Genomic DNA, 103,324 nt, shown 5'->3' on the forward strand with positions numbered 1-103,324 from the left:
CCACTGATGAAGTAATTTTGTCTGTCAGGGGCTTTAAGCTGTTCAGAGCTATTGCCCTGCGTAAACTTAACAATCCCAATATTTATGTGCGCTGGGGACTTTCTCCCAAGTCCATGGAACGACTCACCTGGCAGCGCTACCAGAAATTCAGGTCCTACAGCCTGAAGTACCTGGTTGACAGAACAGCAACCTGGCATAAGGTCATTACCAAAATCAATGAGGTTAACTGGTCCATATACTCGTTTTTACGCTACGAGTTCCTGGGCAGACACCAGAGAAAAATAACTCACCTGGCCGAAGACGTTCAAGGTGAGGTGCAGGCGGTATTCGGCCGCATCATGAACAAAGGCTCCGAAATTATCAAAAAAATTCCCGGCTTTAAGAAAGAACAGGAAAACACATGTCAATTAACTACTCTTTCTTCATGGGAACCAGGAATAACCTGGGACGAGCATTGTCGTTATATCAGCCCTCAGGCCAACCAGGACAGGACCATAACCTGCCCCAACAGCTCCAAATTCGGCTGCCTTGATCTCTGGATTCCTGACCTGTTCAGCGATTTCGCAGGAGTCTGCAGTAATTGCGGGCATCACTTTCCCATGGAGTATGAATGGTATCTTTTCAATGTATTCGACAGCAGGTCCATCAGGGAATTCAACTCCAGAATAGAGAGCTCCAATCCCCTTGAATTTGATGGCCTGGACAATAAGATTATTCAAGCCCAGAAAAAAACCGGGCATAAAAGTTCATGCATGACTTTTGAGGCAAGTATCAAGGGCGTAAGGGTGGTTGTGGCCATGCTCATGGCTGGATTTCGAGGAGGAAGCGTTGGTTTGGCAGAAGGAGAAAAGTTTATTCAGGCTGCTGAAACAGCCAAAAGAAAGCACCTTCCTTTTCTGGCCTATGTTCATGGAACTGCAGGAATACGAATTCAGGAAGGCACCAACGGAGTCATCCAGATGCCGAGATGCACCCTGGCAGTCAGGCGCTACTTAGAATCAGGTGGTCTGTACCTTGTTCTGTACGACACCAACTCCTACGCAGGTCCTGTAGCCAGTTTTCTGGGGTGCTCGCCGTACCAGTTTGCTGTACGCTCCGCCAATATAGGCTTTGCCGGTCCAGGTGTTATTATGGAAACAACAGGTCAGGATATTGAACCGCACTACCACAAAGCATTCATGACCCTGTCCAGAGGACATATTCAGGGTATATGGGACCGCAGGGAAATTCGAGACAATCTGCATCAGTCTCTTATGACCATGGGCGGTGAATTCCTGTACTACAGATAGCCATGTTAAGTACCCTAAACAATCCCGTAAAGGAGATCCCCTTTGATTGATACAATATCTCTGCTTGATGAAATCAAGAAAGCACCATACAAGGAGCTAACAGTCTCCACCCCGCATTCAGGTGAAATTGAGTTTGTGGTCAATAAGGCCGGAGTCAAGGTTAACGGCAAGTCTGGTAACTGGGGTGAAAAACCGGGTACCCTCCTAGCCTACCTGACCCGTGAAGGCAATAAAAAACCCATCTACTCGCCCGAAAAAGGCGAGGTAGTCATGTTTCATGATGTTCAGAATAATCAGTTTGTTCAGGCTGGCACTCCATTGCTGAAGATCAGGCATTTTTTGACTAAACAGGAAGTAATTGATATTATCCTGAAACAAACACTGCATCTCTTCCTCGCTCCTGAAAAGGGCAAGTATTATTTTGTGTCTGCCATTGATTTAAAACTCAAGGCCAAAGGTTTGGGTCATGTTAATATCAAACCAGGAGATGAAGTACTGATTATCTCCAGAATGAAAAGAGAAACTGTGCTCACTTACGAAGGTCAGCCAGGAATAATATTTACTATATATTTCAACTCCAGTGAAAGTGTTGAAGCGGGATCGCCGCTCCTTGGCATATGCCCCAGGGACCAGCTTGAGGATATCAAGGAGGTTGTTGCCAGGATTCAAAACAGTTGGGAGGAAAAAGAATAATGGGCGAACTAATACAGATTAGAGTCACAGCAGGAATTCATGATCGTGAAAAGGCTGTGCGCAGGTGGTCGGGTTTATACCGAATTGCCTTTGACCAGGACCCTGACCAGGACATGAGCAGATCAGAATTTATGGTAGAGCTTATTGATGCCTTATATGACAGGATGAGGCTCGGACAGTTGCCCAAAGCTTACCAGAACCTTGAAAAGGATATTGAAACAGTTTACAAAAATAAGGCTAAGCTGCAATCTTTTCTCGCTGACCGTAACCCTCAGGAAGCTGACAAAATTTCTTATCTGTTGGAAGATGGCCTGGACAGAATGCAGGAAGTGGTAAATGATTAAAGTTATAGCTGATGGCTGAAAGTTGAAAGCTGATGGCTGATGGCTGATGGCTGATAGCTGGTGGCTAAAGGCTGAAAGCTGGTGGCTGGTGGCTGAATAAAGATATTATCACCAAAGAATATATTTTAACCATATAAACCATCCGGGAGGAATCATGGCAGGATCCATGAACAAGGTCATCCTTGTCGGCAGGCTCGGTCAAGACCCCAAGCTGGCCTATGCAGCCAGTGGAGTAGCTGTGGCCAACTTCAGCCTGGCCACTGATGAGTCTTTTACAGACCGAGACGGCAACAAGGTTGATAAAACTGAGTGGCATAGAATAGTTACTTTTGGCAAACAGGCAGAAATGTGCTCTAATTACCTGTCCAAGGGACGACTGGTTCTGGTTGAAGGCAGTCTGCAGACAAGAAAATGGCAGGACCAGCAGGGCCAGGACCGCTACACTACAGAAATCAAGGCCTTAAGGGTACAATTCCTGGATTCCAAAGGCCAGGGACAAAGCGACCAGTCATATGTTCCTGCACCAGAGCATAACAGGCAGTCAGATAATCGAAAGAGTGAATCCAGAGAATCCAAGGAACAAATGGGGCCGGCCTTTCCTTCAGAAGCAGGCGGCATGGATGATGCGCCGTTTTAAGTGATACACCTGATAGCTCAACTGTTATCATATTCCCGACGTTCAATGTGGAGGCGGCTTCCAGCCGCCTGCTTTTTATCCTGCAGGATGCAGGCTCCACCTATCAAAACAGATAACTCTCATGTTCGGTCCCGTGTGTGTCCGGGTGAGACACTGAAAAAAGTTAAAGCAGGACTTTCCCGCAATCCAACTGAAACAAGTAATGTTAAGTTTGGAGCTTGGCTGTGATTTTCAGGCTGAAGGCTGAAGATTCAGGTTACAGGACCTAATTGATCTTGTCAGTGTCCAAAAATTTTCTTGTTTTTGCTGCAGGATTAAAACAGTAAATAAAGTCAGTTCCAAAGTATTCCATGACTGATAAAAAATATTTGTCAGGAATTACCAGACATAAGGGTTGCCATGAAAATATTACTCCACACAATAGTCATATCCATTTTGCTTGTCCTTTTCTCTTCAACTGCTTTGTGGAGCTTGAATGAGGCTGACAAGGAAAAGTTCCTGGAAACCAAAAGCTGCCCTGAATGCAATTTAAAAGGGCTTATCATGCGCCAGGCAGAGCTCAAAGATGCAAATCTGAGAGGAGCAAATCTTGTTGAATCCAGTTTTTACGGCTCTGATCTGCAGGATGCTGTACTGAGCAGCGCCATACTGACCGGTGCGGATTTCCGTGGAGTAAATCTCAGGGGCGCAAACCTGAGCAACGCTAAGCTGGACGGCGTTAATTTTTATGGGGCCAATCTGCGGGTTGCCAACCTGTACAAGGCTGATTTGAGAGGCGCTAACCTAAGTGGTGCAGATCTCAGTGCAGCCAATTTGAGCATGATTAACTTAAGCGAGGCCAACCTGAGCTGGACCATATGGAATGACGGAACAACCTGCGCTCAAGGATCCATTGGCCAGTGTGATTAACCGGCCAGTTACAGGCCCCCGGGTGAAGCGTTTATAAATGATAACCGGGCTGTGCACAAATCCTGCAACAGAACAAACATCAACTTTTCGGTTGCTCATCTTTTAAAATTATTTCCGTTCGGTTCCTGCCCCCATTCTTTGCCTTATACAGTGCATCATCAGCACGGCGCAGCAAAGCATCCTCATGCTCTCCAGGTACAAACTCGCTGACCCCGAAACTTCCTGTAATTTTTCCAACTTCTCCAAAGTCAGCACACATAATTTTCAAGCGCAGTTTTTCAGCCACGTTCCAGGCACCCTTGTAGTCTGTATGCGGACAGACAACCATAAACTCTTCACCGCCCCATCTGCCAAGAGAGTCTGTCCTGCGAATATTATCCTGCAAAAGAGCTGACATCCGCTGTAAAACCATGTCTCCTGCCTGATGCCCGTACTCATCATTAACCCCCTTGAAATTGTCGATATCAAGAAGAATGATTGATAAAGGCTCGCGGGAGCGATTGACCCTGAGGATCTCATTGTCCAGAATCCGTTCAATTTTCATCCGGTTATAGACACCAGTCAGGCTGTCAGTAATGGACAGTTTTTCAAGCTCTCTGGTTTTTACAGCCAGATCCCTGTGGGCATCGGCAATCTCCCGATTCAATCTGAAAAGCTTGCGGTTCCAGTATAGAAAAAAAGCCACAAGAAAAGATGCCACCACCCCAATCTGCCATACCAGGGCATAATCAATGCCCTGCTCATACCTGATGGATATCCACTGCCGGACGATACTGTTTATTTCCTGAGAAGAAAGATCATCTATGGCCTTGTCAATAATATTTAACAATTCCGGTTGTTCCGGACTGACCCCTACTCTGAAAAATTCTTTATATGGAGTCTGACCTGCTATTTTAAGGTCATACAGACCCATCTCATGAATTTTAGAACTAACCAGATGCATGTTACCAATGGCAATATCAGCTTCGCGCTTAGAAACCCCTCTCAAAGCCTGCTCCAGTGTTTCAAAGACCACTGTTTCGATTTCAGGATAATTGGTCAGAATAAAATTTTTTATGGGATCGCCCTGCACAACTGCCAGTTTGTCCCACACAATGGAACTCAAATCTGGTATGTAGGTATGCTGATCCCTGGAAACCAGAACTGTCAGTGACTCAAGGTATGGCTTGGAGAGAAGCATGGCACCCTGATCCAGACCAGTATCACGTGCAATTGTCAGGATGTCACACTCGCCCTGTTCATAAAGAGTTATACTTTCTTCCCATGTGCTGGCAGCCTGGACATAAAAAGGGACATTAATACGTTCTTCCATCATTTGCATAATGCCGGCTACCATTCCATCGTAATGATTGTTATCCCTTATCTCTTCAAAGGGTTGCCAGGATGGATTGACACACAGCCTGATGGAGTCTTTGGAATCAAGGTAATTCATTTCAGCTGTGCTCAGATTCAGTGATGACTTATCTTTAGCTTGTTCTGTTCTAAACCATTGGTCCCTCAGAGAGGATATCTCTTCCCTGGTTATAACATTCATGGTTTTATGCAGTATGCTGTGCAACAATTCCTGCTCATGATGTACTCCCACGGAAACCGGTGTTGAGCCTAAGACATCCGTCTCCAGAATGGGAATATTTACCAGATCCATAAGCAGATACCTGTTGATCAGATAATCAAATACAGGTTTTTCAGACAAGGCTGCGTCTGCCCTGCCCGATGAAACGGCATCAAGACACCTTAAAGGGTTATCCAGAGCCAGAATGTTAATTTCAGGGAAATAATACTCCAGAATTTCATGATAGTAAAAATCTTTTGGTACGGCCACTGTTTTACCCTTCAAGTCACTCAATTCATTGATATCATCTTCCTCCCCCCTTCTGACCACAATACCTGATAAAAAATTGAAGTATGGTTCTGTAAACAGGATAAAATGTTCTCTTTTATCTGTTCTGACCACATCTCCCAGGATATCTATCTCTTTAGTCTGCAGCATACTCAAGAATTCGTTCCAGGTTGGTCCGCTAATATATCTGAACTCAATTCCCATCTTTTGAGCAAGCAGATCCATATAATCTATGACAAAACCTCTCGGCTGACCGTTTTCATTAAAATTGAAAGGTGCCCAATGCTTTAGATTGCTGACGGTAAGAACGGGATTGTCCAGTAAAAACTGTATCTCCTGTGCGGAAAATTGTGGCCTGCTCTGATCCTCTATGGAAAACCACTTTTCACCCAGCCTGATTTTTTCATTTTCTGGAATTGAATCCATGGCCTTTTGCATGATATCCCGCAATGGAGCCATGTCTTTGCGAACTGAAATATAAAGACCCTGGGGGCCAAGCTCTGGTACCCTTGTCTCTCCAACAACCTTGAGGTCATAAAGAAAATTGGTTGTCATCAAATAGGAAACACTTCCATGGTATCCAATATATGCATCAGCATGGCCGTAACTCACAGCCCTGAGGCCTTCCAGAACATTTACAACCTGGTAACGATGAATCTCTGGAAAATGCTGCTTTAGTACGCTTTCCTGAACATACCCACTGGCTACGGCCACTGTCTTGCCCTTGAGGTCTTCAAAATTATTTATGGACTCATCATTGCGATGAGTTACAATAACATAGGGCAAAACAAGAAACGGCTCTGTAAAAAGCATATACTCGGCTCTTTCATCAGAGTACCAGAGGGAAGGAAGCAGGTCGATTTTATCTTCACGGAAAAGCTGCAGAAGTTCAGCCCAGGTATAACCATTTATATATTCAAACGAGATGCCCAGCCTTTCACCAAGAAGCTCCAGATGCTCAATGGCATACCCATGAGGTTCTCCATGGCGGCTGAAATCAAAAGGAGGCCAGTCATCTTCATTACCTACCCGGATAACTGGATGTTGCCTTAAAAAATCTACCTCTTCCTGTGTCAGGCTGATATCGGCATGAACACCGGAAAGTGATTGTGATGCCTGGGCTGATTGAAAAGAAGAAACTGACCAGTGCTGCAAAAATGGAAAAACGAATGTAAAAAGTAATAGCCAGAAAAAAATCAAAAATATTTTTTTAAACATGAAAAGACCTGAGTTAGTAAAATTAAACGACTTAGAACAATCAGACAGAGCCATTTTTCCTGAGAAACTATGCTGAGCAAAAAAATTGCCACCAGGAAAAAACTTCTTAACTGCCTGCTTCTATTTTTACATACCCCAAAACAGCCAGACTCGCAACTAATCTCATTTTACTGTAATGCGTGTATAAATTTGACAATCTCTGCTGCCATAATTACAGAATTAAATCTTGCACGCTGAACTTCAGCAGACAAAGTCCATAACATCGAAAAAATGATCTCAAACCATTAGGCTGCTCAACTATGTCAGAGACTCAATTAGCACAACAATCTTCCACTTCGTACATGCTTGAGCCAACAGGCAATATGCGTGTACCGGCCATCTTATACACGGACGATGTGCTTCTGAGCCGAATGGAAGAAGATGTTTTGCGCCAGGTAGCCAATGTGGCTTCGCTCCCTGGCATTGTAAAAGCTTCCATGGCCATGCCGGACGCCCATAGCGGATATGGCTTTCCCATTGGCGGTGTTGGTGCTTTTGACCCTGAAAAGGGTGGTGTTGTTTCTGCAGGCGGAGTTGGTTTTGACATATCATGTGGTGTAAGGACCATACTCACTGGAATTCACAAGGATGAGGTTAATGCCCAACGTAAATTAATTGCTGACTTGCTCTTTCAAAATATTCCTGCAGGACTGGGTGTAGGAGGCTCTATCAAGCTGGGCAAGCGTGAAATTGACAGAATGCTCGGCAAAGGTGCTGCCTGGGCTGTCAAAAATGGATATGGCTGCCTGCAGGATCTTGAAATGTGCGAAGAAGGCGGCACCATGCAGGGAGCTGTTCCTGAATATGTTTCTGACAAGGCCAAACAGCGACAGGCCAGGGAAATGGGAACCCTTGGCTCAGGCAACCATTACTTGGAAGTTCAAAGCATTGATCATATTTATGATCATGAAGCAGCGCAGGCTTTTGGTCTAATCAAAGACAACGTAGTTGTAAGCATACATTGCGGTTCACGCGGCCTGGGACATCAGGTGGCTACAGACTATATTCGGCTTATGCAGGCTCAAGCTTCAAAACATAAGCTGCATCTTCCTGATCGTGATCTTGCCTGTGCCCCAATAAATTCTGAACTGGGAAACCGGTATCTCGGAGCCATGCGAGCAGCCATAAACTGTGCTCTGGCCAACCGTCAGATCATCACACATTTAATGCGCGAGGCCTTTCAGACTATTTTTCCAGAAGCGCGTATGCCACTTTTATATGATGTTTCTCACAACACCTGCCGTGAAGAGATGCACATGATAAATAATGTCAGGACCAGGCTTTTTGTTCACCGTAAAGGCGCTACAAGAGCCCTTGGCCCAGGCGCAGCTGAACTTCCACAACCTTACAGGCAGACAGGGCAGCCAGTACTTGTGGGAGGAAGCATGGGAACAGCATCCTATGTTCTAACTGGAACTTTGGAAAGCGCACAACTCAGCTTCAGCTCTGCCTGTCATGGTGCCGGCAGGACCATGAGCCGCAAGCAGGCAGGCAAGCAGTTCAAGACTGCAGGACTCATCAGTTCATTGCTCGAGCAAGGCATTGAAATCAGAGGGCATTCCCTGAGGGGACTGGCTGAAGAAGCACCCAAAGCATACAAAGATGTAAACAGAGTCATCCAGGTCACCCACGATGCCGGTCTGGCAAAAAAAGTTGCACGACTAAGCCCTGTAATCAGCATCAAGGGATGAATACTGGGTGTATGCCAATATTTGAACCAAATTAAAAAATTTTGTAGTAGTTTAACCTTGAATTAACACTACAGCGACACTTTTTAAGCTGGAGGGGACTGGCTCTTTTGCCGCCGGATAAGTCTGCCTATTTTACGATTTAAGGCTGGCAAAAGTGCCTGTTCCCGGTTGCCGAGGCAATTATTTGCGCAAAGTGTCGCTGCAGTGATAAGAAATCAATGGTCTGAACTGTTGCGAAATTTTAAACCGCCCCGCATTACAGGGGCAAAAACAAGGAGTTATAGATGTCGAAAGTACAGGATGGAACTAAAGTCAAGGTGCACTACACTGGCAAACTCAACGATGGAACAGTATTCGATACTTCCAAGGAAAGAGATCCTTTAGAATTTACAGTTGGACAGGGACAGGTAATTCAGGGATTTGAGGACGCTGTGCGGGGTATGGAAACCGGAGACAGCAAGGAAGTAACTGTAGCCTGCGAACAGGCTTATGGCCAGCGCCGTGAAGATATGATTCTGGAAGTTCCCAAGGATAAGTTTCCGTCTGAAATTCCCATGACTGTGGGTCAGCAGCTTATGCTCAGGCACCCTGAAGGTCAGGAATTTCCAGCGTTTATCGTGGAAGTTAAGGATGAGGCAGTAACTCTTGATGCAAATCATCCTCTTGCCGGTGAAGAACTTAACTTTGAAATTGAACTTCTTCAGCAATAATACCAGCAGCAGGCTCAACCCTAACTCTCACAGACTCGCCTATTCACATGGCCAGTCTGTGAGAGTGACAAAAACAACAATGACCAATGTCCCCAATCTTCAACCTTGAGCCTCCTACCCTTCAACCCCTTCAGCCTCCTACCCTTCAGCCTTCAACCCTTCAACCCTTCAGCCTTCAACCTTCTTCCCTTCAACCTTCAGCCTTCAGCCTTCTTCCCTTCAGCCTCCTACCCTTCAGCCTTCAGCCTTCAGCCTTTAGCCTTTAGCCTTCAGCCTCCTACCCTTCAGCCTTCTCCCAGCCTTCTTCCTTAGGGCAGACTATTCGCTCAGCCTTGTAACTTCCACCACTTCCTTCAGCTTGCGCAGTTTGCCGATACTGTCATAAAGATGAGATGAATCATGCACCATGACTGTAAAAAGCAACTCACTCTTGCCGTCCACATTTGACTTGAATGATCCGGAGTCAATGTTAACATCTTCCTTGGTCAAAAGTGTGCTTATTTTGGCCAGAACTCCCTTTTGATTGGCGCAGATTATCTTGACCTTGGCCGGAAAAGATTTATGCAGCTCGCTTTCCCAGAAAACCTCAATCTGTCTTTCAGGCTCCATCTCCTGAACATTCTGGCAATCAGTAGTATGGATGGCTACGCCGCGTCCCCGACTGATATAACCCACAATTGGATCTCCAGGCAGAGGATTACAGCACTGGGCAAACCTGACCATTACATCGCCAACACCCTTGATCCTGATACCTTCCTTTTTCGCTCCGGGATGAACAGCCTTTTCTTCGAATTTTTGCTCTTCCTGGATCAGGGATTCATCTTTTACCTCTTCTTCTCTCGGCAAAAGTTTGTTAAGAACCTGTCGCGGTGTTATGCGGGCATAACCAATGGCTGACAGCAAATCCTCTTCTGAATTTAATGAATAGTCTGCTGCAATTTCTTTAAAACGACCTTTCTTAAATGCCTGATTGATATTAATGCCAAGCTTTCGCCCTTCTTTATCCAGCACCTCTCTGGCCAGACTTATACTCTGTTGACGTTCTTCATTGCGAATCCATTGTTTGATGCGGGTTCTGGCCTTGGCGGTCTTGACCAGTTTCAGCCAGTCTCTGCTTGGATGCCGGTGCGGATCTGTTATAATCTCAACTGTATCGCCATTTTTTAGCTTGGAATTAAGAGGTACCAGCTTGCCGTTAACCCTTGCTCCGGAACATCTGTCGCCCACTTCTGAATGGATCAGATAAGCAAAATCAATGGGTGTTGCCCCTTCGGGCAATTCCTTGACCTGTCCCCTCGGAGTAAAAACATAAACCTCGTCCTCAAAAAGATCAAAACGCAAAGAGGCCATAAACTCACGTGGATCTTTCAGTTCTTCCTGCCAGTCCAGAATCTGCCGCAGCCAGTTGAATCTCTCGGCATCCTTTTCATTGAGTTTGCCATCCTCTTTGTATTTCCAGTGAGAGGCAACACCAAACTCAGCCATCTTGTGCATCTCATCAGTTCTGATCTGAATCTCTACCCGCTCACCATCAGGTCCAATGACTGTGGTATGCAGGCTCTGATACATATTGGCCTTGGGCATGGATATATAGTCTTTAAATCGGCCAGGCACAGGCTTCCATATGGAATGGACAAGCCCCAGTACTGCGTAGCAATCTTTTATACTGTCCACAATGACCCTGAAGGCGATGACGTCGTATACCTGATCCAGTGTCAGACCCTGCTGCATCATTTTATGGTAAATACTGTAAACATGCTTCAGGCGACCGGAAATTTTTCCTGAAATCTGATTTTTCTTAAGCACATCTTCAATAAACGTACAAACCTTCTGAATATACTGATCTCCAACGTACTCATGCTTTTTCAGTCCCTCTTCCACCTGAAAGTACACGTCAGGTTTGAGATATCTGAGACTCAAGTCTTCCAGTTTGATCTTTATGCGGTACAGCCCCAGACGGTTGGCCAGCGGAGCATAAATATCCATGGTTTCCTGGGCCACCATCTTCTGTTTTATTGGCTTTTGGAACTCCAGCGTGCTCATGTTATGAATTCGATCAGCCAGTTTAACCATGATCACCCGGATATCGTCGGCCATGGCCAGGATCATTTTCCTGATATTTTCAGCCTGGGCTTCTTCCTTGGACTCAAAACTCATTTTACCGATTTTGGTTACACCACTGACAATTTTGGCAACATCGCGGCCAAACTGATCATCAATCTCCTCCATAGTGGCTTTGGTGTCTTCCACAGTATCATGCAGAAGCCCCGCAGCTATGGTTGGAGCATCAAGGCGCATTTCAGCAAGAATATTGGATACTTCTAAGGGGTGGGAAAGGTATGGTTCACCACTCAGGCGAATCTGTCCGGCGTGGGCTGCTGCTGAAAAAACATAGGCTTTCTGTATAAGAGCCTGGTCAGGTCCGGAAAGATAAGCTCCAGCCTTATCCAGTATTTCATTAATTCTGATCATTTTTTTTAACCATAAAATACACTGTTGCCCTGTCTCTCATTTTTCCGGCCAGAAATTCTGCACGCTGGCCAAACCCGGTAAAAAGATCAAGATGCCTGCCACGGATTGCACCGCCTGTATCCTGAGCAAAGACGGGACCTGAAACATAGTTGTTCCGACCACCATAAGCGGGCAAAACAGCATCCATAATCATTGCAGATCCCCAGGGAATAACAGCAGGATCGCTGGCCACGCTCACAAAAGGCGTAAGAATCTGGCCCGTGGACCCATAAGGCCCTTCATCATGCAGGTGAAAAAAAATATAGCTGGGATTGGTGTTTAAAAATTCCTGAATCTTGTCTGGATTATCCTCGAGCACAGCCCTGATGGACTGCATGCTCACTTCGCTCTGCTTAAGATAACCCATTTCCACCATAACTCTGCCCAGCGCAACATAGCGCAATCCATTCCGGCCGGCATAGAGCACATGTTCGTATTGTCCATCTGGATACCTTAGCCTGCCCGATCCCTGGATATGCAGAAAAAAAAGATCCACAGGATCATCCACCCAGGCCAGTTCAAGTCCTCTTCCGTAAAGTACCTTTTTTTGATCAATACTTTTGCGGTCATAATATGGTGCAATTCCATTGTCTGTCTGGCGGTAAACAAGGGTCTGACCCTGCCAGCGGGGATGAAAGCGCCCCAGGTCAATAGAAAAAAGATCACAGGGAACAGCATAAATCGGCCAGGAGTAATTATGATCTTCATACCTGGAAGCTTCCAACAAGGGCTCATAATATCCGGTGAGCAAAACATCGGGGTTTACCTTGTAAAAATCAAAATAATACCTGAGCAATTCGGGATTGTCATCAAGTTCCGGCAGCAAAAAGAGCAAAGTCTCCATAGTTTGGGTAATGTCCTGCCATTGCAGGCATAACTCTGGGCGACAAATGGCGTCAGCCTCCTGTTTTCTTGTGTTCAGGTAGACAAGACTCCGCTCTATGGCTTCTTGTAACTCCAGCCAGCTTGCAATCCCCTGGTTCTTTAAACCTGCAGACAAGACATCCAGCACATGTCTATCATCAGCAGGAATAAAATACAGATCAGGCTTAAGCTCAGGTTCAGGATCAGGATCAGGTTCCACAACTTTGGGGGCGCATCCCCAAAAAATCAAAACAAGCAGACTCAAGCACACCATCCCTGCAAACCTGGTGACTACATCAAGGCTGTTCCAGCGTGTAGTTTTACTCATGATTTGATCGCCCCCTCCCGTTCAATGTTGGCGTCAAAGAACTTGCCAACCCCGTATTCTCTGCGCCGGAAAAACTTGTCAGAACTTGGACCTATAATCTGCATTTCAGGATATTTCTCCTGCACATCCAGGGCAATATGCATTTCCTTGGTACAGCCTGTTGAATAGGTCGCATCCTTGCCAGCCCAGATTGGAGGCACTTTCTGTCCCATAAGCTCAAAACTCTTTTCAATATCACTCACAGTCTGAAAACGCCATACATCAATAAGTCCGCTGCGCTGAACCATTTCCCACATATACATGAGATCATCTCCATCCATGCCCTGCTCAAAATGTTCAGCAGGATTGACTATATAGGTCTGGTCCATTCTTTCACGCATATAACCTGCAAATTCATTGATAACTTTTATGGCCATTTGTGTCTGGCCCGGTATGCTGCCAATAATTGCGCTGTAGAATAAAACCCTTTGCCCCTGCAGTCTGGCCTCGAGCATTCCTTTTTTTATTTTTTCCGCCTTGGCCATAATTTCAGACTCAATGAACTTGCGCACCCTGGAACTGCGTTTCTTGAATTCAAAATGCACTTCACCATGACAATCACGGTAAAAGGAAAGTATATCCCTGGAAAACAGATGGGAATTCTGGATGAACCTTCTGAAGTTTCCGCTTCCTTTGGCTACCACCAGATCAGACTCCTTCCAGGCTCTGGCAAAAGTGATGCTGGTGCGGTAAAGGTTCATCCTCTCACGGGTACCGTCGGATATAGCCAGAATTCGATTTTCCCGCTGCTTTTTTAAAAAATCTTTTTTTGTTACCTGACTGTCCTGAACAATATTGGCATCCCTGAGCACTCCTGACAAGGCAGGATCATAATCAATGTCCCATAAAGTCGGGTAATCGTAATAAAAACCTTCCTTTAAAGCCAATACAACCTTATGCCCAAGCCTGATAAAAGTTTGAATGATGCGCAAGTCAAACATGATGCCCCCGGCACTGTCAGGCATGTAGAGAATCTTATAACTGTAAATATTATCCGGGCCCAGCAGAGAGGTCATAACTGACTCAAAACCTTCCCACTGCCTGTTGATTTCTCTTTCAACAAGCACTGAGTCAGGATGAAATTCTTCCTGCTTCCATATATCCGACCAGGTGGACAGGCAGAAAAAACGCTTCAGTTCCAGCAGATCCAGTTCCCAGCGCAGATCCTGTATCTTTTCACATCCCATAGTGGAATCAGGACATGAGCTGATAAACCTGAAAAAAACAGGCGTATTCATAAACTCTACGGCCCGCCGGTTATACTTTTTTTTGATTTCCATGTAGGGATCCTGCAAAGCATTCTGGCTGAGAAAAATATCCAGCATCCGCTTCAGCAGTCTGGAGGGAATCATGAAAGGAGAATTTAAAGCTTTTTGAAACAGATGTTTACAAAGTGACAATACCTTTTTCCTAATAAAGGGATCACCTGAAAAGTCGTGAATCAACCTGACCACCCTTTTCCAGGTGTCAACGTATTCCTGTTTCAGCTCTTTTGTCATTCTGGTTTTGAGCAAATTGTCAAACATCCAGTCAGTACAGGGAGCAAAAACCTGGTCTTCATCAAGATCCACCATAAATCTGAGCTGTTCCGCTGAAGCATTCACCTTGGGATTAACCAGGTGCTCAATATTATTTTCCAGCATAAAATGCAGAAACCACGCATCAAGGTAAGGATCGCGCCTGGTATGAATATCAGCAACAGAATTAATGGCCGGCAGTCGAGGCATTAACTATCTCCTTTTAAGAAACCTTTTAGCTACCAGTTTGGCAATATAGCTGTGTTCAGGACAACGCAGCAGTTTAAAGTCCCTGAAATGCCTGAATATGGCCACACGATCACCCGGCTTGATTCTAAAACCTGTCTGTCCGTCAATTGTCATATGCACATCAGGATGATCTCCATGAATTCCAGCATAGAGCCTGCTGTCAGATGGAAGTATCAAAGGCTTGAAGTCATGCAGAAATGGACATATGGGTGTTATGATAACTGCTTCCATTTCAGGATGTACCAGAGGGCCTCCTGCAGAAACAGAGTAGGCTGTTGAGCCTGTAGGTGTGGCGACAATAAGCCCATCAGCCCGGATATGCTGCTCCGCGCCTCCTGGAAGAGTCAGATTAATGCAGACCAGACGGGCCAGACGTCCCCTGTTGATTACGACCTCGTTAATGGCTGTCCCGCTGTGGATGATTGATTTGTCCCTGACCACCTCATAAGCAAGTACACACCTTTTTGATACCTGAACAGGGGTAGCCAGCAAGCCGCTCAACTGTTCCCTCCAGGAATGTGGAGAAATATCAGCCATAAACCCTACTACGCCAAGGTTGACACCCAGAAAAGGGATATTTTGATCAAGCAGCAACCTGGCCTGGCTCAAAATTGTGCCGTCTCCCCCAAGAATGATGATCAAGTCAGAAAGTGGGATGCATGGATCATCTTCAAGACCTTGTAAAGACTTGGAGGGCAAGTGAACTTTAATGCCCTGAGCCTCTAACCAGGACTTCATTTTCAGGGACAAAGCAAAAGCTTTCCTGCTTCTGTTTTTAGTGATAAGAATAACTGAATTAATACTCATAGCTCTCGGAAATCAAGTTTAGTGGACAGATTCAAGCAGCGTTCCTGCAAAATTACCCTCGGGGCAGCAACTTGTTTATCCAAGAAACGGTCTTGACTCAAGGATTAGTTTTGCAATGCCGCCAATGGCCTTGATGGAAGGATTGGGAGCTTTTCGAAAGGAACATGACACTGAAGCAATGCCTGTAGCTTGATACCCTTATGAAGCTTTTGCCGCCGGGATATTTTAACTGCCTGAACCCTTCCACGGCACAAGTCCCTGCGTCACATCCAAATGTCAAAATCTGAAATATTACGAAAATTATTTTTTCAAAAATAATCTAAAGTTTTTGAGTAAAACAACCGATTCAGTCTGTAGAAGAGGTGAATAATGACCATTAATCCTGTTTTAGTAAAAAAAGTGCTCAACACTTATGACCGTCATCTGGTCAATGGACGCAGGCTCGCGCGCCTGTCAAGATACCTGCGTGGAGCTGAAGCACTGGAACAGGATACTACTTCAAGAGAATCCAAAAGGAGAAAATTAGTGGAGAGAGTGGCCAGGGAAATTATTGAGAACCTTATTACTTCCGACAGCAGAAATCCCATGGTTGACGAAATAAAGGAGGCATTAAGCCAGGAACTCAATACCGAACTTATATTTCACTATCCTCCTTCCGGGGAAGAAATGAAAATCATGGTTCCAGGACCGCATGGCCCTGAAGAATTAGGACCAGAACAAAGAGAAAAGGTTTTGGGCAAGCTATGGCAGATGACTTTAAACAAAGTAAACTCAACTATGCTGTAATCAGTGATCAATTTTTTCTATCAGATAATACCCTTGTATCCCTGGCCGCCCGGGTAAAGCGCTTCTAAGCAACTAAAACCAAATTACCAACAAAATCAGACGTTTATAATTTTCACAATTTTAAGATTTTTACATATGATTGATTCTCAATTACCAGAAAAGTTCCGTCAAAGATGAGAGCTTTACGCCTGGCACCGGGACTGTCCCTCGCTGTGTAAATTTTATCATTAAAGCAAATTTCTTCCAGGAACCAATGCAGCATCAATCTTTTTTAAAGTACCTCGCGGGGACTGTCCCAATTTTCAGAATAGTGACAGATTCGTAAAGTTACTCACACGTTCGGTCCCGGGCCGCCCGGGTGAGGAGCTTATAAATAAAACAAATATACGCTGGAATACTCACAAGCCATCCTTGACAACAGGCATGTTATTTGCTTAATTTTTTTTTGAAATAATTCAGCTTTTCCAGCATCAGGACACTTAAGCTCATCAGCTTTTGTCCGATATAATATTTAAGCGCGACGAATTCAAACATTGGAGGGCCCAATGGAAATAAAAGGATTGATTACAGGGCTGCAGTCTTATGAGCAGTCCAGAATAAACAAGGATAAGGGCCGGGGTAGTCCAGGCACTGGAGCGCCCCGATCATCCTCAGACAGAGTTTCTTTGTCTCAGGACGCGAAACTATTCCGAACCGGACTTGAGCAGGCCATGAAAGCTGATGACGTAAGAGCAGACAGAGTTGAAGAACTCAAGGCAAGAGTCAAAGACGGTACTTATGAGCCTGACTCCAGAAGAATTGCCGAAAAAATGATTCGTGAAGACATGGATACCTGGTTTCAGAGATCCTGATCCACACCCTTAGCATCTTCTCTCAACTCTGCCAGAACTATTCTTGACTTCATGCTTAGATCATTCTGAGGCACCTGCATTCCAATTCTTTTCACAGTATTTATTACTATAGGCCCACTCATATTAAGGGTTGTCTCTTCGGGACAGCCTTGAGGGATGGTCACTGTGACCATGATAGCCAGCTCGCTGCTTCTCGGGGATTTAAGGACCCTTTCTTCAGTATTGCCAAGATAAACCTGGTAATCTGTAACAAAACAGAAAGGGTCTGCCACGAGAAGACTGAACCGCGAGTTGTTCAAGTTCTGCAGTATATAAAAAGGCGAATCAGGCTTTATCTGAAGCAGCACAAAATCCTTGACCCTTTCCATCCCTATCAGTCCACGCGGAAAAAAGATAGCTTTGTCAGGGCTTATAATAATCCTGCCCAGTTTGGAATTTATTTCTTTCTGCTTTGTCTTGTCCATAAATTTGCCGCTGCTACGAGGTCCTCAGCGCATGACTGAATGGCCATCTCGTTTTCCTGTTGAATATTTCTGAAAACTTCTTCCCGGTACACAGACATATCGTCCGGCACCTCAATGCCCACCTTGACCTGTTTCCCCTTCACTCCCAAGATGGATATGATTATATCGTCGCCAAGATGGATACTCTCCCCTGTGCGACGCGACAGTATGAGCATTTTATGTTGTAATTCCTTGTTTGTTGGTGAAAAACCATAGAAGCTTCTGAGCAACTTCAAAAAAACTGGACCCCGGATCAAGTCCGGGGTGACGGTTAAAGCAAACTATTACTATTTGTCTTCATTCCGGCGAAAGACGGAATCCAGATTTTTTCTTGTTCCCAGACTCCAGCCTGGGAACAAGGGGTATCAGTTACTCACAAGTTCGGTCCCAGCCAGCCCGGGTGAGGCGCTACTAAATATGATTGACCAGATTCATACGCATGATGTTGGATGAAGATCTAAGAACTGCCTCGTAGACAATCTGCTGATTGGCAAGCTTGGTCATAAGCTCTGCCACATCAACATCTTCGACCTTGCTCATCCTTTCTTTTTCATTCAGAACCAGCCCGGACAATACCGACTCGGAAATATTGAGACGGTTTTCCCTGGCTCCGATGCTGGCCAGCTGATTGTTCACATTCTTCAAACTTTCATCCAGGTTTTCTAAGGCTCTGGATATTCCGTCCTGATTGTTAGTCTCAAGATAGCCAATAAGTTCACCCATGGTTTCAAAGACGTTACCCGGTCCTTCAATGCCTGGTGAATAAAAATTATCTCCTGGCTTCTTATAGATACCTCCAAATACATCCTTACCTATGCTGTTGACCTGCAAAGATTCATTGGCAGATATTTCAAAATTAATTGCAGCCCGATGGGGACGGATGAGAATTTGGTCGTTTGGATTTAAACTATTTTTTGTTGGATCGGCTGGATCTATATTATTAATTTCAAGACGACCTCCGGGCACAAGGAACCTTACCCGCTCAGTTGTTGTATCTATTAGCGTTGTGTTACCAGTATTCCAACTGGATCCTCCATCAAGACTATAAGAATACTCAACTTCGTTTGGTGTGCCTGTATTGGTATCATCTATCCTGATGGTGACATCCTTATCAAAAACACCGGATACTGACACATCAGCGTTACTAATATCCTGAGCATAAAGCGAAGTTATATTCTCATCTTCATCATCGCCGTTATATTTGGCAGTTGGCCTGACCCAAAGCCAGGTTCCTGAAGTGTCGTTGGTATCGTTGGGGTCATTGGCCTGAACTGTATGTCCGCTGGGAAAACCCACCGTAATTCCATTTAAATCAATCTGTGAGTCTCCAACATTTAACCTGCCTGTATTCCAGGTTTTACCTCCATCCGCAGAGTACCTGTAATCAATCTCATCTCCGAGGTTTACAGGAGGAATATCCCCATCATCTAAAAATTGCACCACAATAGTACCTGTTGACTTCCCGGTAACTGAAAAGTTTACCGGCAAATCCTGGTTGCTGCTTAAGGTCATGGCATGCTCAAAAGCAGGCCCGTCAACTTTATGACCCCCAAAAATACTTTTCCCCTCGTATCTGGTATTGGAAAGGTTAACCATCTGATCCATGAGTTGCCTGGCCTCATAGGACAGTATCTCTCTCTGATCTGCGTTAAGGGTGCCCGTAGAAGCCTGTTCAGCGATCTCCTTAGACCTGATTAGTACATTATTGGCCTGCATCAGGGTTTCATCAGCAAGCCCAAGCCAGCCTTTGGCGGTATCAATGTTGGACTTATACTGTTCGAGCGCCTTTATGGAATCACGGTAGCTGAGAATTCTGGACATGCCTATGGCGTCGTCAGAAGGCTTATTAACCCTTTTCTGACTTGAGGCCTGCATATTCAACTGCATGAGCTGATATGAAGACTTGTTCATATTAGTCACGAAGTTGTTGAAAAGCATACTCTGTGATACACGCATGGCTTTATTTCCTCATAGATTTATCAGTTCTTCATGCCCAGCAATACCTGAAGCATTCTGTCTGCTGTTGTTATCAGCTTTGCAGCTGCCTGATATGAATTCTGATACTTTATCAAGTCGCTCATTTCTTCATCCATATTCACGCCGGATATTTCTTCCTGTCTGCGATTAAGATCATTGGTCAAGGCTTTGTTGTAATCAGCACTGAATTTTGTCATACTTGTATCAGCACCCACATTTCCCACCAGTGAGTTGTAATAATCCTGAATACTTTGTTCAGTAGTGCCCTCAAAAAAAGTACTGATGGAAACTTTTTTATGCTGAAGCCCGGCAATATCCAGTGCAGTCTTATTATCACCGGCATTGGCCTCGCCGGCTCCATTGACGTGTCCGGCGTTGATAAATGCAATATTATTTCTGGTAAAGTCGTTAGCAGCAAAAGTGCCTGCATCATGCCCTTGAAAAAAGGTATTTACGCCCAAAGCAGCCAGAAGACCTGAAGTATCGTTTCCAAAGACAAATTTGTTTCCTGCATCAGCATCAATCACAACCTTACCATTAACTTCCTGAGCAGATATTCCGTTGATGGCATTTAATGCATTTACTATATCAGTAAATGAATGCGTCTCAGGATCGAAGCCTTGACCACCACCAAAATCAAGACTCTCAGACCCTTGCAGGTCACCATTGGAATCATAAACAAAAACTGTCAGATTACCATTTTGCAGCTTATCTCTGAAAAACAGGCCGGAATTGTCTGAAGCCAGAGGAACTGTATTATTTACTACCTGATATGTACCTGTAGCACTTTGAAACATTTCCAGCCCTGCTCCCTGAGAATGGATTCTGTTGACTTCCCAGGCCAGAGTTGAAGCTGTGGCATCCAGTTTTTCTCTATACTTGCCCGCATAATGGTCCCTAAAGTTCATGTATCCTGCCAGAGAACCACCTGTAATCCTGCGCTCATTCATTTGCCCATCGCTTAAAATTTGTGGAGAAATATGCATGGCTGAAGATGTATTTTCATACCAGTAGAGCCCGCTTTTGGGGATTATTTCAAAGCGGTCACCGGTGGAAAGCGGCTGTGTAGCATTGTTAAACCATACTTCAACACCATCCACCGGCAGGATAACCCTATTGTCATAACCATTGGCTGCAAATTCACGGTCATTACCGGCATCATCTTGAAGCCAGGTTTTACCGCCGTCCAGGGACACCCTGAATGTAGCATTGGCATCAACATTACCCCCATCAACCACCTCTACTGTTATTTCGTAGCTCGAACTTCCTTTATAATCTATTTGCCCATCAAATGCAGAACCTGAAGTCAGGTTGGCAAAGGTTTTTCCGCTCTCAAAGGCAAGCTTGAAATGATTTGGTCCATCTACAAGAGTATGACCTGCCTTGGTCAGGATGGAAACATTGCCCCCTCCATTGTCAATATAGCTTATATCAATCTTCTCAGCCAGTTCTCTGACCAGCATATCTCTTTTGTCTCTCAGCTGGTTCAGATTGTTGCGGCCAGGTATCTCTCCAACACTTATTTCCTTGTTAATAGCCGTTATTTCCTTGAGGATGTCATTAACCCTGTTCACATCCTGTTCTATCAGCTTGTCCACCCCGGTTTGAAGGTTTGTCAGGTCATCATCTAACCGGTTAATGGTATTGCTCAGATTATAGGCCTTCCCCACTAAGGCGGAACGTACAAGGTTATCCTCGGGACGTCTGGAAAGATCCTGCCAGTCGCTCCAGAATTCGGCCAGGGCCTTATTAAGCCCCCCCTCCCTGCTTTCATTGAACAAAATCTCCACGTTGGAAAGATTATCCTGCAGGGTCTGCCACATCTCTCTTTCTGAAGATTTTGAGTTGTACTGCGCCTCAATAAATGAGTCAAAGTAACGATAAACCTCTTTGGCATTAACTCCTGTACCGATTTGTCCTGGCTTGTAATCAATGGCAAAGGATTCCTCAAGCCTGACAGCCTGACGTCTGTATCCGGGAGTATTGGCATTGGCAACATTATTGCCCACCACCTGCATGGCAGTCTGGTTGGCAAAAAGAGCGCTTCGCCCTGTGTGCAGCAATGAAGTCAGTCCTGGCATTACATTCTTCCTTTTAACAATCCTGTATGCTTGGATGGTTTATCATTCCATCTTCCCTGGGCAGAATAAACATTTTGCTGCCTCGGAGTAACGCTGTCGTAAAAAAAGCTGAGCATGCCCGCGCTTTGCTCGGCCAGTGCTGAAGCTATACGATTGTTTTTCATAGCCTGATGAGAACATTGTTCTTCCAAGACCTTGATGTCCTCGATTTCCTCACTGATAATCCGATTCTCTCCCTGCTCTAAGCTGTTTTTATATTCATTAAGATCAGCAAAGGAATTTTCAGTGAGAATTTTTTTAATGGCCTCTTTTTCATCCATAAGCTGACGAATTAACTCCTGAATGGAAAACTCGATGGATGATACTTGTTGCGGAGAGTTTTCCAGAAGCGCGGAAAATTCCTCTTCAAGAAGCGAATACAGCAGTCCAAGTGCCTGCTTCTGCCTGATGAGTCCTGCTTCAATCTTCATATTATCTCCTGCCTGATAGTTTTACGTAATCTACGCCTTTTCTGTGTCACTTTCCCGACCAATACTCAATCCGGCCAACAGTCTTTCTTCAATCATTCTGGGATCCCAGGCCAGATCACCCTGCCTGAGTTCAAAGTGCAAATGAGGCCCAGTTGAGCGCCCTGTATTACCTGATAATGCAATTTTCTGTCCAGAATCCACTTTATCACCTACCTGCACCAGATTATCGCTGTTATGTGCGTAAACACTCTTCCAGCCGTCAGCATGCTGGATAATAATCTTATTGCCAAAACCACCTCTTGAGTCGGAAAAAACAACCTCACCCGGCCAGCAGGCTTCTACTGGTGTGCCCTCAGGCACCGCAAAATCCATCCCTGCATGCCAGGTCTGACGTCCTGTAAATGGATCATCCCGCCATCCAAAGTCTGACGTTACACGACCGGATACAGGCCAGTTCAGTGGCGGTAAATCCTGCGCGTTCTGTTCCGGTAAAGATTCTATCTCTTCAACCTTGTCGTCTAATTCCGGAAGATCATTCAAAGGCTTGCCACCCAGGGTGTATTCTATCTGTGAGGCAAGATACTCCATACGCTGTTCCGGAGGCAGGTTCATATTCAAAATTTTATTTATTTCATCACTGTTTAAACCGGCTTTTTCTTCTGCCTGTGCATCACCTGGACCTGAAGCAGGCAAATTTTGCCTGGAGGGAAGACTTCTCATAGACACTGCTGAGTCAGCTGCAGCCTGAGCACCTGAATTTTCCAGTCTCTCCTTAAGTTGACCGTACATGAGATCTGCCAGCCCGATGCCTCCGGCCTGAGCCATCTCCATGGACATCTCCTGGTCAAACATGGACTCAAACATCTCCTGTTCCTTGCTGTGCAGATACCCCTCTCTGGGCACAGTAGCCCGCATCTGTTCCCACATCCTCTGAATAAATATTGCTTCAAACTGCAGACAGGCTTCACGCAGCTCTTTCTTCTGATCACCTCCAGCACCGAGTCGTTCCTGAAGTTTCTGCATTTCAAGATGTCTGTTGGCCTCTCGACTGTGCTCCAACTGGGATATGGCGTTATTGCTCAGCATTTGACTCATATTATATCACCTCAAGTTCTGCGTACAGCGCTCCTGCGGCCTTGATGGTCCGCAAAATTGTGATGAGATCCCGCGGAGTTGCACCTACGGAATTCAAACCATCCACCAATTCATTAATTGTTGCCCCCTCTACAATTACAAGAGGGTTTGCGTCTTCTTCTACAGCTATGTCAGTACTGGGAACAACCACTGGACCTGCGTCTGTAAAAGGCTCAGGCATGAAAACCTGTGGCTGTTCTCTGATGATTACGCTCATATCACCGTGTGAGACAGCAACCCTGGATATCTTGACATTTTCACCAATGACAACAGTTCCGGTTTTTTCGTCCACCACAACCCTGGCCGGACTGTCCGGACTGACCTGAATATTTTCCAGAGCAGCCATAAATGGAATCAGATTTCCCCTGAACTCATCTGGAATATCCACTCTGATACTGGAAATATCCTGTGCAAATGCTCTGTTTGCTCCAAAATTGGAGTTAATGCTTTCAGCAACCTGGGCAGTAGTAGAAAAATCCTGTTCATTAAGATTTATGGTAACATACTCCTGAGCATTGAAATTATACGGTACATGCCTTTCCACCATGGCACCGTTGGGAATACGCCCCACAGTGGTAATATTTGTGGTTATCTGGGCTGCCTGGCCTTCCACGGAAAAACCACCAAGGGTCAGGGGGCCCTGAGCCAAAGCATAAATGTTACCGTCAATCCCCTTAAGAGGAGTCTGAATAAGCACCCCGCCCTGCAGACTGCGGGCATCACCAATGGATGAAACAGTCACATCCAGCTTGGAACCGGGCTTTGCAGAAGCCGGCATATCAGCAGTTACAATGACTGCAGCCACATTTCTGACCTGCAGCGCAGATTCATCCACACTGACTCCCATACCTTCAAGCATGTTGACCATGGATCTAATGGTAAATGGTGCGCCGCGATTATCACCTGTGCCTGTCAGGCCCACTATCAGGCCATATCCTACCAGCTGGTTGGTTCGCACCCCGCCAAAAGTGGCAATATCTTTGAGCCTTACGGCATTAGCGTCCATTGCCAGCAGCAAAACTGCAAGGACTATCATTATTGGCATCTGGATGATCATTCTGTGTAGTTTTTGCATGGTAACACCTTAATCTGAGTAACTGTTTAGTGCAAATCGGCACTCCAAAAGCATTGCTGATGACTAAAACGGCCATACCCGATCCAGCAGTCTGGCCAGCCAGCCAGGTTTTTGTTTGTCAGCCAGAATTCCCTGACCAAAAACTTCAATATGTGCGTCTGCAAGATGAGTGGACATAATGGAATTATCAGAGCTCACATCCCTTGATCTTGCCAGTCCTCTAACCACTATAATCTGGTTTTCTCCGTTAACTTTGATATTTCTGGCCCCTTCTATCTGCAGTACGCCATTATCCATAACCCGGACAACCCTGGCGGAAATGCTTGCAGAAACAGTGCTGTTTCTTGTGGTGCTTCCAGTACCCTCAAACTCGCTTGTAGAATTGGCCTGGACCATGGGTGTATTGCCCACTGCCCCGCTTGGCCCGAGACCGGGAAGCAATCCGCCTGTGGCAGTATTTAATGGCAGGGCATTCATATTGTTTTGTCCAAACAGACTGTTTACACCAAGATTTATGCTTGACTCCCTGTCAGCTGTAGTTGTTGCCCTGTTACTGGCACTGGACTGTTCCACAACATGCACCACAACAAGATCGCCCACCTGTCTGGCCCTGTTGTCGCTGAACAGAAATTCAGCCCTGTTCTGGTTGAACAGAGAAGGGCTATCCATGTGTACATTCTCTAAGGAGTCAATATAGGGTTCTGGAGCATAAGAAGGCATAGGTGTTGGTTTCTGCTGAACTGGAGCACAAGCTGCCAGTATTCCTGCCACAGTCATTGTTATGAAAACTTTTAATATGTTCATCTCAACCTCTTTTGGTTATTATTTACTGCGGTTTTTTTACCCATGCCCAACTGAAACAAGTATTGTTGAGTTGGAGCTTAGCTGTTATTTTCAGGTTCAAGACTAAAGACTGAAGACTAAAGACTGAAGACTGAAGACTAAAGACTAAAGACTGAAGACTGAAGACTGAAGACTAAAGACTGAAGACTGAAGACTGAAGACTGAAGATTTAGGTTATTGGTCTATTTGTCTTGTCAGTATCTCACAATCTTCTTGTTATTTACTACAGTATTGAGGGGATAAGTCACTATAATCTGAGCTGACACCCTGATTATCTACCTGACCAGCACTGTCCCTCCGTCCTGAACTACCGCAATGATTTCCTTTCTGCTGCTCATATTGCGCACAGTAATAGTATCGCCGCGCCCTCCGTCCTCAAGCACCTGCACCGGTACAGACAAAGTAACGTGCTGGCCCTGGTAAACCAGGTTGACCCGATCTCCCCTGCTGACTACAGGAACTGATTCCAGAGCCCTCTGCAGAATTGGCTGGCCCTGCCCAATGGCAGACCTGACCCTCCATGGTCCTGTTCTGCCATCCCAGACATCATTGCGCAGATAAGCAAGATTTTTTCTTTCAAAGCGGACATCATCCGGATTAATGATATCCCCTCTGTTAAGTGGTCGAGAAGCACAGGCCACTGTCTGCCAGGCATCAATGAATACATTACCAGTCAATCGTCTGCTGATGGATCCATGAGCATCAATGACATTTAACCTGAAACTGACTCTACCAGGTCCTGGTTCATTGGTAGTTTCCATTTCAATACGCTCAAAAGCGTTCTCAAGATATACAGGAGCAGGGAGCCTGAAATCCCTGAACTCTATGTCTTCTGCCATACTTTGCACTCTGGGCTTTAGATAACTGACAACCATTTTTTCCAGTTCATCGCTGGAATAAACTTTTTCTCCGCGCTGGAAGGTTATCTCTCTCGGAACAATACTTGTTTCAGCCAGTCCGGAATGCACTGCCCGCAACCTTTGCACAACCTGTTCTCTGTGCAGCACGATCCTCTGCCCTGCCTGGGGGGCCCGCCACAGCTGGATATTTTTGACTTCATTCCATTTTTGACCAGCCTGATAAGACCTGGGCTCAGCGATATCCTCAAAGGTTATTACATCGCCGCTTACAGCAACATGTTCCTTTATCCAGTAATGATGACCGTTTGTTGCCAGTGCAGATCCACAATAAAATATTGAGATAACCAATATGCACAAAGTCCAGAGACTCACCGATAGTATGTTTACATCATTTTTCATGGGTTTATCCCCTTGATTAGTTTTCACCCGGAAAAGATTTCGCATGAAAACCAGTTATCTCTTCAGCTGATTCGCCATCTGAAGCATCTGATCCGAGGTCTGGATAGCCTTGGAGTTGATTTCATAAGCTCTTTGACCAATAATCATATTTACCATTTCCTCTACAAGTTCCACGTTGGACATCTCAAGAACACCCTGGGCCAGAGTGCCGAAATTATTTTCACCTGGTACACCTTCCACAGGCGGTCCTGAAGCATCGGTATCAACGTAAAGGTTACGTCCAGTACTCTTAAGACCGGCTGGATTGATAAAATCAAATATTGGAATATCCATACCCGCCAGCTCGTCACCACTTGCATCCATGCAGGATAGTCGTCCCTGTTCTGTAACCACAATATTTACTGTATCCTGGGGGACATTAAATTCAGGCTGCAGAGGATAACCATTGGCTGTCACAATTCTTCCGTCCTGATCGAGCTTGAAAGCGCCTGCTCTGGTATATTTGAGCTCATCATTGGCCATGACTTGAAAAAATCCATCGCCTTCAATGGTCAAATCCAGTGGATTATCAGTTCGCTGATAGTCTCCCTGGGTAAAAAACTTATGTACTGTCAGAGGTCTGACACCCATACCCACCTGCATGCCTGTGGGAATTCTGTCACCTGTCAGATTTTCCGTACCCGCGATTTTAAGATTCTGATAGACCAGATCCTCAAATTCAGCCCTGCTCTTTTTAAAAGCAGTTGTATTGACGTTAGCCAGATTATTGGCTGTGACATCAATATTCATCTGCTGGGCAGCCATACCTGAAGCCGCAGTCCATAGTGAGCGCATCATAGTATCTTCTCCTGAGCCGTTATATGATTTTCTTTATTTTTTTAGCTACTGTTTCAGTCATTGGCATTAGTCACTACTTCCAGTCAGCGGGGGTTGGCATATGCGGCACCCACCTGAGTTATGGTCCGCAGCTGAGACTAATGCTTTTCATATGGCATTATCTGGTTGTGCCCACATCCCTGATGAGCTGCTGGTCTTTTTCATGAGTGGTTGTGATAATCTTTTGCAGAGCCTCAAAATTGCGCATGGTGGCAATCATATTGACCATCTCATATACTACTTCAACATTGGAATCCTCAAGAAAGCCCTGCTGCACCAGGGCATTTTCTGCTGCCATGGGCTCCACACCGGAATCTTCTTTTATGCGAAACAATTGACGACCCATTTTTTCCAAGCCGTTTAAATCATCAAAGGTTGTCAAATTTATAACATCAACAGCTTCACCGTCTGCTGTAACTAAGCCGTCATTGGTGATTACTATGTCAGTGGCGTCTTCAGGGAGTATTATCGGGCCATCTTCTCCAAGCAGTTGAAACCTTTGCGCGGTAATCATGGCCCCTGTATCAGGATCCCGATAAAATGCGCCGTTCCTGGTATAGGCTACCTCTCCTTCAGGCGTTTCAACCTCAAAAAATCCCTCTCCTGATATTGCCAGGTCTAACTGATTTCCCGTCTGTTTAAGCCCGCCTTCCTCAAAAACAAGATGAGTAGGGCTGGCTCTGGTCTGGCTTCTAAGCTTGGCTTCAGGCCATAAAATTCTGTTTTCAAGACTGTCATTGGGATCTGCATAGTCTGAAGCAAATCTGGTAAACACATCTTCAAACGCCAGATTTTCACGCTTATATCCGGTGGTATTTACATTGGCCAGATTATTGGAAATAACATTCATTCTGGCTTCCTGAGTCATGGCCCCAAAAAATGCTGTGTACATGCTGTCGCGCATAAAAATAATCCTCCTGCCTCTTTACAAGCAAATTACAGGCCAATGCCTCAACGGCAGACTGTACGCTCAACCCGGCAGCAAATATATCCTGCCCCAACCCCCTGTCCCCTGATCTCTGACTTCCGACCTCTGACCTCTGCCCTCTGACTTCTGACCCCTGATTCCTGATCTCTGATCTCTGACTTCTGATATCTGATATCTGATTTCCGACCCCTGCCCCCCTTCACACATGGCAATGTTTTGACAATATGCCGACTGATATACTATTACACCAAGCTCAAGCCAAAGGAGGGCATTTATCACATATGGATACTGCAAAAAAAATCTTAGTCGCTTTTTTTATGATTTGTTTATTCTGGGGAGGAGGTATTATGTCAGTCGGCAAAATTCATTCCAACGAAATCATCACTTTACCTGAACCGGTTAGAGACGGGTCAATGAGTGTGGAAAAAACTTTGGAAACAAGGAGATCTTTAAGAAATTTCAGTCAGGAAAACCTGACTATGGAACAGGTGGGACAAATGCTCTGGGCAGCTCAGGGAATTACTGATACCCGCAGAAAATTCAGAACAGCCCCGTCAGCAGGAGCTACCTTTCCACTGGATATTTATCTTGTCTCCGGCAATGTGGAGGACCTGGAGCCTGGTGTTTACAGATATAACCCTGAATCACACTCCATCAGCAAAACCATGGACGGAGACAGACGAGACAATCTTTACTCTTCAGCCCTTCGTCAGGGAGCTGTCAGACAAGCCCCGGCATCCATCATTATTGCTGCAGAGTTTCAAAGGACTACCAGCGCTTATGGAGAACGCGGCCGGCAATATGTATATATGGAGGTTGGGCATGCAGGGCAGAATATCCATCTGCAGGCAGAGGCTCTAAGACTGGGAACAGTGGTCATTGGTGCATTTGACGAGAAAAATGTCGGCAGGGTGCTTGGTCTGCCCAAAGAGACAATTGCTTTATATATCATGCCCTTTGGTAAACCACGCTGAAAATTTTTCCCAGCAGCAATCAGCCCCGAAATCAGGTCCGGGGCTGATTATCAGTCACATTTCTGATGAGGGGAAATGCCTCACATCTCAGGTGGTCTTTTTGATAAACTCATCCACAGGCAAGGCTGGCAGACTCAGCAATTGAACAGATCCTCTGGATCCCAGTTCAACAGACATCTTCATAATAGTCTCATTGTCAGGGGCTTCAACTATGTTCACAAAGTCATACTCACCCATAACAGCAAACTGCTGTTGTACTTTAACGCCCATGTCTTCAAGCTCTTTATTGACCTCCATGACACGCTCAGGCTTTTTTTTGAGAGTTTTTCTTCCTTCATCAGTCAGCTTGCTCAAAATTACATAATAAGCCATTTGATCCTCCCTTGTTACAGTTAAAAAAATTATAGCAAAGCAACAGGCCAGGATCTTTGTCCCGGCCATACCTCACACATTTCACTTCCTCACTTCGCTGATCAAGCCTGAAAGTTCAGCAGCAGCTTCTTTAGGTGACGGCGCTGAACAGATAGCTGATACAAGAGCGACCCCATCCATGCCTGTGCTCATAATCTCCCTGATATTTGACTGGTTGATACCACCTATGGTGATCAGAGGCTTTTGAGTCATTTTTCTGGCAGCCTGCAGACCTGACAACCCAAAAGGCTCTGTGGTGTCAGTTTTGGTGGGAGTTGGATATACAGGGCTCAAGCTCAGATATGTTGCTCCCTGCTGTTCAGCTTCCTTGATCTGCTCGTAAGTATTAATGGACACTCCCACTATTTTGTCCGGGCCAAGCATTGTCCGAACAATATGACAGGGCAGGTCTGACTGTCCTACGTGCACTCCCTCAGCATCCACAGCCAGGGCTACGTCAACCCGGTCATTTATAATCAGTGGCGTTTGTGTTTTAGAAAGCCTGGATTTCAGGGCCCGGGCCATGTCGTAAAATGCCTTTGTTTCTGATGACTTTTCACGGATCTGGACAATGCTGACTCCACCGGCAACAGCCTCCATGACTACATCTACAAGGTCACGGCCCATGCTGAGCCCCTGATCAGTGACCAGGTACAAAGAATAGTCAATAATTTTTAACATGTTTTTATATTTTCTGCGCCTCGCTGATTATCGCTCTCATAAAAGCTGGCAAATCATCAGGGGTACGGCTTGTTATAAGGTTTCTGTCTATGACCACTTCCTCATCAACCCAGGTCGCTCCTGCATGTTCAAGATCATCTTTTATGGCAATAAATGAAGTAACCCTGGCTCCCTTGAGGATTTTGGCCGAAGCAGGCATCCAGCCCGCATGGCAGATAGCTGCAACGATTTTGCCCTGTTCATACATGTTTTTAACCAGCTCAACCATGGGCTTGTTGCGCCGCATATGATCCGGAGCGTAGCCCCCGGGGATCACCAGAATGGAATAGTCTGCAGCGTTTACGTCTGCCGAGGCCAGATCAGCTTTGGCTGAAGTACCCTCTTTGCCAGGATAAACCTTACCGGCCTCCGGGCCTACAACATAAGTTTCTGCCCCTGCCTCACGCAATCTGTACAAAGGATATATGAATTCGTAATCATTGTACATCTGTTCTACAAGAACAATGGCTTTTTTTCCTTTCAGTTCCATATCAAAACTCCTTACGGTTATAAATGATTAGTGGCTTACCGCTTCAATCCTGAAGCCAAAAACAACAGATTTTGAACCACAAAGATACGATGGACACCCACGTTACCCCCCCAGAGTGTATCCGGTTAAACAACTCTGAAAGCGTTTTTGCGCAGCAGAGTTTAGTTGCGGGCAAAATACGACAAACAGCAGAAAATACTTAGGAATTCAGCTTAAAGGCTGTTTCAGCAACCCTTATACCCAGCTTGGCCCCGTTTTCCATGGCTTTTTCATCAGGCTCCTTTACGCAGGCTGTTCCATAGTGACCTGTAGCACTCATGGGATCTCCCACAATAACCATCCCATAAATCATCATAACCTGAATAATGGAAAACATGGTAGTTTCTTTGCCTCCAGTAGGGTCTCCGGATGTGGCAAAGGCAGCTCCAACCTTTCCCTCCATTTTCTTTCTAAGACTGATAAAATCGTCAAAAACTTTCTTCAATTCAGCTGCCATCAGACCGAAATATACAGGAGAACCTGCAATCACTCCTGATGCATTGAGAAAGTCATCTTTGGTAACTTCTTCAGTATTTCTAAGTACCGCACTTGCTCCCTCCACCGAGTCAACACCATTGGCAATGGCCTGGGCTAGCTTTTTTGTATTACCTGATTTGGAAAAATACAATACCAATATCTGCATTTTTATCTCCTTTGTTATCACTACAGCGACTTTTTGTGTAAATTATTGCCTCTGTCAGCGGGGACAGGCATATTTGCCGATCTGATCTCAAACCGCAAAAACAACCGGACTATCCAACGGCAAAAGAGCCCGCCGCCCCCTACCTGGTTACATAAAGTGTCGCTGTATTGTTATGTGTGGATGATCACTTCTAATCATATATCATAACTGGCACTGACATCAATAGCAATGCCCCCCCTGGCCCTGAACTTTCCTGTAACTGTCATTTTCCTGGGCCGACATTTTTGCACCAGATCATCCAAAATTCTGTTCACTACAGTTTCCATGAATGTCGGTTCCTGTCGATAGCTGAACAGATAAAACTTCAGGGATTTTGACTCAACACACTCTTTATCCGGTACATACCTGACTTCAATGGTACCATAGTCGGGTTGTCCAGTAACAGGACAAAGAGATGTAAACTCATCCGTAACCATGCTGACCTCATAGTCTCGTTCAGAAAACCTGTTGGGAAATGTTTCCAGGATATCAGGGTCAACATCAGTGGGATATTCAGAGCCAGTTTTACCAAGCAGCTGCAGATTAGATGTATCGTCTCGCACAATGAGCTCCTTCAGGAAATTTTTTTCAATACATTTTTTATAAGTTCTTTATTATCAGAAAATGTGATATTACAAAAATCACTGATTTTCTCCTGAACCTCTTGAACCTTTTTTAATTCAGGATATTCAGGAAGTCCAAATTTATCAAAATCTACAGGCTGGAAGCAGAGCTCCTGGTCATAAGTGTATTCCAGTCCAGAACCTACACTCTCACGTTTAGATGACTCGCTTACGTTTATACGTCTGGTGAAGGCCATGACATCATCAGGTCTGTTGGAGCAGTTTATATTGTCAATTTCCTTGTTCAGATCCTCTACCCATTCTTTCAGATGCAGCAAATTGCAAGTCATGACCTTTTTGCCCTTTACTTCAGGATCGTCAATATACTTTCCATGCAGGTAGTCATGTACCAGCTTTTGCAGGTCACTGTAAAATATTAGAACTGTCTTGCGATATTTGCTTTTCAAAGTCATAGCCCAGGGCAGGATGGCATCACCCGACCAATCGGCAGAAACAGCTGAATACAAACTGTCCTTCAGACCCAGTTTTGCCCAGAATGCCTTTACCATATCATTACCCGGCAAAAGATAGTTCAACCTTGATATGCTGCGCTCGACAGTCTGGGCCTTTTGCTGTAACTGTCTGATGTGTTTATCCAACAGTTCCAATTCACTATCAATTTTTCTTCTTTTGCCGAAAAAGTTATCTGCTGCCTCTTTCAGTGTTTCATCCACAATATCTTCTGAAAAGTATGTCAGCTTATTCATCAGTATTTCACCTCAATTTGAACTTAAATCCTGGTATCAGTAAACCAGTTTCTGCCAGGAATAAATGCTGTATCAATCATTTTAACGGTTCTTCGCAGGACTGTCCCAATTTCCAAATATGGGACTGTTCTTCAATGTGGAGGCGGCTTCTAACCGCCTGGAATTAAATAGCCTGCAGGATGCAGGCTCCACTTTAAAGACAGTTACTCACAGGTTCGGTCCCGGGCCCTCCTGGTGGGGAGCTTCTAAGTAACTTCAAAAAAACTGGACCCCGGATCAAGTCCGGGGTGACGGTGAAAGCAAGTTCTTACTCTTTACCGTCATTCCGGCGAAAGCCGGAATCCAGGTTTTTCGCTTGTTTCCAGGCTCCAGCCTGGGGGCACCTCTTTTTTGTGGCTCCAGCCACATTTTGAAGAAGCGGCTGGAGCCGCAAGAACTAAACGTTCCCAGGCTGGAGCCTGGAAACGAGGGGTATAAGTTACTCGCAGGTTCGGTACACAGCCCACACCCCGGGAAAAGATTCTAACTCTCATAATACATAAAGGACAACAACCATGATCCAGCACATAAACTCCCAGCGTAACAAATCATGCAGCCATGAACAAGAGAAACTCAGAGTGCTCAGAACTTGAAAAAACGTATATATCTACTGCAGGTCCTGCAATAGAAAATTCAGCGTCAATGAATTGAGCAGTTCCATGAGCGAATATCTTGAGGAATGCCTGGCCAATATACCCTGCGACCGATTTTAATGGCATTATGCTTAGTTTTGGAAAAGCCCATTTTATGCTTTCTGCAGGACAAAAAACCTGTGATAGGGATTCTCATGCGAACGAAAGGTTGAGCTCAATTTGAAGTTTTTTTTCATCACATGAACAACCTTGTCCAAACCAAAACCTTTTTTATTAATCTCCCAGAAATGCTCACCATCAAAATGATGCTCACGCACAGGCCAGGGTATGGGCACAAGGACCTCAATATTTTTCAGGCCTGGAGCCTTCAAAGTCAGCGATAAGGCCCTGGAAGCATCCGGCAGAGACAAAACAGCCCATTGCCGGGTTATCCTGTGTATTTCCTCAAGACTTTGTTCAAGATATTCAAAAGGCAAATGCTCTAATACCTGAAAGCAGGCTACCACATCAAAGCATTCGGTCCGAAGTGGTATCTGCATACATGACCCTGCAAGATCAGGCTTAAGCTTCTGATCAATGTCCATGGTCACCACTTTGAGTCCTTGAGATCTTAAAAATGCGCTGGTCTGACCGGACCCTATACCTATTTCCAGCACCCTGCCCGGAGATAGTTTTACAATTTCCCTTATCTGATACCAGTAGCTCATAAACCGCCGTTTATGATCATATCCGGCAAAATCGTATTCAGGATTATGGACTGTCTTTTTATTCTGCTGCATTTGCAGGCTCCGGTTCATATTTTGTAAAAGTTTAGACATTAGGTCTGGCTTGGGGAATGTGCCTGGGATCGGGACTGTCCCCAATTGACTTTTCATAAACGCGTGATGCTTTCGCAGTGCTCCCGTATATTACCTAATCTTCAAGATAAGTCTAAAAGGCAATAAAAAGGATCTGGTCATCATTTTTCCCAGATTGATGGTGGCAGGATGCAGAAAAAGAAAAAAATACCCTGCAAAACCATAAGAAATAAGAGTAGCCAAAGCTGCGCCGTAAACTCCCATAGAGGGAATGAGCACAAAATTAAGTGCCAGATTACTCACTGCTCCCAAGCCGTGACTGACCACAGTAAACCTTAGAAGGTTTTCTATAAGGACCCATTTGTTAAACACTTCTCGCATGAACATGAAAACACCGGCCCAGATATGTATCATCAGCACGCCTGCTGCCGGTTGATATTCCTGTCCGTAAAGCATTCCAACAAAAAAGGGAGCAGCAACAGTAACCCCGACGGCCACAAAAACAGAAAAAGCAAACAGCAGATCCAGCAGGCCCTGCACAGCCTGTTCATACTGCTTCTGCCCCTTTGCCTTGAGATCTATAAGCCTGGGATAAAAAGATAAGGCTATGACTGCTGGAATAAAGTACCAGGCCTCAGAAAGTGTTGACGCTACAGAGTAGATACCAACATCTTCAGGGCCTTTGATCCAGCGCAACATGATCTGATCCACTTTCAGATAAATCAGCCCCAAAAATCCTGAAAGGAGAAGAATCCAGGAACGACTGACAAGTTCCTTAGCCCTTTGCAGGCGCAGTCTCCAGTCCAGAATGCTGTTGCCGCGCAGCCTGTAGACCAGTACCAGTAAAATGGCTGTCAGAAAAAATTCCAGACTCCCGGCCAAAGCCAGCTCTACAAGTCCTGCCCCGAGAAAAACAAGCACAACCTTGACTAAAGCTGCTGCAGAAAAAGCACCTACCCTGGCCATAACCGTAAACCTGGATTCAACCCTGGATTGAAACCAGAAGTCTATAGTATCAAATGGCTTGAAAAAAAGAGCTGAACCAATAATGATCAGGGTCCAGAACTCACTGCCGCCTCGGTCATGGCTGAAAAAAGCCAGCCCCAGAATAATCAGAAAGGCAAAAACAGCTCCGCACATCTTCAATCCAATTGTGGAACCCAGAATGGTATTCTTGTCATCAGGGCTCTGCACAATATCCTTGACCACAAGACCACTGAGTCCGAGATAGACAAAAGATCCTAAAAAAGCGGTTACAGACAAGGCATAGCTTATAATACCAAAATCTGCAGGGCCAAGATGCCTGGCCAGCATGATGCTTACCACCAGCCCGCCACCAAGACGAATAAGCCTGTCCATGATCAGCCACACGCTGTTGGAGGCTATCTTGCGCATCCCGCCGCCAAAGGGAAGCAGGGATGAGATTTTATCCGCAATTTTTTGCATCTTGTTTCAACGCTATCTGTTGGGAGGCAAGCATTCACATGAATATATATTCATCGGCAAATAGTTTATCCAATTTATAGTAAACAAGGGACAGGCACTCCACCCCCCCACTTACAAGTAACTACATTTTTATGCCAATTATTTCAAGCTGTTATGATTTTTGGTTTTTTACTATTTTTCCTTAAGATTCACTTACAATTACCAGAAAAGTTCCGTCAAAGATGGAAACTTTGCGCATGGCACAGGGACTGTCCCTCGCTATGTAAATTTTTTCATTAAAATCGATTTTTGCCAGAAACCTATGCAGTATCAAACTTTTTAACGTTTCCTCGCGGGGACTGTCCCAATGTCCATAGAGGAGACTCATTTTCAGTTACTCGCAGGTTCGGTCCCGGGCGCGCCCCGGGTGAGGAGCTTACAAGTAACTACAATCGTTTTGTTAATAAATTCAAAGCATTATGGTTTTACGATACAGATTGCTTCGGTCGCTTAGGCTCCCTCGTGGGTGACAGGTTTTCAGCAACCACATCCCTGACAGCTCAGGTGTCATTGCGAGCGAGTCTTCGAGCGCGGCAATCTCTAACGTGTTAAGGCTGATTTTTTAGTTACTCACAGATGCGGTCCCGGGCCGTCCGGGAGGGGAGCTTAAAAGTAACCTTGAGCTCTCAAAAAATCTATTTACAAGTGTCTAATTTGTAAAGTATCCGAAAAGGCAATACAGGTCACTTCCACCCCCAACGCTTACTATGGTTCGACTGAAAAAAACTTTTGCTGAATTATTTTTTCCACAATTTTCGGGAACGAAGAACCAGGAACTGTGAACTCTCAAGTCCATTATGTTTGAACAAGAATTTCAAAACCTGCAGGACAAAATACAGGAAATAATCGAGCCTTATCAGAAAATATGCGATTCAAGGCTGAGCACGGTTTTTGATGATGGGAGCAGACTGAGCCGGATTGTGGGGTATTCTTTACATGCACCGGGCAAAAGGCTGCGCTCGGTTCTGCATATGCTTATGGTTGAGGCCCTGGGCTGTGACTTAGACAAATCCATTCCCGGAGCCTTAAGCTATGAAATGGCACACACTGCATCTCTGGTCCATGACGATATCATAGACAACGCCTCCATGCGCCGGGGCAAAGCTCCTGTCTGTACTGAATTTGGCCTCGACGCAGCCATTGTCTCCGGAGATGCCTTGTTGATCAAGGCCTTTGCCATGATTGCCGAGCTGGCAAAAACAGATATCTCGAGAAAGGACCTGCTTGAACTTATTTCCTGCACATCCCGGATGGGATTGAGAGCCTGCCAGGGGCAACTGCTGGACACTGAGCTGAGCAGCAAACTGCAGCATATAACCATAAAAGACTACCTGCGCATGATCACCCTTAAAACAGCCTCTCTCATTGAAGGTCCATGTGAAGGCGCAGCCATCATTGCCGGCAGACAAAATGTAAGAATTGAGGCCGCTCAATTTGGACGCAACCTGGGAATTGCATTTCAGATCCTGGATGATTCCAAAGATCTATTCTCCTGTGAAAGCTCCACATTAAAGGGCCGCTTCACAGACCTCATCAACAACAAACCCAATATCTACACTATCTGGGCATTGAAAAAAACCAGCCCCCGCCAGAAACAAAAACTGCAAAGCATAATGTCAGGGCCTGCCCCATGCAGCGCAGACGCAGATCATCTTTTCCAGATACTTCAGCAGTCAAAAGTAATAGACCTGACCTTCAGACTCTACCAGCATTATCTAAAAAAGGCAGGCCATGCCCTGTCATCTTTTCCGGACACAACAGGAAAAAACAGGCTGCAGCAGATACTTGCAGCCATGAGCTCCTGGCCAGGGCGAAGCTGAAGTGTCTTCAGGTCTGGAAGGTTAACACTACAGCGAAATTTTGTGTTAATTACTGCCGCGGCCACCGGGGACAGGTACTTTTGCCGACCTCAAGTCTTAAAAAACAGCCGGACTATCCAACGGCAAAAGAGCCAGTCCACTTCCATCTAAAATAAAATGTCGCTGTATTGTTTATCATTTACTTTACTTCTGGACAAAGTGACAAAAAAAGCATAAGTATTTTATAGTTAATTAACGCTTAAATCCTTTAGCAAAAAACAAGATAATTATTTGACACTGACAATAACAATAATGTCAAAAATCCTAAACCTTCAGCTTCCTGCCCCAAAAGTTTAACTCTATCCCCAACTTAACCTTCCTTGTTTCAGTTGGGTTTTGGATAAAGACCGCATTAGCTAAATAGTTACATATTCAACGCACATATGATTAACTCTGTTCAAAAGGATGAGTCAATGCAAATTTTAAAAAGAGTGTTCATACTTTCTTTGCTTGTAATGTTCTTTATACCTATTACCAAAAACCAGACATCATCCAGTGAACACATACATTTTCCAGTAGTTGATCTCAGATTTTACGAACAGCCACACGAAGGGGTACCCTACTTTGATCGGGTTTATGCAAACTATTTTCCTGCGGACACTACCCGTCAAATTGCCTATGAGATAAATTTTGAAAATCCTGCCCCAGGCAGGATAGTTCAAATACCTATCACTATAAAGTGCCACCGCTCTGATGGAGCTCTTGTTGAAGAAAAACATACAACCCTGACATTACAGCCGGAATGGACCAAATGGTGGCATTCCGGCGTTTTGGCAATATCAGAAGCCGGCAATTGGAAGCCAGACACCTATACGGTCAGCATCTATGACCAGGGTCGGGAAATCGCCAGTGAACAGTTTACCATTTTATACATTCCCAAGCCAGGATCTGATGAGTGGAAAAAAGCTGACAGACTCTCAGAATGGGCACAGGCTTTTTTTCCTGAACTATTTCCCTTTAACCCTGATACAAAAGAAATTGAAGGCATTCTCTACCGACATTATCCGGAGGCAGAGACATATTTAGCCACTTATATGGGTAATTTTTATTGTATTTATCAGGATGTATTTCAATACTCGCATGTTATTGAACTGGGAACAGTGGATTCATGGATTGACACTATCAGTGACTATGAAAATGAAGCAGGCCCCCAGGGTGCTGTCATTGAGTTTTCTAAATCCCATGGCGTTACTGCTAAGGTTAACATCCCTGCTGGGGCATTGACAGAACACGCAACTATTCTATCTGGTATAGTGGGGAATCAACATGAAGCTGCTGTTTCTCCAGCATGGCGGATTGACTTTGGTGATGTCAGCCTGTGCAGGCCTGTTGAGATCCAAATCAGTGGGTTTGATGGAGCGACTGAACCCCTCTACTTTATGGTGTCTGATCGAATCGCAGGAGTAGACGGAGCATCTGAAATGTTTCCGAATCTAATAGAAGCAACCATCCAGGATGGTACGGCATATTTTACTATTCCTCCCAGTGAACAGTGTGAAACAGGCACACAGAATCCAAGCATAACTCCTGTCAACAATACTTTTTCCAAGTCTAAACTCCAAAAACAATCACCAGCAACTAAAACCCGAACATCACTGACTTTTTGGGCAATCAGCGGATATGCTTCTATGGCTTCTGATAACTTCAGACTAACATATCCCACAGCTATACTTGCAGAAACCATTGATATACCGGAAAGAATACTGACATACGCTGAAGAAGCATACAACAGGCTCAAAAACATGGGTTACAGATTCAGAAGTGAAATAAACTGGCCGGTACAGATTAATGTTAATTTTAATATGGGGGAAACTGAAGGTGAAGTCCACATACCTCTGTCCGGCAAGGCCGATTCATCCATCAACATCAATGCAGCGCTTTGTACTGCAGAAAACTTGAGGCAGCTTAAAGCAACTATAGGTCATGAATTTTTTCATGTTGTCCAAAGTATTTATGACCCCCGATCAGGTCTGCGTATAAGACATTCCTGGACAACTGCCTATTTCTTCTGGCTGGCTGAAGCATCTTCCGTCTGGTTTGAGTCTATCATGCTTCAAGATCCTGACTATACAGCAAATGTATTCGTTCAAAACATCCCATATTATTACAAAAAGGGGCTTGAAACTTACAGTTCCAAGGATGAAGCTCAACATATGGGCTACGCTGCATCTGGGTTTATAAGATACCTCGCAGATAATTCTTCACATGGAAATAATGTTGTACGCAGAATCTGGGAAGCGGTCCGTAATCAGGGAGTAACCCGAGGAACATACTCAGACTTGAGAGCTTTGAAAAATAGTTTGGGTTCCCGATATGAAACCGGCCGTCTTTTTTCAAACTACATGGCAAAACTTTTAACCAACAATACCGACTACCTCTACCCTCCTTCCGGGGACTGGCCAAGGTTTCGTCTGGTTCGTGATGCAAATTTTGAAAGGGCAGTTACCGTTAATCCCAGTTCATCTGAGTACGAAATCCGGGCTTCCATTGAGCCATTTGCTGCACATAGGTGGCGCTTCACTTTTCCTGATGTAGATCCTGATAATAACAGTTACAGTCTGGTAGTCCTGGAAGATGCTCCGACTAAGTATCATTACTTTGTATATCGAGGATATTTTGATGGCACCGAATCGACGCTTGACTCGGAATACTCAGCCTATCTGACTAAAGAGGAACCATGGTTATTCGATGCGCAGCAGAATGATCAGATAGTGGTGGTTGCCGTTAACACCACAACTGATGCCCCATACACAACTTCGGGTGAACTGGCGGTTAAGCTGGAACGCATAGAAGAAACCACTGTATCAATTGCTGGAAATGATTTTACCCGATATCTTGATTCAGGGGCTACTTCATACACACATGTATTTACCGCATCAGCTCAGCCAGCTGGAAGATACACTTATCGCTGGGATACTGGTGATGGTAGTGCTCATGCGCCTCAATCCATTGAACCCGGGCAAATATCAAGTCTGCGGCATACATTTCACAGTTTACAGGATGGTGATGAGTTTCGAGTACTTGTCAACTTGTATGATGAAGACAATAACCTTCTCGACAGCGATTCAATTAATGTCAGGTTTGCCATGAGCACAGTCAGTATTACAGGCGGTGACATAACACATCAACTGGGTGAGGATGATTATGAGCATACTCACTCTTTTGAAGCTTCAGCTCAACCACCTGGCAGCTATACCTATCAGTGGGATTTTGGTGATGGCAGCGCAAGGATTACAGATCATCCAGAATCCGGAGAAAAATCCTCAGTCACTAAAACCTACACTAACCTTAAGCATGGAGATGAATTCAGTGTCCAGGTCACTCTTTACGATATAGATGCCAGACCGCTGGCCACAGACTCAGTCAAGATAAAATTTGAAAAATCACAAACTGGATCCAAGGTGCATAATACCACCAAAGACACTTGGCATGATACTATCCAGGAAGCAATCGATGCGGCATCTGATGGAGATAATATAGTTGTTCCCCCGGGCACATACGAAGAAAGTATTGATTTTCTGGGCAAGAATATCAGAGTGGTGAGTTCTGCTGGGCCGGAATCAACCATCATTGACAGGTCTCGCTTTATATCCGGACAAGTTAAATTTGGTAATGGTGAAAACAACAGTGCTGAATTGTCAGGCTTTACCCTGATTGATGCACCCATCAGAATCAGCAATGGTTCATGGCCTGTCATTCATAATAATCATGGCTCAATCCGAATTATCGACGGTTCAGCAGCAGCTATTACAGATAATACTCTCAGTTCTTTACAAATAATTCGAGCCAGGTTTGATACAAATAACATTAGCGGCAATACCATTGAACGGATATCCATAGAATCTTCGACAGTTGTGATTTCCAATAACATTATCAACGGGGAAATAAGCCTGCGCTCCGCAGCTAACTCTACAATTGAAAATAATATTATCACAGACTCTGATGATAACGGGATCACTATTTATGAAGATGACTCAAACCTTAGAATAATCAATAACGGCATTGTCAACAATGAAGGATATGGCATCACAGTTACTGCCGGCACTATAACAGTCAGCAATTCAATTATTGCCGACAATGATATCAGTGACAATAAAATAGGCGGTATTTTTTTGAATGGGGACAATAATACCATAAAAAACAATATTATAATGGACAACCTCGGAGCTCATCCATTGAAAGGCAATATTCCAGGCGTGGAAGTCCGCGGCGACAACCTGATTATTAAAGAAAACACCATAAGCAATAATCCCGGCAGAGGAATACTGGCAAGAGGCTCAGGTAATATCACAAGCAATACAGTTAGAGCAAACAGAGATGGAGGTATTAGGGTCGCAGGTAATTTCACAGTCAGTGACAATTCCATAAGTGAAAATCGTACTGATGATTCTGGTGGGGGGATAAGTATAAATTCCTCGATCGATTCATCAGACTATATTGAACTCGGAATATATGTTATTGAAAACAATTTTATAAGCAATAATTTTGCGAAATTAAGTGGTGGTGGAATTATGGCCGCCGGCAGATTAACCACAGGCACAGAAGTAACCATTACAGGCAATAACATAACAGGCAACGAAGCAGGTGTTAGTGGAGGAGGATTATATGGCGCAGCAACCGATTGGGATTTGTCTGTGCAACGGTACGCAACCACTGACGATGATATCTGCCCTGACGTGGACTTTGGGAGTGGCAAAATACCTCAAGATCTGGTTTTTTATGTTTCACCCGTATTTCAACCTTATGATGAGCCCAACAATACATACTCTAATAATATTCAGGGAAGGGGTTTTAGACCAGAATGTCTTTTTCCTGACCACTATGAAGGCCTGGGAAGACTGGAAATCGGAGCAGATGCCTTTGTCTATAGTTCATGCTCACATCGATGTGAAGTTAGAGAATAGCCATTTCATATTTATCAAGCTTAGGAAACCATAAGGCGAATTCCAACTGTTTTTTTATCGCCTGATTTAACTTTGGGTGACAGCTAAAATTAAATCTATACTTTATATAAGTTGGAAAGGGACTGGCTCTTTTGCCGCCGGATAGTCCTGCTGCTTTGCGGCTTGAGGTTGGCAAACCTGCCTGTCCCCGGAGACCGAGGCAATAATTAACACAAAGTGTCTATTTAGTGCTAACACATCCCTCATAATTCAAGTTTTTCAAACTTTGGTCGATAGTATTAAGTAACAGCAGATAACATTTCTCTTGAGAATGAATAACCATGCAGACTATTACTTATAACTTGAGATTCATAACAACCAGGGCCAAACTCCTGACCATCCTCTGGCTCTTGCTGATCCATGGCACTCCTGTACTCTCAATTGAGACAGATAGCCATGACTTCACTCAGAGCACGTCAGACTTACACAATGCCAACTCAATTTTTCGATTTCTGGAATCCCAGTTCTCTGATATACTCTATCCCTCACAAATTACAAATAGCACCAACGGCATATATTATCGCGTCTACCCAATGGCAAATCTTTCGCTTTGCATAATGGATAATTCGCTTTTTCTGCTCGAGGATACCGGCGGCATCGGTGTATGGCACAATGTTGGAACTGTTAAGCAGTGGCTGGATATCATTGCCGGGCAACCTGTTTTTACAATCCATCCCCAAAACCAGATAATGCCTGATTATCTCTCTATTCCACCGCCTGCAGTAACATTTAGAGCCAGGGCAACAGGCATTTCTCCCCTCAAATATCAATGGCAGGTTTCATCCAGCTTTGGAATAATCTGGGAAGATATTCCTGATGCTACAGACAAAACTCTGACAGTTTACAGATTCAGTGACCATGATGTCGACGGTCTCCTTTTCAGATGCCGAGTAACTGGCACTTACAGCAGCGTTTCCTCTACCAGTGCCTTGCTCAGACATGCCAGGCAGCATAGCCCATCCATTGTCTCCCATCCTGCAGACCAGGTCATGCCTGATTATCTCACAAGCCCAGCTCCATATGTGACTTTCAGAGCCAATGCAGAAGGAGACGAACCGCTTCATTATCAGTGGCAGGTAGGACGGTTTGATGCTGAGAGTGTTCTGCGCTGGACCAATATTAAAGAAGCTACAGAAACTTCATTGCGTATTTATGCATTAACCGACCTTTCCGACAGCGGCACTTTTTTCCGCTGTCGTGTTACCAACAGGCATGGGGCCGCAATAACAACAAGTGCCAGAATTTTTTATTAGAAATTACGTAACAGTTAAGTTTTTCAGAAAAGCAGAGGACTGTTTTTTTTGCCCCTGGATATTCGGGATGTTTTCGGTTTGAGGTCAGCAATGCTGCCTGTCCCCTGTGGCCGAAGCAATAATTACATGAAATGCCGCTGTAGCAGCAGTAAAGAGCAAGGATAAACGTTCCAGCTTATCCCTGAAGTATCAGCAATTAATGCTACACTGGCGCGTATATTGCTATGGATATTAACAGAGCCTTTACTTGTTTGTTCATTAGAAAGACAGCACATTTTAAAAAAATTCCTTTAGGGAATGAATAGCACGAGGTAACCTTGCAGGTGAAATATGGGTGTGTGCAAAACGATTAAGGAAAATTAGGATAAACTTTTTTTTGCTTTTTCTGTCATTTCTTATGAATTCAGTGTCCATAGCAAACGTAATTAAACATATTCAGTGTAAACCATTCATTAAAACGGGCCTGCATGGCCCTTCAGGGAGATTTGCCATGAAATCTGATGTAAGGAAGTTCAGATTGTTTTTTTTGCCCTTGATATTTAGCGCAATGCTTTTGATGGCAAGTCAGGTTAGTGCCACCAATATCGAACTGCAGGTATCCGGTGCATCTAATGAAATTGTATCCAGTGGTCAGCAACTGAGATCAGGACTCAACTATTTTCTTCCAGGTGACTTGCTGGAGTTAACCGTTGAAAACACAAGTTCTGTCGACGGCAATGCCTTCATTTCCATCAGCCTGAGAAGTGACAGCAGCGACACTCAGGCTCAGAGGGAATGGATTGAAAGATGGTTTGTTTATAACCACATTCTTCCTTTAGGGTTCCCCACAATAAGCGGTAGCCATATACCTCAGCCGCTGACCATGTTGCCTGCCGGCAGCAAGATTACACTGCTCCATTTTTATGTAGATTCAGGTATATCCATGAGATACCCAGTAATAATAACAGCCTACCTCTATGACGCAGTTGGGGGCATTATCGGATTTGATTCCATAACCATATTTTTCAGGCCATTGTAACAAACTGGACAGCTAAACTTCTTGTAACTGTTTGTTTTCAATTTGTTTTTTTATAGCTCAATATGCTTTTTGGGGCTTGAGCAAGTCTCTCTTTAACTCTATTGACTTTAGTTCTTTCAGCCAGGGACAAAAAACCAGGCACAATGAACTCTCAAGTAACAAAAACCGATTAATTATTTTTATGCATCTGCTTTTTTCCATAGTCCCTAAGTTTTGGTAACAGTTTTATGAATTACTTATCACTTTTTTCATGTGACTTGTTTTATCATTGTGCAACTCTCGAACAATTTTCATCCATAATTAGCTATGAAAATACATAAACTGATTATCCTTACATCTATTTGTATGACACTGCCTTATTTTATGTCAGTCCATGCTTTTACCTGGAAAGACCCTTACGTCCAGCAGGAAGTCAACAATATCTGTCTTTTTAACTGGCTTGAAATGACCTACCCCTCCCTTTTCAAACCAGCCAATCAGCAGACTTTGTTCATTACGGCTGAAAACGAAAAAGTTGATTACCGATACTACAGAATAACCGATTCTTTCATAGCAGCCTGGAAACAAAAACTATACTATATAGGCATAGATGATTCAGACACAGATTATAAACTTTTTAACCTTGGCCCTTTGAATGACTGGTATTTTTTGTCTGGATGTCAGAGCGCTCATCTAAAATTGTACCTTCAAACGCAGGAATTTACAATCAGCGGACCTGCCAGAACCAGGTGGAAAGAAATCGGTTTACCTTATAAAGCTGAAATGGTGACCAGAATGGCCTTGACTGGAACAGACATTATCAGCCATGGAAAATTCAAGCTTGAAGCTATAGGAGACAGTTTTGTCATAACAGGAGTTGAAGTTGGGGATCTTCTGGACAATACTTGGGCTATGGCTGAAGGACTTCCCTGGGAACTTGGGGATATTACTATTAACCCGGGCGATGAAATTGTATTTGAACTAATTTCAGGCAGACACGGAGAACTCCCCTCAATCATAAATTTTTCTTTTATGGTTGAAGGCATGGGTCAGGTGTTCAGCCTGATCATGCACTTCGAATCAAGCACTTACCCTTTGCGTTATTATCGCGATTATCCTTACACCTGAAAAAGTGGAATATTTAATTGACAAATGAGCATTCAAAAGCTAAAGTTTTTTAAACATTAAGCGATTATTTAATAACTAGGATTATTTTCTGAATATTTTCTGCAAAGCATTCCTATACAGACTGCGTTTTCCGCGGTACAATCTGTTCTGACAGATGCAGAATCCGGCTAGTAAGACTTTGATCTTTATGCTGATTTTGTAATTAATTGTTTTGCATTTTTTTTGTGGCTCTTCGACGCTCAACATGGAATTCAATATGTGAAGCCCCCAGAAAAGTGCAACATCAAAGCAACTTTTCTGTAGCCTCTTCTATAAAAGCAACTTGGCGATGTTATTGCCAATGCAATTTTTTTCAAAAACCTCCGAGAGATGATGCAGCTTTAACCAAATTTTTTCAAGAACCTGCTAATACATAAACCACTTAAAGCCCTGAAATTACAATAAAAATGCCTAAAAACACTGTGAAAAAGTTACAGTGTTCAAACCGTAATTCCACACGAAACGTCGAAGAGTTTTCTTTTGTATTTTCGGAATATCAGCCATTTCTGACAGGCTATTTTTTTTGCCTTTACTTTACTTAAAACCTTTTTCGCCCATATTAATTTAACCTTTTCAGGAGGATGAAACCATGAAAGCTAGATCAAAACTGTCCTTTGCAGGGCTCTGCCTGCCGCTTGTACTTGCGGCTGTCATTTTAATCGGCTCTGCTTCCAGCCTTTTTGCCCAGGCACGCAACAACCTGACCATGAACGTAACCGGAGCTTCTGATCAGATTACAGGCACTCTTACCAACCTAAGAGGCATGAATTATTTTGATGCAGGAGATTTGTTTACTTTGTCCATAAATAACCGAGGTGAAGCTGGCACATTATATGTTTCTGTTCAAATTGGAGGAACTATTGCCTGGTTTGATTATGATACTGCAAGCAATCTAGAAGTCATTACATTGAAACCAGATCAAGCTGATGTTTCGACATTTAATTTAGGCAGGCTACCTCAAAACAGCACCGCATATGTTATGAATTTTTCCATATTACCAACCTTCAACATAAATGATCCTCTCACTTTTACAGCTTTTCTATATAATGATAACGATGATTTAATCGGCATGGCATCTGAAACCGTATTTTTAAATCCAGAGGATGCATCGCCAACTCGTGTTGCCGGAGAATTCTATCCATTACCTTAATCTCAAAACTTAACTTAAACAGTAATTATGACTCAGCAATTACTTTCATGATGCATAAGGATATTTCAAATTTTTGCAGTATATTGATTGCGGTGCTTTTATCATGTTATCAGCATTGTGATGTATGTTAAATTGCTTTAAAACAAACAATACCGGATAACATTTCTTGGTTTACCAGCGCCTGCAAAAAATATTTTTTGCAGGCGCTTTATATTATCCTAAAAAATCAAAAGTTTTCCATCTTCCTCGCACTCAACCAAGCAGCCTATATGCTTATTTAAGCCCTGAATAAATTGGCTCTTATAGATCACTATCAGCACCGAGGGGTGATTCCTGACACCTGCTGCTTATAGAATTCCCATTTCTTCAAATATAACCCTGTTCACCTTACGCACGTCATAATATTTTTCAGCCATCAGCCTGCTCTGTCTTCCCATCTCTACAACCTTGTCCGGGTTATTTATCATGTACTCCATGGCTTGTGCCAAAGCACTGGGATCCCTGACCGGGACCATGATCCCGTTTATACCTGCCTTAAGTTTACCACCCTTGAGATAGTTAAACTTTCCGGTTTCAGAATCAGGAAAAACTGTTTCCCTGCATCCGGGAACATCTGTAGTAATTATGGCCTTGCCGCATGCCATGGCCTCCAGAGTACTTCTGGGAGTTCCTTCCCTCCAGGAGGGAAGAACAAAAACACTGGATTTTCTGAGCCAGGGGCGGACATCCTGGACCTGTCCCGGCCACTCTATTACGCCTGAATCAACCCACTGACTGACTTCCTCGAAGTTAAGGCCTGCAGGGTTGATGTCTTTTCCTCCCATAAGTAAAAAATGAGTCTGCGGGTACTTTGATTTGATATTTTTAGCTGCCTGGGCGTATTCTCGTATGCCCTTATCAAACAACAACCTTGCAATGAGAATAAACTGCATTTTTTCATTCTTTACTGTTTCAGGCATATAATAGCCCACATCCACCCCTGAGCCAAAAACCCTGACTGCTTTTTCCTTTTCAAGCACACCCGAACTGACAAATACAGCCAGATCATCCGGATTATGAAAGAAAACCCTCTTGTTATGCTTGAGAGCCATTTTATAGAGCATACTAGCAGCCCTTTTGAAAGCTGGATTCTTAAGAGAGTAATGTTTCGGGCTGTCTGTAAACAGGTATCCCAACCCGGAAATCATGGAATAAATATTTGAAATTCCAGCTTTTTGAGCAGCAAAAGACCCATATATTACCGGTTTAATAAAGTTGCAGAAAACAGCATCAGGGCTGAGTCTTTTCAACAAGCCACTTAACAGAAAAATATCTTTAAAGTCCACCAATGGGCTGGTTCCTATCCTGTCCAGATGAAAGCTGATGGGAATAGCTCCCAGACTGCGAGCTTTTTTTCGAAGATCAAGGTTATAGTCAGGAGCAAGAGTGTAAACTATTATCCCCTTGCCACTCAGCTCTCTAATCATGGACCCCCTGAAATTAAGCTGTGAAAAGGCCTGGTTCGATATAAGCGCGATGGACTTGATACTGTCTTTGCAGACAGTTTTTTTGTGAGCAATATTTGCTGAAACGAGATGATTATTCAAGGCTATGCTGAATTGCACCTTTCTGTTTTCGTTTCTCCTTGCAGCATCGAAAAACCAGCCCCATTTGTTAAAATACTTAAATGCTGAAAACAGATGGTGCATAAAGGCTACTAAATCTCTTCTGGATGCCCTTTCAAAATGGTGGATAATTGACACGCCAGGGTAGAAAACTGTTTTGTATTTTTGTCTGATCCTTCTATTCAGATCATAATCCTCAAAATACAGAAAGAAACGTTCATCAAAAAAACCAGCCTCACGCAACGCATCACACCTGAGAAACATGAAACACCCTGAAAGTGATGGAACATCTATGGGGCTATCCAGTGGAAGATCATGCAGTTCATATTTTCTGCTCGCTTTTCGGACCATCCACTCCGGGATGTAGTAATGTACAAGTCTGAGCATCAAAGTGAGGGGATTAGGCATCATTTTGGCCAGGTATTGGTTACGGCCGTCAGGATAAGTCACCAGGGGCATGACATTGCCTACATCAGAGTTTTGCTCCATGAACAAAAAAAGTTCATTTATTACTGAAGGATCAAATTCAATATCAGGATTTATCACCAGGTGGTACTTAGAATTATATCCCATTGCTATTTTTATAGCCTGGTTGTGACCTGCGCCAAAGCCTGAGTTGTATGGAGAATGGATATATTCAAAGCTGCATTTGCTATCCAGAAGCCCAGCTATTGAAACAGATGAATTGTCTATTATATAGACTTTAATATGGTGGATAGACTCAGTCAGCTGCCTGAGCACTGAATTGATGAGATCTGGATTGTTATTATAGCGTACTATTGATGCGGTAAGGATCATTATATGAGGTTATCAGCTCAAAATTAGCTTAGTGGTGTGCACATAGGGTAAAATTACCGTTTAGTAACAACATAAAAAAAATATCTACGTAACAACTCCCAATGAATACCAATGTATTCTGAAATATTCATTTTTTGCGAAAAATAAACTCTCACGGCCAAAAGATGGTTAATTGAGTTAAGCATCTGTTCAGAAAACTTTGTTCTAAAAGATTCATCATTCAACAGGCGGGACAACTTTTTTAAGCCTCCTGCCTGCATACCAATTTTGTTCCCCCCATGTTGACGATACTGAACAAGACTGCGACTTAAAGGTATGATTATTCCCAATTTTGCTGCTACACAGGCTGTCCACCAGTCATGAACAGCCTTGTCCGGCATTGCCGTCATTTTCTCAAGCATAGCCTTGTTAATCATGCAAGCACACCCTGTAACACAATTTCTGCGAATAATATCTATAAACTTTAATTTATGGGGGTCAATTCCGGAAACTTCCCAGAATGAACCAGTTATGGATTCAAGATTCTCATCAACAACTTCAAGATCGGAAAAGACTACCACGGGGATACTGCCAAGCCCATTGTCAGGCATGTGTTCAAGCATGGTAGATATCTTATGCCTTGACCAGATGTCATCTTGATCTGCAAAAAAAACCACACTCTCTTTAACATGTCTCAAAATAGCTTTTATGGATCCCGTAACACCAAGGTGCTGACCATTAGAGTCCATTACTTTGATTCGAGCATCTTTTTCCGCAAAGCAGCTGACAATCTTTCTGGAAGAATCGGTTGACCCGTCATCCCTGATATATAAACTGATTTGTGGATACGACTGTCCCAAAATAGATTCAATCTGGTGAGCAAGAAATGCTTCGCCCTGATAAACAGGCATGACAATGGCGACCATGGAAAAATCCAGTTCATGCGCCCAGGTCGGCATCGGTCATTTGTTCTTTTGAAGCTGATTTTTTTGTATTGATAAGCATATATGCTGAATATTTTAATATTACCAACTATTAGCTATATTTACCACAAATAACTTAATGTAAATTCAACCATAAATAAAAGTTGTGCATTCCGTCTCTAAAGGGTTTAAAAACTACATAAAGATGTCTTCAAAAATTGACTGACCTTTATGTAAACTTATTGCATGGTAGTACACCATCACAAAGGGGATAATAAGCAAGCCTTGAAGTAGCCCAAAAAATGGCTTGGACAGAAGCTAACTGTTGTTGCCAGTCTAAACAAATCTATAGACCATTATTCCGTATGTATAATAATTTACATCTTTACTCTTATATTCATTTCGGATGTCTGTTTACGCGCTTTGAAAAGACAAATGAATTATAAAAAAAGAATTTTGAAAATGCAGATATGCTCATTATAGTTAAGATAGATAAAACATAATGAATCCCCAACCAGCCATATAGGAAAATAAACACTATATATTCTATTAATCTGAATAGTGCTGAGGAAGTAGCCATTAGAGTAAATTGCTTTAGGGCACAACTTTGAGTTCGAGTGTGAGAATAAACCCAGTATCTCATTAATGCAAAGTTAATGATAAATACAGAAATTAGAGCAACTGCATAAGCTCGCTCTGGGTCTAAACGACATATTTCATGAAGAAAGATTGTTAACCCCAGGCTTAGCGTGAAACCAACTAAAGAAACTGCAATATATTTTTTGAAATTTTGGTAAATTATATTTTTTTTATTAAATTTTGACCAAAACATTCAAGACCTCAAGGTTAAAATACAAAAAAACTAATACACCATGCCTGCAACCCAAATAAGGGAAGATTCTTATCCCAAACCAGGGACAGTCCACTTGCGGACCCAGCACAACTTAGCAAAGATGGAAAAAGAGGCCCATTCGGGGCGACTGATTTCTAAGGCTTTGTAAAAGATGGCCATACTTCCAGCAGGCCATTTTAAAACAGCCAGCATAATGCCAGCTCCATTCAACTACCGAACGACCACCAACATATATTGGTTTGACAATTTCTCTAAGCGCCTCAAGACAGCTTCATCACACCTTCTGTACAGCAAGATAGTAAGTGAGGCCAAAAGGAAATCTAACTCTTTTTGAAACACACATAGATTCAAATTTTAAAATATGAAAAAATAAACTGCTAAATATTACACTTTGAGGTACTTTTTGCTTCATGTAGATTTTATCTTTCATGAAGATATTTTTAACACCCTTGGCACATCTTGAAATTACAACGACAGGGAGCAAAACAGAATTAAAATAACCATCAATCAAAACATTTGTATTATGTGGAAGAAGAGAACGAAAAGATTTTGATGTATACCTTCTATGGTGATTGAGCGAAATATCATGGCAACTAAAAAGCCACTGATAGGCAGGAACAGTGGCAATAAATAAACCACCAGGCTTGAGAGATTCAAATACCCAACTCAGGCAATCTTTATCATTTTCCATATGCTCGACAACATCAAATGCGCATATGATATCATACAATTTGCTCAGCTTAGAATAAATAGGCTTATCAATTACTTTATGTATATAAGGTAGGTCCCGAAGAAGCTTGATCCCTTTAGGGTCAATTTCCAACACATCAACAGTTCCGAACTTGGACAGCACCTCTGTATTTTGTCCGGCACCTGCACCAATCTCGAGCATTTCGGACCTTTTACTTTCAAGCTTTAAACTAAGAAAAATATTATCAATAAGATTGATCCTTCCCTTATGTAACCAGCTTGAAGTCTCTTCTATATAAGCCAAATAAGCTTCATCTTGCATTTTTAACCTTAAATCTTGGTTTCTTTGTTTCCGATGGTTTCTTCAGAAATAAATTTCCTAGTTTCTATAGCACTTGATGTCTTTATAAAAAATTCAGCAATAATACCTAAGGAAATCATTTGAACAGAAAGGATGCAAAGCAAAATGCCCAAAAAGAATAATGGTCTCACTCCAATAGGCCCCAAACCAATAAACCACAAAACAGTTAAATACATCAGTATTCCTGTTCCGATGATACCAGAAACAATCCCTACACCACCAAATAGATGACCCGGTTTTCTCAACCAACGAGTAGTGGCAAGTACGGTAAAAAGATCAACAAGCCCTCTCAAATACCTGTTGATTCCATATTTGGAAATGCCATGCTTGCGAGGGTGATGCTTTACTTCAATTTCACTGACCCTGAAACCATAATCATGAGCCAAAACTGGAATATATCTGTGCAGTTCACCATATAGCTTGATAGCCTCGATGACTTCCTTACGATATGCCTTAAACCCACAATTAAAGTCGTGCAAAGGTATCCCAGTTGCGAAAGAAGTAACTTTGTTAAAGAGCAAGGAGGGAATTGTTTTAGAAAAAGGATCATTTCGTCGCCGCTTCCAACCTGAAACCATATCAAATCCTTGTTCAAGCTCAGCTAAGAATCTGGAAATTTCGCTTGGGTCATCCTGAAGATCTGCATCCATCGTAAACACAATTTCTCCTGAAGCACGAGAAAATCCAATTTCTAAAGCTGTAGCCTTTCCAAAATTTTTTCGAAGCTTTATTGCGAAGACTTTATCTTTATAAGTAGTTGAGAGATTTTTCATAATCTCCCAACTATTATCTTTGCTCCCATCATCTACAAATATAATTTCAGGCGCATACAATCCTTCCATATTTTGAACTTCATGTATAATTGACAGAGCTAATTCATTTAAGGTGTCTTGCTCATCTTTAACTGGAATTACAAAACTTATACACTTATTCTTACATGAATTCATGAAAAAAACTCCTTATAAGTTCAAATATATAAATTAATATTTACATCAGAAAATTTAAATGTCATAAATTACATCAACCTCATGTTACAGTATTTTAATGCAAGAAGCTTGGTAAAAATTTGATCAGTTGAAAATTAACATGACTCCTTGCTATTAATGACTTCTGATCACTGTCTCTTGCCTCCTTTGACTGTTAAATATGTTTTTGCAGTCAAATCATACGTTGACTTATAGTATACTTTTACTATAATTTATCTATTAAAATTAATTCAGTTAAAAATACATTATGCTTATCATCAGCTTTAATATATATAGACATTATATCACATAACTTATTTGTATTTACATAGATAATGAATCCAGAATAACGGGCATTACTGAAGCCAAACACCTTCTTTACATCGTCCCTCAGCAAGTTAACTGCTCCAATTCCTATCAAGTTATCGCTTGAATTATAAGCGTATAGCCTGTTGAGCTCTAGATTGATATTTTTTAAAGAAACAACCCAACCTTGAATGCGTTTCCAGTCATCATTCAAAGAGACCACTCTGTCTATATAATATTTATATTCTTTTATATCCTGTTCTACTGCATTGGTATTTAACATAATATTGTGATCAAGTTCAAATTTATCAAAAAAATTTTCATTAAAAGGAACGTGGCTTTTACTTTTTAATATATGCCTAATTGGTTCTGTGAATGAAGAAAAAATAAACTTATTCTCAATTTCTTCATCATATATATCGAGATGAAGAGCCATTTTAGCATATATACTATGCCTAGCCTGAGTTTCATATCTTATGGAAATGTCTAATCCATGCTTATAATATATACACAGGGTCATTGATATAATGACTATAAAAACAAATTTAGAAATATATAAATAAACTCTTGAGTTAATTTTTATAAAATTGAAAATGTAACAGTAGAAAAAAAGGAGCAAGCCTAACCAGAAAAATACAGAGAGATTCATGTATCGATTAGCCATACCGTATAATTCATTACCAAATCCACCTCTACTTATTGCTGCCAACAATGCATTTAAAAAAGAGTATAAGCAAACAGCCCAACCTATAGAAAGTGGCGTATAATCTTCGATCTTATGCTTTATAAAAGCATATTTAAAAAAAATTATTGTAGCAATACATAAAAATAAAAAACCTACTTTGCCTATGACTAAAACGTAATTATGATTATTAGTGAAAGGATTACCAATAAATGAAAATATAATATTTGAAATAACAAAGACATCAATAGAAAAACTTGGATGATGTGCTGGCTTAGTATAAGTAATAAAAATAATTGAAAAGACTACCACCGAAAAACATATGTATCCGCAGAAATACGAAATACTCTTTCTGTTGTTTAGAGCCACAGGCAGAAAGACAATTGCAATAGCAATAAGCCCCATAAGTCCTGTTGAATACGTTAGCACTGACATAAAAACAAAAAAAACACTTAAGAAGTAGTTGAATATATGATAGTCTTTAATAAATTTTATCAGGAAAAAAAGGGATGTCAGGAAAAAAAGGTTTGCCATGAACCAGTGATTTCCACTAAAAGCAAGAAACCAGTTATGACCTGCAGTAGGAGAGAAAAACACAAATGATAGCACGGGCAGGGCAATCACTAAATCTTGCTTACATAATTTCATTTCCTTTATTAACAAGAAAAATACTAATACAGTAAAACAGTTTAGTATAAGGTTAAGTGCATACATTCCATAGTTACTTCCACTAAAAAGAAGGAAATTCAGGTGATAAAATAGCTTAGGGACAACGATTATATGTTCGTTGGATCGATGCAGTAAGCCTGATAAAAAATTGATAAGATTATCAGACAGAAAAATACTTCCAATATAGTTGCCATGCCAATAATCATAAAATGGAAGATCACTCAACCACTTATACTGATAAACCATAAACAAAAATGGAGCAACTGACAAAGAAATCCAAGCAAAAATTTTAGCAATACGCATTATTATAACATTCCCCTCTCTAATTCCTATACAAACTCTTGAGACATGATCTTTAAACAAGAAAAAGAATTCGTGTTTTTATGTGTAAAAGATAACAGTCTGAATAAAATTATCGATAATGAAAATTATAAAAAATGGGGTATCCACTTCGCTAACCCCGGCTTGCTTGTCGGCAGGCAGATCGACAGGCAGAGCATACACTGGCAGAGTTACGGTCTGAATTAGTGACAAACGAATGCACCAGGTAGGCAGATCGCCACCCTTGCTTCTAGTGTCTTGATTTTATTGTTAAAAACTGTTTAGTATTTTGCCCACAAAAGGTGATTATGTCACAGGGTTAGCGAAGTGGATACCCCATTTATAAAGTATAGCTGTAAAATGTGATTCTATCTAATGATAAAATTAATTCCGAAGTGCATGCTTTTTGCCTTGCTGGCACCCAAAACTTTCAATGTAAGCAGCAGTTTAGACCTTTGCATGTGGCAGGGAGGCTGGCACTCACAGCCTTGTTTTATTAAGTCTTTTTATGCGTAACTTCTCCATAACACAGGGCAGTATTACTGGATACCGGCTTCCGCCGGTATGACATCACAATGCAACAACCTGTTTTCATTCGTCATTCTGGCGAAAGCCGGAATCCAGTTATTTTCTATACTAACACAAGCTTTGCCCGCAACCCAAGTAGCAAGAAAAGAATACGTAACCACAACTGGGACAGTCCCCGCAACTCACATTTCGATATGCCGAAATTGATGCTTGCGAGGGAAAAAGGTATGTACCGAGAATTAGATCCCAGCGGGGGACAGTCCCAATGCCCATCGTTGTTTATCTTGCATCAATCAACGGGTAAGTCACTGATATGGTTGGCACAAATATTGTTTCAGCTTTCAGACTGCATGGATTGACGGTGTGATGTCAATCCATGAGGTCTAAAAAAGCCACGACTAAATGGCAGCTAAAACTTTGATTTAAATTTCTCCACGCAATAACAAAGTGATTTGCTGATAGCTGGAAAAAGACCGTCAGCCCTTTTTTTCTCAACAAACCTCTGCACCAGGGAATCCAGGCGCTGATCTGTCCTCCCCATTCTGGAATCCATCAGCCTCAGTCTTACCATCTCTCCTCGCATTTTGCTCAACTCCTTTCTAACTGAATCAGCACCATAGTCTAATCGAGATTTAATTTCTTCCTGGCCTTTAAAAAGCTCATCCAGATGAAAAAAGTTAACCATGGAACTTTCCTGATACAAGTACTCTTTAAAACACATAATATTTCTCAAGGGATCACCAAAAAGTTCCAGAATTTTTTCATCTGTGACTTCTCTTTTTTCCTGGACAGCGACTCTTTTTTTCATGATGCTTTCAAATTCATTCAGCACATCATCCAGCACAACTAAATGCAGCAAACCTTCTATACCACTGGTAGCATCAATGCCAGATTTTTTTCGTTCCTCCCAAAAATAAAAATCTCTCTTCTCAACTTTCATAAAAAGTAAAGCTCTCTTAAGTGCAAGTGTGAAGGCAATGGGAAGAACTTTTTTCAGGTTACTGTCATCGTAGTTTTTAATAATTGTCACCAGAGCGTTTTTATGCATCAGGTATCTTTTTTTTGAATCATTGCGCGAATCTAATGTGGCATGTCCCTTGTGGTAGACCTGAGATTTTCCAGCCATTACAACCTTATAGCCCATAAGCCAAAGTCTCCAGCCAAGGTCTACATCCTCAAAAATTGCAAAATAGTCATCATCAAAACACCCGGCTTCAAGGAATACATCTCTGAAGATAAACATGGCTCCGCCACAGGGAAAAAGAATATGTTCTCCATCCTTGATTTTGTCATTGTTATACTGATCAGCATAGCCAAGGTATTGTAATGACCCACCATTAAAGTCCAGGCTTTTTCCATTCCAGGCATAAATTTTTGAAGAGGCACACACCTCACCCTGCTCCGGGTTTAAATAAGAGAGTCCCTCTTTTATCCATCCAGGATCGACGCGCATGTCATTGTTAAGAAAAGCCAGCACTTCTCCTTCAGCCTTCTGAGCTACAATTCGGTGTGGAGCGGCAAACCCGCTGTTCTTATCATTCTGAATTATTTTAACGCATGGATAGAAAATTTTTGCAGATTTGACAGAGTCATCAGTTGAGCCATTATCAAAAAAAAACACTTCAAGATCATTTTGCGGATAATCCAAATCGCTGATTGACTTGAAAAGTTTTTGCAGGTGGTTTGACCCGTTAAAGTTTACAATAATTAAACTGACCTTCATAATTAATCCTCGTTCCAGATCACAGCCCCTGCACAATAGTGAGTATGCAGAATAAACTTATAGAGTATGCCGGGCAGTTTTACTTTCTTCTGGTCGAGAAAATCTACTACATAAGATAAGAGCATTGCAGGCAGGCGTAAGGTCGAGCATTTCTCAAGATATTGTTCATTACCCAGAAAAGATTTTAGTTGAGGATGCTTCTTAAGAAAAGTTCTGGATGTTCTACCAAGATCAAGCTGCCTCCTGCAGGAGTCCCTGACTGTTACAGGATGGTCATGACAGGCGGTTGCTCCTGGCTCAAAGCAAAGCCTCATGCCATTTTCCTGCAACCTGAAGCCCAGCTCGATATCCTCCCAGCCAAATTTTCCGAAGTCTTCACAAAAAACTTTTTCCTGTTGTTCGAGAAAGTCTCTGCTTAGAGATATATTGGATGTATAGAAAAAATTGAATGGCAGGTTGCCACCGTCCTCCATAATGGAAAAGCCAAACTGGTAACCGTATTCATGAACAAAATGCATAAAAGGAGTTACTCTGACATGTTCCGGCCACATGGTATGGCCGATCACAACGAGCTTACCGTGGCAATTTTCCTGATTATGCCTTTTGAGATGCTTTTCTAAAAAATTTGAAGCAGGAATTATATCGTCACCAATAAAGGCCACAAGGGGCATCACTGCTTTTCTCAGCCCATTGTTCCTTGCTGCTCCCTGCTTCATATTTTTCTGACGAAGGTACTTCAGGTTAATCTGGGTTTTTTCAGCAAACCTTCCAACTTCCTGGGCAGTAGAATCGGTTGAGCCATCATCAACCACTATCACCTCAAACTTTTCTCTTGAAAGGGTCTGACCCTCAAGAGCCTCCAGAACTCTGACCAGCTTGCTTATCCTGTTGTATGTCGGGATTATCAGTGATATTCCATCAAAAGGACGATGATCAGTTGACAATGGACAAATTGATGCCCTTGCCACTCCTATCCCCATCACTCTATGATCATTGTTCCTGAAGACCTTGTGAGGAACCCATGTATCCCTGCAGACGATTTTGAGCTCAATTGCCCCGGGACCTCCCGCATATTCAAGCTCAATATATTGAATATCATCCGATTCGATTATCTCAGATCCGGCATCCACCCCATTGATAGTAAAATCAAACTGCCTTTTCCTGCCAAGAGTACCTGCAAGAGCAGCAACCTGTAAAACAATTCCTGACCTTGCTGATTCTGAATGCAGAAAAAGAACTGCCTCACTTTTTGTCCACCTGCAGCTAGCGTTCAGGAATTCCATTCGTTCCCTTCCATGCCAGCCATATCCAAGACAGGCAGGGCTTTGTGCGCCAATCTCAATAGAAGGGTTCTTCTGAGTCTGAGAGTTCTGAAATGTGTCCAAGGTCTGTAATGTATAGTCTGGAAAAAAAGCAGGAATGCTCAGGTAAGGCCAGATCAGGGATTTAAGTTGCTCATCTGTTTTTTTTCTTTGTTTCTGAATTCGAGACCTTTCCAGAAATGTTGTTGGTAAATGCCTCAAGTTCCAAAGCAGGCACTTTTCAAAATCAATGGAACCATCGCGAAACCTGGATCTTGCTCCAAGTGAGATTAATAGTGGCAAAGACCTGAAAAGCTCAGACAGACCATAGTTCTTCATAAGGCTTCTCATGGCATGTCTATATCCGAGATTATTCCTGAAAGACATGCCCTTTTCTTCTAATGATGAGCCCCCAAAGGCATGGTATACCTTAGACTGGGGCAAACATTCAACTTTATATCCCTTAATGTTTAATCTCCATCCAAGATCAACATCTTCGTGGTACATAAACATCTTCCTATCAAATCCACCCGCATCACAATAAGCGCTCTTTCTCATAAGGCAGGCTGCTCCTGATGGAAAGAGAACTCTTCTCACAGACTCTGAAGGACAGTCCTGTTCAGGCTCAAAAATGCCTATATCATACGCTATCCCGATATAGTTCATCCCTCCGCCAGCATGGTTTACGACATTGGGATGCTCTTGAAAAAAGAGCCTGGAGGAAACCGCGGCCAGGCTGTCATCCAGCCGCATCCTCATGACCAGAGGCTTAAGCCACCCCGGATCAACCTCTGTATCATTGTTTAGAAGCACAAAGTACTCACCCTCGTACATTCTGATGGCTTTATCATAAGCCATTCCATATCCCAGATTGGCCTTGTTTTCCATGACTTCAACATGAGGATAGCTGGATCTGATGAGACCGACACTTTCATCATCTGACGCATTATCAATGACCTGAATTGAAAAATCAGGATAATCCGTCTTTCCAAGGGATGCCAAGCACCTGTCAAGGTGATTCACTCCATTATAGTTCAGAATCATTACCTTTACATAGGGGAAAAAAGAATTGTGACTATTATTCATATTACTTAAATAAAAGCGCTTTGAAGATACGCAATGGTTTAGTGATTTTCCAGGAGATGCTGGACTGCAAGGCTTTGTTGCAGTCTTCAAGAATTGCGATGTTGTTGTCCCTCTTTTCTACTTGAGATCTAAGACCATCTGCTTCAGATCTAAGACGCTCCATTTCAACAAGGAGATCCCCGACATATGCTTTAGCTTTTAAGTATTCCGATTCAAGTACTTCCTTGCTGCTAACCCCTTCACCAAGATCATTGCTAAGCAAGTTCAACTTTTCACGAAGCTTAAAAATTAGTTTTTCCTTTTCCAGGACAACCTTGTCAATGCTGCTCTGGTTAAATGCCAGTATGTCTCCAGCTTCAATCAGGTCCAGATATTTGCTCAGAATCAATTTACGATACATGAGGTGTTTTTCATCACCACCCTTGCCTGTAATCGTGGCATTATCAAAAACCCTGTATTCAGAAACAAGTCTGTCTACAAAGATAGACCTGAATTTGCCGGCAACTCGAATCATTAAGTCCCAGTCTTCGAATATTTCAAGCTCCTTATCAAGGGGCCCCACCTGTTCCAGCATGCTCCGATGAAAACACGCGGTATTAAAGGGGATGCAGTTCTCAAGTACTAAACGTCCCAGCTTTACAGGCCGCCCTATAATCACATAATCTTCATCAACTGCACTTTTTTCAGCATTATAGCGGACACACTTTCCTTTCGCGTGTGAAAAACAATTTTGACTGGCATTATCTACCAGGGTCTTCACACACTCTGGATAAAACAAGTCATCATCATCGAGAAACAATATAAACTCTCCTGATGCCTCTTTTATCCCAGTGTTGGCAGCCTCGGACCTGCCCTGTGATATCTTATGGTCTTTGTATTTTATGATAATATCTGAAAAAAGTGATTTCAATTTTCCAACAGGTACTGGAACGCCCCCATCATTTACAATAATAGCCTCTATGGGACGATAGGTTTGAAAGGCAATGCTCTCCAATGCTTCTTCAAGCAGGTCAAGGCGATTTTTTGTTCTCACAACCACGGATACAAGAAAATTATTTATTTTTCGTCCCTTCATATAGAAATGATTAAGCCTTTTAAGCTGTCCATAGGCTGCCTGATATTTTCCTCTTGAATCTCCTTCCCAGAATCCCTCAGCAAACCCGATATTTGCTGGCAGTGTATAAGATCTTGCTTTATTTAAAGACATTGCAATGTTCAGATAATCGTTCTGAGCTAACTGACTTTCAAAACACTGAATGGCCTGCTTTTTTTGTTCAATAACCCCTGTTATGTCAACTAATCGGTTAGCTTCATTTTGTCGACTGATCTCATAAAGCCATACTTTACCATGGAAAGTTGAATCCTCAAGAAATTTCAAAACCTGAAAAGTACAGGCACGGTGATCCGGATGAAACTCTTGAATGCCAGGCAAAAATATTGTCTGAGGCGACAATCTGGTAATAATGGACTCCAGATGTTTGCCTGGTATTGCAGAAAATTGAAGTTGTCTGTCAGGCAAATCCCAGAAATGATACTTGCTGACACCTATTACATCTCCGGCATCAAGAGCTTCACTCCTCCTTTCCCGCGATTGGCCCGCTTCTTGACCGTCAGTCACTACAACAACTTCAATAGCAATGCTCTGCTTGACTCCCAGAGCAATGGTACCGCCCATGCCTATAACTTCATCGTCAGGGTGAGGGGCAAATACCAGCCAGGGGCCGGAAGGCAAGTGAGATGAACGGTATGGAATCAAATCAGTTTCCTGGGTCATGCCTGTTCTGCAACCATATTATGCTGAATACTGCTGTTTTTTTTGAGTTTGAAAACATATATATCCTGAGAAAGGGCTACATGAAAAACTCTTCGCCTGTCAGGCAGGTTGCCTTGCGGAAAAAAACCCAGTAGTTCAAATTTTTCAAAAAGTTGAACAGCAAAGGAAAGACTGTGAAAAGTTCCAAAGCTGTTTGAACCTTCTAAACCTTCATTATTGGTTGTCGTGAACCCCTGATCACGGAATAGTTGAAGCTTTTCAGGATGATGGAAAAAGGCATTTCTAACATAAAATTCCCCATGAAGCGAAACAAGCAATATGCCGTCAGGTCTCAATATTCTTTCAAACTCTTTAATCCATCTTTTTTGGTTATCCAGGGTCAGGTGAGTAAATACTGAGATGAGATAAATTAAATCAAAATTACTTGAAGGGCAATCCAAGGGAGGAGTAAGGTCATTCTCGAAAACAGAAATCCTTTCAGGAAGATTATTTTTAATCCACTTTACCAGGTGTGAATTATAATCACAGCCATAAAGGTTAATCTCAGGGTGACAAGCATACCATCCTTTGAGTATCCGACCAGAGCCGCAGCCAAAGTCCAGCAAATTATTCGCCTTTTCAATGCCGACCCCGGAAAATGACAGATAGTCTTTTATAGCCAGTACTGAAGGCAAAATGCTGTTGAAATATTCTTCTACATTGTCATGTCCCTGGGTCAGCTTGACCGTTGGACCATCCGGCATTTTCAGTTTATCTAAATTATTTGAACATATGCTCATTTCATAAGACATACGTTTGATGAATTGAACGTCATACTCAAAAAACAATTCTTTGGTATTATCATGATACTTGATATAAAAAATAATCTTTTTATAGCTTTCTTTGCATTCTACAGAAATTTCAAATCCACAATTCTCTACTGCAGGCAGCGATGGTACATGTGTTGCTACGTCATACCTCGCCAGATTGACCTCGCATGATCCAAGGGGTTTCGCATCAGCATAAACATAAATTTGATTAACTTTTTTATCTCCGAAGTAAAAAACCCACCCTTTAAACAAATTGCTCCCATTCAAAACAAACTTGTGAAATTTGGGAGACTCCAGGGAATATATAACCGGATCAAAAGACGAGTCATTTTTTAATTTCTCAGAGCTGTGTTCACAGCCATTTTTTTTTTGCAGACATCTGAACAAGTAGTGCCTGATAGAACTCCAAATAGTACTTTTCATTGTCATTTAGCATCATCTGTATCAAGAAGTATTAATACAGATCACTGTCTCCCATTGCATAGTAAAAGTTGTTTCTTAAAAAAAGCTCAGAATCTGTCTCAGAGAAAAGAGGGCCTGTCAGATGCAGACAGTCTGGCTCCTGCTTTGTGATAAATCCTATTTCTCTTAAAGCAGAATCCCACCAGTTCGGACGCCCGGGAAACCAGCAGCAGATCTTACTGCATCCTCCGGCCAAGCTGTGATTTTTTAAATAATCCAGCATGCTGTAAAGATGCTTAATGTACATTGGATCAAAAAGGCTGTCCACCCATTCAATCCGGTCTGAATTTCTAAAAAAAACAGACCAGCCTACAAGCTCTGAACAGTGCCTTATGCCAATTAAAAGATATTTCTTATCTGGTCTTTCAAGATATCTCCATCGAATGTATTCAGCATTTCGGGTAGTCAGGGCATTATAGTGAGGTCCAACCCTGTAAAAAAAATCTGTCCAGCTTTCATCAACTTCGTGCACTTCTTCAATTGAAAAACGTGTAAAGCTGCGCTTTAATTTTCTTAAAATGTTCTGGCGATACGCCATAAAATCCATAATTCTATAGGCAACAGGCTCAACATCCATATAATTAAAAAGCAGCTTTCCTATTCTAAGGCTGTGACCTGTTCCGAACCCATAGCCAAAAAAAACATCCGCGGCATGGGTCTTACGAAAATGATAAAATGCTCTGGCCAGGGGTGTTTTCTTCCTGAAACCTGCACCCCTGAATTCAGGCCTGCTCATCTTATCCCCGAGATGAAAAGTTCGAAATTCTGCAGGAAAATCTTCACCTGCAAAGTTGGTAATATCTACAGGATATCCCCCGTAGTGCGCAGCAATACGTCCGCCTTCCGCCACAGCCATACTGATGGCGCCTCCTCCCCCCGGGTGATCTCTGTACTTCCAGTACCAGTGATTAATGCTGCGATTCTGATTAAAGACCTCGTTGAACATTTCAAGAATTTTATGTTCGTCTCCATTCTGGTAGTTTCGAACTTTAAAGCATTGCATAGCAATATAATCACTCTTTTATCCACATGAAAATGTTTTCTGGAAGTCGCAGACTTCCAAGCTCCCCATACCTGAAATAATATGTTCCTGGAGCAAGTTTTCCCAGGTCATTATCTTGAAAAACGGATGATCCGTCCCAAAAACAGCCAATAGATGGTATAAAATCTCTATTAGGGCTCCACTCCAGCAACAATTTCTGATGCGCACTTTCTGGAGCTGGAATTTTTAATGGAGAGCTTACAGAGATTAATTTTTCAGGTCTGATTCCAATATTTAACCTGGATGCAGCTCTTACAAACTTCCTCTGCAAAAATATTTTAAAGCAGTCATGCTTATCAATAAACTGTTTATGAGACTGGAGCATGTAACTGCTTTTTCTTTTTCGCCCTCCCGGATCACACTGATCATAATGGTGAATAGCCTTTGATCGAGGGTTTAATAAAAGTTTATAGCCAGACATACGTAAACGCAAAAACAGGTCAGTATCTTCAAAGTACATGAAAAAGGCTGGATCGAAAAGTCCGCCTGCCTTTAACACTGCATCCCTTTTTAATAACACATGCCCACCGCATATGTTTTTAACCTGCAATGTTTTGGAGGCAGTCCAGACTTTTATGCTGTACCTTCTCCAAAGCTTAGCCAGCAACGAATAAAAATTGGTACCTGAACCAAAATGCAGCATTTCCGGCTGAATAAAAAACAACAGCGGATCGTGAGCTGGAGGTATAAAAAAAATCATCCGTTCATCCCAGAACGCTTGAGGGGTGACTGCTCCTGCACTTTCATTGCACATCAATGTCTCTTCCAATAGTATTAGAGAATCACCAACCAACAGGGCATCCGGGTTCAACAACAAAAAGAAGTCACTGTCTGTGTTTTCAAAAACATAATTGCATGCCCTGCCAAAACCAGAGTTTTCATCATTTAATATAAGAGAAGCCTTCTCAGGCAGATGTGCTGTCAAGTATTCTCTTTCATTCTTATCACAGCTATTGTCCACCACAATCACTTTTAATGAGCCAGAAGATTGTGAGCTGAGAACAGACCTTGCTGCTTCCACTGTAAACTTTGCAGAAAAGTAGTTTACGATAACTGCGGCAGTGATAACTTTTTTTTCCATATTAGTGAATGTCAAAACAAACGTTTTACACTTATAGATAATCTCAAAGGCGAGCATTACGCGTTTCTGAAAAATCGATAGGAGACAGTCCCGAAGCCGGGAAAGTCCCCGTGCCAAGCCGCTAAAAAAAAGATTTAACTCCAAAACAGCTATAACAAACAACACATTTGCATCTGTTCACCACATTATCCTACTTTCAGATAAAGCCTGCATCCTGATTGCTCTCGCCATTGCTGCTTGTTTGACCAGCCCTGAGCCCGTTAGTCAAAAACATGGACAGAGAAGATCTTTGGGCTGTACGAAACAATTAATGATTTTGACTTACGGGATCATACTGGGAATTTGCAGCAATAATAAAACAAATCAGGATGCAGGTTAACCTCGCAGCATGGTGAATAGTAACCTCCATCTTTATGTTTTTTGGAAACACTTAATACTCCCATCTCAAAGTCAAACAGACCAATATCGATTGATTATTGCTATCAACCCTGCAATATGGACCAGGGTTGTCCCGGTGCAAAGCAGAAAGGACATCGTGTTTCGGCCGGGCGGCTCTACTGGAGTAAACCTGCTCGCAAGCAACAACACGCCGCCTAAGGCAGAGAGTACTGGTAGATGGAAATATCTGCCCTGAGCAGAAATCGCCTGGGCTCCCACGGGCATCCAGGTAAGGTATAAAGCTAAAAGTATTGCTGAAGTTGTTAGAACGGCTGAAATCAAACAGCTGATCCCAACAAAATGAGATTTTTCTGCAAAATCATTAGCAGGACCAAGAGAAACAAACAGCACAGGGAAAAGCATTATAGCCCAGAAAAAAACAACCCAACGTGGCAGCGGCAGGTCCTGCCATCCTAAAACCCCAACCATCTGATGAAAAAGGTTCCATCCGTCGCTCACAAATGTATTATTAATTGCCTGAATGAAAGCACTCGGATTGCTTAGCACATACTTAAACTGGTCAGCAGGTGAAATATCTGGCGATCTGTACAGTTGAATATATTTCATTGTATGTTCTAAAATTCCATGCTGGACCACAGCCTCTTTCCACAAAAGCCCTGTAGCTATAGCGAGAGAAGCTGCAGTAAATATAGATAACATTCTGAGCAGACGATCTTGCTTTTGAACTAAAGCACTCACAAGTGCGATTAAAAGCAGAAAAGCGTAAGGTGGTTTGCTCGCCAGCAGAAAAAAAACCGAAAAAAAAGCAAGAGGTATATAATGTCTGAGACTCAAGTTGGACCAGCCCAGGCAAAGCAGCAGCAGCCCGGAACTGTATACGATAATATCAGTACTGAATATTGCTCCCTGGGAAACAGCCATAGGGGTAGCCATAACCCAAAAAATAATCAGAGACATATTTGGTACAACCCTGATGGCTGAAGTAAATACAAGACAGTAAAAAAAAACATTTATAATTCTTGTGAGGTATAGACCCAGCAATATACCCGAAGATTCTCCAACAAAAAGTTCAGTTAATTTCAATAAAACAGCATGAGGAAGATATGGTATAAATGAATACTGCGAAGTATTATAAGCAATATTTGGAATTCTATCCCCGGACTCTCGCAAAAGATCATTTATTTCCGAGAACATTACATGTTGATCTATATCATAATATAGTCCAAGAAAATCCATTATGATTTCAACAAGTTCTCGAGGATGATCCTTAAGAACAAACTGACCCTCTGCTATCCCGTAAGCCCGGGCAAAGTGTGCAGGCTCATCTGGAGCTTGAAAGGGAGGTATTGTAACAGCATAGGCCAGTCCAAACAGCAGAACCAGAAAAATAGAAATTTTAATATATTTATTTGGCACTTCTTAAAGTAACATTTATTTTAATTATGATAAGGACGCCATGAAACTGAGGGATTAAAAAAAATCATTAACGAACATATAATTTTACGTATGCCTGTACTTTTAACTATGTGCGGGAGCATTACGCGTTTCTGACAACTGAAAAAATTGATGTGTTTGTCACAGGCTTTTTTGGGGTTAAAAGCGGTTTATCATGGCTTGGCACGGGGACTGTCCCTGGCTTCGGGACTGTCCCCTATCAGGTTGTCAGAAACGCGTAATGCTCCCCTATGTGCAATACCGCCCCTTCATAGTCAGCACATTGATATAGTTATCAGGATTATAGTTATATAGATCAAAACTTTTTAACTTTTGTCCACTTAAACTGCTCATTTTGAGATTGTTTTCTTCCAAAAAAGCAAACAATTCCTTAATGCTGGCCCCTGACCTTCTTAACCCGTATGGCCACAACTCCATCAAAATAACGATATTATCCATTAATTTTAATGACTCACTAAAACCTTGCAAGGCCATAAGCTCAGCACCTTGAATGTCCATCTTGACCAGATCGACCTCAAGCTTCATTTTTTGACAATACTGATCCAGCGTTATTGTGGATATTGTACTTTTTGAATTTGCAAGACTATCTTTTTTTTCAAGCCAATTGTCTACGTTACCTGCAGCAGAAAAGTTCAGAAAAGCCTCACCTGCAGAATCCATAATTCCAGTTTGGTTTAAAACTACCTGGGGATACATACTGGTAGACTGCACTAATCTTTTAAATGTATCCCTGCACGGTTCGAATGAGTGCACTCTGCCATTTATGCCTACAAGACGGGCCAAATAAACAGAATAAAAACCAATATTTGCTCCGACATCTAAAACTACCATACCTTTTTTGACATAAGACTTTAAAAAAGATAAAATTTCTTTATCTGTCATCTTTTTGTAAAAAAAATAGACTTTCTTGTATAATGGGTAATTTATACTATACAATCGAGAGCCAAGCCCTGCAAGGTAAGTAGTAGGATTAAAATCCAATTTCATAGTGATCTATCTTTTTTGAAGAACAATGCATGCAAATAATGATAACTTTTGAACTAAAAACTTTTCTACTTTCTTTTCCAGAGCATAAAATACTGAACTGGTCCAGAAAGGAAAGAAACACCTGAAACTTAACCCTCCGGAAAGTAGGTATCTGAAATTTAATTCAGGAATTATTTTATGAATTGCCAACTCTGGGAAAAAACTTTCAAATTTTTTCCGATCTCTTTGAAAAACTATCCAGGGTAAAGCCTGATTAGCACCCGATAAGGGGCCCCCTTTTGAAATCTCCCAGGTTTTTGATCCTGGGTCGAAAGGCTCATGATGAATAGAAGAATAAATTACCCTGCTAAAGGGACTGACCCAGGGCTCAACCATGATAATCTGACCATGTTGCCTAAGACATTTTACAGCCTGCTTTAAAAAAACAAAAACATCTGGTATATGATGGAAAACATTTACCATAGTGATGCTATCAATAGAGTTGCATTTAAATGGCAGCTTACAAGCGTCACAGCTCAGACTGCTGTTTTTGACAGGCATTATATCGCTGAGTATTATATCTGGAAAAAACTCTTCAAAAAAACCACAGCCGGAACCAAGCTCAAGTACGATTCCGTTTTTATTTATCATCTGTGACAGTATGATTTCATACCACCTTGTGTACACAGCTTTTAAATATGGTTTGCTGAAAAGTATTTCCTTACAATATTCATGATACAAGGGATCATCTACTTCTATTTCCTGCAATCTTGGATCTTTCAAAAACGATAATATTTTTGTTTTCATGTAAAGACTTATGCCATCTTTTACTACAAGTGCCTGATCAGGGCGGTCCGGAACCAGACCAGCGATTAACTGAAATGAGTCTTTTTTATGGAAATTTGGAACAGTCCCCTTTCAAAACCATCGCAATAGGGTTTTATCCCCAAAATAACTGTCACATACAATTCAATTTTTACAATTTTCAGAAACTCGCAATGCTCTCCAGCAAATTAACGTATGGGTGCAGCTGTAATGTTACCTTTTTTCTAAATCAGATAAATTTAATTCGCCTTGCAGCAAATAATACCATCCTCAATAGCATAACACCATGTCTCCACCTTTGAATATTGGTTTCTCCGTAAGTTCTCTCATGGTAACGTACTGGAAGGTCAACAATTTTAAGGTTTTGCTTAGCAGCGCCAAAAAGAAGATCAAAATCTCCAAAAGGATCGAAATCTCCAAAAAAAGAACGATTTGCTGCAATTGATCTGTAGCTGCGATTAGTCAAAACCTTGGTGCCGCACAGAGTATCCTTTACAGGCTGGCCAAGAAGCCAGGAAAATGCAAGGCTGAAAAACTTGTTCCCAATAAGATTAAAAAACCTCATGGCCTGATCTTGCATTGGGTAAACTAATCTTACACCATTTATAAACTCCCCTCTACCATCTGCCAGCGCTTGATAAAACCTTAATAAATCTTCAGGCGGAACAGTCATGTCAGCATCAAGGATCATCAGAACATCGCCCGCAGCCTTGCTGAAACCAAGGCGAACTGCGTCGCCCTTGCCTTGTCCAGTTTGGTGATAAAGGCGAATATTTAAGCTTGGATTTTCCAAAATTACACTGTTTATTGCCTCGCAAGTATTATCTGTAGAACCTCCTTCAACAAAAATAATCTCTGTGGAAGAACCGATTGACGGCACTCTTTTGATAATTTCTTCAATGTTGCCAGCTTCATTTCTTGCCGGAACAATCACGCTTACAGACATACTTCTGCCTGTCTTTGTATCAGGAACTTTACGAGCTACAAGAAAGTGGGTGAGATTGAAAAAGTTGAAAGGGAAAAGCTTGGCAAGGTACTTATTGCAAAAGCTGGAAATAAGTGGAATCGGAAGCGGTACAACAATATCACTCAACTTTTTAACGACCTCAAACCCTTCAAGGTGCATAAGATGTCGCAGGTCCTCAGGAGTTAACCAGTTTTGTTTGAGAAGAGGGGTTGCCCATCCCTTTTTCCTGGCAAAGTCCAGAGCAGGCTGCCATAGCCTGCTGAAAACATTCATTACTATTCTGGTTTTGTGGTTGGAAAATTTTGAAATGGTCTTAAATAGAAGCTGAACATCCCAAAGATCATTCAGAATATCGTTCAGAACAATCACATCGAAAGAAGTGTTAAAACATACATCATGCACGTCAGCACAAATAAAATTAATTTCCGGGTGTCTTGCCGTTGCAATTGAAAGCATATTTGATGAAAAGTCCACTCCGACCCCGTAGCTGGGCCTGAGAGAACTTAATAGATCTCCTGTCCCACATCCAAGCTCAAGGACATGCTGACCTGGCGGAATAAGAAAGCGGTAAATTTCTTCAACGCGGGAATGATAGTATCGACCTTTACTTGCTGTAGATTGTTTAGCTACATTATCCCAGTGTTTAATTCTGTATTCAGAGTACTTTTCTCTATATTGATTAATTATCATATCAAAAATTAATTGTCTTGCATGCTATTTAGCAACTTAACGTTTCAATCCTGTAGAAAAAAACAAGAAATTTTTATAACCTTGAAAGAGCAATGATGCCCAAGATCCTTATTCTTCAGCCTTCAGCCTGCAGCCTGAAAAGTAAGGTTATCGCCCCAAACTTAACTATTCTTGTTTAAATTGGGTTGTGGGCACAGCCCGTATTAGATTGTTTTCATGTCAGGAACCTGAATATGAGTTTACAGCCTGAAAAATAGTTATCCTGGTGAAGCCAGAAACCTGTAACGTATGGTTGCCAGTGAATTCCTGTCAATTTCAAAAGGGACAAATTCAATCATTTGCTCTATTTCAACAGGGAGCGGTAGACGTTCTTCTTCAACTTTCTCAATATTCCATCCTGCGCCCAAAAACCATTTTTCCCATGACTTTTTAGTTCCGAAACGCAAATGTGTCACGCACAAAGTGCCAGACGGTGCTTCATCAAAACGTCCTTTAAACAGATCCTTAACTATGGACCAGTGTCCAATATTGGGTACTGAGGCTATTAGTCTGCCAGAGTCTGCCACGCAGTTTCGTAACCTTGAAAGAAAAACCCATGGAAAAGGCAGGTGTTCCAGAAAATCTCCGCATACGATGCGGTCAAAACGAATGTCCTTACCAAAGGGCAAAGCATAATTAGCATCTGCATTTATAGCTAGATCAAGTCTTGGAGATGCCTCCTTAATAATATCATAGCTTTGCTCCACTCCCACCCACCTGAGACCACTGTTCTGTTCTTTACAGGTTGCTGCCATTAAGCCAGCTCCACAACCCACTTCCAGCACATTACCCGTCCAGTCGGTCATGCTAATCAGATCATGCCTGCACCCTGCATCTCCAAGAGATTTAAAGCTGTGAAGCCAGCCGCAACAGAAAATTTGGCACTCAACATTCTTCTCGGCACATAGCCCGGGAATATTTTTAAGCTTTAGATGACCAGGAAATTGCCTCAGCACTTTTCTGGGAACAGCTGCAACGCAAAGTTCAATAGAACTTTCGATATTGACCGTCATCCATTCATTTTCAGCACAAAAAAGAGAGGCATTTTGGAGACCGGAAACAGTAAAATACAATGGAACATCAAGACCATTTCTCCAGGCTGGATTTTGATTGCCCAGTGGCACAGAAATAGTATCCATGGACTTCTCAAGGATTGCTCCAAACCATCTATGCCAGCAATGCTCAGGATACCAGAATTCTGGATCAAAAATAAAAACAGCCTCATTCCATATGGTTTCCTGCAACAACCGTCCGATTGTAAGGTTGCCTGAAACAGTCTCCAGATCATATGGCGGTCTGCCCATTTTCACAGCCAGAATCTGCTCATGACTCAAGTTCTGGTTATCATGAAGAGCAATTTGATACACATTTAACATAACTACTTTTTAAAACTTAAAATTTTACAAAATGATATAAAATCAGCAGATTAGCTGTTCCACTCTGAAAAGCCGCTTAAAAGATCTGCGCATATCCACCTTTCAGGCATTTTCCTGATCCAACTCTCAAGAAAGTCATAAACTGGCTTCAAGGATTCCAATGGATCATCCGAATCAACCTCTACAGGTTCATAACATACCAACTTGTACCTGCCATAGCCCAGATAAATACACACATAGCCACCAAGCAGACTGTTGGTCTCTTTAGCCAGATACCAGGCTCCAAGGGGCATGCGGAAAGAACGGCCAAACAAAGGAATAAATATACTGGATTTTTTTCCTGGAATATCGCCCATTAAAACTACATTATTTCCGTTCTTAAGAGAGTCGTAAAAATAATCCATATCTGTCTCATGGTATTTCATCCTGCCATTCATCAGCTTTTCCATTGCTACATACTTATACTGAAAAAAGCGACGTACTGAAGGATGTATGACAGGATCTTCAATTCTAACTGTATTTACACAATTAATATTTAACCCATGCATGCCCATGAGCACCATTCCCATACAGAAGCTGTCAAGATGACATGATACAAGTACCACACCACGATTTTCGTCATTGCTTCTTTTTATTGCATCAATTCCCTGCACCTCACTTTTTTTCCAAATTGATTGCATGATCTTTCTGCTAAATAAACCTGCCTGCAATTCCTCTCTTGAATGGTGAACAAACCTTGACTTTGTAAGATTATCCAATTGCTGGGGGGTTGCTCCAGGAAAAATGCAGTTCATGGCTTTATGAGTAGCTTTTCTGACAAAGCGCACCCCCGAGGCCTGATTTCTCCAGTCATAATCGTAGTGATAAAGCACCCTCCCCCTTAAATTGGAAAAAAAAAGCCCCATATTCAGGGGCATCCTGGACATTCCCGGAAGAAGATACTCATAGTCAACTGCTTGGATCCAATGGACCAGTTTTTCCTTGAAGGGCATGTAGAATTCCTTTAATGAAAAATTTTAGGCACTTGGATGGATCTGAGTTTCGCTGCCTTACAAGCAACATATGGTGCCAGGCATGATTCCAAAAACCCAGCAAGGCTCTGGCCCCCCCAAGACGGTAGTACCCCTCGGTCATGTTTCTGGCCATATAATAATAACGAAACGGCTCATGCTCGATCCACAAAGATTTTTTTACAAATCTTTGTGCGGCACCTAAATTATGCAGAATCTCTGCCTCGCACACCCACCACATATCGTATCCATGCCGCATAAGACGCAAATGACATTCATGATCAACAAAGTCAATAAAGTAATTTTCCCGAAACCCTTGCACAGAATAAAGCGCATCTGGCTTGTAAAGAGCACCTGAAGTTATGCTTGAATTTACGGGAATAATTCTTTTGTCTTTAATATCACACTTTGCCTCGATCAGCTGATTGTCAGTCCAAATGTATGGATGATGGACGACCCAGGGATATCTGGCGCATTTTGGCGTAGGGAAAAACGTACAGGCGTTGCTGCCCGCTGCCTGCTGATTGTGAGCAGCTCCAAGTAAAATATCAAGGCTTTTTGGAGTTAACAGACTGTCCTGATCCAGCAGAAGCATCCATTTGACTTTTTGTTCCAAAGCAATTTCAAGACCCAGGTTATATGCGGCGGCCACTCCACTGTTTTTTTTTAGACTTACAACTTTGGGCTTGATCGGATGCCGTGATGCCATATCGACGGTTTTGTCCTGCGAAGCGTTGTCAATCACTATGCTTTTGAATAATGTCCGCGGACCAGCCTTAATCAGGGAACCCAAGGTTTGCCCAATGGTTTCTTCTCCGTTAAAGGAAACTATAATAATGAGAACATCCGCAGACAAAAATACTCCTTCCCTGTTGCTTTTGATCCCTCAAGGATTTTTGTTCGAAATACCAATCTCGGTGCATTCTCGCAAATACTATAAAAATAAAGCGACATTTTGTGTTGATTTTTGCCACGGTCACCGGGGACAGGCTCTTGCTCCTGCTCCAGTGATCAGGTGGATCATTTTGTTTTTTGCCAGAACACGCCTGTCCAGTCCACGGGTATAATTTCATCTTCTATTCCATTTCTGCGGCGGTAGTCGTGTACTGCCTGACTGCAGGCCTCTACAGCTCCATAATCATCCACAATCAAAAAACCTCCTGGAGTTAATTTAGGGTAAAGATTGTCCAGAGCATTGACTGTTGACTCATAAAGATCACCATCTAACCGGAGTACAGCCAATTGCTGGACTGGTGCCTGTGGCAGACTGTCCTTGAACCATCCTTTGACAAACTTGACTTGGTCATCCAGCAGTCCATATCTGTCAAAGTTATCTTGAACTTCTGACAGTGAAACCGCCAACTCACTGAACTGATAAAGATCAATACCCTGATCATGAGGATAATTATGCAAATCTGGCCGTGGAAGGCCTTCAAATGAATCAGCAACCCATACAGACCTGTTTGTTATACCATAGGCTTTAAGAAGGCCTCGCATAAAAATAGTTGCCCCTCCCTTCCAGACCCCTGTTTCCATGAGATCTCCTGGTATATTATCCATAAGCACCTTTTCCACGCAAAATTGAATATTGTCAATTCTTTTCAAACCAATCATGGTATGTGCGTCATCAGGCCAGTCCTTCCCTTCATCACGAAAGTCATATCCAATTTCTTCAGTAGGACGAAAATAAATCGTATTGGTCAAACATCGCTTTAACAAATCAATGTAAAGTTGCCTTGTGAAGTTATCACTCATTTAGTTTATCCTTGTTGATTTCCCAGTAATGATCCATCCACAGCATACCATATTCTGGACGCTCACTCACTACCGATACCGGTCCCATCCTTTTTTCATGCACTATACGCATGGCATTAACATCAGTAATCATGACCCTTATCCAAAACACTCCCTGTTGCAGGACAATGCACGGCAGAGACAGCCTGAAACACTGCTGATCAGAAAAAAAAAGTCCTTCAGGAACACTGTCTCGACTGATTGATGAAAAAATTGCCTTGTCATCTGCAGCTTCAAACGTAACCGAAATATGCCCCTTGAATGAGTCAACAACACTCTTTGTGCGAATATTGACTGTAAACGAAGAAAACTGTTCAACTGAATTTACATCCCTGATTTCATTGCTTTCTGTCTCTATATCTTTTATCAGCACCTCATTAATCTGAATAGAAGATTCATGACAACTAATGTTACTGATCGCCTGCTCCATATGTGATAAATAATCTGAGACAATCCTGCTGGCATTGCAAGCGGACTTAATTTTTCCCTTTTCCATCCAGATTGCTTCCTGACATAACTCATTAATCAGGTACATGCTGTGACTGCATAAAATTATAGTTTTTCCTGCCTTTCTAAATCCACGCATTCGTTCAATGCATTTTTCCTGGAACCGCTGATCACCAACGCTTAAAGCTTCGTCAACCACCAGGATATCAGGATCAACGCTGGTAGCAATCGAAAAACCCAGGCGGACAACCATTCCTGAGGAGTAGGATTTTATGGGCCGGTCAATAAACTCTCCAATATCAGCAAATCCAATGATGTCCTTTTCTCTATATTTGATCTCCTTTTCAGTCATGCCCATGAGCGAGGCATTAAGATAGATATTCTGGCGACCGGTCAACTCTTGATGGAAGCCTGCCCCAAGTTCAAGCAGCGCAGCTACACGACCATTAATTTCAATATTTCCACCTGAAGGATTCAACGTCCTCGCCAGAATCTTTAGCAAGGTGCTTTTTCCGGCACCGTTTTCACCGATTATTCCCAGTGTTGAGCCGGGGACAACGCAAAAGCTTATCTCTTCGAGGGCGCTGAAAGCCTTATGCATGGGCTTCCTGCGTATCGCCTCCAGGATACGATGCACCGGCTTTTGATAAAACCGGTATACCTTACTGATATTATCTGCTTTGATTGCATACATGTCAGAATAATAAAACCAGGAAAAAAACTGCAAATATAAGCACGAGGTTCATATAAATCAGGCAGCTTGAACTTCTAAACGCTTAACACGAACTACAAGGTCGTCAATTATAACCTTCTGAGACAACGCCTTTTCCAAATCCCCTCTAAGCTTGGATACCTCAAAAAAAGTAGCATCCATCCGAGCATTAACCTTGTCAATACGTTCCGTATTTTTCATGATTTCGACCTTCAGTTCTGAGCGGACTTCATCTATTCGGGCACCAAGCTCTGTACGAGTTTCATCTATGCGCTTGTTGGTTTCATCAATCCGGGCACCAAGCTCTGTACGAGTTTCATCAATGCGCTTGTTGATTTCATCAATCCGGGCACCAAGCTCTGTACGAGTTTCATCAATGCGCTTGTTGATTTCATCAATCCGGGCACCAAGCTCTGTACGAGTTTCATCTATGCGCTTGTTGATTTCATCAATCCGGGCACCAAGCTCTGTACGAGTTTCATCTATGCGCTTGTTGGTTTCATCAATCCGGGCACCAAGCTCTGTTCGGACTTCATCTATGCGGGCACCCAGCTCTGAGCGGACTTCATCTATGCGGGCACTAAGCTCTGAACGAACTTGTTCTATAGACTTCCTGATCTCCCTAAGATCAGTTTCTATGGAACTCTGCCTTGCAGAAATTGATTCAATGGCCACCCTGAAGCCTGACAGCTCTCCGGTTACTGACGCTCTGAACTGAGCAAACTCCTGCTTCAACTCTCCCAGAATCACATCTCTCATTTTTTCGATTATCTTATCCATATCCATATAGACAACCTCCTGAAAAAAGCTTGGGGAAAATGTACAAGTGATCTGTATATTACCAATAAACCTTACAGCACATCGCCAAAACCGGGCTTAACCCTGGCAAAAAACAGGCTGCCAACTATATAGGCCAGAACAGCATACAATACAACTATAACTATCGACAGGACCTCCAAATTATCAGCAATCAGAACGTCCCTGTATAGGCTGATAAAGGCATGCATAGGATTAAGCAGTATCAGAGATTGAATGTTCTCCGGCACCATTGACAGAGGATAAATGATCGGGGTTGAAAAAAACCAGACCATGAGAATAAGCCCCGTCATTTCCCTGATATCCCTGAGATAAACACATGCAGAGGCAAATAACATTCCTACGCCCATTGTAAACAGTGTCTGAAGAGGCAAAATTAAAAATAGCAGAACCCACGTACTGCTAATAAATCCTTGTGATGCAAGAAAAATAAGCAACACAGCAAGTCCAAAACCATTAATAATCAATGAACTTACAACCGATGTCAGCGGCAGTAGCTCCACCGGAAAAATCACTTTGGTCACTATTGAAGCATTATCCAGAATCGAGCCTGTAGCCTTGCTCATACTGTCCGCAAAAATCAACCATGGCACGAATCCGGTCACAAAATACACAAAAAAGCTGTCTGTGCCTGTTTCTTCAACTGTTACACTTATTCTCAGCACAATGGAAAATACAAACATATAAACGAGCATAGTTGCCACTGGAGTTATAAGAGTCCAGGCAATACCAGCAATGTTCCCGGCAAATCTACCCCTTATTTCCCTTGATACAAAACTTCTCAGAAGATTGTTATAACGAAAAACCATTAAAAGTGGCAACAAAATTCTTTCTATCATACTGAGTTTACACTAACCTGATGTTAATTATTAATTTTTCCATCCGGAAAGCCTTCTATTTGTTGATTAATACTATCGGCTATGAGTCCTAAAGCCTGATTGTTTCTTTTGCCCGGGAATCCAAACTGTTATTAAAAAAAATACCTGATTTAACTTTATGAATAGCCGGTAGCTGTAGGGGTTGATGCAACCAGTGAAAAAAGGAGCATAACGCTTTTCTAAAAATTCAACTGCAGACAGTCCCCCTGCCAAGCTGTAAAATCGGATTTAAACCCAGAATAGCCATGAGATCCAATTCAGTTAAAAATTTTGCTGAAACGCCCTATGCTCAAATGTAAAAGCAACCAGAAACTGAATACTTTTAGCAAATGTGTTATCTACCAATGAATACCAAAAAAATATATACCAAATGACATCTCGAAAACTAAATGAAGCCTCAGATAAATCAAGCAAAAAAACAATATGCACGATTAATTGTTAAACAGCTTTCTGTCCTAAATAAGCAAAACACTAACTTTTTGACATTTTTGTACAATAAAACACAGTTCGAATTTTTGAAAAATTTATCAGGATTGACAGCGACATCTTGTGTTTATTTAAGTCTCGATCACTGGGGGCACACACCTTGAGACCCACTTGAACAGTATTTTTTTTTAAAACCCAGCCATCCATGAGCCAAGTGGATACTTGATGATCCAGTCTTCGAGTAAACCTAAAGAGCTAAACTATTTATATGTATTGTATTTTAACCGACATAATCATTAAAAAATATGAACTGATGAAATATCCGCTATTTTACATATAAAGGAATTGACTTGCGTTTTGTTGCTTGATAAATTTAAGAAATTTTAAAAAGCACTAAACTTATTTTACTAAAATTAATTATTTCATTTTTCGTAACTATTCACCAGGGAGCATTACGCGTTTCTGAAAACTGTAAATTTTAGTTGTGTGTCACAAATATTTTCAGGCTTGTATCTGTTTAGAGCTCTGCATGTGGCATGGGGACTGGCTCTTCCAGGACCCACTTGCCCCAAAAAATGAGATATTTTAAGCACAAAATGATGCTCAAGTGGGTCCCGGACTACCTGTACCCTGCTTTCCTTAAAAGCGCTAAACAGATACGAAAATAAAAACAAGCAGTTTTCGCACAGATCATTGGATAATCAAAAGCAGTTTTTTAGCAAATTTATTAAAGGAGGAATCATGTATAAATCAATTCAGGTTTTGTTGATAACAATAGTATTGTTATCTTTGTCAACCTTTGCCCAGGGTTTTCATCCTTTTCCTGACACCGGCCAAACCAGGTGCTATGATGATGAAAATGAAATTACTTGTCCGCAGCCCGGCCAGCCTTTTTACGGCCAGGACGCCCAGTACCAGCCCCGCATACCCAGATCCTACACCAAGCTTGGTCACGGAGGTGCTATTCTGGATGACGCTGCTGCCCATGTGGATAACGGTGGTCCGTGGATTATGACCAGAGACGATGTCACCGGCCTGATCTGGGAAGTCAAGACAGATGATAATAAAAGCGATAGATACAACTGGAATGATGCCCAGGACTCATTTATCAGCAATTTGAACCAGGAAGAGTATGGAGGCTTTTCAGACTGGCGGCTGCCGGACGTCAAAGAGTTGTCATCGTTAATTAACAGCGGTACACACGCTCCGGCAATAGAAAAATTTTATTTCCCGAATACCGCTTTATCAACCAGCTACTGGTCATCTACTGACTATACTTTCAGCCGAAATCAAGTATGGCTTGTTCAAGTGGATGGCAATGCACATTGTAACTATATTACACACAGCTATATGGTACGGGCTGTTCGGGCAGGACCGCCGCAGCAGCAGAATTTGACAGACAACCAGGACGGTACAGTGACGGACTCGGCGACCGGCCTGATGTGGCAGAAATGCACCTATGGCCAGACCTGGGATGATGGCCAGGGCACCTGTACAGGCAGTGCTGCATCACTCGACTGGCAGCAGTCCCTGGAAGCGGCCGAAAATCTGGAACTGGCCGGACATGATGACTGGCGTCTGCCCAATCGCAACGAATTGCAGTCCCTGGCGGACTATTCACGCCATGCCCCGGCTATTGACCCAATGCTTTGGGATAGTACAGAGCTGGCCAACTACTGGTCTTCAACTACCCGCGCCGACTTTACAGACAGCTCAATGATCGTCGATTTTAATTTTGCTCGCATTGATACCCGATCAAAGTCGGACAATAACCATGTTCGTGCAGTACGGGATGATGCGACTACAGGACAGTACGGCTCCCTGACAATCTTGATTGAACCCTCAGGAGCACGGGACGCAGGCGCCCAATGGCGCAGAACCGGGACAAGCAAGTGGTTCAGCAGCGGATTTACGGAGACAAATGTGCTAATCGGTTCACATACAGTGGAATTCAAGGTAATTGGCGGATGGATTACTCCTGAGGGTATCACGGTTAGTATTAGTGAAGGCGAAACCACTACAGCAACAGGAACTTATATTTCCACTGAGATGCCAGTTGCAGGAACACCGTCCTTCATTGATGTCCCATCCACCAGCACCACCGGCAACTATTCAGTTGACTGGGGAAGCTCAGTCACCAGAGAAGTAACTTATGTCCTGGAAGAGGCAACCAATTCTTCCTTCACTTCCGGACTGAGCATTGTCTACACCGGCACAAACTTAGTTGCGCCAATAACTGGCAGGACAGATGGAACTTATTATTACCGGGTCAAAGCGACTAAGGAGGGATATGAGGACAGTAAGTGGGTAGTAGGTAATAATGGCTGTTTGGTAAAAGTTGGAGACAACGACATTGTTGTTACCCCAATTAGATCAGAAACTATCACATTCAGTGACTTTATCAATACAGGGAGAAACATAACCTGGATCAGGCTTTGGACTGGCAGTCAGGTCAATGGAAAATATGTTGGCAGCTATGTCAATACCAATTCTTTTAATACATTCGGAGATGGCTGGATTGAAGTTGTAGATATGGAAAAACTAAAACTGGATTTTGCCCAGTTTGAGAACACTATTCTATACCTGCTTCCATGGTCAGCCAACTCCTCACATAGTTGGCAGAAGTTTGAAGTGGACTTTCAAGCATCAAACCAGGTCAAAAATTCTGTAAACATGAACATCACAATGGATACTTACGCAAATGAAATAATCAAAGTTGAAAACACTGAAAATGGAAGTCACTGGCTCCAGCTTTGGACAGGAAATATTCAAAATGGCCGTTTCGTTGGCAGTTATATTCTAACCCAACATCTTAACATCTTCGGTAATGGTTGGGTGGAGGTTAGACACCTGCCGGATCTGGTCATTCCAAGTGAGGCTCTCAAGGCTGGCAACAGTCTCTGGGTAAGGCAATCCAGTCAATCCCATAATACTGGAGGATGGGTTGATTATGGGTGGATTGAGATTGTTCAAGATACTTTGCCCTTTTTTTCCTCATTGACGAGTCTTGATACTGCTCAGTAGTTTGCCTCGATTTACTGCGCACATTGTCTTTAAAGATATAGTCATATATGCTCATAGGAATTTGAGTTACAAATTTGCGCAAGTGCAGGTCATAGATCAACAGCCCGTTTTCGCCTTAAAGCGAGAACGGGCTAACTTGTTTAAGTTAAAATAATATTGACTTTAATATCATGCTAAACAGATGTTCGCTTCTTTCAATTTTACTTATTGTTGATCTGCGTAGTCTACTACCACTACAGCGACATTTTGTGTTAATTATTTGGGCACCCGGGAAAATCAGTCTCGAAGATGACTAAACTTTGATGTCGAAAAAGAGCAGCACCCAATTAAAGTCCCCTCACCCGAATATTTTCTGGTGAGGGGATTTGTTCTGTATTTGATAAATAAAGACTTTTATCAATGAAACCCAGCATGATCTGTTGTAGTCAAAGTCATGTTATCTTCCCTTTTAGCTGGAATTGAAGTCTATTCATACTGTTTAACAGACGGTGATGGGTATTATTGTGCAAATGGTAGCCAACTTTCAAGTGATCCTAAGTCGTAAACCTCCCCATCCTGATCGATTACCCATAAGTGATCTAAATAAGTAGCTATATAAATATTAGTTTCATGATAATATCTGTAAAATATTTCTTCCACATATTTAGTTTGCTGAGGTGCGGGTGAAAAGAGATCTCGGTAATTGGATTCGAGCCAGTTAAAAATGAGATCAGATGATTCAGGAATATAAATCGCAGTAATTTCTTTTATTTTACCTTGTTGAACTGTTACTGTTTTCACTCCTGGATTTAACCATCCTATAACGTTCATAAATTCTATACTATAAGAACCGGGTGAAAGTTTGTTTTCTATTTCACCTGAAGCTTTCCAGTCACTTGTACCGGTGCGTCTCCAGGCAGCACCTGAATGGGCTGCAGAAGGTGGCTGAATATTAACTTTTATACTCCCTGTGCTTGGAGTGGGAGAAGATGAAGGCATGATGCATCTGCCAAAAAACCACACTCCTCCTTTAGAAGTACATTCTTCTGGATCTGATGGCGCAGGACTGGGACTTGGACTGGGTGATGGAGTTGGAGTTGGAGCAGGAGTTGGAGTGCTGCCAGGTATCCTAACAGTATAACTATAGACTTCAGATACAGGTCCCCATTCACTATTATCGGAATTATATCCAGCAAAACGCATTTTGAGGTTATTGGTTTTGCCTGCATCACCTGGAGTATTCAGAGTTCCTTTTGGTCCAGTAATCCTAAAAAGAGATTTGGTTGGATCATCTGGCTCTTTGCCGTCTAAAGAGTATGAATAATAAATATGCGTAGAGTTTTCACATTGAATTTCTAAAGATTTTCTATCATCAAAAGAGCCTGATGGTGGATCAACAATTACCTTTCCAGGAACTAACGAAGTGCCCTTCATTGAGTAATAATGTACTGCAGAAACTACTCCATAAGGTTGTTCTTCGTTGTTGGCATTATAGCCAACAAACTGAACAGCAACCTTTTTATGAACTCCTTGCGTGGTGCTAAGCGGCAAAGTATTAGATGGGCCGGTTTTGTACTCAGCCCAGTCTTTATAGCTACCAAGCTGATCAGGGTCAGGATCATCAGGCACCCCGCTGGAGGATGTTTTTTCTACAATATTATAAAAGATCTTTGTAGAATTATCAGATGATATGCTCAAGTTAATGGAGTTGCCATCGACCTCAGTCGACCCAGGTTCAACCTGGACTGCCTCAGCAACTAACGGCCGCAAATCCAGCCTGTACTCACGCGAAGTAACACCACTCCAGCCCTCTTCATTTTTTGCCCTGAAGTTGAATTTATCTATCCTGTACTCCCCAGATTTAGCATCTATCTTTAAGCTGCCTGAAGACCCAGAAATACATTTATCATCCTCTCCTGGTTGTCCTGGATCCTTGGGTACTTCAGGAATACTATCTGCACCAGTACCCGTAGATTGCGTATAGCAAATTTTGTCAGCACCTTGAGATGAAAACTCTATGGTGATTGGTGAAGTTGTGCTGCTATGATTGGCAGTAACCCTTGGAGGTGCTGGAGGTCCCATCACACCTCCTGCGCACCATTTTAAAAAAGGCTCTTTATCAATAAAAAAACCATATGTCAGGCTGAGAAGCCTTTCTTTTTGATTGAAAATATTGAAATACAACCAGTTGCCATCTGGATCTCCTATAAGACGATCAGGATTGGTTATATTCATCAGTGCATAGGTTTCACTTCCACCGGCTCCTACCCTTATAACATTATCTTCACGTGCCTGCTCGAATGATCTGACTGGATATAGTGGCGGGATCGTATGTGTGTATTCTTCGTAATGTGGCGGATAATCACCAGGAGGAGTTCCATACCTCACAGCAACCTTAACGTTTCCGCTTCCCATCTTAATAGGCACCAACACACCAAAATCAAGCAAGTGCGGTGGAACAAAAAATTTCTGATACTGAGCTGTCGGCTCTGAAAAACTACCTACTTGATACCTAAAACTAACCCGACCATTCTCTGCGTCTTCACACATACTTTGTTTAGAATTTACCTGATAATACTTTGCATCAGAAGCATTTGCTTTGAAAACTACAAATAAGAAAATCAAAAACAATGTCAGTAAGAATACTTTCAATTTCTGTGCGCTCATGCATATCTCCTGGGTTTAAACTTTGTTCATAATATATAAGTCTAAAAATTTTCTGGATAAATTTGTTAAGCCCTGCTATAAGCACCCACAAGCTGAGAGTGGTACCTCTCAGTATCCATTCAGCCACTGAGCAAGAAAAATAAGGCAATAAGCATGTCAAGCAATTTATATACCAATTACCACGCAAAACAAGATGATTTTATGGAAAACTATCACTTGTCATGCAGTGATGAAAAAAATAACAACTGGTACTGATTTGATCAACAAGATTAATTGGAATTGGTAATCCCAAATTATTTGAATCTACACCTTGATATTGGCAAGACATATTCATGGATTATTTGACCTGCATCCCCCGCCATAACCAGCAAAAAACATCGTTTTCCAGAGGATTACCAATCAGAAAGCCTGCATGATAATGGAAAATAATTGCCCTTTAATTAATGTATGCTTTAAGGTCAAATAATCTGAGATTTAGGTTAAAAAATCGTGGAACTTAGCAATTAATGGTGTCTATAAAATAGTTAGAATAGTATTCAGAAGAAAGCAAAAATTTATGGAATAGATAAGTTCATAAAAAAATAAAAGCCCAGCGATTGCTGGGCTTTATTAAGTTATTTCAAAATCTAAAAAAAGTATCTTATGTTGATGGTGTAAACCTTGCGTACTGATAACCAGGCAGATTTGTCCAATCGCCTGTTACTGGACTTATACCTTGCACTTGTCGCTCACTGTAAAATGCATTCATCATAGAGAAACCGCCTTCTCCGAAATTCATAACAAAGGGTATTACAGGAGCACCAAAGTATCGCAATGGATCACCAGAGAGATTAAAATCTTCTGATGGCCCGTTAGGAAGTGTATACCTGACCCAGCCTTTTTCAAAACCTGATACAGCTGGTGAAAAGAAATCAAGCTCATAGGGGAAATGATTTGCATCAACTGGTGCTGGAGAAAAAATGGGCGATACGCCTGTTCTTCTTATCTCTTTCTGATCATATAGGTCAGTCTCGTATCTTACTCTTACTGCGCCCCATGTACCAGTTGCAGCATTAAAATCTGTAGGAACAAAACCTACGTACTCACTCAACCAGTTTGCAGTTCTGCATTCATCTAAATCAAGCCTAGTATATTTTGTAGGGAAATTAAAGAAATGAAAAGTATTTCCCTCGTCTCCATAAATATAAGGCATACCAATATCGTTTCTGGCCAAGGCAGCTTCAACTTCATGCAAATTATTATTAGCCATATCGCCAATAACTGTTTCTGCAAGACCTTGCGGTTGTCTAATTAAATAATCCTTAAAGGTAACTGCGTTTAGTGCACTAGACCATCCGAGCAAGGGTGATTGAATCTGCATGTTGCCAGCTAAAATATTAGTTGGCCATCCAAGAAGGTCAGCTGCTCTTGGCACAAATCCAAAAGCTGCGTCAGGCGCATCAACTGTTCCATCCCCAACATAAGCCTCAAAAAGATCAGCTTTCTTAACTGGAGCGCGGGTTAGATTGACATTATCCCCACCAATAACAACATCATTAGGAAAAACATGGGTCAAAAACACCTCGACATATCCGTAAATCTGAGCATCATCGCAAACACTTACCAAGGGCTGCTGCATGGGAGATTCAGGAGTAGCAAATGTTGGCTGGGTGCTAGTCAGGGAGCTGTCATCTTCTGAATAGATCACAGGTTGTCCACCACTCCACATCAGATATCCTTCCCAGACATCAGTTGGAGTCAGGAAGATAAAAAAGTCGAGCAATTCTTGGCTCCACAGGGGTGAACGAACTACAACCTTAGCAATAGCGGACATGTCATTCCTGGTATTGGTCACCTGCAACTTGGTATGAAATCCTTCAAAAGCAAAATATGCAGGAAAAATCATCAGGTCGCCTTTGCCATTGTTTGCTATACTCACATGGTCAGTATAGGTATCTGACCAAGCTGGGGCGCTCATGACCATAAACGCGGCCACAAGTGCAATAGTCTGAAAAAATCGTTTCATAACTTTCTCCTTTTACATTAATAATTAAAATATCTGTTCCCTTGCCTTCTAAAAAAAATTGTTCCACCTTTTGCAAAAAAAATCAAGCTATTCTTGCTCACCTCCTTAAGAAATATTTGATTATAGATTTTGTAACTTTATGCAAATACTATGCTATCCTGCAGAGAAGGGAAATACTATTGGATCTCTGATTATATGATACCAGTCTCCATTAACTTGTACCCACCTGTCCGAAAAGGATATTTCATGCTGTCTGCCTTCCCTTGCAATCTTGATAATACAAATAACTTGATACTTATATTCAGTTATTTTTTTAATTTCATTAATACTAATTTCAATCAGTGATGCCTGTGAGCGTGCAAGATAATTCCTGTAAGTTGAGGGACTTGCCATAAACTGAAAGTGTGGAGCTTCCATGCTCCATACATGGCTGGATTCTCCTGCAAACCTCTGATACCAGTACTCAGCAAACCTTTCCGGCAATATATCGTCAGGCCACTGCATATTCCTTGACTCATCAGTTTCTGCATAAACAATACTAACTTTATCCAGATAATCAACCACCGGATCTTCTAACTCATCCTTGCCACAACCTGACATAAGAAACGCCCAAGTGAGCAAAACAAGTACTGATAATTTTATTTTATTCATATATTTGAACTTCATGCTTTTTCTTTAATTCATCATAAATTGCGCCAGCCAGTCTTCCTCTCTGTGATTCAAGGATATGCATCTTAATCGCTTCCTTCAATGCACTGTCAAGAGGCAGCATATCCGCATCACCCCAAGGCCCCTCAAGAAACTGGGAGGGGTTAGACCTGTAAAATGAAATTATGACCTTGTCATCTACAGGATAGTTTACTATTTTTTCAGCAAGAAAGGCTTCCGCAAGCCCTATATCATTGATCAGGGAAAGACTGACTGGATCTTCAGAATCATAACCCCAGTGCTCAACGTTTACTTCAAGCGGTTCCAGTCCGGAAGCTACAGCTTCTTCAGCTAATATCTTGAACCTTATGGCCTGAGATAGATACTGATCTTTAGAAGTGCTGAATCCGCTTGCTGCGTAGTACTCTTCAAGGACTTTAAGATAGTCTTCAGTGACTTCAAATGAATCTCCTGACGCAACTACTCTGCTTTGAGCATTTGATAGTCCTGATAACATCAGGGTAGTGCCTAAGGTAAATAGAGATATAGTGAATATGAACTTTGATATTCTTGACAATTTTTCCCCCATTAAGAATTCAGAAATGTTTACACTATTGAATTCCATGATGTCAAGACAAACATTGGCTCAGTAATGCTGTTACTTTCCTGTTTGACTTGACTTAAGCTCCTAAGGTTTTTTCATGAATGAAATAAAGTACAATAACATAATAATTACGATGCCACCACTATGAGCGCAAGTGAAACCATAAATTGAGATAGCAGTATCATCTGTCACCTTTGATTGTCACTTCTTTCCATGTTGGCCTTTGCCCGGCAGAATAAAAGTGTTTACTTACTATTTCTTCGTCATGTCTGACATAAAGCATGTTACTGCCAGTTATCTGATTCATCCTGAAACTGCCTGAGTATCTGGGATAAAATACTGATACAGTATTATCTCCACTCAGCAATTCAAGCTTAAGGTCTTCGGGTACTCTTGCCGGGCCGAACGGATCGTCATCTTGTGATGTAAGTATATTCCCTGTAAGGATGTTATCTCTGTCACTTGAGCGGCCAATGGCAAAATTCAAGCTTACCTTCATTTCTTCAGTACTCGAATCAGCGTTAATCTTAACAACTCCTGCACTGGACCTGGCACAGAGTATCATTTTGACACCCTGCATATCACCTGACATTACTAACTGCTGAAAAAGATCATAGGCTGCAGAATAAGGGTCAGGATCTGATGAATATGAAATACTGGCCTCAAAATTCTGTAATATATTAACTTCATCTCTAAACACAATAGTATCATCTTCGAGTCTATAAGCTTGTAGATTTTCAGCAGAAGAATAAAAAATCAACGGGTCCAGACCTCCATTAAGGTTGATCATTAAAAAGCCATCCAGAGCTCTGGCTGCGCTCTCTTTATCAATCTCGAAATATTCAAGAAAACGATTGTAGTCGCTTCTTGCCGTATTTATCAGACGCATAAGTTCATCTTCAATCAGACTCTCAGTGGACAAGCCATAACTAATTACCAGTTTATAGACTGAAACAGACTTTCCTTCAATAACCTGCTTGCCGCTGGCAAAAGAGACTCCTATGTCTCTCATATGATAATCGAATATACTTGCTGTGCCATTGATGAAGGAATCAACCTCATGATAAAAAAAGCGAGTATATAGCTCAAGAAATGCCTCTTCAGGGGCAATAAAGTTGCGGGGCACCATGACCGAAATATACTCATGTATTTCTAAAGGTTTGTACCCCTGGGAGATGGCTCTTTGTTCAGGGTTGATTCCATCTGGTGAAATACTTGAAAGGTAGCCTTTACTAAACATATCTTCAGAGTGTTTTTTAACAGCCTCAGACAGACGGTAATCAGACCTCAAGGCCCATTTGTGCAATGCCCAGAAAGGACTGTATACCGGAATACTATCAAGTGCAGCAGACACATCCTTACTGATAATATTTGCTATGAAAGCAGGATTCTTACGAGTATAATTGGCAAGCATAACAGCATCTTTTTCAAGCTGAGGAAAAGTATTGGATGCTTGTGCAGATACCTGTTCGGCATTGCTTGATTCAATCAGGGTACTGTCGTGACCATTGATATTTAAGATAAGCACACTACCCGAATAGCTCAAATTCGGGAAGATAATTATCATAAGCAAGTAGAAAAGGATGAATAGTGGTTTCATAGCATGCATGTTGTTGCAATTACTGAACCAGTAAAAACAAGCAACATCGTAAACTAATTTTCATCTGGAAACGGTTCTTTGTCCTTCTATCGGCGTCAATCTGCTCAATTATTAGTCAACTTATTAAAATGCGCCCCCTCACAATTGCTTGATTTCCTTGCCAAAAGACAAAACTCCTCGTTTCCGTAATGAAAACCAATAGCTTTAACATCCGGAAAGAAAGACTTTCCGGATGGAAACAAACTAAACAGAGGTCTTAGTTAAGCCCAGTTTATCAGGAACAAGATGAATTTATGATAATTAAACCAGCAATTTCCAAGGCTGCAAACAAGGAGCACAAGGGATTTGCTTTTGACCCTGCAGGTACTCATCATCAAACTCAAAAACAGCTTTAAGTTGGATTAAGATCAATTGAGAAGGCTAAAACAGTAGAGAAGCGATGCACCAGGGCTTTATCGACAGCAGGAAAAAAAATTAAGTTAAACAATATTACTGAAAGAGAAATAAAATTCAGGCTGTTACTGACCTGCAGAAAAACGCCTTGCCATCTCCAGCATCTCAAGTGCATCAGCGTTGGCAGGATCAATTTTCAAAATATATTCAAGCTCTTCCATGGCCTGGTTGCTCTTGTTCATGTTAAGTAGTGTTATGGCCAGATTAAACCTGGCACCAATATGCTGATCATCAATTCTCAGGGAGCGACGAAAATACTTTTCTGCCTTGCTCAAATTACCCTGAATGGCAATATTGACCCCAAGATTGTTAAGTAAAGACGCATTATTGGGAATCTCCTTGAGAGCACTTCTGAAATGTTTTTCAGCCTCTTCAATTCTTCCCATTTCTCCGAGAAGAGCACCCAGATTCAAGTGCGCAAAACCGTAGTCTGGCTGGATGGATAAAGCTCTATTATAATGCTTCAGAGCTTTTCCCTTTTCCCCCTGGTCCTCAAAGGCAAGCGCAAGGCTGGTATGAGCCCTGAAGTTTTCAGGGTTCTTCTTTATTGAGTCCTCCCATATAGTCACCTGGCTTTGCCAGACCTTGTTCCGTTCAAATGTAAAAATCCCAAGAATAATAATGTAGCACAAGCTGAGACTAAGAACAATCCTTGGATACTTTATAAGCCACTGGCTGGCAATCAAGGCAGTAGCCAGAGCTGGTCCGATCATGGGCAGATAAAGTCTATGTTCAAACATAGTATCTGAAATGGGCAGCACACTTGATTCAACTGACAAAGTAATGAAAAACCAGAAAATGGCAAAACTTACTACAGCCTGCTTCTTCAAAAAGCAAAAACCTGCAATCAGCAACGCAAGCAACAACAAGGAACCAAGGGGTGCCCACCCGCTCCAGAAACCTGAAAGAACTGGATGCATATGGTCAATGTTCTGGCCCACAGGAAACATATACATAATCAGATATTTTGAAACAACAACAAACTGAGTGACGAGGTATTCCCACCTTGATATCTCCGTGGTCTCACGCATTAGGGAAGATACGTCTTCCAGAAGACGAGAAAAGTCACCTTGCCCGGAAAAAAAACCAATATTAAACAGCACAATAAGCACAAATCCAGCTATTGCAGGCAGAATCCAATACAGCTTTTTTTTCCATTCTGACCATTTGTTTTTGTAAAGAAGAAACTCAATCAATAATATCACCGCAGGAAGGCTGGCGGCATTTTGTTTGCTGAAAAAAGCCATTAAACCGGATAAAAAACTAAACGATATGAAAACATAAGATAAACTGTCGTTACTTCCTGACACCTGCCTGTTACGGCCCAGGATGTACAACAGCACGGACAAGATATAAAATAATGCGGCCATGGAAGTATAGCGCTGCACAATATAAGTAACTGCCTGTGTCTGCAGAGGATGAACAACGAATATTAAGGCTGTGAACAGGGCTACATATCTAACTAACCATAAATCATCCCGGTAGCCATCAACAATTTGATATTTAGAGGATATGCGAGAGTGGATGAGCAAAATTAAGAAGTAAACCATGATGCCATTTATTATGTGGATCAAAAGGTTAACCAGGTGATACCCAAACACCCTTAGCTCTCCGAAATGATAGTTCAGGGCAAAGGTCAAGTCTACAAGGGGACGGTTCCTTTCAAATACTTCTAAACTCGCAAAGCCTTCAAAAGACTTGATAAAAGAATTTTCTACGATAGATCTGATATCATCCAGGACAAATGGAACACTAAAAGAGTTAGAATACACTGCAATCCCTGACATGATCAGAAAAAAAATGCTAACTGAGTTTCCATATTTAAGTAAAAAGTTTTTTTTATTCATGATATCTCATCATATCGAAAACATAATATGAAACGTTGGTCATAAGTGGATGATACGTTAGGAGCACATGGTCAGAGGCAGCCATCAATGGTCATATTCAGCCATGAACATTCTTATAAAAAAAATCGTAATAGTTTAGCCATTTGCATGTGGCACGGGGACTGGCTCTTCTGGGACCCACTTGTCTCAAAAGTGAGACGTTTAAATCATCGGTTGATCCTCAAGTGGGGCCCAGAGTGCCTGTCCCCTGCTTTCCTTAAAAAGGGATAAACTATTACAAAAAATCTAAACTCGAATTGCACTAAACTCGTCACCAGTGACACACACTCCCTCCTTTTCAGTTACCATAAAAGTATTCTCTACCCCAACCATACCCAGGCCCTCAATGCCGATTTTGGGCTCTAAGGCCAGAAACATATTCTCCTGCAGGGGGTCATCAAATCCTCTGGCAAGAGGTGGGTATTCATCCACTGCCAGGCCAATGCCATGCCCCAGAAAAGGAACTTTGTTTCCACCAAGCCCCATAAAACCTTCAGAAAATCCGCCTTTTTCAGCCATTTTCAAGGCGATTTCATAAAGATCTTCGGGTTTGGCACCGGGCCTTAATTCTTCCGCAACCCTGGCCTGGATATCAATGCACATGTCATGGGCCTTTTGAACTTGATCTGGAACCTTCCAGCCTGCAGGAAAGTAAACCTGGGTTTTGTCTGTCTGATAACCTTCTAAGGCAAAGCCGCAATCAAGGGTCAATGGTTCGTTATCCTGCCAGACCTTGCCTGCATAACCCATCTGGGTGATGGCCGGATGCTCTCCGCGCAGTCCCACAGGTCCGTTGAATACGCTGGGATAATTGGCGCTGTCTCCAGCTGCCACATGTCCCAGAAAAACTTCTTCTCCAAAATTCTGCATGCGCATCATGCCCTGATGTCCAAGAGAAAAGAAGCATTCCCAAATTTTAATACTGATTTCGTGTTCGGTCATTCCTGGATGAATGAGCTCTGGAAGCAGGTGATAAAGAGCCTCGTGGTGACGTTTGCCGCAGATAATCATTTTATCTGCTTCCCACCGGGATTTAACCATCCTGGTTCTGACTATGGGATGATCAATGGCCTTAAAAGTCACATTACTTATCCTTTTTTGCAGGCTCTCAGCAAGGGCCCAGTTGATGCCTGTTTTTTCCGCCCCAATAACATCCGGTACCTTGAGTCCGAATTCCCCAATTGCTCCAGGAATATCCTTGTAAGACCTGAATCCAGCTACCCTTTCCAGGGGAGATTCCAGTCTGAAGCGTTCCTCTGCCTTGCGGCACATAAATACCGGCTCATCATCCATAGGTATCCAGAGCAGACCATTGCCGAGAGAACCGGTAAAATAATAAATATTTAGCTTGGAAAAAATCATGACTGCTTTACAATCCAGCCCGGCCTCAAGAATATTTGACCTGAACCTGTCCAGCCGCCAGAGCATTTCCTGGACAGGAAGTTTTTCCATTGATTCAAACATAAAAGTCTCCAAAAAAACGTTATATTTTCAACTTACAAACCTCAAAGTGCCTGTCACGGGACTATCGGGTTCAGTGCAAAAGTGTTACCGTACAAGGCAATCAATAGCCCTGCATAAGAAAGTCAATAGCAGTAACAATTTCTATGCGTCTTGACTCCAGATTGCCAATTGCTTTGCCAAGAATACTCACAGGGACTGCAGCCATAAATTGAGTAGCCATAACAAGCTCATCTCCATTCATGTAAAAGCATGGATTTAAATGTTGTGCTGGTTTTGGCCCCCATATCCACAGGCAGTAACGGCACAACTACCCGAGTATTAAGATGGCTGAGCAAGTCAGCCTGGACATCGAGAAGGCTCCCATAACCGCCTGTATTTGGGTAGACATCAAAGCGAGACACTAAAACACCCTGTATTTTTCCAAGGGCAGACCTGCTTTCTCAACAAAAGAATTTGAGCTGACCAGTGCTGCCATGTTTTCTTCCAGCCACAATTCATCACGTCTTTGCATCAGGGCTTTACTCAAACCATTTTCAAAAACTTTTGACACGTCAATGTCAAGTCTTTCAGCCTCAGACATTAAACTCTCGTTTACTGAAACACTAATCGTCCTTTGTTCCATAAGTGGAAATCTTTCCAGAGACATCGTCAACCTCCTGATAAGTCAATATTAAATCCAGTAAATAGGATGCAGCAGAAAAATGAATAACCCTATTCCACCAGTGTATAATCCATGCGCCTTTTTCTGGGTTCAAACCCAGCCCCTCTTATCAGACTTCGCAATTCATTTTCAGGCATCTTAAAGCACACTCCTGCAGCAGCCACCACATTTTCCTCAATCATGGTAGAGCCAAAATCATTAGCCCCCGAGAGAAGGGCCATCTGCCCGATTTTCGCACCCTGAGTAACCCAGGAAGCCTGAATGTTTGGTATATTATCAAGAAACAGCCGACACAAGGCCAGAAATTTCAGATATTCGGCAGATGAAGACTCTTGTACTTCTATAAGTGTATTGCCCGGCTGGAAAGTCCATGGGATAAAAGCTGTAAAGCCCCCTGTCTGGTCCTGCAGCGAGCGCAGCTTATCAAGGTGACTCAGGCGCTCGGCAATAGTTTCCACATGGCCGAACATCATGGTGGCTGTAGTTTTTAACCCCTGAAGATGAGCCTCTTTCATAACCTCTAACCATTGGGCTGTCATGCACTTTCTTGGAGACAACTCTGTTCTGACCCGATCTACAAGAATTTCAGCGCCCCCGCCGGGAATGGAATCCAAACCGCTTTTCTTAAGCCTGGCAACAACCTCTTTGACGCTTAGTCCGGATTCACGGCTGAGATGATAAATTTCAGGAGGTGAAAAACCATGCACCGCAATCTGAGGAAAACGGTCCTTGATAAACTCCAGCATCTTCTGGTAATATATCAGGTCAAGGTCAGGATTCATGCCGCCTTGAAGAAGAATTTGCCCGCCGCCAAGTTCCAGGGTTTCAGAAATTTTTCTGCTCAACTCTGCAAAACTGAGCACATACCCATCTTCATGACCTGGAGGCTTGAAAAAGGCACAAAACTTACAGGCAGATACACACACATTGGTATAGTTGATATTTCGATCTACAATGTATGTGACCCTATTGTCAGGGTGCATTTTCAACCGGGTTTCATGGGCCATCTGCCCCAAAGTAAACAAATTATCTTCTTGCCAAAGCTTTTCAGCCTGTTCTATGGTTAGTCTTTGCATTTTTTTAGTTTTAAGTTTTAAGTGTTAAGTGTTAAGTTTTAAGATTTAAGCATCTCACCGGGGGGCCGGGACTGAGCCTGTGAGTAACTTCCTTTATAAGTGGAGCCTGCATCCTGCAGGCTATTAAAGACTAGGCGGCTGGAAGCCGCCTCCACATTGAAGAACAGTCCCATATTTGGAAATTGGGACAGTCCCCGCGAGGTACTACAAAAAAGACTGATGCTGCATTGACACCTGGAAGAAATCTGCTTTGATGAAAAAATCTACACAGCGAGGGACAGTCCCCCTCCGGGCTGTAAGCCTCCGGGCAGGAAGCTGTGCCAGGCGCAAAGTTCCCATCTTTGACGGAACTTTTCAGGCAAATGTGCATCAATCATGAGCAAAAAACGTCAAAATGTGAAAACTGTAAACATCTGATTTTATTGACAAAACGATTGTAGTTACTTGTAAGCTCCTCACCCGGGCGGACTGGGACCGAACTTGTGAGTAACTAAAAAATCAGCCTTAACACGTTAGAGATTGCCGCGCTCGAAGACTCGCTCGCAATGACACCTGAACTGTCAGGTATGTAGTTGCTCAAAATCTGTCACCCGTGAGGGAGCCTAAACGACCGAAGCAATCTTTATGGTAAAACCATAATATTCTGAATTTATTTATTATACGGTCAGGTTACTTAGAAAAAGTTATACGATTTACCTATGAAACATTTATACCCCTTTCAAGAGATCAAACTATGATGGAAATAATCAGGAATCAAGACCTGAAAAATATTTTAACTCAGGCAAAGACCATAGCTGTAATCGGTGCCAAGGACAAGCCCGGCCAGCCAGTCAATGATGTGGGGCTTTATCTTATAAAGGCCGGGTACAGAGTAATCCCTGTTCACCCCAAAAGACAGAATGTCTGGGGTCTGGAAACCTGGAAAACAATCCTGGACATTCCATTTCCAGTGGATATCATTAACCTGTTCAGGGCTCCGGATTTCTGCCCGGCCCATGCCAAAGAAGTGCTGCAGCTGAACTACACACCATTATGTTTCTGGATGCAACTTGGAATTACATGTAATGAAGCTGCTGAAATTCTCAAGCCCAGGTCCATCCAGGTTATCCAGGACAGATGTATCAAGATCGAACATCAAAGGCTTTTTCAAGATACCGGGCAACTTGAGCAGCATCCTGTTTAGTGCTTTTTTGTGCCCCCCTGCCAGGAAAAAGTTTTCTGTTAATTGTTTTGACAAAATATTTAAGGGTCTAACTGAGTTTTATGGGCAAGCTAATAATCCACACTGGAGCATAACTTTGGAAAAAGCCTTTAACTGTAAAATGTGCGGCCAATGCTGTCAGGGCAATGGAGGAATAGTGGCTACCATTGAAGAACAAATGGCCATGGCTGATTTCCTTAATATTTGTCTTTCAGAATTTCAGGATCAATACATCCGAAAATCTAAAGATAAATTTTTTGTCCAGACCAGCAGGCAGGGAACATGCCTGTTTTTTATTCCTGATCAAGGCTGCAGGGTTCATCCGGTCAAACCGCGGACGTGCAGGGCCTGGCCCTTTTTCCGGGGAAACCTTATGGATGAATCCAGCTTTGACATGGCCAGAGAATATTGTTCCGGGATCAATCCTGATATTTCTTTTAATGAATTTGTCCGTCAGGGAATCAGCTATTTGGAAGAACACAGCCTCACATCAGAGATGACAAACACCCCGGCCAATGCCCTTAATATTTCTGGGGTCAGGGGGCAGGGGGCAGAGGGAAGAAGGCTGAAGGAAGAAGGAAGAAGGCTGAAGGCTGAAGGAAGAAGGAAGAAGGCTGAAGGAAGAAGGAAGAAGGCTGAAGGCTGAAGGAAGAAGGAAGAAGGCTGAAGGAAGAAGGCTGAAGGAAGAAGGCTGAAGTCAGAGGTCAGACGTCAGAGGGCAGAGATCATAGATCGCACGTCAGTATGCGGATTGATTAAACATGAAATGTGAGTTATTTGGAAATTTTAAAGCGCTTTAAACTTAAATTTTAAAACTTAAAACTCAAACCTCCCCCAATGAACATCCAGCAATGCTATCAGATATTAGGCGTTGGACCTGATGCGGATCTGAACTCAATCAAAAAGGCATACAGAGACCTTGCTTTCAAGAGTCATCCCGATCTTAATCAGGATGACCCGGAAGCAGGATATAAATTCCACCGCATAAATACTGCCTATGTTACCCTAAGAGATTATCTGGGGGACAAGCAGCCCCGGGCTGAAGCAACTGCACGAGAAAAGGCCGGAGCAAAACCAGGACAGAGCAGGGCCAAAGCTTCGCGCACTTATCATGAACAGGCAGGAAGAGCCAGGCGAGAGAAAAAAAAGTATGGTGAAGACTTTGATCCTGATGCAAGAAGAAAAAAATTCTTTTATCGACAGGAAGAAGTTTTAAAAGACATTCTCAATGACCCCTTTGCCCGACAGGTATTTGAAGATATCTTTCAAAAAATTAAAAAAGACGGTGTAAAGTATCCAGGTGTACCCGTCATAAAAAAGCGTCGCCTAAAATTTGAGTGGGGGAAATATAACTTTGATCTCGATCTTTCCAAAGGCCTTTTTTCTGGAATCAGGCGCTGGTTTTCATCCCAGCTTGATGATGAACAGACTGTTTACATGAATCCTGTAAAGCTCCGGCCCGGAGCAACCGTTCGCATAACTGTGCAGAGAAAGTGGTCCGGGCCTGCCCAGACAGTCAATGTTACCCTGCCTGGTGATTATGTAGTTGGAAGGCCCGTACGCTTGCGAGGAATGGGCCGTAAAATAGGCCCCTGGAAAGGGGATCTTTATTTGAGGCTTTTGAGTAAATAAATTGAGCATAACTGTGGCAGGATTCACAGATGCTTTTATGAGTGATTACGATGAATGATTTGATGCGTATTAACAAGGCCATAGCAAGAGCCGGTGTCTGCTCCAGACGCAAGGCAGATGAGCTCATACGTCAGGGGAAAGTGACAGTCAATGATATGGTCATATCAGAGATGGGTGTTATGGTCGATACTGTAAAAGATAAAATAACAGTTAACGGCCAGCAGATTAACCATGCCCCACAACACAACTCGTTCACCTATGTCATGCTCAACAAGCCTGTTCAGGTAGTAACCACCATGGCTGACCCTGAAAATCGCAAAACAGTCTTTGATCTACTGCCTGATGATTTTAACAAGAAGCGCCTTTTTCCAGTCGGCAGACTGGACTATTTCTCAGAAGGTCTTCTTTTGATGACCAATGATGGAGAACTAACGCATCGTTTGACACATCCATCCTGGAAGCAGCCTAAAACATACCATGTTCTGGTCAGAGAAAAACCCAGTTCCTCCATGCTGAATATTTTAAAAATGGGAATGACCCTTAAAGACGGTCAAAAGCTTGCACCCATCAGAGCACGCATTATCGATACCAGAAATAACGGATTTACTTTGGAAATGATCCTTACTCAGGGAGTCAACCGGCAGATCAGAAAAATTTGTCAGGATTTTGGGCTGACCATCCTGAGGCTGGTTAGAATAAGCCAGGGGCCCTTGCACATTGGTGAATTACAACCAGGCAAGACGCGGTCATTAACCCCCAAAGAGATCCTTGGATTAAAAGAAAGCGTTGGTTTATAATACTAAGGCGGATTTTTCCCGCAACCAAAAAAGATATTTTAACCGCCCGTTCTAAGACTCACTCAAGACACAAAGGGCGCAAAGGAAAAAACAGCCTTTTTGAAAACCGGTGCCCGGTTTTCAAAAATATCTTGCAAGTATCTACAAACATATTGGCAATAAGTTCAGAGCATTATGGCTTTACCATACAGATTGCTTCGGTCGCTTAGGCTCCCTCGTGGGTGACAGGTTTTCAGCAACTACATCCCTGACAGCTCAGGTGTCATTGCGAGCGAGTCTTTTTATCCCGTTGAATACACGCAGTGTAGGCGCAGCCATTCAACTGGGGCGAGCGCGGCAATCCCTAACGTGCTAAGGCTATTACACCTCTTTTTTTGTGGCTCCAGCCACATTTTGAAGAAGCGGCTGGAGCCGCAAGAGCAAAACGTTCCCAGGCTGGAGCCTGGGAACGAGAGTTCAGTCAAAGATGGGAGCTTTGCGCTTGGCACAGGGACTGTCCCTCGCTGTGTAAATTTTTTCATTTAAGCAAATATTTCCTGGAACCAATGCAGAATCAATCTTTTTTATAGTACCTCGCGGGGACTGTCCCAATTTCCAGAAAAGTGACAGCCTCTTTAAAGTTACCCACAGGTTCGGCCCCTGGCCGCCAGGGTGCGGAGCGTCAAGATAACCACTTACGGAGATATATATGAAATACATAACTTTTCTTTTTTTACTGGTTTTTACCTTAATACCTTTTGGTGGTCACGCATCAGAGATGGCTGAGCTGGTGCAGCAGAAATACGAAAGCATTGAATCATTTGAGGCCGGTTATATCCAGATACTTACCAATGCCTCAACAAGGGAGCAGGAAGAAAGAATGGGACGCATTTCTTTCCAGAAGCCATTATCTGTTCGCTGGGAAGCTGACAGTCCTGAACCTGAACTGCTCATTATGAACCAGGAGGTAGTCTGGAATTACTTTCCCGAAGACCAGGCTTTATATCAATATGATGCTTCAGACATACTCTCCTCAAGGACCATGCTACGATTTATTTCAGGCAAGGCCAGGTTAAAGGAAGATTTCAGGGTGGAAGATCAGGGCATGGAAGATGGCTTGCACAAGATTAAGCTTGTCCCCAGAAATCCTGAACCCGACCTGGTTCTGGCATATATCTGGGCTGATGATGACGGGCTTATGAACAGGCTTTTATTGGTGGATTTTTTCGGTAATGGAAATGAGTTAAAACTTAAAGATATCAACCTGAACCCTGAACTTGATGAAGAGCTTTTTGAGTTTGACCCTCCAGAAGATCTAAAGGTGATGTAGGCTTTTAGTAACTTACTCTTGAAACCCTGTCATAAAAAAAAATTTGAACCGCAAAGGCGCGAAGGACTCAAAGTTAAAGATAATAAAGAAGATTTTTTTTTGAAAACCGGGCATCGGTTTTCAAAAAGGCTGTCTTTTCATTTGCGTCCTTTGCGTCTTGAGTGAGTCTTCGAACGGGCGGTTAAGATATTTTTCTTGAGGTTGCAGGCGACCAGCTAAATGGAAATTTCAAACCAACATGTCGTGTATTTGTTAAAGGAGTATATAAATGATCTTTGTAGTTAAAAAATGTGCTGACTGTCCTTTTTGCAATACTTTGGAAAGCAATGAAATGCAGTGTAATGTATCAACCCCGGGTAAAAGGGATATTCCTGATCAGGGCCGCGCAAAACCTTCATTCTGCCCTTTAAGGCGGGAACAGGCCATAGTCAGAAGTTTTGGCGAAGCTGACGGCTAAAATACATACCTCAAAGTCAACTCGCCGGAAATCCCTTTATCTTTCATCATACTGTAAGTTCCCGGGGTGTGGAATCTGTTGTCCATTAAGTTGCGCACTTTAAGCGAGACATCCAGACCCTGGGTCAAAAAATCCCTGTATGTTCCTCCGACATTGAGCATCCATACATCGGAAGCCTTTTCATGATCTTCTGCCCAGGCATAAATCAGCTTTCGTGATGAATAATACTCCAAATGAGTAAAAAGGCTCAGCCTGTCCGTAAGGCTCCATGTGCCCATGAGATCCAGCATTACTTTGGGGCCCGGGTCAAAGGGATGCCTCAGGTTCTTGTAGACATGCACAATTGTCCCGTCTGGTCTGCGGTATGAGTACTCGAGATATCTGTATTTTTCGTCTGGTCCTTTATTCTGCAGTAAAGTGAGCCCGGCTCTAAGATCCAGGATGTCCCAGGGATTGTAGTTTGCCTCCAGTTCTAACCCATAAATATCCTGTCTGTTGGATTGTGATAATCCGGCATACGGATCTTCCATAATATGATTGGACAGCCGGTTATAGAAAAGTGTTCCGGTAAAGGAGAGGTTCTGTCTGAGATTCCAGGCTGCCTGCAGAGAAATATTTTCAGACTTCTCCATATCTGGTTTCTCGTCATCAAGAAGCTGTCTGGCAAAAGGGGTACGATATGCAGTTCCATAGAGCAGCTTGAAAGCCCAACGGGAAAGAGGCGTCCAGAGAAGAGCTGAGCTGTAGCTTAGATTATCCTTATATTCTTCATGAAAGTCGTGCCTTAGCCCCAGCATAAAATCAAAGTCACCGAGTTTATGGCTGTACTGTACAAATGGAGACCATGAACGATTAGAAAAATTGCTTGTGGTCAGACCTGGAAGAAAACTTTTGTTATCCGGCCCAAGATAGCCGGGAATATAACTGTCCCATATGGGAGCATCGTCAATTTTTTTATGTTTGAATGAGGTGCCTGCAGTCAAAAGCCCCCTGGCATCAAACATGGACCTGTCCATTAGAAGTTCAGCATAATAAGTGTCCTCTCGCTGCTTGACAGTTTTGTCAATAATTTCATTTTCCGGTGTCATCCTGCTGAAATATCCGGATAACCGAATCTTTGTTTCAAGGCTGATATCATGGTCAGCATCCATCTTAATGTATCCTGATCCAATACGGGTTGTCTCCCGCCAGCGCAGATCATCTCTATGATTACTTATGATATATGGATGAAAGCTGTCAGTAAGCCTTCCTGAAAGGCTGAAATTCTTGCCAAGATTCAACCTGGCATAAGCATCCAAATAATGAGCTTCACCTGCCTTTCTGGAACCCATGCGCCTTTCCGGAGGAACAGGTCTTGAACCGTCATTATCAAAAAAGTTAATGAGATTGGCCCTTGTGCTGTCTTCCTCACCCTGTCTGAAACTCAGAGAAATAAAACCATCCCACAAGCCATAGTCCTGGCCCAGGTTAAGGTAGGCTCCTCTTTGCCTTCCTGGTTCTCCATAGGTAATGCCTGTTTCAGCACCCTGAAAATCCTTGCCGCTTAGCGGAGTAATATTTACCACTCCGGCAAAAGCATCAGGCCCCCACAAAACCGAAGAAGGGCCACGGACTATCTCCAGTTGTTTAACAGCAGCAAGGGACAGTTCCTGGTCAATTGGATGCAAATATTTTGAAAGCTCAGACCCTATGGGAACAGTATCGTACAAAAACATGACAGAGTCAGGCATGCCCCTTAAATACGGTCTGTGACCCCATTCCTTTCCAGCCATATGAAAACCTGGCATGGACTGCAGTATACTGCTGACCGTGGATTGCCCCCTCTGCATAAACTCCTCGCGCCGTACCACATTGGCCACGGCCGGGGCCCGGGCTGGAGTCTCCTCTCTTCTTGAAGCAATGGACAATAGCTCAATATCCTCACCCACAAACATAAGCATGGTCCCATCATCAGGATAAACCTCAGCCGCAGCAGCAAACGGCAGGCTTAAAAAAAACACGAGCATGGTGAAAGATATTGATTTTTTCAACTAATCAACCTCTTTTCTCATTATACTGCTTGAGTAAAACACGAAACTTTGCCCTGGTCAGGCCCAGCAGTCTGGCTGCAGCGCTCTGGTTTTCATTGGTTGCTTCCATGGCCTGTTCTACCATATCCAGCTCCAGCTCTTCCAGATCAATTCCCTGGGGGGGCAGACGAAAATCAAACTCGTTTTTGTTGACAGGCGCTATCTTCAGAAAAGAAAGCATACCTTCATCAATAATCCCGTCTTTTCTGGCCAGAATACAGGCTCTTTCCAATACATTGGCCAGTTCCCGGACATTTCCAGGCCATGAATATTTGGACAACAGACTCATGGCTCCGGATGTAACATTAATTTTCTGGCCTCCTCCAAACTTCTGTGTAAAATGCCGGGTCAGAATCGGAACATCCTGCCCTCTCTCCCGCAATGGCGGCAATTCTATGGGGAAAACATTAATACGGTAAAAAAGATCAGACCTGAATCTTCCTTCAGTAACAAGCTCTTCAAGACTCTGATTGGTGGCGCAAACAATGCGCGAGTCAACGTCAATTTCCTTTCTCCCGCCTACCCTTTGAATTTTTTTCTCCTGCAGAACCCTCAACAGTTTGGCCTGGGCCTCAATGGGCATATCTCCAATTTCATCCAGAAACAGGGTACCACCTGATGAGAATTCAAATTTACCAACATTCTTGCTGGAAGCACTGGTAAACGAGCCTTTTTCATGACCAAACAGCTCAGACTCGATCAAGCCCTGAGGAATGGCCGCACAATTGACAGGAACAAAAGGCCCGGCCGCTCTTGGGCCTGCCTGGTGAATGTACTTGGCCAGCAGTTCCTTGCCAGTGCCTGATTCTCCCCTGATAAGAACAGTGGATTCTTCATTGGCGACATGCGCTGCCATGTCCAGCGTTCTCTGCATGGCTTCGGATTTATGTATTATCTCATCTGGCGCAGCAAACTTATTAAGTGCTTTTTTGAGTTCACGATTTTCTTCTATAATACGGGACATGCCTAATATACGTTCTACAGTGAGCACTACACGTTCCTGCTCAAAAGGCTTGGTAATGAAGTCCATTACTCCATCGCGCATGGCCTCAACTGCGGACTCAACAGTTCCAAAAGCGGAAATAAAAACCACAGGATAGTTGAGTCCAGTCTTTTTTATCTGCCGCAACAGTGCATGCCCATCCATCCTGGGCATTTTGACATCCGTAATCACCAGGTCAAAAGGCCTGCTGCTCAGCATATCCATGGCCTGCATGCCATCTTCAGCCTCTTCCACCTCATAACCCTTTTTCTTAAGGATTATGGACAAAAGATGTCTCATTCGCTGTTCATCATCTACTATAAGTATTTTTGCCATTTTTATTCAAAACTGGATAATCAAAAGATTTGCTGTAAACATTTCAAGCTGATTTTCTTTATTTATTGCCATTAGTAACTTACCGAATCAATCCTGTATCAAAAAACAAGATTATTTTTAACAGTTTAGCCCTTTTTTTAGGAAAGCAGGGGACAGGCACCCCAGTCCCCGTGCAACATGCAAATGGCTAAACTATTACGATTATTTTAACCCTGACAAGAGCAATAATGCCCAACTACCTGACTCTCCGCCCTTCAGCCTTCACCCTTCACTCTTCACTCCTCACCTTTCAACCTTCAACCTTCAACCTTCAACCTTCA

Annotated in this window: 82 protein-coding genes and 1 pseudogene (1 of these 83 running past the window's edge); 24 read left to right on the plus strand and 59 right to left on the minus strand. The window is 42.6% G+C overall.

Annotated features, from left to right (window positions below):
• The 5 genes from LZ23_RS14875 to LZ23_RS14895 all read left to right on the plus strand — a co-directional run.
• Positions 1–1,289 carry the 3' portion of an acetyl-CoA carboxylase gene (locus LZ23_RS14875; RefSeq protein ID WP_045215283.1) on the plus strand. The gene continues 952 nt to the left of window position 1, outside the view, so only the last 1,289 of its 2,241 coding nucleotides appear in the window; its start codon lies beyond the left edge, outside the window; the stop codon is at positions 1,287–1,289.
• Positions 1,290–1,331: 42 nt separating this feature from the next.
• Positions 1,332–1,982: a biotin/lipoyl attachment domain-containing protein gene (locus LZ23_RS14880; RefSeq protein ID WP_045215284.1), complete on the plus strand. Its 651-nt coding sequence runs from the start codon at positions 1,332–1,334 to the stop codon at positions 1,980–1,982.
• Positions 1,982–2,326 carry a hypothetical protein gene (locus LZ23_RS14885; protein ID WP_045215286.1) on the plus strand — a complete coding sequence of 115 codons (345 nt, stop codon included), beginning with the start codon at positions 1,982–1,984 and terminating at the stop codon, positions 2,324–2,326. Before LZ23_RS14880 ends, LZ23_RS14885 begins: the two co-directional genes overlap by 1 nt.
• Before the next feature lie 154 nt (positions 2,327–2,480).
• Complete coding sequence (locus tag LZ23_RS14890; RefSeq protein WP_045215288.1) at positions 2,481–2,963, plus strand: single-stranded DNA-binding protein; 483 nt, start codon at positions 2,481–2,483, stop codon at positions 2,961–2,963.
• A gap of 399 nt (positions 2,964–3,362) precedes the next feature.
• Positions 3,363–3,872 carry a pentapeptide repeat-containing protein gene (locus LZ23_RS14895; protein WP_084591079.1) on the plus strand — a complete coding sequence of 170 codons (510 nt, stop codon included), beginning with the start codon at positions 3,363–3,365 and terminating at the stop codon, positions 3,870–3,872.
• 79 nt (positions 3,873–3,951) lie between these two features.
• Here LZ23_RS14895 and LZ23_RS14900 read toward each other — a convergent pair whose 3' ends face one another.
• Positions 3,952–6,930 carry a transporter substrate-binding domain-containing diguanylate cyclase gene (locus LZ23_RS14900; protein WP_045215290.1) on the minus strand — a complete coding sequence of 993 codons (2,979 nt, stop codon included), beginning with the start codon at positions 6,928–6,930 and terminating at the stop codon, positions 3,952–3,954.
• Positions 6,931–7,229: 299 nt separating this feature from the next.
• Between LZ23_RS14900 and LZ23_RS14905 the strand changes: the two genes are divergently transcribed.
• Positions 7,230–8,660, plus strand: a complete 1,431-nt coding sequence (locus tag LZ23_RS14905) for an RtcB family protein (protein ID WP_045215291.1) — start codon at positions 7,230–7,232, stop codon at positions 8,658–8,660.
• Between the two features lie 284 nt (positions 8,661–8,944).
• Positions 8,945–9,370 (plus strand): FKBP-type peptidyl-prolyl cis-trans isomerase, encoded by a 426-nt coding sequence (locus LZ23_RS14910; protein ID WP_045215293.1) that lies wholly within the window; start codon positions 8,945–8,947, stop codon positions 9,368–9,370.
• A 318-nt stretch (positions 9,371–9,688) separates the two neighbouring features.
• Here LZ23_RS14910 and LZ23_RS14915 read toward each other — a convergent pair whose 3' ends face one another.
• From LZ23_RS14915 to LZ23_RS14930, 4 genes are read right to left on the minus strand one after another with little or no spacing between them, the layout of a single operon-like run.
• Positions 9,689–11,842: a RelA/SpoT family protein gene (locus LZ23_RS14915; RefSeq protein WP_045215294.1), complete on the minus strand. Its 2,154-nt coding sequence runs from the start codon at positions 11,840–11,842 to the stop codon at positions 9,689–9,691.
• Complete coding sequence (gene mltA / locus LZ23_RS14920) at positions 11,829–13,073, minus strand: murein transglycosylase A (protein ID WP_052507413.1); 1,245 nt, start codon at positions 13,071–13,073, stop codon at positions 11,829–11,831. The genes LZ23_RS14915 and mltA overlap by 14 nt, the downstream gene beginning before the upstream one ends.
• A complete protein-coding gene (locus tag LZ23_RS14925; RefSeq protein ID WP_045215296.1) occupies positions 13,070–14,839 on the minus strand; it encodes an ARMT1-like domain-containing protein in 1,770 nt (589 codons plus the stop codon). Before LZ23_RS14925 ends, mltA begins: the two co-directional genes overlap by 4 nt.
• A 3-nt stretch (positions 14,840–14,842) precedes the next feature.
• Positions 14,843–15,685: an NAD(+)/NADH kinase gene (locus tag LZ23_RS14930; protein ID WP_045215297.1), complete on the minus strand. Its 843-nt coding sequence runs from the start codon at positions 15,683–15,685 to the stop codon at positions 14,843–14,845.
• A 369-nt stretch (positions 15,686–16,054) separates the two neighbouring features.
• Between LZ23_RS14930 and LZ23_RS14935 the strand changes: the two genes are divergently transcribed.
• Positions 16,055–16,471, plus strand: coding sequence for a DVU0524 family FlgM-associated protein (locus LZ23_RS14935; RefSeq protein ID WP_045215298.1), 417 nt, complete (start codon positions 16,055–16,057; stop codon positions 16,469–16,471).
• Positions 16,472–17,016: 545 nt separating this feature from the next.
• Complete coding sequence (flgM, locus tag LZ23_RS14940; RefSeq protein WP_045215299.1) at positions 17,017–17,322, plus strand: flagellar biosynthesis anti-sigma factor FlgM; 306 nt, start codon at positions 17,017–17,019, stop codon at positions 17,320–17,322.
• On the opposite strand, the gene fliW is transcribed toward flgM, so the two are convergent.
• The 11 genes from fliW to flgF all read right to left on the minus strand — a co-directional run bounded on the left by fliW (position 17,310) and on the right by flgF (position 28,444).
• Positions 17,310–17,786: a flagellar assembly protein FliW gene (fliW, locus tag LZ23_RS14945; RefSeq protein ID WP_045215300.1), complete on the minus strand. Its 477-nt coding sequence runs from the start codon at positions 17,784–17,786 to the stop codon at positions 17,310–17,312. The genes flgM and fliW overlap by 13 nt on opposite strands.
• The gene (csrA, locus tag LZ23_RS14950) at positions 17,759–18,001 is read right to left on the minus strand and encodes a carbon storage regulator CsrA (RefSeq protein ID WP_045215301.1); all 243 of its coding nucleotides are present in this window, start codon (positions 17,999–18,001) and stop codon (positions 17,759–17,761) included. Before csrA ends, fliW begins: the two co-directional genes overlap by 28 nt.
• A gap of 235 nt (positions 18,002–18,236) precedes the next feature.
• Positions 18,237–19,781 (minus strand): flagellar hook-associated protein FlgL, encoded by a 1,545-nt coding sequence (flgL, locus tag LZ23_RS14955; protein ID WP_045215302.1) that lies wholly within the window; start codon positions 19,779–19,781, stop codon positions 18,237–18,239.
• 23 nt (positions 19,782–19,804) lie between these two features.
• Positions 19,805–21,883, minus strand: a complete 2,079-nt coding sequence (gene flgK / locus LZ23_RS14960; RefSeq protein WP_045215303.1) for a flagellar hook-associated protein FlgK — start codon at positions 21,881–21,883, stop codon at positions 19,805–19,807.
• Positions 21,883–22,353: a flagellar export chaperone FlgN gene (flgN, locus tag LZ23_RS14965; RefSeq protein WP_052507414.1), complete on the minus strand. Its 471-nt coding sequence runs from the start codon at positions 22,351–22,353 to the stop codon at positions 21,883–21,885. The genes flgK and flgN overlap by 1 nt, the downstream gene beginning before the upstream one ends.
• A gap of 30 nt (positions 22,354–22,383) precedes the next feature.
• The gene (locus LZ23_RS14970; protein ID WP_045215304.1) at positions 22,384–23,448 is read right to left on the minus strand and encodes a peptidoglycan DD-metalloendopeptidase family protein; all 1,065 of its coding nucleotides are present in this window, start codon (positions 23,446–23,448) and stop codon (positions 22,384–22,386) included.
• Position 23,449: 1 nt separating this feature from the next.
• A complete protein-coding gene (locus tag LZ23_RS14975) occupies positions 23,450–24,562 on the minus strand; it encodes a flagellar basal body P-ring protein FlgI (RefSeq protein ID WP_045215305.1) in 1,113 nt (370 codons plus the stop codon).
• A gap of 63 nt (positions 24,563–24,625) precedes the next feature.
• The gene (locus tag LZ23_RS14980) at positions 24,626–25,366 is read right to left on the minus strand and encodes a flagellar basal body L-ring protein FlgH (protein ID WP_045215306.1); all 741 of its coding nucleotides are present in this window, start codon (positions 25,364–25,366) and stop codon (positions 24,626–24,628) included.
• Between the two features lie 314 nt (positions 25,367–25,680).
• The gene (gene flgA, locus LZ23_RS14985; protein ID WP_045215307.1) at positions 25,681–26,664 is read right to left on the minus strand and encodes a flagellar basal body P-ring formation chaperone FlgA; all 984 of its coding nucleotides are present in this window, start codon (positions 26,662–26,664) and stop codon (positions 25,681–25,683) included.
• Positions 26,665–26,718: 54 nt separating this feature from the next.
• Entirely contained in the window at positions 26,719–27,501 is a 783-nt protein-coding gene (flgG, locus tag LZ23_RS14990) for a flagellar basal-body rod protein FlgG (protein ID WP_045215309.1), read from the minus strand.
• 157 nt (positions 27,502–27,658) lie between these two features.
• The gene (flgF, locus tag LZ23_RS14995; protein WP_045215311.1) at positions 27,659–28,444 is read right to left on the minus strand and encodes a flagellar basal-body rod protein FlgF; all 786 of its coding nucleotides are present in this window, start codon (positions 28,442–28,444) and stop codon (positions 27,659–27,661) included.
• Positions 28,445–28,815: 371 nt separating this feature from the next.
• On the opposite strand from flgF, the gene LZ23_RS15005 reads away from it, so the two are divergent.
• Positions 28,816–29,442, plus strand: a complete 627-nt coding sequence (locus tag LZ23_RS15005; protein WP_232300505.1) for a SagB/ThcOx family dehydrogenase — start codon at positions 28,816–28,818, stop codon at positions 29,440–29,442.
• 87 nt (positions 29,443–29,529) lie between these two features.
• On the opposite strand, the gene LZ23_RS15010 is transcribed toward LZ23_RS15005, so the two are convergent.
• The 6 genes from LZ23_RS15010 to LZ23_RS15035 all read right to left on the minus strand — a co-directional run bounded on the left by LZ23_RS15010 (position 29,530) and on the right by LZ23_RS15035 (position 33,114).
• Positions 29,530–29,814: a GYD domain-containing protein gene (locus tag LZ23_RS15010; protein ID WP_045215574.1), complete on the minus strand. Its 285-nt coding sequence runs from the start codon at positions 29,812–29,814 to the stop codon at positions 29,530–29,532.
• Between the two features lie 81 nt (positions 29,815–29,895).
• Positions 29,896–30,534, minus strand: a complete 639-nt coding sequence (gene thiE / locus LZ23_RS15015; protein ID WP_045215315.1) for a thiamine phosphate synthase — start codon at positions 30,532–30,534, stop codon at positions 29,896–29,898.
• A gap of 4 nt (positions 30,535–30,538) precedes the next feature.
• Positions 30,539–31,063, minus strand: coding sequence for a type 1 glutamine amidotransferase domain-containing protein (locus tag LZ23_RS15020; RefSeq protein WP_045215316.1), 525 nt, complete (start codon positions 31,061–31,063; stop codon positions 30,539–30,541).
• Positions 31,064–31,262: 199 nt separating this feature from the next.
• Positions 31,263–31,745, minus strand: coding sequence for a flavodoxin family protein (locus LZ23_RS15025; protein WP_045215318.1), 483 nt, complete (start codon positions 31,743–31,745; stop codon positions 31,263–31,265).
• Between the two features lie 194 nt (positions 31,746–31,939).
• Complete coding sequence (gene queF, locus LZ23_RS15030) at positions 31,940–32,347, minus strand: preQ(1) synthase (RefSeq protein WP_084591083.1); 408 nt, start codon at positions 32,345–32,347, stop codon at positions 31,940–31,942.
• An 11-nt stretch (positions 32,348–32,358) separates the two neighbouring features.
• A complete protein-coding gene (locus LZ23_RS15035; protein ID WP_045215320.1) occupies positions 32,359–33,114 on the minus strand; it encodes a hypothetical protein in 756 nt (251 codons plus the stop codon).
• Positions 33,115–33,758: 644 nt separating this feature from the next.
• Between LZ23_RS15035 and LZ23_RS25575 the strand changes: the two genes are divergently transcribed.
• Entirely contained in the window at positions 33,759–33,866 is a 108-nt protein-coding gene (locus tag LZ23_RS25575; protein ID WP_353740106.1) for a dual CXXC motif small (seleno)protein, read from the plus strand.
• Between the two features lie 32 nt (positions 33,867–33,898).
• Here the strand turns inward: LZ23_RS25575 and LZ23_RS15045 are convergent, their stop codons facing one another.
• Both LZ23_RS15045 and LZ23_RS15050 read right to left on the minus strand, forming a co-directional pair.
• A complete protein-coding gene (locus LZ23_RS15045; protein WP_045215322.1) occupies positions 33,899–34,525 on the minus strand; it encodes a class I SAM-dependent methyltransferase in 627 nt (208 codons plus the stop codon).
• A 129-nt stretch (positions 34,526–34,654) separates the two neighbouring features.
• Positions 34,655–35,989, minus strand: a complete 1,335-nt coding sequence (locus tag LZ23_RS15050; protein ID WP_052507416.1) for a flippase — start codon at positions 35,987–35,989, stop codon at positions 34,655–34,657.
• An 836-nt stretch (positions 35,990–36,825) separates the two neighbouring features.
• Here LZ23_RS15050 and LZ23_RS22800 point away from each other — a divergent pair.
• The 6 genes from LZ23_RS22800 (at position 36,826) to LZ23_RS15085 (ending at position 47,397) form a co-directional block, all read left to right on the plus strand.
• On the plus strand, positions 36,826–37,848 hold the full coding sequence (locus LZ23_RS22800; protein WP_052507417.1) for a polyprenyl synthetase family protein: 1,023 nt from the start codon (positions 36,826–36,828) through the stop codon (positions 37,846–37,848).
• A 452-nt stretch (positions 37,849–38,300) separates the two neighbouring features.
• Positions 38,301–42,791 carry a right-handed parallel beta-helix repeat-containing protein gene (locus LZ23_RS15065; RefSeq protein WP_045215324.1) on the plus strand — a complete coding sequence of 1,497 codons (4,491 nt, stop codon included), beginning with the start codon at positions 38,301–38,303 and terminating at the stop codon, positions 42,789–42,791.
• A gap of 320 nt (positions 42,792–43,111) precedes the next feature.
• Positions 43,112–44,083 (plus strand): immunoglobulin domain-containing protein, encoded by a 972-nt coding sequence (locus LZ23_RS15070; RefSeq protein WP_045215325.1) that lies wholly within the window; start codon positions 43,112–43,114, stop codon positions 44,081–44,083.
• A 490-nt stretch (positions 44,084–44,573) separates the two neighbouring features.
• On the plus strand, positions 44,574–45,101 hold the full coding sequence (locus LZ23_RS15075) for a hypothetical protein (protein WP_157493239.1): 528 nt from the start codon (positions 44,574–44,576) through the stop codon (positions 45,099–45,101).
• Between the two features lie 363 nt (positions 45,102–45,464).
• On the plus strand, positions 45,465–46,208 hold the full coding sequence (locus tag LZ23_RS15080) for a hypothetical protein (RefSeq protein WP_157493241.1): 744 nt from the start codon (positions 45,465–45,467) through the stop codon (positions 46,206–46,208).
• A gap of 628 nt (positions 46,209–46,836) precedes the next feature.
• Entirely contained in the window at positions 46,837–47,397 is a 561-nt protein-coding gene (locus LZ23_RS15085) for a hypothetical protein (RefSeq protein WP_045215329.1), read from the plus strand.
• A 347-nt stretch (positions 47,398–47,744) separates the two neighbouring features.
• On the opposite strand, the gene LZ23_RS22805 is transcribed toward LZ23_RS15085, so the two are convergent.
• The 23 genes from LZ23_RS22805 to LZ23_RS15205 all read right to left on the minus strand — a co-directional run bounded on the left by LZ23_RS22805 (position 47,745) and on the right by LZ23_RS15205 (position 77,689).
• On the minus strand, positions 47,745–49,799 hold the full coding sequence (locus LZ23_RS22805) for a glycosyltransferase (protein ID WP_052507418.1): 2,055 nt from the start codon (positions 49,797–49,799) through the stop codon (positions 47,745–47,747).
• Between the two features lie 53 nt (positions 49,800–49,852).
• Positions 49,853–50,737, minus strand: coding sequence for a glycosyltransferase family 2 protein (locus LZ23_RS15095; protein ID WP_052507419.1), 885 nt, complete (start codon positions 50,735–50,737; stop codon positions 49,853–49,855).
• Positions 50,738–51,098: 361 nt separating this feature from the next.
• Positions 51,099–51,533, minus strand: a complete 435-nt coding sequence (locus LZ23_RS25580; RefSeq protein WP_045215331.1) for a GtrA family protein — start codon at positions 51,531–51,533, stop codon at positions 51,099–51,101.
• Positions 51,534–51,828: 295 nt separating this feature from the next.
• Positions 51,829–52,566 (minus strand): class I SAM-dependent methyltransferase, encoded by a 738-nt coding sequence (locus LZ23_RS15105; RefSeq protein ID WP_052507420.1) that lies wholly within the window; start codon positions 52,564–52,566, stop codon positions 51,829–51,831.
• A gap of 8 nt (positions 52,567–52,574) precedes the next feature.
• A complete protein-coding gene (locus LZ23_RS15110) occupies positions 52,575–53,552 on the minus strand; it encodes a glycosyltransferase family 2 protein (RefSeq protein WP_045215333.1) in 978 nt (325 codons plus the stop codon).
• Between the two features lie 244 nt (positions 53,553–53,796).
• Complete coding sequence (locus LZ23_RS15115; RefSeq protein WP_045215334.1) at positions 53,797–55,530, minus strand: hypothetical protein; 1,734 nt, start codon at positions 55,528–55,530, stop codon at positions 53,797–53,799.
• Positions 55,531–56,485: 955 nt separating this feature from the next.
• Positions 56,486–57,799 (minus strand): glycosyltransferase family 2 protein, encoded by a 1,314-nt coding sequence (locus tag LZ23_RS15125; RefSeq protein WP_045215336.1) that lies wholly within the window; start codon positions 57,797–57,799, stop codon positions 56,486–56,488.
• 2 nt (positions 57,800–57,801) lie between these two features.
• Positions 57,802–60,186 (minus strand): glycosyltransferase family 2 protein, encoded by a 2,385-nt coding sequence (locus tag LZ23_RS15130; RefSeq protein WP_084591085.1) that lies wholly within the window; start codon positions 60,184–60,186, stop codon positions 57,802–57,804.
• Position 60,187: 1 nt separating this feature from the next.
• Complete coding sequence (locus tag LZ23_RS15135; protein WP_045215340.1) at positions 60,188–61,960, minus strand: glycosyltransferase; 1,773 nt, start codon at positions 61,958–61,960, stop codon at positions 60,188–60,190.
• Positions 61,957–63,192, minus strand: a complete 1,236-nt coding sequence (locus tag LZ23_RS22810; RefSeq protein ID WP_198146005.1) for a class I SAM-dependent methyltransferase — start codon at positions 63,190–63,192, stop codon at positions 61,957–61,959. The genes LZ23_RS15135 and LZ23_RS22810 overlap by 4 nt, the downstream gene beginning before the upstream one ends.
• A gap of 31 nt (positions 63,193–63,223) precedes the next feature.
• Positions 63,224–64,234 (minus strand): GNAT family protein, encoded by a 1,011-nt coding sequence (locus tag LZ23_RS15145; RefSeq protein ID WP_045215341.1) that lies wholly within the window; start codon positions 64,232–64,234, stop codon positions 63,224–63,226.
• 10 nt (positions 64,235–64,244) lie between these two features.
• Positions 64,245–65,354, minus strand: coding sequence for a glycosyltransferase (locus LZ23_RS15150; RefSeq protein WP_198146006.1), 1,110 nt, complete (start codon positions 65,352–65,354; stop codon positions 64,245–64,247).
• 450 nt (positions 65,355–65,804) lie between these two features.
• Positions 65,805–67,169 (minus strand): DUF2142 domain-containing protein, encoded by a 1,365-nt coding sequence (locus tag LZ23_RS15155; RefSeq protein WP_045215344.1) that lies wholly within the window; start codon positions 67,167–67,169, stop codon positions 65,805–65,807.
• 267 nt (positions 67,170–67,436) lie between these two features.
• Positions 67,437–68,195 (minus strand): FkbM family methyltransferase, encoded by a 759-nt coding sequence (locus tag LZ23_RS15160; RefSeq protein ID WP_045215346.1) that lies wholly within the window; start codon positions 68,193–68,195, stop codon positions 67,437–67,439.
• 6 nt (positions 68,196–68,201) lie between these two features.
• The gene (locus LZ23_RS15165; protein WP_045215347.1) at positions 68,202–68,981 is read right to left on the minus strand and encodes a methyltransferase domain-containing protein; all 780 of its coding nucleotides are present in this window, start codon (positions 68,979–68,981) and stop codon (positions 68,202–68,204) included.
• 247 nt (positions 68,982–69,228) lie between these two features.
• The gene (locus tag LZ23_RS15170; RefSeq protein ID WP_045215349.1) at positions 69,229–70,656 is read right to left on the minus strand and encodes a glycosyltransferase; all 1,428 of its coding nucleotides are present in this window, start codon (positions 70,654–70,656) and stop codon (positions 69,229–69,231) included.
• 257 nt (positions 70,657–70,913) lie between these two features.
• Positions 70,914–72,071, minus strand: a complete 1,158-nt coding sequence (locus LZ23_RS15175; protein ID WP_045215351.1) for a class I SAM-dependent methyltransferase — start codon at positions 72,069–72,071, stop codon at positions 70,914–70,916.
• A 50-nt stretch (positions 72,072–72,121) separates the two neighbouring features.
• On the minus strand, positions 72,122–73,063 hold the full coding sequence (locus LZ23_RS15180) for a lysophospholipid acyltransferase family protein (protein ID WP_045215352.1): 942 nt from the start codon (positions 73,061–73,063) through the stop codon (positions 72,122–72,124).
• Entirely contained in the window at positions 73,020–73,937 is a 918-nt protein-coding gene (locus LZ23_RS15185; protein ID WP_045215353.1) for a glycosyltransferase, read from the minus strand. The genes LZ23_RS15180 and LZ23_RS15185 overlap by 44 nt, the downstream gene beginning before the upstream one ends.
• Before the next feature lie 164 nt (positions 73,938–74,101).
• Positions 74,102–74,836, minus strand: a complete 735-nt coding sequence (locus tag LZ23_RS15190) for a TylF/MycF family methyltransferase (RefSeq protein ID WP_045215354.1) — start codon at positions 74,834–74,836, stop codon at positions 74,102–74,104.
• Positions 74,829–75,923 (minus strand): ABC transporter ATP-binding protein, encoded by a 1,095-nt coding sequence (locus LZ23_RS15195; protein ID WP_198146007.1) that lies wholly within the window; start codon positions 75,921–75,923, stop codon positions 74,829–74,831. Before LZ23_RS15195 ends, LZ23_RS15190 begins: the two co-directional genes overlap by 8 nt.
• Before the next feature lie 150 nt (positions 75,924–76,073).
• Complete coding sequence (locus LZ23_RS22815; protein ID WP_232300506.1) at positions 76,074–76,814, minus strand: hypothetical protein; 741 nt, start codon at positions 76,812–76,814, stop codon at positions 76,074–76,076.
• A gap of 71 nt (positions 76,815–76,885) precedes the next feature.
• Complete coding sequence (locus LZ23_RS15205; RefSeq protein ID WP_045215355.1) at positions 76,886–77,689, minus strand: ABC transporter permease; 804 nt, start codon at positions 77,687–77,689, stop codon at positions 76,886–76,888.
• Between the two features lie 1,206 nt (positions 77,690–78,895).
• Here LZ23_RS15205 and LZ23_RS15210 point away from each other — a divergent pair.
• Positions 78,896–81,178 (plus strand): Lcl C-terminal domain-containing protein, encoded by a 2,283-nt coding sequence (locus LZ23_RS15210; protein ID WP_045215356.1) that lies wholly within the window; start codon positions 78,896–78,898, stop codon positions 81,176–81,178.
• 498 nt (positions 81,179–81,676) lie between these two features.
• Here LZ23_RS15210 and LZ23_RS15215 read toward each other — a convergent pair whose 3' ends face one another.
• The 10 genes and pseudogenes from LZ23_RS15215 to mqnC all read right to left on the minus strand — a co-directional run bounded on the left by LZ23_RS15215 (position 81,677) and on the right by mqnC (position 94,221).
• On the minus strand, positions 81,677–83,824 hold the full coding sequence (locus LZ23_RS15215; protein WP_045215357.1) for a hypothetical protein: 2,148 nt from the start codon (positions 83,822–83,824) through the stop codon (positions 81,677–81,679).
• Positions 83,825–84,464: 640 nt separating this feature from the next.
• The gene (locus LZ23_RS15220; protein ID WP_045215358.1) at positions 84,465–85,829 is read right to left on the minus strand and encodes a hypothetical protein; all 1,365 of its coding nucleotides are present in this window, start codon (positions 85,827–85,829) and stop codon (positions 84,465–84,467) included.
• 153 nt (positions 85,830–85,982) lie between these two features.
• Positions 85,983–86,480, minus strand: a complete 498-nt coding sequence (locus LZ23_RS15225; protein ID WP_157493244.1) for a hypothetical protein — start codon at positions 86,478–86,480, stop codon at positions 85,983–85,985.
• The gene (locus LZ23_RS15230; protein WP_157493246.1) at positions 86,473–87,054 is read right to left on the minus strand and encodes a hypothetical protein; all 582 of its coding nucleotides are present in this window, start codon (positions 87,052–87,054) and stop codon (positions 86,473–86,475) included. Before LZ23_RS15230 ends, LZ23_RS15225 begins: the two co-directional genes overlap by 8 nt.
• A gap of 208 nt (positions 87,055–87,262) precedes the next feature.
• Entirely contained in the window at positions 87,263–88,681 is a 1,419-nt protein-coding gene (locus tag LZ23_RS15235) for a CAP domain-containing protein (RefSeq protein ID WP_157493248.1), read from the minus strand.
• Positions 88,682–89,199: 518 nt separating this feature from the next.
• Positions 89,200–90,981: a tetratricopeptide repeat protein gene (locus LZ23_RS15240; protein WP_045215362.1), complete on the minus strand. Its 1,782-nt coding sequence runs from the start codon at positions 90,979–90,981 to the stop codon at positions 89,200–89,202.
• Between the two features lie 285 nt (positions 90,982–91,266).
• A complete protein-coding gene (locus LZ23_RS15245; protein ID WP_045215363.1) occupies positions 91,267–92,484 on the minus strand; it encodes a M24 family metallopeptidase in 1,218 nt (405 codons plus the stop codon).
• 100 nt (positions 92,485–92,584) lie between these two features.
• Positions 92,585–92,885: pseudogene (locus LZ23_RS25685) on the minus strand (CcdB family protein).
• Positions 92,885–93,130 carry a type II toxin-antitoxin system CcdA family antitoxin gene (locus tag LZ23_RS15250; protein WP_052507424.1) on the minus strand — a complete coding sequence of 82 codons (246 nt, stop codon included), beginning with the start codon at positions 93,128–93,130 and terminating at the stop codon, positions 92,885–92,887. Before LZ23_RS15250 ends, LZ23_RS25685 begins: the two are co-directional and overlap by 1 nt.
• 65 nt (positions 93,131–93,195) lie before the next feature.
• A complete protein-coding gene (mqnC, locus tag LZ23_RS15255) occupies positions 93,196–94,221 on the minus strand; it encodes a cyclic dehypoxanthinyl futalosine synthase (RefSeq protein WP_045215364.1) in 1,026 nt (341 codons plus the stop codon).
• 733 nt (positions 94,222–94,954) lie between these two features.
• Between mqnC and LZ23_RS15260 the strand changes: the two genes are divergently transcribed.
• The 6 genes from LZ23_RS15260 (at position 94,955) to LZ23_RS15285 (ending at position 99,617) form a co-directional block, all read left to right on the plus strand.
• Complete coding sequence (locus tag LZ23_RS15260; RefSeq protein ID WP_157493250.1) at positions 94,955–95,404, plus strand: CoA-binding protein; 450 nt, start codon at positions 94,955–94,957, stop codon at positions 95,402–95,404.
• A 115-nt stretch (positions 95,405–95,519) separates the two neighbouring features.
• The gene (locus LZ23_RS15265) at positions 95,520–96,068 is read left to right on the plus strand and encodes a YkgJ family cysteine cluster protein (protein ID WP_232300508.1); all 549 of its coding nucleotides are present in this window, start codon (positions 95,520–95,522) and stop codon (positions 96,066–96,068) included.
• Between the two features lie 191 nt (positions 96,069–96,259).
• Positions 96,260–97,054: a J domain-containing protein gene (locus LZ23_RS15270; RefSeq protein ID WP_045215365.1), complete on the plus strand. Its 795-nt coding sequence runs from the start codon at positions 96,260–96,262 to the stop codon at positions 97,052–97,054.
• A 50-nt stretch (positions 97,055–97,104) separates the two neighbouring features.
• Positions 97,105–97,851, plus strand: a complete 747-nt coding sequence (locus tag LZ23_RS15275) for a pseudouridine synthase (protein WP_045215366.1) — start codon at positions 97,105–97,107, stop codon at positions 97,849–97,851.
• 688 nt (positions 97,852–98,539) lie between these two features.
• The gene (lolA, locus tag LZ23_RS15280; protein ID WP_045215367.1) at positions 98,540–99,160 is read left to right on the plus strand and encodes an outer membrane lipoprotein periplasmic chaperone LolA; all 621 of its coding nucleotides are present in this window, start codon (positions 98,540–98,542) and stop codon (positions 99,158–99,160) included.
• A 268-nt stretch (positions 99,161–99,428) separates the two neighbouring features.
• Positions 99,429–99,617, plus strand: a complete 189-nt coding sequence (locus LZ23_RS15285; protein WP_045215369.1) for a hypothetical protein — start codon at positions 99,429–99,431, stop codon at positions 99,615–99,617.
• Here the strand turns inward: LZ23_RS15285 and LZ23_RS15290 are convergent.
• Both LZ23_RS15290 and LZ23_RS15295 read right to left on the minus strand, forming a co-directional pair.
• Positions 99,614–101,647, minus strand: coding sequence for a TonB-dependent receptor plug domain-containing protein (locus tag LZ23_RS15290; protein ID WP_045215371.1), 2,034 nt, complete (start codon positions 101,645–101,647; stop codon positions 99,614–99,616). The two genes, LZ23_RS15285 and LZ23_RS15290, sit on opposite strands and share 4 nt — an antisense overlap.
• 4 nt (positions 101,648–101,651) lie before the next feature.
• The gene (locus tag LZ23_RS15295; RefSeq protein WP_045215372.1) at positions 101,652–103,004 is read right to left on the minus strand and encodes a sigma-54-dependent transcriptional regulator; all 1,353 of its coding nucleotides are present in this window, start codon (positions 103,002–103,004) and stop codon (positions 101,652–101,654) included.
• Between the last annotated feature and the right edge of the window lie 320 nt (positions 103,005–103,324).

Source organism: Desulfonatronovibrio magnus (genome assembly GCF_000934755.1).
GTDB classification, from domain to species: Bacteria; Desulfobacterota; Desulfovibrionia; order Desulfovibrionales; family Desulfonatronovibrionaceae; genus Desulfonatronovibrio; species Desulfonatronovibrio magnus.

Bases quoted from the DNA above. Each gene is read 5' to 3' on its own strand.
- LZ23_RS14885 (WP_045215286.1), top strand. From the start codon at position 1,982: ATGGGCGAACTAATACAGATTAGAGTCACAGCAGGAATTCATGATCGT.
- LZ23_RS14890 (WP_045215288.1), top strand. From the start codon at position 2,481: ATGGCAGGATCCATGAACAAGGTCATCCTTGTCGGCAGGCTCGGTCAA.
- LZ23_RS14895 (WP_084591079.1), top strand. From the start codon at position 3,363: ATGAAAATATTACTCCACACAATAGTCATATCCATTTTGCTTGTCCTT.
- LZ23_RS14900 (WP_045215290.1), bottom strand. From the start codon at position 6,930: ATGTTTAAAAAAATATTTTTGATTTTTTTCTGGCTATTACTTTTTACA.
- LZ23_RS14905 (WP_045215291.1), top strand. From the start codon at position 7,230: ATGTCAGAGACTCAATTAGCACAACAATCTTCCACTTCGTACATGCTT.
- LZ23_RS14910 (WP_045215293.1), top strand. From the start codon at position 8,945: ATGTCGAAAGTACAGGATGGAACTAAAGTCAAGGTGCACTACACTGGC.
- LZ23_RS14915 (WP_045215294.1), bottom strand. From the start codon at position 11,842: ATGATCAGAATTAATGAAATACTGGATAAGGCTGGAGCTTATCTTTCC.
- mltA (WP_052507413.1), bottom strand. From the start codon at position 13,073: ATGAGTAAAACTACACGCTGGAACAGCCTTGATGTAGTCACCAGGTTT.
- LZ23_RS14925 (WP_045215296.1), bottom strand. From the start codon at position 14,839: ATGCCTCGACTGCCGGCCATTAATTCTGTTGCTGATATTCATACCAGG.
- LZ23_RS14930 (WP_045215297.1), bottom strand. From the start codon at position 15,685: ATGAGTATTAATTCAGTTATTCTTATCACTAAAAACAGAAGCAGGAAA.
- LZ23_RS14935 (WP_045215298.1), top strand. From the start codon at position 16,055: ATGACCATTAATCCTGTTTTAGTAAAAAAAGTGCTCAACACTTATGAC.
- flgM (WP_045215299.1), top strand. From the start codon at position 17,017: ATGGAAATAAAAGGATTGATTACAGGGCTGCAGTCTTATGAGCAGTCC.
- fliW (WP_045215300.1), bottom strand. From the start codon at position 17,786: ATGGACAAGACAAAGCAGAAAGAAATAAATTCCAAACTGGGCAGGATT.
- csrA (WP_045215301.1), bottom strand. From the start codon at position 18,001: ATGCTCATACTGTCGCGTCGCACAGGGGAGAGTATCCATCTTGGCGAC.
- flgL (WP_045215302.1), bottom strand. From the start codon at position 19,781: ATGCGTGTATCACAGAGTATGCTTTTCAACAACTTCGTGACTAATATG.
- flgK (WP_045215303.1), bottom strand. From the start codon at position 21,883: ATGCCAGGACTGACTTCATTGCTGCACACAGGGCGAAGCGCTCTTTTT.
- flgN (WP_052507414.1), bottom strand. From the start codon at position 22,353: ATGAAGATTGAAGCAGGACTCATCAGGCAGAAGCAGGCACTTGGACTG.
- LZ23_RS14970 (WP_045215304.1), bottom strand. From the start codon at position 23,448: ATGAGTCAAATGCTGAGCAATAACGCCATATCCCAGTTGGAGCACAGT.
- LZ23_RS14975 (WP_045215305.1), bottom strand. From the start codon at position 24,562: ATGCAAAAACTACACAGAATGATCATCCAGATGCCAATAATGATAGTC.
- LZ23_RS14980 (WP_045215306.1), bottom strand. From the start codon at position 25,366: ATGAACATATTAAAAGTTTTCATAACAATGACTGTGGCAGGAATACTG.
- flgA (WP_045215307.1), bottom strand. From the start codon at position 26,664: ATGAAAAATGATGTAAACATACTATCGGTGAGTCTCTGGACTTTGTGC.
- flgG (WP_045215309.1), bottom strand. From the start codon at position 27,501: ATGATGCGCTCACTATGGACTGCGGCTTCAGGTATGGCTGCCCAGCAG.
- flgF (WP_045215311.1), bottom strand. From the start codon at position 28,444: ATGCGCGACAGCATGTACACAGCATTTTTTGGGGCCATGACTCAGGAA.
- LZ23_RS15005 (WP_232300505.1), top strand. From the start codon at position 28,816: ATGTCAGTCGGCAAAATTCATTCCAACGAAATCATCACTTTACCTGAA.
- LZ23_RS15010 (WP_045215574.1), bottom strand. From the start codon at position 29,814: ATGGCTTATTATGTAATTTTGAGCAAGCTGACTGATGAAGGAAGAAAA.
- thiE (WP_045215315.1), bottom strand. From the start codon at position 30,534: ATGTTAAAAATTATTGACTATTCTTTGTACCTGGTCACTGATCAGGGG.
- LZ23_RS15020 (WP_045215316.1), bottom strand. From the start codon at position 31,063: ATGGAACTGAAAGGAAAAAAAGCCATTGTTCTTGTAGAACAGATGTAC.
- LZ23_RS15025 (WP_045215318.1), bottom strand. From the start codon at position 31,745: ATGCAGATATTGGTATTGTATTTTTCCAAATCAGGTAATACAAAAAAG.
- LZ23_RS15035 (WP_045215320.1), bottom strand. From the start codon at position 33,114: ATGAATAAGCTGACATACTTTTCAGAAGATATTGTGGATGAAACACTG.
- LZ23_RS15045 (WP_045215322.1), bottom strand. From the start codon at position 34,525: ATGCAGCAGAATAAAAAGACAGTCCATAATCCTGAATACGATTTTGCC.
- LZ23_RS15050 (WP_052507416.1), bottom strand. From the start codon at position 35,989: ATGCAAAAAATTGCGGATAAAATCTCATCCCTGCTTCCCTTTGGCGGC.
- LZ23_RS22800 (WP_052507417.1), top strand. From the start codon at position 36,826: ATGTTTGAACAAGAATTTCAAAACCTGCAGGACAAAATACAGGAAATA.
- LZ23_RS15065 (WP_045215324.1), top strand. From the start codon at position 38,301: ATGCAAATTTTAAAAAGAGTGTTCATACTTTCTTTGCTTGTAATGTTC.
- LZ23_RS15070 (WP_045215325.1), top strand. From the start codon at position 43,112: ATGCAGACTATTACTTATAACTTGAGATTCATAACAACCAGGGCCAAA.
- LZ23_RS15075 (WP_157493239.1), top strand. From the start codon at position 44,574: ATGAAATCTGATGTAAGGAAGTTCAGATTGTTTTTTTTGCCCTTGATA.
- LZ23_RS15080 (WP_157493241.1), top strand. From the start codon at position 45,465: ATGTCAGTCCATGCTTTTACCTGGAAAGACCCTTACGTCCAGCAGGAA.
- LZ23_RS15085 (WP_045215329.1), top strand. From the start codon at position 46,837: ATGAAAGCTAGATCAAAACTGTCCTTTGCAGGGCTCTGCCTGCCGCTT.
- LZ23_RS22805 (WP_052507418.1), bottom strand. From the start codon at position 49,799: ATGATCCTTACCGCATCAATAGTACGCTATAATAACAATCCAGATCTC.
- LZ23_RS15095 (WP_052507419.1), bottom strand. From the start codon at position 50,737: ATGCCGACCTGGGCGCATGAACTGGATTTTTCCATGGTCGCCATTGTC.
- LZ23_RS25580 (WP_045215331.1), bottom strand. From the start codon at position 51,533: ATGTTTTGGTCAAAATTTAATAAAAAAAATATAATTTACCAAAATTTC.
- LZ23_RS15105 (WP_052507420.1), bottom strand. From the start codon at position 52,566: ATGCAAGATGAAGCTTATTTGGCTTATATAGAAGAGACTTCAAGCTGG.
- LZ23_RS15110 (WP_045215333.1), bottom strand. From the start codon at position 53,552: ATGAATTCATGTAAGAATAAGTGTATAAGTTTTGTAATTCCAGTTAAA.
- LZ23_RS15115 (WP_045215334.1), bottom strand. From the start codon at position 55,530: ATGCGTATTGCTAAAATTTTTGCTTGGATTTCTTTGTCAGTTGCTCCA.
- LZ23_RS15125 (WP_045215336.1), bottom strand. From the start codon at position 57,799: ATGAAGGTCAGTTTAATTATTGTAAACTTTAACGGGTCAAACCACCTG.
- LZ23_RS15130 (WP_084591085.1), bottom strand. From the start codon at position 60,186: ATGAATAATAGTCACAATTCTTTTTTCCCCTATGTAAAGGTAATGATT.
- LZ23_RS15135 (WP_045215340.1), bottom strand. From the start codon at position 61,960: ATGACCCAGGAAACTGATTTGATTCCATACCGTTCATCTCACTTGCCT.
- LZ23_RS22810 (WP_198146005.1), bottom strand. From the start codon at position 63,192: ATGAAAAGTACTATTTGGAGTTCTATCAGGCACTACTTGTTCAGATGT.
- LZ23_RS15145 (WP_045215341.1), bottom strand. From the start codon at position 64,234: ATGCAATGCTTTAAAGTTCGAAACTACCAGAATGGAGACGAACATAAA.
- LZ23_RS15150 (WP_198146006.1), bottom strand. From the start codon at position 65,354: ATGGAAAAAAAAGTTATCACTGCCGCAGTTATCGTAAACTACTTTTCT.
- LZ23_RS15160 (WP_045215346.1), bottom strand. From the start codon at position 68,195: ATGAAATTGGATTTTAATCCTACTACTTACCTTGCAGGGCTTGGCTCT.
- LZ23_RS15165 (WP_045215347.1), bottom strand. From the start codon at position 68,981: ATGAAAACAAAAATATTATCGTTTTTGAAAGATCCAAGATTGCAGGAA.
- LZ23_RS15170 (WP_045215349.1), bottom strand. From the start codon at position 70,656: ATGATAATTAATCAATATAGAGAAAAGTACTCTGAATACAGAATTAAA.
- LZ23_RS15175 (WP_045215351.1), bottom strand. From the start codon at position 72,071: ATGTTAAATGTGTATCAAATTGCTCTTCATGATAACCAGAACTTGAGT.
- LZ23_RS15180 (WP_045215352.1), bottom strand. From the start codon at position 73,063: ATGCCCTTCAAGGAAAAACTGGTCCATTGGATCCAAGCAGTTGACTAT.
- LZ23_RS15190 (WP_045215354.1), bottom strand. From the start codon at position 74,836: ATGAGTGATAACTTCACAAGGCAACTTTACATTGATTTGTTAAAGCGA.
- LZ23_RS15195 (WP_198146007.1), bottom strand. From the start codon at position 75,923: ATGCATAAGGCTTTCAGCGCCCTCGAAGAGATAAGCTTTTGCGTTGTC.
- LZ23_RS22815 (WP_232300506.1), bottom strand. From the start codon at position 76,814: ATGGATAAGATAATCGAAAAAATGAGAGATGTGATTCTGGGAGAGTTG.
- LZ23_RS15205 (WP_045215355.1), bottom strand. From the start codon at position 77,689: ATGATAGAAAGAATTTTGTTGCCACTTTTAATGGTTTTTCGTTATAAC.
- LZ23_RS15210 (WP_045215356.1), top strand. From the start codon at position 78,896: ATGTATAAATCAATTCAGGTTTTGTTGATAACAATAGTATTGTTATCT.
- LZ23_RS15215 (WP_045215357.1), bottom strand. From the start codon at position 83,824: ATGAGCGCACAGAAATTGAAAGTATTCTTACTGACATTGTTTTTGATT.
- LZ23_RS15220 (WP_045215358.1), bottom strand. From the start codon at position 85,829: ATGAAACGATTTTTTCAGACTATTGCACTTGTGGCCGCGTTTATGGTC.
- LZ23_RS15225 (WP_157493244.1), bottom strand. From the start codon at position 86,480: ATGAATAAAATAAAATTATCAGTACTTGTTTTGCTCACTTGGGCGTTT.
- LZ23_RS15235 (WP_157493248.1), bottom strand. From the start codon at position 88,681: ATGAAACCACTATTCATCCTTTTCTACTTGCTTATGATAATTATCTTC.
- LZ23_RS15240 (WP_045215362.1), bottom strand. From the start codon at position 90,981: ATGAATAAAAAAAACTTTTTACTTAAATATGGAAACTCAGTTAGCATT.
- LZ23_RS15245 (WP_045215363.1), bottom strand. From the start codon at position 92,484: ATGTTTGAATCAATGGAAAAACTTCCTGTCCAGGAAATGCTCTGGCGG.
- LZ23_RS15250 (WP_052507424.1), bottom strand. From the start codon at position 93,130: ATGTCTCTGGAAAGATTTCCACTTATGGAACAAAGGACGATTAGTGTT.
- mqnC (WP_045215364.1), bottom strand. From the start codon at position 94,221: ATGCAAAGACTAACCATAGAACAGGCTGAAAAGCTTTGGCAAGAAGAT.
- LZ23_RS15260 (WP_157493250.1), top strand. From the start codon at position 94,955: ATGATGGAAATAATCAGGAATCAAGACCTGAAAAATATTTTAACTCAG.
- LZ23_RS15270 (WP_045215365.1), top strand. From the start codon at position 96,260: ATGAACATCCAGCAATGCTATCAGATATTAGGCGTTGGACCTGATGCG.
- LZ23_RS15275 (WP_045215366.1), top strand. From the start codon at position 97,105: ATGAATGATTTGATGCGTATTAACAAGGCCATAGCAAGAGCCGGTGTC.
- lolA (WP_045215367.1), top strand. From the start codon at position 98,540: ATGAAATACATAACTTTTCTTTTTTTACTGGTTTTTACCTTAATACCT.
- LZ23_RS15285 (WP_045215369.1), top strand. From the start codon at position 99,429: ATGATCTTTGTAGTTAAAAAATGTGCTGACTGTCCTTTTTGCAATACT.
- LZ23_RS15295 (WP_045215372.1), bottom strand. From the start codon at position 103,004: ATGGCAAAAATACTTATAGTAGATGATGAACAGCGAATGAGACATCTT.